Origin of the sequence: Rhodococcus sp. IEGM 1341 (genome assembly GCF_030056895.1) — a bacterium.
Classification (GTDB): domain Bacteria; phylum Actinomycetota; class Actinomycetes; order Mycobacteriales; family Mycobacteriaceae; genus Rhodococcoides.
Window position 1 is genome coordinate 1 of sequence record NZ_JASHKV010000007.1, and the last position, 113,639, is coordinate 113,639.

Consider the following 113,639-nt stretch of genomic DNA (forward strand, 5'->3'; position numbering starts at 1 on the left):
GTTCCTACGCGCACACCCAGCCCAACGACGGCCACCTCGAAATCGAAACAGCCCGAATCCCGCTCGCGAAGTCGAATAGTGGACGCTCAGCGCACCAGAGAAACCCGACTACCCGCGCAGACGAGCCGCCGCAGCCTCGATGCGTTCGTCCGTGGCGGTGAGTGCGATGCGCACGTGTTGTCCACCGTTCGGTCCGTAGAACTCTCCCGGGGCAGCGAGGATGCCGCGTTCGGCGAGCCAGTCGACGGTGTCGCGGCACGGTTCGCCTCGCGTCGCCCACAGGTACAGCCCGGCCTCGGAGTGGTCGACGGTGAATCCGGCTGCTTCGACGGCTTCCTTCAATACAGTCCTGCGTGATCGGTACCGCTCGCGCTGAATGCTCTCGTGCTCGTCGTCGGCGAGTGCGGCGGTCATGGCGGCCTGGATCGGCAGCGGCACCATCATGCCGGCGTGCTTGCGTACCTCGAGCAGCTCGGCAACCAGGGATGCGTCGCCGGTGACGAAGCCGGCGCGGTAGCTGGCCAGGTTCGAGGTCTTCGAAAGCGAGTGCACCGCAAGCAGATTGGCGTGATCGCCGTCGCACACGCGCGGATCCAGCACAGAGACCGCTTCGGCTTCCCAGGTCAGACCCAAGTAGCACTCGTCGGAGACGACGATGGCGTCACGCTCGCGGGCCCAGTCGACGACTTTGCGGAGATGCTCGACTCCGAGCACCTTGCCGGACGGGTTGGACGGTGAGTTGACGAAGATCAGCGACGCCCGCTCGGGGCCAAGACGCGACAACCCGTCGGCTCGCAGAATTCGCGCGCCCGCCAGCAGGGCCCCCACTTCGTAAGTGGGGTAGGCCAATTCGGGGATGACAACCAGGTCGTCGGCTCCCAGGCCGAGTAGCGTCGGCAGCCAGGCGATCATTTCCTTGGTGCCGATGGCCGGGAGCACCGCGTCGGGCGAAAGACCGGTGATCGAGTACCGACGCTCGAGCGCGGCCACCGCGGCCTCACGCAGCGCGACGGTCCCGACCGTGGTGGGGTAACCGGGCTCGCCCGCAACGGAATTCAAGGCCGTACGGATCACCTGCGCAACCGGATCCACCGGTGTCCCCACCGACAGGTTGACGATGCCGCCCGGGTGCGCCGACGCCTTGTCCTTGGCAGCGGTCAACGAGTCCCATGGAAAATCGGGCAGCGCCGCTGCCACCGCTCTGCGTGCCAAGGCGTCAGTTCTCGCCCATGGGAGGCAGAGCCTTGATGAACGGCGGGTCGTAGTCGGTCTTGCCGAGTTTCGCAGCGCCGCCCGGAGATCCCAGGTCGTCGAAGAAGTCGACGTTGGCACCGACGTATGCGCTCCACTGCTCGGGCACGTCGTCCTCGTAGAAAATGGCCTCGACGGGGCACACGGGCTCGCAGGCTCCGCAGTCGACGCATTCGTCGGGGTGGATGTACAGCATTCGGTTACCCTCGTAGATGCAATCCACCGGGCACTCTTCGATGCACGCTTTGTCCAGTACATCTACGCACGGTTCTGCAATCGAGTAGGTCACTGCTGCTCTCCCCTCCTGTATCGATCGTGGGCGCTCGCGCGCCCTGAGCATCCTAGTATCGCGGTCCGAACCTGGAGCAAACCGACCAGGGTGACCTCACCTGGCTCGATCGGCTATCGCCGTAGCTGCTTCGCGGGCGAGTCGGCCCCGAGGTTCGAGGCTTTCTTGTGGGCCGCAAGCCACTTGCGGCCCTGCTTGGCGGCACGAGAGAGCGCGCCGCGCTCGCCGAAGTATCCGGCGACGCCACCGACGACCGGGATGGCACCGAGCACGCGGTAGATGCCACGAGGATGCGGACGCTTCTCCAGCTCGCCTGCGACGTCGCGCAGCACGTTGGCGATCTGCCACATGCCGCGCAGCAGCGCGAACGGACCCGACTTGGGGGACTCTTCCTTCTTCGCCGGAGCACTGTCGGCCAGGGACGTCAGGTCGCGCTTGCACAGCACCGAACCGAGTAGCGCCACATGCGTCTCGCGGTCGGTCACCCCTGATTCGCGGGCCACGGCGACGAGCACCATCGCCTGGTTGGCGAACCCGAGCAGATCCTGGATCGGCAGGCGGTTGACCAGGATGCCGAACACACCGGGAAACGCGACGGCAACGGTGTTGAGAGCTCCGATGCGATTGACCCACCACTGCGACCGAGCGTCACTGCCGAGCTTCTCCCAGCCTGCGGTGCCCGGGAAGTCGGTGGTGTCGAAGGCCTTCGCCAGGAAATCGATGACGTTGTCGAGGGTCGAATCATCCGCGGAAGACTCGCGGAACGTCCTGCCCTTGAGCCCTATCGGGTCGCGAGTCGCGAGGATGTCGAGCACGGGATGGATGATGGCGACGGCACTGCTCAGCACCGCGGCGACGCGACGGTCGTCCATGTCAGACAAGCTCCATTTCGAGAGTGACCCCGAGGGTCAGATCAGGCCGGCAACGGACACCGCCGGAGCCGGGCCGTACGTGGTGGTGCGCTGACGAACCGGTCGTCCGATGCCGTCGGCGATCTCGTGCAGTTCCGCAACGGTCTTCTCCGAACCGTTCTGCGAACCCGCCATGCGTGAGATCGTCTCTTCCATCAGGGTCCCGCCCAGATCGTTCGCGCCCCCGTTCAGCATCGCCTGTGTACCCGTGATTCCCAATTTCACCCATGAGGTCTGAATATTGTCGATCCGGCCGTGCAGCATGATGCGGGCCAGAGCATGCACGGCGCGGTTGTCCCGGTTGGTCGGGCCGGGTCGCGAAGCCCCGGCCAGATACAGCGGCGAGGACTGGTGCACGAACGGCAGCGGCACGAACTCGGTGAACCCGCCGGTCTTGTCCTGGATCTTCTTGAGCACGTTCAGATGGCCGACCCAGTGCGACGGATTGTCGACGTGGCCGTACATCATCGTCGAGCTCGACCGCAGGCCCACCTCGTGCGCGGTGGTGATCACTTCGATCCACTCGGCCGCGGGCAGCTTGCCCTTGGTGAGTACCCAGCGGACCTCGTCGTCGAGAATCTCCGCGGCCGTTCCCGGGATCGAGTCCAGCCCGGCGGCCCGGAGCTCGGTCAGCCACTCACGGATCGACTGACCGCCCCGCGATGCCCCGTTGACGATCTCCATCGGAGAGAAGGCGTGCACGTGCATCGACGGCACCTTGGCCTTGACCGCCCGCACCAGGTCGGCGTACCCGGTCACGGGGAGTTCGGGGTCGATCCCGCCCTGCATGCACACCTCGGTGGCCCCGACGACGTGCGCTTCCCACGCCCGATCGGCGACCTCGGTGGTGGACAACGTGAATGCGTCGGCGTCGCCCTTGCGCTGAGCGAACGCGCAGAAGCGGCAGCCGGTGTAGCAGATGTTGGTGAAGTTGATGTTCCGGTTCACCACGTAGGTGACGGTGTCTCCGTTGACCTGCTTGCGCAGATCGTCGGCGAGGGCAGCGACGGCGTCCATGCCCGGGCCCTCGGCGGTCGCGAGCGCGAGGTACTGCTCGTCGGACAACCCGGCCGGGTCCTTCTCCGCAGCCGTCAACGCCGAGACCAGGTCCCGGTCCACCCGTTCGAGGCCGGCGAGATCACGCACCTGCTCGCGGATCGAATCCCAGTCACCGAACGCATTCGCCAGATCCGAACGCGTTTCGGTGTTACGCCCCTGGGTGTCGATCTCGGTGTTCAGGTCGACGCGGCCCGAGGACTCCCACTCCTCGTCCGGTTCCTGCCACGGCAGACCCGTCGGGTTCACGTTCTCGCGCGCCATGCCGGTCTCCGGATCGGCCAGCGCCCGCACGTGCGCCGAGATCCGCGGATCGATCCACGGAGCACCGGCGAGGACGTACTGCGGCTGCGCTGCAACACGTTCCACCAAGCGGTAGCCCGCCTTGTCGGACAGTTCCGCCAGGGTGTCGAGGTTCGGCCACGGGCGCTCGGGATTGACGTGATCGGGGGTCAGCGGCGAGACCCCGCCCCAATCGTCGACGCCTGCGCCCAGCAACGCTGCGGTCTCCTCCGCTGCCACCAGGTTCGGCGGAGCCTGGATTCGCATCGAAGGGCCGACCACCATGCGCGTCACCGCGATCGTCGCCAGGAATTCCTCGAGACCGGCGTCGGGAACCGACCGCATAGCGGTATCGGACTTGGCCAGGAAGTTCTGCACGATGATTTCCTGCACGTGCCCGAAAGACTTGTGCACCTTGCGAATTGCCATGATCGACTCGGCGCGATCACGGAGCGTCTCGCCGATACCGACGAGAATTCCCGTCGTGAACGGAATGTTGAGCCGTCCCGCGTCGGTCAGCGTGCGCAGGCGAACCTCGGGATCCTTGTCCGGACTGCCGTAGTGCGCCTGCCCCTTCTCCTCGAACAACCGACGCGAGGTGGTCTCGAGCATCATCCCCATCGACGGAGCGACCGGCTTGAGGCGCGACAGTTCCTGCCACGACATCACACCGGGATTGAGGTGCGGCAGCAAACCTGTCTCCTCGAGCACCCTGATCGACATGGCGCGCACGTAATCCAGCGTCGAATCGTAGCCGCGCGAGTCGAGCCACGCCTTGGCCTCCGGCCACCGCTCCTCCGGCCGGTCACCGAGAGTGAACAGCGCCTCCTTGCAGCCCAGCGCGGCACCCTTGCGGGCGACGTCGATGATCTCGTCGGGATCCATGAACATCCCGTGGCCGGAAGCATTGAGCTTGCCCGGGACCGTGACGAATGTGCAGTAGTGGCACTTGTCGCGGCACAACCGGGTGATGGGTACGAACACCTTTCGCGAATACGACACGGTCTTCGGACGCCCGGCCGACTCGAGCCCGGCGTCACGAACCCGCGCAGCCGACGCCATCAGATCCACCAGATCGTCCCCACGCGCATGCAGCAGAACCGTCGCCTCGTCGACGTTCAACGAGACTCCGTCCCGGGCACGACGCAGAACGCGGCGCATGGCAGAAGCAGCTGGAGCGGTGTCAGGCAACGAAGTCACCAGTCGATCATGCGCTTCCTGGTACGCACGTGCCACCCGCCCCTCCCCTACTCGGGTCATTCCGCAGACTCCACTCCCGCCTTGCTAGGTCATTCCGCAGGCTCCGGGGTGGTGGATACCAAACGACACCCATAGGTTTGTACCCGTGACAACGATGACCGATCCACAGTGGCAACCGTCTCCGCGCGCACGTCTGCTCTGGGCTCTGAGCGCCGGTCTGCTGTGGGCACCGATTTTCGTCGCCCAGATCGTATGGGCAATCGTCGACTCGAATTGGACGACCTGGCCGCATGTGGCCGTCCTCGTCGCCTCGGTGGTGCTCGCTGTGCTGCACATCGCGATCGTGCCCCAGTGGCGGTATCGCGTGCATCGCTGGGAGATCAGCGACACCGCGGTCTACACCCGCACCGGCTGGCTGAGCCAGGAGCGACGCATCGCACCGATCTCGCGGGTACAGACCGTCGACACCGAGCGCGGACCTCTCGATCGCCTGCTGGGGTTGGCCACGGTCACGGTCACGACGGCGTCCTCTGCCGGCGCGGTGAAGATCACGGCGCTCGACCAGGAAGTCGCGGACAAGACGGTCGCGCGACTCACCGACATCGCCGGCCGTACCGTCGGAGACGCAACGTGACCGTCGGTGACCCGCAGGATCAGGCAGAACTGCTGGCCGTCGAGGAGGAGCAACCGTGGCTGCGCCTGGACAAGCGAATGTTGTTGGTACATCCGGTGAACGAGGGCATCAAGCTCCTGCCCGTATTGCTGATCTCGTTCTTCGTCGGCAGCCAGAGCGGCAACCACTACTGGAGTCTCGGCATTCTCGTGGTCGTCGTGGTGTTCGCGATCCTGCGGTGGTTCACCACCAGTTACCGGATCGGTCCGGTGCACGTGCAGCTGCGCAGCGGGGTGCTGCAGAAGAAAGTTCTGTCCATTCCGCGCAACAGGATTCGGTCGGTCGACGTGGAGGCGAACGTTCTGCACCGGGTGCTCGGGCTGTCCATCCTGCGTATCGGCACCGGCCGACAAGCAGGCAACGGCGAGGCCTTCGAGCTCAACGCACTCGACACGTCACTGGTGCCTGCGCTTCGTGGGGATCTGCTGCAGCGGGTCTCGGGACAGATACCGACGTCCGACGGGATGCCAACGGCGGCATCGGAACTCGAAGTGGAGATCGCTCACTGGCAGTTCTCGTGGGTGCGGTTCGCACCGTTCTCCATCACCGGCATCGTCACCATCGCCGCGGCCGTCGGTGTGCTGTTCCAGTACGGACTCGGGCGAACATTGGCCGAGTCTTCGGTGGTCTCCAACAGCATCGATTCCGCAGAGCAACTGGGAATCGCGTTGTTCGTGGTCGTGGCTCTGATTGCGCTGCTGGTCGTGTCGAGCATCTTCGCGTGCGTTCGCTACCTGTTGACCTACGCCAATCTGACGGTCACCGATCAGGGGCGCACGCTGCACGTCAGTCATGGACTGCTGCGGACCCGCCAGTCGACACTCGATCGCAAGCGGCTGCGCGGCACGTCACTGTCCGAACCACTGCTGCTGCGCGCGGTGAAAGGCGCCAGGCTCGACGCCATCATGACCGGCGTCAGCGCCGAGAAGAAGGAATCGTCCCTGCTGCTCCCCCAGGCCCCGCGCGCCGAAGCACTCCGCATGATGACCACGGTCCTCGGCGACGCCGGTTTGCACGGCGGTGCCGACCGCCCCCTGCTGCAGCACGGACCCGCGGCGCGGCGTCGCCGCTACACCCGGGCGGTGCTGCCGGTGTTGGTCATCGCGGCCGGCCTGGGAATCGCGCAGTACTTCGGCGCGCCCATCCCGATACTCGCTTGGATCGCGCTCGGGGTATTGTTCGTCGCCGCCTTCGGGCTCGCGCACGATCGCTTCCGTGGCCTCGGCCACGCGGTACTGCCCGGTTGGCTCATCACCCGACACGGCTCGCTCGACAGGAGTCGGCACAGCCTCGAGGCCGCAGGCATCATCGGCTGGACGGTGCGGCAGACGTTCTTCCAGCGTCGCGCCGGGGTGGCCACCATCGTCGCCGCTACTCCGGCCGGCGTAGGTCACTACGAGGTGATCGACATCCCCATCGAGAACGCGTGGGCGATGATCGACGCCGTCACCCCTGGTGCCGGAGACATCTGGCTGCACCGAACCTGACATGACGCGGCCGCAGAGCATCGAGGAGCTCGACCTCGCAGTGTCGGAATGCCGCGCCTGCCCGCGTCTGGTGCAGTGGCGCGAGCAGGTCGCGCTCGAGAAGCGAGCCGCTTTTGCGAACGAAACATATTGGGGTAGAGCGGTTCCCAGTTTCGGACCCGCCGACGCGGCCATGCTGATCGTCGGGCTCGCCCCGGCAGCGCACGGTGGCAACCGCACCGGCCGGATGTTCACCGGAGACCGAAGCGGGGACGTTCTCTATCGCGCGATGCATGCGGTCGGTTTGGCCAACCAACCCACCGCGACGCATATCGGAGACGGGCTGGCGCTCAACGGAGTTCGCATTGCGGCACCGGTGCACTGCGCTCCGCCGCAGAACAAGCCGACTCCCGCCGAGCGAGACGCATGCAGGCCCTGGCTGGACGACGAATTGCGGTTGCTGCGCCCGACGCTACGGTCGGTGCTCGTTCTCGGCGCCTTCGGCTGGCAGTCCCTGTTGCCCATACTGGCGGCCAACGGATGGGAGATACCAAGGCCTGCACCGAAGTTCGGCCATGGAGCCAAGCTCGATCTGGGGTCGATCACCGTGTTCGCCAGCTATCACGTCAGCCAGCGAAACACCTTCACCGGATTGTTGACTCCGACGATGATCGAGGACGTACTGCGGGATGCGGGTCGGCATGCACGCTTGCTGTGATCGCCTTCATCCGGAACATGAACAGCAGCACTCCTGCGGGGCCCGCTCCGGCAACGATCAGCAGCATGGTGCGCCAATCGGCGAGCAGGAGAACGTCGCCGCCGGGCCCGCCGAACATGCACAGCAGAACCGCGGCGAACCATCCGATCAAGGGTGACGCCACCCAGAGCGGCCGCTCGGCGACCTTGCGCGCCGCCAGGATCAACGCGACGTTGGCAACTCCGCCGAGCAGTGCACTGACGGGGAACTGCACCGAACCGAGGTAGGTCGGGAGAAAGAAGACCGACAGAATTCCGGACAGAAAGCCGTCGAACACCAGCACTGCGACCGTCGCCCAGGACACCAGGGCGACAGTATTGGATGCAGCTTTCGAGATCATGCGCCCAATACTGCCTTGACCCTGGTTGTTTCAGTGCGCCGGCACTCAGGAAACCGGCGGGTACCCGAGCGAGGTGAGCAGATTGCTCGCGCCCATGGCGATCTGACCCAGAACGTACTGGTACAGATCTGCCTGTGCGCCGAACTGCGGCTTGAGAGAATCGACGAACGCGACGATGGCGTCCTGCACTACCCAGTTGTACATGTGTGTTCCGCCCCTGCTGTGGTGAGATCGACCCTGTGGTCATTCAGTGATGCGAAGCACAGCCTAGTACGCCTGCGAAAAGGTCCGTCTCCCTGCCCGTCGCATCGCCGCCGGGCTCGCCCCGCACGAGCACGTACTGCTCGTCGAGCAATATCGGCTGGGCGATGTCGTTGGACAGTGCGTACTCGTTGCCCGACGGCGCGACGGTCACCTGAGTCGCATGTGCGCGCAGTGCGTCCCGCTTGGCGTCGAGCACGCCCCGAATGTCGATGCTGGTGGTGATCATGCTTTCCGGGACGCTGGGCAGCTCACCGTCGACCGGCAGCCGCCATTCGGCCGGAAGCTCGTCGATCGCGGCGAGACCCGACTGCAGTTGATCGTGTCCGGTGACGGTCCAGTAGAACTTCGACACCTCCCACGGCGCTCCGGCATCGGGGTAGACCTCGGTTCCGCAGATCTCGACGGCCTCGGTCACCAGCGAGTGCACCTGCTGGTGATCGGGGTGGCCGTACCCGCCCTCGGGGTCGTATCCGACGACGACCTGCGGCCGGAGCTCACGCATGACCGACACGAGCGCTCCCAGGGCCTCGTCACGGTCCGCGTTGACGAACGCGCGCGGTTTGCGAGCCGCCGACGTCCCTGCCATCCCGGAATCCCGCCAGCGTCCGGCACCGCCGAGAAAGCGCGGCGGGTTGCAGCCCAGGGCAGCGAGCGCGCGGTGCAATTCCAGGATCCGGTAACCGCCGAGCTGATCAGCGCGATCGACCACCAGATCGGCCCACGTCTCACCGATCACTTCGCCCTCCTCGCCGAGCGAGCAGGTGAGCACCGTGACCTCTGCCCCGGCGCGGACGTAATGCGCGATGGTGCCGCCGGTGGTGATGGTTTCGTCGTCCGGATGCGCGTGCACCAGGAGCAACCGCTGTGGCTCCGTCATCGCCTGATCCGTCATTGCCTGCCCTGTCATCGCTGGTTACTCGCCGTTCGTTCTGTCGTCCGTATCACTGCCGGCATCGGCATCACTGCTGTCATCGGCCGAGCAGCTGCGCCAGATGCGGCAGCGATCGTGCCGTCACGTCGGGCGCAGCAAGGTAATCCGGGTACGGCCCGCCGTCGCGATGGATCCAGGCGGTCGCCAAGCCTGCACGGTGCGCGCCGTCGATGTCCCAGGGATGAACCGCGACGAGCATGGCGTCCTCCGGCTTCGCGCCGCACTGTTCGAGTGCGTAGCGGTAGGAGTCCGCGTGCGGCTTCCATCGACCGGCGGCCTCCACCGACAGCAACGACTCGAAATTCTCGCGCACTCCGGCCTTGTCCAGCAGGGTCTGTGCCACCTGGACCGAACCGTTGCTCAGAGTGATCAGCCGGATGCCGAGTGCTGCCAGAGCAGTCACTCCCTCGACGACATCGGAATGAACGTCGAGCACCGCGAAACCACCCATGATGTGGTCCACCGCGGCGTCCAGATCCGGGTTCGAGGCGGTGTCGAACAGCAGCGTACGAAGCGAACCGGAACCGATGACGGCGAAGGGCTGGGCAGCATCCGCTGCTGCCAACGCGAATCCGTCTCGGAGCAGTCCCGCGAACCACGTCGCGAACAAGTGCGGCGGAGCGCCCACGTCGGCGAACCGTGCCGGCATCGTGGACATGTCGGACAACGTCTCGTTCACGTCGAACACGATGACGGCGGGGCGATCGATGCGAGTCACCGGGGCGTCCGCATCCACTGCGGAGCGTCGGCGAAGATCCCGACCTCGACCGGGCCGGTCAGCGAGACGCCTGTGATGCCGGGTACGGCCGCCACCACGGATGCGTCCTGCATGATCGGCAGCGTCGACGCCAGCGACCACAGCCTCGGCTCGATGTCGTTTCTGGCCACGGAGGATTCGAGACCGCTCACCAGTGCCCTGTCGATCGTCGGTTGCAGTTCCGGAACACACAGACCGGACAGATTTCGCGGTATCTCGACGCCGTCGCCGCTGCTGTCGGCCGGCTCGTCGACGCAACCGAACCGGGAGGCGAGGGCCGTGGCGGGGTCGACTCCCGCGCTGGTCCATCCGACCACCGCGTCGACGGTTCCGTCTGTCAACGCCGTCGAGTACAGCTCGTCGGCGGCAAGTGGGGTCACGGTCGCATCGATGCCTGCGCCGACGAGTTCGTCTGCGGCCGTTCCGGCGACCGCGAGCGCGATGTCGTCGTTCTCGACGGCACCGATCACGAACCGCAACGCTGTGCCGGTCGGGTCCGCAAGCTTGGTGACACTCGGGCCCGGAGCGCTCGTGGAGGCCGGGTCGGGACTCGTCGTCGGAGCGGCGGTGGTCGGTGCGCTCGGGTTCGGGGTCGATGTGACCACGGCATCGGGTGTCGGTACGAACCCGGCCCGTTCGAGCAGTTGGAGAGCAGCTGTTCTGCCGATGGGGGCCGGCGCCGTCGCGGTGTATCCGGGGTCGGACGGCGAGGACAGCTGCGCTGCAGCCCGGCGATCCGTCGAGCCACCGCCGGCTCCGACCGTCGCGAGCAGATCGGGGTCGAGTAGACCCAGTATCCCCTGTCGCACAATCGAATTCGACATGTTCGGCGCTCGCCCGTTGACCGTCATCGACAGCACTCGGGATTGCCGGATGGTGTCGGTCCGCACGCCGGGAATCGCCGAGAGCTGAGCCCGCAGAGCCGATCCCCCACGAACCTGGGCGATCTGCGCGTCACTGGACCGCAGCGAATCGGCCAGCTGAGCGGAGGTGCCCCCGCGGCGGATGAGGATCTGATCCGGTGATGCGGGCTCGCCCCAGAATCGGTCGTTGCGTTCGAGCAGAATCTCGTCCCGACCCCGGTCGACGGTCTTGATGTTGAACCGCGAACCGGAGACCGGCACGTTGTCCGTCAGGCCTCCCTGGAAACCGCCGGGTGAGTCCTTGAGCAGGTGCGAGGGCACCAGATCGGCGAACAGTCGCTGCCAGGCCGGATACGGAGACGAGAGCGTCACGTCGACCGTCTTGCCACCGCCCGAGGACGCGACATCGCTGATGAGCCCGTACCCCGCCGGATCGACGACACCGGGCTGGGTGATCATCTGCTGCCACAGGTAGCGGAAGTCCTCGGCGGCGATCGGAGCGCTGTCGGACCACTGCGCCTCGTTGCGCAGCTGGTAGCGGATGGTGAGCGGCGATTGCGACGTCACCTCGGCCGAGAGCAGCAACGACAGGTCCGGCTCCCACGTGGTCACCCCGGTGTCGGGGTTCCGGACCGGGCGGAACGGGCTGGGCAGAACCAGTGAACTCACCGCGGCCGTCGCGGGCGACTGATCCGCCAGAAGATGTGGATTGAAGCCGATACCGACGTCGTCGATGGCGACGACGACCGGATCACCGGTCTCGGCCGGAACCATCGTCGTGCTGACCGGAGTCTCGACACTCTCGATCGGGGGCGGCGGATCCGCAGTGCACGCGGTGAGTACCAGAGCGATGGCAGAAACCAGAACCGTCGGCATCAGCACCTTGCGCAACGAGGATCTCCTTCGTAGTCGGCTACCTTCTGCGACAGAAGCGACGCGCCCCACGAGGGTGACACGTCGCTTCTGCCGCACGAAGTGAGTCTTACAGAGCAGCCTTGTCGCGAGTCTTGCTGCGCGAACGCTCGCGGGCGCGCTCGTTGGAATCGAGGTGCACCTTGCGGACGCGGACGACCTCGGGGGTCACCTCGACGCACTCGTCGCCTGCACAGAACTCCATGGCCATTTCCAGGTCGAGCTTCTTGGGCTTGGCCAGGGTCTCCATGACGTCTGCGGAGGACTGACGCATGTTGGTCAGCTTCTTCTCGCGGGTGACGTTGATGTCGAGGTCTTCCTGACGCGGGTTGATGCCCACGACCATGCCCTCGTAGGTGTCTGCGCCCGGCTCGACGAAGAACGTGCCGCGATCGGCCAGCTGGATCATCGCGAACGGGGTGACGGTGCCGTGACGGTCCGAGACGAGCGAACCGGTGTGGCGCGCGCGGATCTCACCGGCCCACGGTGCGTAACCGTGGAAGACGGCGTTGGCGATACCGGTGCCACGGGTGTCCGTGAGGAACTCGGTGCGGAAGCCGATCAGGCCGCGCGAAGGAACGATGAATTCCATGCGAACCCAGCCTGCGCCGTGGTTCGTCATCTGCACCATCTTGCCCTTGCGAGCTGCGAGCAGCTGAGTGACCGCACCGAGGTACTCCTCCGGTGTGTCGACCATGAGCTCTTCGAAGGGCTCGTGCAGCTTGCCGTCGACCTGCTGGGTGACCACCTGCGGCTTGCCGACGGTGAGCTCGAAGCCTTCGCGACGCATCTGCTCGACGAGGATGGCCAGCGCCAGCTCGCCACGACCCTGGACCTCCCAGGCATCGGGGCGACCGATGTCGAGGACCTTGAGCGAGACGTTACCGATGAGCTCCTGGTCCAGACGGCTCTTGACCATGCGCGAGGTGAGCTTGTGGCCGCTGACGCGTCCGACGAGCGGGCTCGTGTTGGTGCCGATGGTGACCGAGATGGCCGGCTGGTCGACCGTGATACGGGGCAGTGCGACCGGGTTCTCCAGATCGGCGAGGGTGTCACCGATCATGATGTCGGGGAAGCCCGCGACGGCGACGATGTCGCCTGCGACGCCGCGCTCACCGGGGACGCGCTCGACGCCGATGGTGTTGAGCAGCTCGGTGATCTTGGCCTTCTGGACGACGGGCTCGCCGTCGACCTCGCGCATCCAGCTCACGGTCTGGCCCTTGGAGAGCTGGCCGTTGTGGATACGCACCAGGGCGAGGCGGCCGAGGAAGGCCGACGCGTCGAGGTTGGTGACGTGCGCCTGCAGCGGTGCGTCGACGTTGCCCTTGGGCGCGGGGACGTAGTTGAGCAGCACCTCGAACAGCTCGTCGAGGTTCTCGGCGTCGGGCGCGTTGCCGTTCTCGGGCTGAACACGCGACGCCTTGCCCTCACGGCCGGAGGCGTAGAGAACAGGAAGGTCGAGGGCGAGCTCGGCTGCCTCGGACGCTTCGTCGTCGAGGTCGGACGCGAGGTCGAGGAGCAGATCGTGGCTCTCCGAGACGACCTCTTCGATACGCGCGTCGGGACGGTCGGTCTTGTTCACGACCAGGATCACCGGCAGGGAGGCAGCGAGCGCCTTGCGCAGCACGAAGCGGGTCTGCGGAAGCGGGCCCTCGGAAGCGTCGACGAGAAGGACGACGCCGTCGACCATGGACAGGCCGCGCTCGACCTCTCCGCCGAAGTCGGCGTGGCCGGGGGTGTCGATCACGTTGATGACGGTGATGGTGCCGTCGGCATTGCGCTTGTGAACGGCCGTGTTCTTGGCCAGGATCGTGATGCCTTTTTCTTTTTCGAGGTCACCCGAGTCCATGACGCGGTCGATCGCTTCGGCACGTTCCTCGAACGCGCCTGACTGCCGGAGCATGGCGTCGACCAGGGTGGTCTTGCCATGGTCGACGTGTGCAACGATGGCTACGTTGCGAAAAGTGGTGGTGCTGTCGATGTTGTCTGCACTGCTTGGGGCGCTCACGCGAAAAATTCTCCTGGAGTCGAATGCGGGCTCTTGTTCGCTAGCGGGCTTATGTCGCTAGAGAAGCGCGCTGCACCGCGAGGTTCTCGCGACTGATCGAGTTTACCCGTAGTCCGGCAGTGCCCCGCGCCACCCTCAGGTCTGTGACCTGCGCCACCCATTAGTCTTGGTGCTCATGGGCAAGATAAAGGCCGTAGATGTCTCGGGGATGAAGCCCAAGAAAAAATGCTGTCGCAAGAAGGTTCGGTGCATCAAATGCCCCGTGGTCATCATGCGAATGAAGAAACTCGAATCGGCAGGCGCAACCAAGAAGGACCTGAAGAAGGGCCTCAAGACCGCCCGGGCGAAGTGAGCAGAATCTGCTGGAGTTCGGGCAACCAGAGCCGATCCGCGTCGACCAGATCCATCGTCGGCAGCGTCGCGACGTCCACCCACCGCAGGGCCGAATGTTCCAGGGCTGCAGGCATTCCCGAGATCAGCGCGGCTCGGTAAGCGCGCAGCACCAGGCCGCCCGCAAGATCGACGTCTCCGGTCAGCGCCGCTCCGATCGAGCACTCGACTCCCAATTCCTCGCGCAGCTCGCGAGCCAGCGCGGCGTCCTCGGACTCCCCCGGCTCGACCTTGCCGCCGGGCAGTTCCCAGAGACCCGCCAGCTCGGGCGGACGGGTTCGTTGCGCGAGCAGCAGCCTGCCGTCGTGCGTCAACGCGGCTGCGACAACCACAGCGGTGGGGGTACCGGACATGCCACCATCTTTCTATGACCGAACTGCTGACCGACCGCGACATCGAGGACGCCCGGCTCACCGAATGGACCGTGGTCGGCAAATCCCTGACTCGTACCGTCGAACTGGCGTCGTTTCCCGCAGCGATCGAGGCGGTGAACCGGGTGGCCGACGCCGCGGAAGAGGCGGACCATCACCCCGACATCGACATCAGATGGCGGACGTTGACGTTCGCCCTCTCGACCCACAGTGCCGGCGGACTCACGCAGAAGGATGTGGATCTGGCGCGTCGGATCGATCAACTGATCGAGCTTTCATGACTCGTCCCGCATACACGACCCAGCCCAGGAGCAAGGCCGAGCCGATCACGTCGACCGCACCGGCCCACGCCTCGAGTCCGGGACGGGGGATGGTCCAGATCGATTCCTGGAAGAAACTGAGCAGCCACGGCACCCCCACGGTCACCGTCACCAACCAGTAGCCCGCGACGATCTTCGACCCGGCGACGTCGCGCAGCGGCCCGTGCACCAGCCAGATCACCATCGGGATCACCCAGATCCAGTGGTGCGACCAGGAGATCGGCGAGATCAGCAGGCCGAGAAGTTGCACGATCACCAGCGTGCCCAGATGATCCTCGCGTCCGATCGCACGCCATGCCGCGAGCGCAAGCCCTGTCGCGACGACGGCGGCGACGATCCACACCGGGCCCTGCCCGACGTCCTCCCCCGCGATCCGGCTGAGCGCTCCTCGCAGAGACTGGTTCCAGACCGAGCCGACGGGGCCGATGCGGTCGGCATCGCCGAGCAGTGTGGTGAAGTACGTGGCCGCCTGATGTCCGAGCGCCGCGTAGCTGACCGCGACGGTGAGGGCGAAGGCCACTGCCGAGAACGCCGCGGCCTTCCATCGCCGAGTCGCCAGGAAGTAGAGACCGGTGATGGCCGGGGTCAGCTTGATTCCGGCAGCGAAGCCGACCAGCCCTCCAGCCACCCACCACCTGCTGCTGCGTACCGCGAGAATCGCCACCAGCACCAGGAACACGTTGACCTGGCCATAGTCAAGCGTCGTCCGCACGGGTTCGGACCACAGCCCCAGCGCGGTCCACAGCATTGCGATGCGCACCCAGCGCGGCTCCGCGGCGCGCTCGTCGCCGAGCACCATCGACAGCGTCAGCCTCACCACGGCGAACAGCGCGAGCATGGTCGCGGCCTGCCACAGGACGCCGACCAAGGTGAACGGCAGATAGTGCAGCGGGAAGAACACGAGCGCGGCGAACGGCGGGTACGTGAACGGGAGTGGGAAGTCCGGGGTCTGTACCGAATACGTGTAGTCGTACAGATTGCCGCCGAGCAGTGCCGCGGAGCCGTCGACGTAGACGTGTAGGTCCACGAGGTTCATTCCGTTGGGCGTCGCGAAGGCCCAGACGAATCGGCTGATCACCGAGACCGCGAGCAGAACGGGGGCCAGCCGAACAAGTCGGTTCACTGTGCGTGCGGTTCCGTTCGGTATCGATGCGGTGTATCGGTCGTCGAGCTTATAGGGCTCGGTTCACGCGCCCCAACCGCGCATGCACCCGAGTAACATTTGCATCACCTTTCACACTGACAACTTCAGTAACAGGTTATCGTGAGCCTCTGCGGAGAATTCGCAGCGTGTGACCAATAGACTGCCCTGGCATAGATGCGACGGGGGAGGGCTCGTTCGACAACAGCTGTACATCGGGGATTGCGCTACATAGAGTGACCCCTCGAGCACCGGCTGTCGCCGTGGGCCCGCGTCATGATCAGAATGGGGAATATCACCGTGCTTCGTACCCGCGGAACGCGTCGCGTAGTTACAGCCTTTGCCGTAGCCGCAGCCGCCGCACTAGTCGTGCCGACCAGCGCATCCGCACAGCCATTGGTGCCGATGGCACCGGCAGATCTGCCCGCAGCGCCGGCCGATCCCGCTGCTCTGATCGCTCAGTTCCTTCCCGCCCCCGGTGAGCCCATGCCCAACCTGGCCGAAGTGGAAGCACTCGCCTCGTTCGCACCGGCCATTCTCGGTGCCGCAGCCGGACCTGCCGACGTGGGAGCCGCTCCGGCGGCCGACCTGCTCGGTCAGGCCCGCGCATTGCTCGAGACGGCGCAGCTGCCGGACCAGGTCAAGGCCCTGCTCGAAAGGGTCATCACCTTCCTGGACGGCTCCGGCGGCGGCGGACCGGAACTGCCGTCCGACGGACCCGTCATCGCCCAGTTCCTGTACCCGACGCTCGGCATGGGGTGCATCTCCGACACCGCCGATTCCGTCGGAACCGCCCTGGCCGTACCCGGCCCCGCCACCCTGCCGCCTCCCGGACCGGGCGCAGGCCAGGCCGGCTTCGTCTTCACCGCCCTCGGCACCGCACCGATTGCCGCGGAGCAGGCAGCTCCCCTGACGGTGACCTGGCTCAACGTCGACAACCGTCGCTCGGGTACACAGGATCTGACCGGCGCGGCCATGATCAACACCGACGGTCCGGCGACTCTGTCCGCGATCGCCGACACCGGCCCCGGACGCGTCCTGTCGGTCGTCTCCGGTTCCATCACCACGCAGTCGAAGGAAGATCCGGCGGCGGCTCCGCGCAGCTGCACCTTCTTGCCCACCATCGGTACGGTCTACGTTCCGTAGCTCGTATCTGCACTACCGAACCAGTTCGCCCCCGGCTTCATCGGAAGCCGGGGGCGAACTGTTCGTTCAGGCGAATTCGGGAAGAATGTGCACGAGCGGCTCGGATCGATTGTCGCAATACATTCGGGAATGCCGAAATGAATTACATCGATGGTATTTCAGAGAATGTCCGCGGCAGATTTCGACCACTGCCCGTAATCGGCTTTCAGAATATTGTTGATGTCGACTTTGACTCCACCCACGAAATCCTTGTCGATTCGGATCTGATGAATGTGCGCGTCGGGGTGAACGAAGCCCTTGGGTGTTCCCCAATTGTGCTGCCAATACCATTGGCCGAGTCCGGCAACCGAGGCCAATTCGATGGTCGGTGAATTGGCGTAGATCCCCGTGTTCTCGGCTCCGATCACCGACTGCCAGCCCAGGATGTACGGCGCGATCAGGGTTGCGAACTCCACGGCGGTGGGGTTGTCGTCGATCGACGCGTAGATCGGGCGGTCTGCCGGACCACCGGCGGCGAGGTGGAGCTCGAGGCCTCGCTCTGCGTGCTTCACGCCCGCTGCGTAACCGCCACGCCAGTCGGACGTGGCCCCCTTGCCGAATTGATAGTTCGAGACCACTTCCAGGCCTGCAGATGTCAAGGCATCGGCCTCGGACTTGCGCATCGGCTTCCCGATCATCCAGTTCGCATCCGGTCGCCGATCGGAAACGTAGCGGACAGCTCCGAGGTGACCGGCATTCTTGATGGCGGATGCCGATGGCACCCCACCCGAGTAGTCGACGAGCGTGCCGAGCCCGGCGTCGGCGTGCGCGGTCGCAGAGCCCAACGCAACCAATCCGACGGCGGCCGCGGACCCCGCGGCGGCGTACTTGAACAGTTCACGTCGCGAAACCTGCACAAAAATCTCCATCGTCGTTCGATCGCGGCGGCGCGCCTACCCCAGAAATCGCACAACCACTGCTATCTTCCATCGTTTGTCGTATCCCATCACAATCCCATCGGTACCGCCAGCCCCACTGCTCACACCCACCCCGTTCCCCTCCAGCTTCACACGAGCACCTCGCGCACCTACGTCACGAACATGAATATGGTGGAGAGGACGACGCACGGACGAACGCGCTGAGGAGTGGATGGACATGGGCGTAACGCTTGCCAAGGGTGGAAATGTCTCGCTGACCAAAGAAGCACCGAATCTGACGGCGGTGAGCGTGGGACTCGGCTGGGATGTCCGCGCCACCACCGGCGGAGACTTCGATCTCGACGCCAGCGCCATCGGACTTCGCACCACGAAGAAGGCACTGAGCGACAGCTACTTCGTCTTCTACAACAACCTGCGCTCCCCCGACGGTGCCATCGAGCACACCGGCGACAACCGGACCGGCGAGGGCGAAGGTGACGACGAGAGCATCGATGTCGACCTGGCTGCCCTGACCCCGGAAGTGGACTCCATCGTCTTCCCGGTGTCCATTCACAACGCCGACGCCCTGGGCCAGAACTTCGGTCAGGTCGTCAACGCCTTCATTCGCGTGGTCGACAAGTCCGATGGGCGCGAACTCGCCCGTTTCGACCTCAGCGAAGACGCCTCCACCGAAACCGCGATGGTGTTCGGCGAGCTGTACCGACGCGGGGCCGAATGGAAGTTCCGCGCCATCGGCCAGGGCTATGCGTCGGGGCTGGAGGGAATCGTGCGCGACTTCGGCATCGACGTGGGGTGACGGCAGTCACAGCCCGGCTCGTTGGGACCGTCTCGATTGAACAACGGAATCTTTCTGAGCTTGTGACGTCGAGATGATGTGTGGTGATATCAGCGCAACCGCAACATAAGCCACATCAGTCACAGGAGTCACACATGTCTCGTCGCCTCAGCCGTCTGGCGGGCGCGCTCGCGCTCTCCTGCGCAGCATTGCTCGCTGTTCCCGCCACTGCCGCAGCGGATCCGGCACCGGCCGATCCGCTGGCGCAGGCGATCGCCGCACTGCAGGGACAGGGTGGTGCCTCGCTCGACGCCGCGACCGCGATCGCCGACTCACGCACCCCGGTCGCCGAGGATGCGAACGTCGATCCGTTCGCCGCACTGAACGCAGCCAACAAAGCCCTCACCGACTTCGGCATCACGCCGTTCTTCTACCCCACCGCAGCCATCAACTGCTCCGCAACGGCGAGCTCGCCCCTCGGCATCGTTCCCGGTGTCGCAGGCGGAGCGGCAGGACCGTGGCCGCAGCTGACCGCGCCCGCCATCCCCACGTTGCCGTTCCTGCCGTCCATCCAGATTCCCGAGCTCAATGCAGTCGACAAGGGCGAGACGATGTTCGCGTTCGTCCCGGCCGGAATCGTGAACGATTCCGAGAACAAGACCGGGATGCAGGTCGCCTGGTTCAACGTCAACACCCTGCAGGGCGGATTCGCCGACTTCGGCGGCCTGGCAACCACTCTCGCCGATTCGATCCTCACCAATTCCGGTGTGCCCGACGCCGCGAAGGACATCGTTCGGCCGTTCGTCATCGGAGCGATCGACTCGCTGCCTGCCGCCGGTGCCCGCGCCGTACCCGTCGAAACCGGATCGGGAACCGTTCTGGCCGCGGTGTTCGGCACGGTGAACCACAAGGCCCTCGACGGTTCGGACAAGAGCTGCTTCTTCTTCCCCACAGTCGGCATGATCAACGTCGCCTAGTAGGTAAGCAAGACCACGAAGGGCCCTGCAGCGCTCTGCTGCAGGGCCTTTCGTCTATGCCCTGACGATTCGACCCAGCCGTCCCAGGACCGCCTGCATCTCGGTGTGTTGCGAGCGCGCCGCCCAGGGGCGTTGCCTGTTTCGTCCCCGCATCTGCATCGCGGCCCCGGTCACGAGGTCACCGTTGGGGGCGAAATGCACGCGGACTATCTCGTTGAGTGAACGGCCCAAACCGAAACTCGCAACGCCACTGCAGAATCCGTAGGGAAACAGCGGTGCATCGGGTTCGTTGTACTTACCGCCGACGAACACCGGGCTGCCGGTACGGAAGTCGCGGCACTGCGCGATGAAGCCGTGGAAGGCACGCCCCTTCTCGCGTCCGTAGTATGCGATGCCCACCCGCCCGGACCCGGTGGCGGTGATTGCGCCGAAGCGGGCGTCGCGCACTCCCGGTGCCGACACCACCACCGGCCTCGACCAATTCACCGCGCCGTCCGAGGACCAGGCAGCATGCAGCAATCCGTCGCGGTCCGGCCACACCGCGTACACGTTTCCGTCATCATCGACGGCCATCGACTCCGGCAGCAGATAGCGCGAACCGAGCAGCAGAAAATGCACTGCGTTGTGGTACTTCGCCAGCGCCGATCCCGGAACCATCCGAACGTCCCACGTCAGGCCCTCGTCGCGACTGACCGCCACAGCGAACCGTCGACCGTAGCGGCCACCGATGTAGACGGTGCCGTCCGGACCGACGACACCCTTACCGAACGAGACGTACTCCCGACTCGGCAATCCGGGGATGTTCTTCGAATCGATGTCGAAACCACCGGCTACCTCCCACTTCACCCCGCCGTCGAAGGACCGCCAGATGACCTGACGGGTGACGTTGATCAGTGGCCTCACACGTACTGCGAACGGCGTGGGCGCGGACAGGTACGTAACCCTTCCGGTCCGTGAATTGCTCGGACCGGCAAACACTTTGGCATCCATCCTGGCTTTCGATGCCACTGTGCGCGTGCGCCAGGTTTCGCCCCGATCGTCACTGACTCCCAGGGTGAAGCCCGTTCGCAACTGATGGGGCGGCACCGCGTCGAATCGTCCGGCGTGCAGGAACAGACGCTCGTCGACGTCGTCGAAATACAGATACGGCCGATTCCGACTCCGTTGCACGCCCTCGGGAACCGATGCACGCCATGACTTTCCGAAATCGGACGAGCGCAGTACCCCGATGCCGTCCACGGTGAACGCGGGCGCGACGAACACGGTGTTGTCCGCCGCGACCCCGAGGGTGCAGGCGGCGGAGCCGTACTCGGTGTAGGAGATGTCGGTGACGAAGTCGGCCGATGCGGCGGCATTGGTCGAGGAACGCAGTCCAGCCCGATAACCCGAGGCAACTCTGGGCGTCACGACACCCGCCGTTGGGTGCCGCCGCGGCGTCGCGGCCACAGTGCTGGTCGATGCATTGGATCAGGCTAGCGCCCATGATGCCGGTAGACCTCCAGGCAATCGAAGAAGTCCTCGGCCCATCCTGGTGACAGTTCACAGAATGGGACCGGCCAGTCTGTGGATTTCCGGTTCACGCAGGGACGCATAGGCTCGACGAGTGCCCCGCGTTCGAGCCGCCCACAGCCGCCCCGGATCGACCCGCCTGCATCCGACCGACGCGCGTGCGTACTGGATGGCGTCGAAGATTCCGAGTGACCAGTTTCTGCTGTACTGCTTCGCCAGCGAATCGGGAGACCTCGATTCCGAGGTGGCCCGATTGCACGAGCGCAGCAGCCGCGTCGAGGTCCTGAGTCGACGCATCAGCGACGTCGCGTGCGGCCTCGACTATCCCCGTTGGACCGAGGCGAGCCCGCGCTCCGACGCGATCTCCGTGCACCGAAAAACGAGCACGTGGTCGGAGTGCCTCGATGCGATCGCCGCATCGTTCGCACGTCAGGTCGACCCCCGAGTGTCCGTGTGGCACCTGCACCTGTATCCGAACATCGTCGATGCTCCCGGCGGCACGGCCCTCGTTGCCGTGCTGCAGCTTTCGCACGCGGCGGCCGACGGAACACTGGCCGCTCGCGCTGCTCGCGAGCTGTTCGGCACGCATCCACTCCCACCGGCGTGCGTCCAAGTAAAGCCTCGTGCGGCGTTCGAGTCGGCATCCACAATCGTTGCCGCCGCAACTCTTCCGCTTCGGCTGGCGCAGATGGTTCGCGGCGGTGTCCGCGCCCGACGCGACGCGCTGAGCCTCGGGCGAGGTACCGATTCGGGCGACATTCCCCCGCCCGCACATTCGCGCGCTCCGACCGACCTCGACGTGCCGCCCACCGGCCGGACGTCGGTGCGGACCATCGTGCTTCCGAAAACCGAGCTGCAGTCCGGCGGGACCACCGTCACCACGTTCGGGCTGACTGCAGTATCCGTTGCACTGCAACGGCTTCTCGGCGACGGTCCGGATCTGGCCGCCGAGGTCACCGTCGCCAGGGATGAGCGAGCCGACGCGCGAAACAATTTCGGCAACGTCGGCGTCGGACTGTTTCCCGCCGAACCGGACATTCGTACTCGCAGTCAGCTCGTCGCCGCCGATCTGGCTGCGCGCCGAGCTCGCGCGAATCATCCGCTGTCGCGGGCAGCCCGCGCCTCACAGGACGACGTCGAAGCACACGTGCCGGCGTTTCTGGCCGAATGGGGCGTCGCGCAGTTCGATCCGACCGCAGCCCCTCCGATGGTCACCGGGAACACCGTCGTGTCCAGTGTTTCGCGCGGTGCTGCAGACCTGACGCTCGGCGGCGGCCGCGTCCGATTCACCGCAGGTTTTCCGGCCCTGTCCCCCGCCATGAGCCTGACCCACGGAGTCCACGGCATCGGCGATACCGTCACCATCGGAATCACGTCGAACAGCGCAGCCGTACCCGACCCGGATCTGTACGAGGCTCTCCTTCGCGACGCCCTCGACAAGGTCCGCACTGCTCTGACCTGACCGGGACCGAACTGCCAGACAGTTCTCAGCATTTGTCGGGCGTCGGGCTCAGGTTCCCCGACCAGACTGACAGCCATGAGCCACGAAACGGTCACCGTACTCGCCGTCGGAGGTACCGGTGAATCACATCCGTCCGACCACCGGACGCGAGTGACGGGCCTGCTGGCCTGCGTCACCCGCGAGCTCGACGACCGCTTCGTCGACCGCTGGGTCGGCTATCCGGCGTCGTACGGTCCGGTCGCGCTCGGTGGACTCTGCTTTCGGCACAGCGCAGACATCGGTGTCCGGCGTCTACGCCGCACACTCGAGAGCACTGCCGGGCCGATTGCGCTGATCGGATACTCCCAGGGAGCGACGGTGGTGCGCGAGGTCCTCGGTCTCGTCCACGACGGGACGATCGACGGCAGCCGCATCGTTGCCGCTGGTCTGGTGTCGGATCCTCAGCAGCCGGTGGGTGCCGTCGACGGCTGCACCGGACGCGGCGTCGCCGGCGCGGGTCCGGCTCTGCCCGAGTCGATTCCGGTTCAGTGGATCGGTCTGAAGTCCGACATGATCTGCAACGCAAGCGACGACAGTCTCATTCGCGACGTTGCCGACCTGACCCGATGGATGTCGTTTCGCACCCCGAAAATCTGGCTGCGTGAACTACTGAAACTACTGCGCAGCAACAGCTTCCAAAACGCGACCCGGACGCGCCTTCGACCCTCGCAGTGGGCTAAGGATGTTCGACGCCTCCGCACGGCGGCCGCAGAATTGGGCGGGTATCTGCCGCAGTCGATGCGCTGGCGTCGATTCGAGTGGTCGAACCCCGGCGGTGGCCGACACATCGCGTATGCGCGCGAGGATTATGCAGACGGCCTCACCGGCTGCCAGGTTCTCGCCCGCTGGCTCGGCGAGCAGGCGGATCTACGGGAGAACCGACTCAGCCCTTCTCGGCCACAACGGCGAGCTGCCTGAGCCCCTTCTCGAAATCCGGTCCGACGAGCTTGTCCATCGAGAACACTTTTCCGATCAGAGCGAAGAGCTTGTTCTGCTTTCCCGACATACGCCAGGTCACTCGGGTTCCATCGGCGACGGGCTCGAGCAGGAACGCCGTGACGTTCCGATTCTTGAACGGCTTGGTGAACGCGAGGTCGAGCACGATCAGTTCTTCGGGAATCGACTCGGTGATGGTCATCGTCCCCGCGCCGGCCTTGCGGTTACCCGACCACGAGTACGACGCCCCCACTCCGGCGTCGGGACCGGTGTAGGTGCGCTGCAAACCAGGGTCGAGTCCCTCGTAGGGCGACCATTGCTTCCAATGGTGAAAGTTGTCGATCAGAGCGTGCACGGTGGCGGCGTCCGCCCGGACGAGGGCCGATCGCTCGACGAGTACCGGGTGGGTTTCGCTGACCATGACAGTTCCTTCATTTTCTTTTGCACAGGCAGAAGATGTGCCCCGCGGGATCGCGGTACACCCAGAACGAGGGCTGCGCGTGGTCGATGAGTTCGGCCCCGGCGTCGACGACGAAGTCCCTGGCCTGTTCCATGTCGTCGACCACGAGGTCCAGGTGGATTTTGATCCCGTCGTTCGGCCAGTCGATCGGAGTGAACTCCGGCGCACGCTGGAACGCCAACCGCAGCTCGCCCGGGCCGTGAATCACCACCCAGTCACCGTCGTCGCCGGCATGCTCCCAGCCGAGAATTGTGCTGTAGAAGCGGGCAAGCGCTGCTGGATCCGGGCAATCGAGCACCGTGTAGTCGACGGTGATCCGCGGTGGCGTCATGGCGGAAAGAGTAGCTGTCAGCCTCCGACGGCAGGGGCGATTGTCTCGAACCATGCGTCGTGCAGGTGCTGCTCCCAGTGGTTCCACCAGTGCACACCGGTACCGGTGATCTTGACGTTGGGTCGACCACCGACAGCCTGCAGCAGCGGAACGAATGCCCGGCTGCTCATGCCTGCGGCTGTTTCGAGCGGCACCATCTGCGCGAACCTGACCGGGTCGAAGCTGCTGCTGGCCGGGTTGAACACAGGGTCCGTGGCCGGTGAGCCACTTCCCGAGGAGACGAAGACTGCCGTGTTGCGCAGCGCACCGACGTTGAGGGACGGATCGTTGCGGATCCAGTCCGCAGACGGCCAGGTACCCCACATGTTGCGAGCGTTGCCGCCCATCTCGCCGACGGCGACGGCAATGCCCTGCGCGAATCCGGGGCTGCTGGCGGTCGGGTAGCCGCTGAACGAGGCGACCGCCTTGTAGAAGTCGGGGTGGTGGGCGGCCAGGTTGAGCGCCGAGGTTCCGCTCATCGACAGTCCGGCCACCGCGTTGTTGACGTTGTCGCTGCCGAAGCGATCGGCCATGAACGGAGGCAGCTCCTGGGTGAGGAAGGTTTCCCACTTCACGCGTCCGAGCTTGGGGTCGTCCCGCTGCCAGTCGGAGTAGAAGGTGCCGCCGCCGCCGAACGGGATGGCCACGTTGACGTGCTTGTCGGCGAAGAAGCTCTCGACGTCGGTCTCGATGAGCCAGCCGTTGTCGTTCTCGGGCGCGCGCAGGCCGTCGAGCAGATACAGGGTGGGTGCGGGGCCGCCGCCGGCAGCCTTGAGCACCTTGACCGGAATGTTCTTGTCCATCGACGGCGAGTAGACGTAGACGAGCTCGGAGTCGGCCTTCGCCACACCGGTCCCCATCAGCACCGTTGCCATCGTGGCGACCAATACCGCCACTACAGCGAGCACCAGACTTCGTATCCGACCATGCAGCATGAAGATTGTCCCCTTGTTCGTATCCAGCCGACCGTCTCGGGGAGGGTAACAGCCCGGTCACGGCAGCGCCTCTTCTAGCGCAGCGGGTTGTCGACGATCCACCACGCCGCATACGGCGGCAACCACACCGAACCGGTGTCGTCGACCTGCAGATCGTGCTGCGAGAGAACCTCGACCGGGGCCGGAATTCCGAGTTCGATCAGCTGCGCGTGCGGGAACGACCGATGTTCGGCGGTGACGTTGTAGAGGGCGATCAGAGTGCCGCTCGGATGCCGCCTGCGCACCACGAGCAGACCGTCGTCCGACTCGCTCTGCACGTCCACCGGTGCCTCGGCGTGCAACATCGGAAGTCCGGCGCGCACCTTCGCGATCCGAGCGATACCGTCGAACACCCGCTGCGCGTCGCTCCCCTGCCGGAATCGGCCGGCGCGATCGGCGTCGGTCACACGCGGCCGATGCACCCACCGGTTGTCCTCGGCATGAGCTGGTTCGTCGGCCCAGTTCGGATCTCCCGGGGAGCCGAGCTCGTCGCCGCTCCACACGACCGGAATTCCGCCCCAGCCGGCAATGATCGCGTGCGCCAAAAAGATTCGCCCGAACGCGCCGTCGGGATCCAGGCGGGATGTGCCCAGACCGGTCAGCGCGGCTGCGGTACCGCTGATCCGACGATCGCCGGTGTCCGGGTTGAACTGGAACACCAGGCCTTCGGCCCAGGAGCCGTCGAATTCGCCCGAGTACCAGTCGGCCAGAAAATGGCGATGCCCTGCGCCCGAGAGTCCGAGGGACGACGCGTCGCCGTCGTCGATGGCCCAGCCGATGTCGTCGTGGCAACGAACGTAGGTCACCCAGGTGCCACTCGGCGGCGTCGGGGGCAACGACGCCAGTGCATGCCGCGCCAAAGCCGTACTGCCCGTTGCCAACATCGACCACACCTGCACCATCAGCGAGTTGTGGTACGCAATGTCCGAGACCCGTCCGGTGTGCCGCCCCTGACCCAGGTACGGCAGCAGATCGCGGGGCCCGACGATCGCCTCGGCCTTGAACAGCGTGGCCGGAGCAGCGAGTCGCGCGGTGGCGCGCAGGGCCTGGGTGACCGCATGCACCTCGGGTTGATTCTGGCAGTTGGTTCCCAGCCGCTTCCACAGAAACGCGATCGCATCGAGGCGCAACACTTCGACCCCGAGGTTGGCCAGGTGCAGCACGATGCTCGCGAACTCCTGCAGCACAGCAGGATTGGCCCAGTTCAGATCCCACTGCCATTCGTTGAACGTCGTCCACACCCACTCGCCGAGGGTGTCGTCGAAGGTGAAGCTGCCGGGCGCGAAGTCGGGAAACACCTCGGGGAGAGTGCGCTCGTACGAGTCCGGGGTGGTGCGATCGGGATAGATCAGGAAGTAGTCTCGATACGTCGGATCACCTGCACGTGCCTTCTCGGCCCATTCATGCTCGCGCGCAACGTGATTGAGTACCAGATCGACCACGAGACTGATGCCGCGTCCACGCAGCGTCTCCGCGAGCGCCCGCAGGTCCTCGTTGGTGCCGAGGTCTTCTCGAACCGCGCGGTAATCCATCACCGCGTATCCGCCGTCGTTGTCGCCGGGCCGCGGTTGCAGCAGCGGCATCAGGTGCAGGTAGGTGACACCCAGATCGGTCAGATGGTCGAGCCGCTCGCCTACCCCACGCAGCGTCCGTCCGTACCGATCGACGTAACAGGCATAGCCGAACATGTCCGGCTGCTGAAACCAGTCCGGTTCGAGCAGACGACGCTGATCGAGCCGGTGCAGATCCTCGGGGCGGGCGGCGTAGGCGCGCGCGGCGATCTCCACCAGGGTGGCCGCCACGGCGTCGGGATCGGGGTAGACGGCCGTGACCGCGTCGTGCAGATCGGGAAACCACTGCTCGAGACGTAACTCGAACGTCTCGCATCGGTGGGCGGGAAGCTCGGCGAGGATCTCGCGGGTGACGTCGGAGACGGCGGGGTGAACCATGGACTCATTCTGGCATCGACCCCTGCGTACGGGCGCGCATACATCCGGTTACCGCGGGGTATGAGAGCGGCATGTCATTGCTGACCCGCACACTGGACACGATCCTCGACAGAGCAGTCGTTCCCGGATACTCCCGCATCGGTGCCACGGTTCGTCGGCGATTCTGGGCCGCGGATCCGACACCGTTCCCTTCCCCCATCGACATGGTGGTGACCGGCGCGTCGTCCGGGTTGGGCGCAGCCACCGCGAAGGAACTCGCCAGGTTGGGGGCACGGGTGCACCTGGTCGGCAGGTCGGCCGATCGGCTGGAGTCAGCGGCCGCCGCCATCCGAGCCGAGGTGCCCGACGCCTCCCTCGTGGTGCGCGAGTGCGATATCAGCAATCTCGACTCCGTGGCCGAATTGATCGCGGCTCTGGCGTCCGAGCTCACCGCGGTGCACGCTCTCGTGCACTGCGCCGGGGTCATGCCGGACGGACGGCAGCTGTCCGCGCAGGGGCACGAATCCGCTTTCGCAACCCACGTTCTCGGGCCGGTCGCGTTGACGGTCGGTCTGCGGGAGCTGTTCGACGCCGGATCGCGGGTCGTGTTCGTCTCGAGCGGCGGCATGTATGCGGTGCCGCTGCAGACGTCCGACTTCGAGTACGAGAACGGCAAGTACTCCGGTATGACGGCCTACGCCCGCACCAAGCGCATGCAGGTGGTGCTGGCCGAGCAACTGGCCGAACGCTTTTCGCTCGAAGACGATCCGGTCGTCCACAGCATGCACCCCGGTTGGGCGGCGACGCCCGGAGTCACCGGCTCGATGCCCCTGTTCGGTTCGGTGATGAAGCCGATTCTGCGCAACGCACACGACGGGGCCGACACCATCGTCTGGCTCGTCGCATCCGACCAGGCATTGACCAGTACCGGCACGTTCTGGCACGACAGGGCTCCGCGTCCGACCCACTACCCGTCGTGGCGGGGCGATTCACCACGCGTGCGAGATGCATTGTGGGCCAGCGTGGTCGAGGCGACGGGGATCGAGATCTGACGGCGTCACTTCTCCCGTGCGGGCCGTTTCAGCCCACCGACCGAATTCCGCACGAGCATCAGCAGGGTCAAACCGGTGCCGAAGCCCATCATGCACAGAATGACACCGACACCCGACTGCCCGGTGATATCGGTACTCGCTTCTACGCAGAACGCCGTCGAGAACCCTGCCGTCGTGCCCAACGCAGCGACGTGTCCCCCGGTCTTCGCCCATCGCGACAGGTGCGCGGCCAGCAGGCACAGCAACACGACCGTCGCGCCGCACGCGGCCACTTGCCAGGACGGGAACTCGGTCGGTGCCGGGAGCCCGGGTCCGCGGAACTCGCCCCGGTAGTCGGCAGACCAGCTGAGCCACCCTGCACACGCGACGAAACCCGAAGCGACCGCTAAAGATCCGGTGGCCCACAAGCCGAGCGGGCCGGTGCCCGTTCTTTCCCGACGCTTCGAGAACACAGCCCAGAGAACAAGGGCCCAGAACGTCGACGGCACGCCTACGAAAACGAAGACTATCCAGAGGAACTGAGACCACGAAAAGTCGACTGCCATCTCTCGACGCTATAGGACAAGAAGCATGTGGCCGAGATGCTTTCGCGTATCGAGCACATCGGCCCTCGATACGGGACGACGATCGCAGATGCACACGTCGGAACCGTCCTGGTCCTACGGTTGTGTTCGCAGACTGCCGTTGTGCAGCACGGTCACCAGCAGACTCGGAAGGCCGTTGACCGACAAGAGAACCGCCACCACGATCCCCATGGCCAGCCACGGCTCGGTCAGCCAGAAATAGTTGCCGAGCTGTAGCGCACCGAAAATACTCAGTAACCATCCCGCGGTCTGGGCACGTCGGGCGCGTCGGGCAGGTCTGACCGGATACGAACCGTTCACAGTGGGCAACGTACGGCCGAAGTTCTCACGAGCTGCAATTCGAGCGGCCACGATGTGGAACAGAACAGCGAACGTGAGGGCACATACTGCAAGCGACATGTGTCCGTCTCCCTTCCGATTCCCGTCAGCGCAGTCTCGCAGGCCGAGCAGCAGTACGCCAGGGGACAGGTGCAGACTTCGGTCGTCATGCCGAGGGCCTCGTCGGAGGCCTGCAGAGCCGAAGCGTAGAAGAGTGCAGGCTTCTCCAGAGCTGCTCGAATTCGATGTTGCGGTGCAGTGCCGACGCTGCCACGCTGTCGATGTGCGGATCGCTCTCATCGCCGATATTCACGGCAACATTGCGGCGCTCGACGCCGTCCTCGACGACCTCGAACGCCATCGCGTCGACTCTGTGGTCAATCTCGGCGATCTGTTGTCCGGCGGCCTGCATCCGCGGCGAACTGCGGATCGACTGATGGCGTTGGACTTCCCCACTATCGCCGGAAATCACGATCGCTATCTGCTCGAGCAACATCCCGATTCCATGGGTAGTTGGGATCGGCATGCCCATGATCGACTCGACGACAGGCATCGACGGTGGCTGGGCACGCTGCCGTTCTCACTCGAGCTGGATGGCGGAATCCTCGCAGTGCACGGAACACCCACCGATGATCAGCAGTACTTCCTGCATTCGGTGGACGCCAACGGCTCTCGCGAGGCAACCGATGCCGAAATTCTCCACCGGGCAGCAGATTTCACCGACAGAGCTGTCATCGCCTGCGGGCACACCCACTTGCAGCGACAGTGGACTCTCCCCAGCGGCACACTCGTGGTCAATCCGGGGAGCGTCGGCGCGCCCGCGTACGACGACGATCAGCCATACCCGCACGTCATGGAATCCGGGTCTCCGCATGCGCGGTACGCGGTACTCGACGACCACGATCGAGACAGCTGGACGGTCTCGTTCGAGCTGGTCGAGTACGACCACGTGGGTGCGGCAGAAGATGCCCGCGCGCACGGGATGAAGGACATCGCCGACGCCCTTCTCACCGGTTATGTCGGCCCTGGGCCGCACTTCCCGTCAGACTGATCGCGTGAAGATCACCGATGCCCAGCGCCGACACCGGCTCGTCGCGCAGCACTTCGCCCGCGCGTCGACCACCGAAGCTGTGGTGTCGTCACTGCTCGCATTGCATGCCACCGACCCGGCGACGGTGTACCTCTCGGTGTTGGCACGTGCTCGATCGCTGGGACTGTCCGATATTCGTGATGCGATGTACGAACACAGGAGCCTGGTCCGTCTGATGGCGATGCGGCGCACCATGTTCGTCGTAGCACACGGCGACGTCCCGATGATTCATGCTGCCGCGAGTCTCGGGGTTGCGCGCGCTATGCGAGCGCGGTTGGTCAAACAAGTCTCGACGCTGCCCACCGAACCGGTGATCGCCGACGTCGAATCCTGGCTCGCTGCAACCGAAGCCGAAACAGAATCGGCGTTGCGATCGATGGGGACCGCGACCGGAGCCGAGCTCTCCGCCGCCGTGCCCGGCCTCAAGACTGCGCTGCTGCCGACTACCGACAAGGTGTACGACGTCAAGCGGTACGTCACCTCGGAGGTACTGGTGATGATGGCCGCCGAGGGCAGATTGGTGCGCGTCGAACCGCGGGGCTCGTGGACATCGCGACGGCACGCATGGGCACCGATCGATCACTGGTGGCCGGACGGGATTGCCGTCTTGGACGAGACCGAGGCCAGGGCGGACTTGGCTCGACGCTGGCTCGAGGTGTTTGGACCTGCGACCCTCGACGACCTGCAGTGGTGGACGGGCTGGAACAAGACGCAGACTCGCGGAGCAGTCTCGGGCCTGGACACAGTAGCGGTCGAACTGGCCGAGGGCGATGGAATCATGTTGTCCGGCACTACCTTCGACAAACCTGCCGGCACGAGCATTATGCTGCTGCCAGCACTCGATCCCACGCCGATGGGATGGAAACACCGCGCCTGGTACCTGGGTGAGCACAAGGCTCCGCTGTTCGACACCTTCGGCAACATCGGCCCAACCATCTGGTCCGGAGGCCGCATCGTCGGCGGTTGGGCGGTGACCGGGTCCGGAGAAGTGGTGACCGAATTCCTGGAGGACGTCGGATCGACGGTGTCGAAAACAGTTGCAGCCGAGGCCGAACGGCTCACCACCCTTCTCGACGGCACCCCAGTGGTCCCGTCCTTCCCGACGCCGATGGAGAAGAAGCTGCGGGGAAAGAAGTAGCCGACACTTGCCTACGAATTATTCATCTGCCCACCGTCACAGTTGGACAGATGAACAATCTGTGGGCAAACGGTGGCGTCAGAACCGGTAGCGACCCTCGGCCCAGGCTCGTTCGGCCGGAGGTGTCACCTCATCGACAGGTTCACCGTCACGAAAGTACTGCGTGTGCAGGATCCGGCCTGCGTCGACGGCTTCCTGCCAGGCCTGAGTCGGGCCTTCACCGAACCAGAGCCACGGGGTGATGTCGTCCATGATCACGATCGATTCTGCGGTAGCGAGCGTGCGCAGATCGTCGAGGTCTGCGCGCGCACCCTCCGCCGAGTGGTCCCCGTCGATGAAAATGACGTCGAACCGCATGTCCGGATGGCCCTTCGCATAGGCCGCGATGGTGGTGTGCGAATCACCCTGGATCAGGGTGTGGCGGCCCGGAAAGTGTTCGTCGATATGGGCTTTCGCGGCGTCGCTGTAGGCGTAGGCGGCAAGGTCGAAGGACACGACGGTCAAGTCAGGCGAGGCGTCGAGGAACGCCCAGCTCGAGAAGCCGGCATTGAAGCCGACCTCACAGATCAGCTTCGTACTCGGCCGTGCCGCGAGCGAGGACAAATATGCTTGCTCTGCCTCATCGGCTCCACGCTCGAAAGGTTCTCCAGCAGTGGCTGTCTGGTTTACCAACGCTTCGAGTTCCTGCAGACCCATCTACGTTCTCCTATCGTCTGATTCGGAGCGTAGCCAACTTCGATTGCCCGGGCTGACAACGGCCCGGGCGGTGGCGTCAGCCAGGCGCATCGACGGTCAAGCCGTGCGCCTCTGCGGCCGCCGCCAGCCTGAGGTCATAGGCGACGAACGCCGTGAGATCGTCTCGAACCGACAGTGCGCTGGCCAGATGGATCGCATCGAGGGTGCGCAGCATCGGGTCACCGACATCGGCGGCCAGGTCGGTTGCACTCGAATCGATGGAGACCAGATTCATCTGCGCTACAACTGCCCGAGCAGTGGGCACAGAGCCCGGTGCGTATCGACGCGTTGCGCGCACGACTTCGATTTTGGCCAGTTCGCTACTGACCCAGGGCACTCCCGCTCGCTCTGTCAGCCAGGTCTCTAGGACGTCACTTTCGGCCTCGTCGAAGATGAGCTTGAGCACAGCCGACGAATCGAGGTAGATCACCGATCGTCACGGATCTCGTCGAGCATCGATTCTGTGGATACTTCTGCGCGCACTCGTTCGGGAAACCGAACCGGAAGAGTTGCGGCCGTCAATCGCCCTTCGGCAACGAGGCGATCGACAGCGGTGCGACCAGGGTCGGGTGGCACGAGCAGCGCCACGAGCTTGCCACGATCGGTGACCTCGACGGTTTCGCCGGCCTTCACCCGCGCCAGGTAGCGGCTGGCGTGTTGCCGTAACTCCCTGATGCCGATTCGCTCCATCGCACCAAAGTAGCACTTCATGTGCTACTGCGCGCGAGGATTCGCGTTCCGCCAATTGCAGGTGAGGTTTCTGCAGCAAGCCGTCTGACGGCTGCCTGTCCGGTCTTCCGGACTCCAGCTCTCCCATCGCGATTCGACGTTCGGAAACTGTCCTCGACCGACAAACGAGGGTTGCACGTGATCAGCGATGTGCTTTACTGACCGCGTGATGACCCGTGCGCAGTTCTGGTGGCCGCTCTAACAGCGGCTTGCAAAATTGTGCATTCGGCCGCCTGTCGTGCGGCCTGACAACTCCCTTCGCGGAATCTCACACGGGTTTCACGTTCAGGCGGCTGCCTACCGAGGAGGCCGACCACCTTGTACGACGAAAACGAGCTCAACCGACCCGCTCCGAGACTGGGCGAGATACTCGTGAGCTCTCGATCGCTCGCGGAGTATCGAGCAATGTTCTCACTCACCGAGGATGACCTGAACAGTCGAATCCTCGATTGCCCGAGCGGTGCAGCATCTTTCACCGGTGAAGTGAACGGACTCGGCGGCAAAGCCACAGCGTGCGACAGCGCCTATTTCGATGCCACCCCTGCCGACCTCGCCGCTATCGCGATCAACGAGGCGGGGCGAGGCAACGCCTTCGTCCACACCCACCGTCACGATTACACATGGACATACTTCGCCGACCCGGATCACCACGAACGGATCCGAGAAGATGCGGCAGGCCGGTTCGCAACGGATATCAACGATCATCCAGAGCAGTACGTTCCGGGCAGGCTCCCTTCACTGCCGTTCGGCGATGACAGCTTCGACCTCGTGCTCAGTTCCCATCTGTTGTTCAGCTACTCCGATGTTTTCGATCACCAGTTCCACATCGACTCCATCACCGAACTGGCCCGCGTCAGCCGCAGTGAGGTGCGTATCTTCCCTCTGGTCGCCGTCGGCGAGTCAACACCGTATCCACATCTCGGCGAACTACTCGAGAATCTCGCAGATTGCGGGATCGACTGCCGGATCGTGAAGGTGGACTACGAGTTTCAGCGGGGTGCAGATGAGATGCTGGTCTGCAGTCGGGGGCCGACCCAGTCAGTCGATCGAAGTGAGAACCACCCAGAGGAATGGATCCATCGGTGAGCGCATCTTTCGACTACCGGGTCAATTTTTCCGTCGACGACGCAGAGTTGTCGTCACTCCATCACAGGGCGTTCGGCGGGGAGTACGAACCCACTCCGTGGCGGGCCCGATTGGACACGCACAGTAAATCGTGGGTGGGCGCGGCATCGGAACGACCCTCGTAGCACGCATCGTCGCGGATCTGCGAGGGTCAGGGATCGAATGGGTACACGTGGACTACGAACCGCACCTGCGCGAGTTCTACTCTGCCGGATGTGGATTCAGAGAGACCACCGCGGGGCTGCTCCGGCTCGAATGAGGTGGTCCCGAGGTCGGAGGTCTTCGCACTCCGCAGCTGCAATCCGAGGTTCTTGCCTACGAATTATTCATCTGCCCACCACCACAGGTGGACATCTGAACAATCCGTGGGCAAACGGTGGCGTCAGAAGGCCTAGCGGCCCGCGGCCCACGCGCGGGCAGCCGGAGATGTCACCTCGTCGACAGGTTCACCGTCGTGGAAGTACTGCGTGTGCAGAATCCGGCCTGCGTCGACGGCTTCCTGCCATGCCTTGGTGGGGCCTTCACCGAACCAGAGCCACGGGGTGTTGTCGTCCATGATCACTGGGGAAGCTACCGATAGACGTCCCGACGATGAGCAATTGCGATCACTCGCACGACAATTCGATCTTCATAGATTTGGTAGACGACACGGAACTCACCGCGCCGAGCCGAAAACTTACCTTCCAGTCGATCTCGAAGCGGCTTCCCGACTCGGTACGGATTCTCCGCCAGCGGACCACGAATGAATTCCCAGCAGGCGACGGCGATTGATTCGGGTAACTGGTCGGTGAGCGCCTTGCGAGCCGCGGCGGTCAGTTCGATCGCATAGCTCACTTCGGAAGCCGACCACGCTCACGCATCTCGGCAGTGACGTCGTCGAGGGAGTAGACCTCGCCTCGATCCTCCGCCGCCTCGGCGTCCCTGATTTCTGCCATCAACGACTGATCACCGAGGATTTCGAGCGTCTCCATGATCGAGTCGTAGTCGTCCGCGCTGAGCATGACCACCGCACGACGACCCTGCCGGGTGACTTCGATCCGCTGATGAGTACGGACAGTCTCGTCGACGAGTTTCGACAAGTTTGCTCGAACTTCGGCAAGCGGCAGGGTCGTCATGTACAGAATTCTAGCGCGAAGAACCGTGGACACCCCGGTCCTGCTGGGGCTTCCGTCATGGCGAGCCTCGTTGTCCCGCCGGGGCCCGCGGTCGACCGAACGCGCTCAGTCGACCACCGAACGGACGATCTCGGCGATTCGATGCGCCGTTTCCTCGTCCACGGTCTCGAAAAACCACGCCGCCGGCATCAACTCCCCGTCCGTGCCACCGGCAGCGCGGAAGGCCACCTTCTCGGTGATCGCCAGATTCAATCGATCGTCGTTGCGCAGTGTCACAAGCGCCGGCGTACTCGCCGACTTCGCATAGGCGGGCATTCCGTACCAGATCCGCGGCTTCAATGTGGGGGCCGCGGACACGATGATGTCGTGTACACGCTGCATGACCGAACGCCGCGGTTCGTCCATCTTCGAGATCTTCTCGATCACCTGAGTCAGGTTCTTTTCGTCCTTCGACGACATGTCATGTCCTTTCGTCAACCGATGTCGGGCATCGGCGGAATGAAGATGGCGCATTCCTGCGCCGCACCCCATCCGGACATGTCCTGAGCTGGTCAGGCCTCTCCTCGATGATTCACGTGGTTGCCACGTGGAAGCGCAGTCGGTGGCGCTTACCACCGCGGTAAGAATATCCGACACTCGGTGGTACTGCGCCACCGATTCTGCGGATTCGTCGACTAGACGTTGAAGCGGAACTCCACCACATCGCCGTCGGACATGATGTAGTCCTTGCCCTCGATGCGTACCTTGCCTGCGGCCTTGGCCGAGGCCATCGAACCTGCCGCAACCAGGTCGTCGAAGGACACGATTTCGGCCTTGATGAAACCGCGCTCGAAGTCGGTGTGAATGACACCCGCTGCCTGGGGTGCGGTGTCACCTCGATGAATTGTCCACGCGCGGGCCTCTTTCGGGCCAGCGGTGAGGTAGGTCTGCAGGCCGAGAGTGTGGAAGCCGGCGCGGGCGAGAGCGTCGAGGCCGGGCTCGGTCTGTCCGACCGATTCGAGCAGTTCCGCTGCCGACTCCTTGTCGAGTTCGAGCAGTTCCGACTCGATCTTCGCGTCGAGGAACACGGCATCGGCGGGCGCGACGAGGCGCGCGAGTTCACCGATCTTCGCGTCGTCGGTGAGCACCGACTCGTCGGCATTGAACACGTAGAGGAACGGCTTGGTGGTGAGCAGCTGGAATTCACCGAGCAGCTCGAAGTCCAGCTTCGCCTTGGCCGAGAACAGCGTCTTGCCGTCGTTCAGCACGGCCTGCGCGGCCAGCGCTGCGTCGAGTGCAGGCTTGCGATCCTTCTTGATCCGCACCTCTTTCTCGAGGCGCGGGATGGCCTTCTCGAGGGTCTGCAGATCGGCGATCGCGAGTTCGGTTTCGATGACCTCGATGTCTGCGGTCGGGTCGACGCGACCGTCGACGTGCACCACGTCGTCGTCGGCGAAGACACGAACGACCTGGCAAATGGCATCGGCCTCACGAATGTTGGCGAGGAACTTGTTGCCCAGGCCTGCGCCCTCGGACGCGCCCTTGACGATGCCGGCGATGTCGACGAACGACACCAGCGCGGGCACGAGCTTCTCAGAACCGAACACCTCGGCCAGCTTCTCGAGCCGGGGATCCGGCAGCGCGACCACACCGACGTTGGGCTCGATGGTGGCGAACGGATAGTTCGCGGCCAGCACATCGTTGTTGGTCAGTGCATTGAAGAGGGTGGACTTGCCGACGTTGGGCAGTCCGACGATTCCGAGGGTGAGGCTCACGGTCTATGGAGTCTACTTTGACGACACCACCAGCTCGGACAGTGCCCGGCCAGCGTCGATACTCGAAGCGCCGAGGGGTGCAAGAACGACGTGATCCGCTCCCGCCTCGTGGTGCTCCGCCACCCGCGAAGCGATCTTCTCGACGCTCCCCCACGCGACCAGGGCGTCGACCAATCGGTCGCTGAGCTGGTCGACGTCGGCATCGGTGAATCCCATGCGCAGAAAGTTCTGCCGATAGCCGGGAACCGTGGCGAGAAAGCTCAGCGGCTCACGGGCGGCTGCACGGGCACGATCCGGATCGGACTCCACGACGACGAACTGATCGACGACCAGCTCGGCCGTCCCCAGGCAGTGCCTCGCCTGCGCCGTCCACTCAGGCGTCACGAGTAGCCCGATCGCGCCGGCAGCGCGGTCCCGGGCCATCTCCAACTTCTTGGGTCCGAGCGCCGCGAGCAGAATCCGATCCGACGGCACAGCCAACTCGTCGAGGTAGCGGTGCAGCCCCGCCAATGGCCGCGCGGTTTGCGGCCCACCGAGCCCGAGGACGAATCGACCCGACTCTGCGAGTTCCTCGAACAGCTTTCCTGTCTGCTCGGGTGAGAACACGTCGACAGGCACGATCCCGGGGACGATGGTGGCGGTCTCCGTGGCACGGACCAGATCGACCAACCTGCCGAGTCGATCGATCTGCCCGCCCGAGGGCCACAGCGCTGTGAAGCCGTACGACTCCAGCGTGCGTGCGTCGTCGAGATCCGACGGTGAGAGGCCGATGGAAATGCCGATTCGGCCGAGGTTCAGTGTGTCCATGCCCCCGACGCTAAAACCTCGAGTTATGTCGAGGTCAAGTGTTGGGACCTAGTACGAGTTCGCGACGACCAGAGCAATGAAGGCGAAGTACAGAACTATGAGGACGACGAATATTCCCAGCGACAGTTTCCCGAAGAACCCGGCACGATTCGACGAATAGAACGCGCCCTGAGCGTCTCCCATCATCCACAGCGGGTGCACCTTCAGTGCGTGATTGAACGCGGGGATGGCCAACGGCCAGAAGAAAATGATGGCAACGACGGCCCACCCCGCATTGGACGACGGCAGAGTCGACGCCTGCGCATAGGGCTGCGCTGCCGGATAGGGCTGCTGGATCTGCTGGAACTCCGACTGCTGGTACGGATTCGACATGATCATTTCCCCCGATTGTTCGATGACGGACAGCTAGTAGGACGCCGCACCGACCCGTTGGGTTCCATCGAATTGAATCCGGGCGATCTCGAGTTCAGGTGGTGATCGCCGAATTCGGATCCCAACTCGCCAAGATCGGCAGAATCTCGGCAGTACTCGATCCTTCCTCGACCGTATAGACGACGAGACTCTGATCGGGCTCGCTGGGCGAGGTCAACAGCTCGATTCTGAACTGCAGGGTGCCTGCTGCCGGGTGCTGAATGATCTTGGTTGCGCCCGCGAATTCGGCGACCTCATGATCGCTCCACCATCGCTCGAAGCAAGACTCGCTGGAACGCAATTCGTCGATCAAGGAAATGAGCGCGCGGTCCCAGGGTCGACGAGCGAGGTCGCGGCGCAGACCGGCGACCGAGGCGGCCGCGAACTGCGACCAGTTGACGATTCGCTCACGGGCGATGGGATTGCGGAACAGATAGTGGAAGAGCGAGTCTCCGGCCGACGACGGCAGACTCAGCACCGATCGAACCAGCGCATTGCTGGCCAGGATGGCGCCGCTGCGACCGAGCAGAAGCACCGGAACGTGATCGAGCGCCTTCATCACCTGGAGCAACCCTGCGTCCGGCTGCTGCACAGCGTTGTCCATCGACGCGGCAGGGGACGCGAGATCGAACAGATGAGCCGACTCCACCTCGTCCAACCTCAACGCCCTGGCAATAGCTCGCAGCACCTCGATCGAGACGTTTGCCTGCCGACCCTGCTCGAGTTTGCTGTAGTAGTCCGGGCTCACCCCGGCCAGCGCAGCAAGTTCTTCCCGCCGCAGTCCGGGCACTCGTCGGGCACCGGGATACGTGTGCAGTCCGGCCTCGATCGGGGTGATGCGGTCGCGCCGATCACGCAGAAACGCGCTGAGGGCGGACCTGTCTTTGTTCACGAATTCCACAGTAGCGACCTGGGCGATCACCAACCTGGTCATGACAGACCTAGGCAGAGTGACGCCTGGTTGTCCGTGTGCACCGTCCGTAGACATGACCTCATGACTTCTTCTGCACCACAAAGACTTATCGGACGCACCGCCGTCATCACCGGATCCACCAGCGGAATCGGTGCCGCGATCGCCTCGACTCTCGCCGCGCACGGAGTGTCTGTCGTCGTCAGCGGCCGCGACTCCGCGAAGGGTTCGGCGGTGGTGGATCGAATTTCCGCGGCCGGCGGCACCGCGAGCTTCGTGCCGGTGGACCTCTCCGGCAGCTACCAGAACATCCGCGACTTCGCCGGGGCCGCCACCGATGCGCTGGGAGGTCGCGTGGACATTCTCGTCAACAACGCCGGCATCTATCCCGCCACCGCAACCGCAGATCTCGCCGACGAGCAACTCGACGCCATGCTTGCCGTCAACGTCCGAGCTCCGCACGTGCTCGTCGGTGAACTGGCACCGGCCATGGCCGAGCGCGGCAGTGGCGTCATCGTGAACATCGGCTCGTGGATGGCCACGATGGGGAGCCCGTTCGCCGCGATGTACTCCGCAACCAAGGCCGCCGACGAACAACTCACTCGCAGTTGGGCCGCCGAGTTCGGTCCGCGCGGTGTGCGGGTCAACGCCCTCGCACCCGGTGCGACGTTGACCCCGGGCAACGAGGATGCGCGAGAGGTGTTGGATGCCATGACCGCAGGAACGCCCGCGGGCACAGTGCTCTCGCCGCAGGACATCGCGAACGGTGTGCTGTTCCTGGTCTCCGACGACGCCGCGATGGTGCACGGCACGACGCTCTACGTCGACGGCGGTATGACGGTCACCCGCGGATGAGCAGCGCCTACACCGCGCTTCAATTGTTTGGGTTGACAAGAACTGCGAAGGAGACCAGGAAGTTCTTCCGATCACAAGGGATCGTAGCGAGAAGGGGCAGCAGCTCCCGCGCTGCGGCGCGGGCAAGATCCGGATTGGACTCGACCACCACGCCCTTATCGATGACGAGCTCGGCCGCCCCCACAGGTACCCGCGCCTCAGCCGTGTACTCAGTCTGCACGAGCAACCCGATTGCGCCGGCACACAGTCTCGGGCCATCTCCAAATTTCTTCGGGCCGAGCGCCGTAAGGGATCCGATCGTCGGGCACGGCAATGTCGTCCAGAATGACATGCAGTGCGGCTAGCAGTAGGGCACACCCAGGCCAAGGCCGAACCGACCCGACTCTGCGACTTCCTCCAACAACTCCCGGTCTGCTCGGGCTGCAAGACATCGACCTCACGATGCCACGAACGATGGTCGCCGTCTCGGTGGGACGGACCAATTCCACCAGACTGCCGAAGCGATCGATATGCCCCGCGGGCCACAGAGCTGTGGAGCCACTCAACACGCGCATCGTCGAGATACGTCGACAGGTCAATTGAGATGCCGATTGTGCCAAGATCGAATGTATCGATGACTACGACCCAAAACCTCGAGCAATGCCGAGGCCAGGGGGAAAAGACCCGCCGAATTGCCGGCGAATGTAACGTCTCATTCCCGCCGGATCCGATTGAGTTGAACTGACAAGCTGGGATTTCGACGTCGTCCGACGTCGGAATCTGCTAGTTCAATCAGGAGTAGAAGTCGTGCTGAAAATTGCTGTCGTTACGGGAAGTACGCGCGGCATCGGCGCTGCCAGCGCCGCCGCTCTGGGTCGTGCAGGGTTCACCGTCGTCGTCACCGGACGTTCTCGAACGGACGTCGACACATCGGTTGAACAATTGAAAGGCAGTGGAATCGACGCGTCGGGAGTAGTCCTCGACGTCACGTCACCGCAGAGCGTTGCAGCGGCGGCTATCGAGCTCGCCGCACAATTTGGACACATCGACGTCCTTGTCAACAACGCTGGCGTTCTCCCGGAGGCCACGTCTCAGGGAGCGTCAATCGTCGATCCGACCGTTGCAGCAGGCACGTTCGCGACCAACGTCATCGGACCGCTGAATGTGATCGAGGAATTTTTGCCGCTGATCCGCAAAAGCACAGCAGGCCGAATCGTCAATGTCACGACCAGGATGGGTTCACTCGCCGAACAAGCTGACCCGACTTCGCCATACTACTCGATGGTTGTGCCGGCATATCAGGCGTCGAAAGCAGCACTGAACAGTGTCACCATCAGCCTGTCGAAGTCGTTGGCCGACAATGGGATCGTGGTCACCTCGGTATGTCCAGGGTTCGTGCAAACCGATCTGACACCGGTCAACCGCGATCAGGCTACGACCACACCGGAGGAAGCCGCGCGCGTGATCGTGGCTGCGGCGACGCTCCCCAGCCCATCGGAATCCGGGACGTTCATCGACGCAGACGGGCCCATCCGCTGGTGATTAGCAAAAGCAGCGCTCAGACCGCGCTCCAACTGCTCGAGTTGATCAGAATCGCGAAGAAGACGACGTAGAAGGCGATGAACACGACGAAGAAGACCACCCAAATCCACAGAGCGATCTGCCCAAGCTTCTTTGCCCTTTCCGACGCGTACTGCGCTCCTTGGAAATCTCCTACCGCCCAACGTGGGTAGACATTCGAGGAGTGGGTGAAGGCCGAGAACGCGAGGGGCCAGAAAAATAGTAGTGCCGCCACCGCCCAACCGACGTTGGACCGCGGCGGCGGGGGTGGTGGTGGTGCGTACTGTGGGTAGGGCTGATTCGGGTCCGTCATGGACGGCACTGTAATACTTAGCTATCCGATTGTCTTCAGCGTCGAGGTCGCCTCGGCCAACCGAGTGACTGCGTCCCAATCCTCTTGTGCGACGGCCGAAGCCGGAGTGAGCCACGATCCCCCGACGCATCCGACGTTGGGAAGCGCCAGGTAGCTCGATGCATTGGCGGTGGAGATTCCACCCGTTGGGCAGAAGCGTGCGGCCGGGATCGGCGAGTGGATCGACTTCAAGAAGTTCGCACCGCCGGATGCCTCGGCCGGGAAGAACTTGAGCTCGGTATAGCCGGCCTCGAGGAGGGTGAGCACCTCGGACACCGTTGCGGCACCGGGCAAGTGAGGCAGCCCGGTGTCGCGCATCGCCTTGGTCAGCGACGGCGTGCAGCCGGGCGAGACCAGGAACTGTGCGCCCGCGTCGGCGGCCTGCTTGGCCTGGCCGGGAGTGATGATCGTGCCTGCACCGATGAGAATGTCGGGAACCTCGGCGGCGATGCGCTCGATGGCGTCGAGCGCCACCGGAGTCCGCAGGGTCAACTCGATGACGGGAACTCCGCCCGCCACCAGGGCGCGGGCGATCGGAACGGCGTGTTCGAGATCGTCGATGACGACGACGGGAATGACGGGTACGCGGTCGAGCAGGGATGCAGTCACGGTTTTACTTTCTCTCGAATCGGGTTCTCGGGTCAACGCATCACGAACATCGCGCCCTCGTCGGCCGGACCGACGAGCGCACGCATTCCTGAGAACAGATCACGACCGGTACTCGACCACTCGTCGGCGTCCAACACGCGACCGGTGACCGGCCGTGCCTCGAACTCGGCGAGCGGAACGTCGATCGACAATGTGCCACCGAGTGAATCCACAGTGATCACGTCACCGTCCAGAATTTTCGCAATCGGTCCACCGCTCGCGGCCTCGGGCGTGAGATGAATTGCCGCAGGCACCTTTCCGGAGGCTCCGGACATGCGGCCGTCGGTGATCAGCGCGACGGACCGGCCGCGGTCCTGCAGGATGCCCAGCGCGGGGGTGAGCTTGTGCAGTTCGGGCATGCCGTTGGCCTGCGGTCCCTGGTACCGCAACACCGCGACGAAATCGGTGTCGAGCAGGCCGGCATCGAATGCTGCGAGGAAGTCCGCTTGATCGTCGAACACCCGCGCCGGACCGCTGACCACCCGATGCTCCGGCGCCACCGCAGAGGTCTTGATGACACACTTGCCGATCGGGCCGGTCAACATCTTCAGCCCGCCGTCGGCACTGAACGGCTCGGTTGCGCCGCGTAACACGCTGACATCGTGACTGATTCGAGTTCCGTCCTGCCACATCACGCCGTCGCCGTCGAGCTTCGGCTCCTGGGTGTAGCGCGAAAGCCCCTTGCCCGCAACGGTCGTGACGTCCTCGTGCATCAGTCCGGCGTCGAGCAGCGATCCGATGACGAACCCGAGACCGCCTGCTGCATGGAAGTGATTGACGTCAGCCTGGCCGTTCGGGTAGATCCTGGCCATCAGCGGCACCACGGCCGATAGATCGGACAGGTCCTGCCAGGTCAACGTGATTCCGGCGGCCTTCGCGATGGCGACGAGGTGCATCGTGTGATTGGTCGAGCCGCCGGTGGCGAGCAGTGCTACGCAGCCGTTGACGATCGACTTGACGTCGACGACCTCCCCCACCGGCGTGTAATCGTCACCGAGCGACGTCAGACCGGTGACGACGTGGGCGGCCTCGCGCGTCAACGCGTCGCGCATCGCGGTTCCGGGGTTGACGAACGACGACCCCGGCAGGTGCAGACCCATGACCTCCATCAGCAGCTGATTGGAATTGGCCGTTCCGAAGAACGTGCAGGTCCCACTGCCGTGATACGACGCGGCCTCGGCGTCGAGCAGAGCCTCGCGGCCCACCTTGCCCTCGGCGTAGAGCTGGCGCGCTTTTGCCTTCTCGCCGTTGGGGAGTCCGGACGTCATCGGACCGGCGGGCACGAACACCGCGGGAAGATGGCCGAAACTCAGTGCGCCGATGAGCATTCCGGGGACGATCTTGTCGCACACCCCGAGCATGAGGGTGGCGTCGAACATGTCGTGGGACAGGGCGATTGCGGTCGACATCGCGATGATGTCCCGACTGAAGAGCGAGAGCTGCATGCCGTCGCGGCCCTGGGTGATGCCGTCGCACATGGCGGGGACTCCCCCGGCGAACTGCGCGATGCCACCGGCATCGATGACGGACTTCTTCAGCACGGCGGGGTAGTTCTCGAACGGCTTGTGCGCCGAGAGCATGTCGTTGTACGCCGAGACGATGGCAATGTTGGGCTTGACCATGCCGCGGAGCGCTTGCTTGTCGGCCTTGCCGGAGGCAGCGAAGCCGTGGGCGATGTTGGCGCAGGCGAGGCGACCGCGGGCCGGGCCTCGATCCCCTGCGGCGGCGATTCGAGCGAGGTAGGCGGCGCGAGCGGACTGGCTACGGTCTGCGATGCGGTCGGTGACCTGCCGCAGGACCGGGTGAAGTGTGTCCATGAGTATCTCCGATGTTCGGTCTCTCATCACTCACCTTAAGGCCGCTTAGGTCGATCGACAACCCAACTTATGTTTTTCAAAGTTATAAGTGGGACTTCTTAGGCTGTTGCCGTAAAAGTTGCCAGTTGGTTGAATGGCGTCTATGTCGATGCCGCGCCTGAGCGCTCCACCTGCGACGGCAGGTGAGGTTTTCGCTCTGGTTCGCGACGGAGAAGCAGACACCCGTGCCGAGTTGGGCCGGATCACCGGACTGTCGCGGTCGGCCGTCGCCTCCCGCGTCGCCGCACTCACCGGCCTCGGCTTGGTCATCGAAACCGAGGACACGCACTCGACCGGCGGCAGGCCCCCGGCGAGACTGTCCTTCGACATCGACGCCGGTGTCGTGCTCGCCGCCGCGATCGGACGCAGCCGCTCCCAACTGGGCGTCTTCACCCTCGGCGGCGAATTGCTCGCGAGCGACACCGTCGACCAGGAGATCGGCGTCGGTCCGGACGAACTGATGCCGCAGATCACCAAACGACTGCAGGCACTTCTCGACGAGTCGCACCGAACCGGACACCGCATCCTCGGGGTCGGGCTGTCCATCCCCGGCACCGCCGACACCGACCGAGGGTGCAGCCTCGACTCGCCGATCATGCACGGCTGGGACGGGGTGCCGCTGGCACCGTTCTTCGCCGACACCACGTCGGCTCCGGTGTTTCTCGACAACGACGCCAACGCGATGGTCCTCGCCGAACGTCGGGACAACAGAGATCGCTTCCAGAACGCCCTGTTGGTCAAGGCCTCGACGGGTCTCGGTGCCGGGATCGTGGCAGGCGGTGCGCTGCAACGTGGATCACTGGGAGCCGCAGGAGAATTCGGCCACACCAAGACCGTAGCCGCCGCAGGGGTCGCCTGCCGATGCGGCGACAGCGGCTGCCTCGAAGCCATCGCAGGCGGCTGGGCACTGGTGCGCGCACTCAACGAGCAGGGCCGCGAAGTCGGCCACGTGCGTGGCGTCGTCGACCTCGCGGTGAGCGGCGACCCCGAAGCACGCAGGCTCATCCGCGACAGCGGTCGCCACATCGGCGAAACCCTGGCCGGGGCCGTGAACCTGCTCAACCCCGAGGTACTCATCATCGGCGGCGACATGGCGAACGCCTACGACATCTTCGTCGCCGGGCTGCGTGAAACCGTCTACGGAAACGCCACCGCCCTGGCCACCAAGGCCCTCACCATCCAGGCCACCACCCACGGAGACCTCTCCGGGGTCATCGGCAGCGCCGCGCTGGTACTGGATCAGGTGCTCAGCGCCCGCGCCGTCGACGACGCCCTGGGTAGCTGACCGGCGGGCTTTCATCGGCACTATTTGCCGCTCGTCGCACTCCAGCGACCGCCGGGCGCACCACGGAGCATCGATTCGAGGACGCGCACCTGCGCCGACCATAAGGTGATCGCAGTCACACCTGCGAGCATGGAGACCCCACACATGTCACTGAAATCGGCCGACGAACCACACGTCGAATTGCTGAAGACAGATCCTGATCTACCGCCCGTCGGTGTCGTCGAGTCACATCCGATAACCCCGATCAAGCGCCTGATGCTCGTCGCCATCGGCCTACTCGGCGGTGTTGCGTGGACGATCATCGCGATCGTCCGCGGCGAGAATCCCAACGCCGTCTGGTTCGTCATCGCCGCGGTGTGTACGTACATCTTCGCTTTCCGCTTCTACGCCAGGCTGATCGAACGCAAGATCGTCTTCCCACGCGACGACCGCGCCACTCCTGCCGAGATTCTGGAAAACGGCAAGGACTACATGCCGACGGACCGTCGGGTGCTGTTCGGCCACCACTTCGCCGCGATCGCCGGAGCAGGCCCGCTCGTCGGACCCGTCCTCGCCGCTCAGATGGGCTACCTCCCGGGCACCATGTGGATCATCATCGGCGTCGTATTCGCCGGTGCCGTACAGGATTTCCTGGTGCTGTGGATCTCGACGCGTCGCCACGGCCGCAGCCTCGGCCAGATGGCCCGCGATGAACTCGGAGTCGTCGGCGGCACCGCCGCTCTGGTCGCGGTGTTCGTCATCATGATCATCCTCATCGCGGTGCTCGCACTCGTCGTCGTCAACGCACTCGCCGAGAGCCCATGGGGCGTCTTCTCCATCGCGCTGACCATCCCGATCGCCCTGTTCATGGGCGTCTACCTGCGCTTCCTGCGACCGGGCAACGTCACCGAGGTCTCGCTCATCGGCGTCGTCCTGCTGCTGCTCGCCATCGTCGCCGGCGGCTGGGTTGCCGAAACCGACTGGGGCACCGACTGGTTCACCCTCTCCAAGGTGACCGTTGCCTGGCTGCTGATCGGCTACGGCCTGCTCGCCTGCATCCTGCCGGTGTGGCTGCTGCTCGCCCCGCGCGACTACCTGTCGACGTTCATGAAGGTCGGCACCATCGCCCTGCTGGCCGTCGGCATCCTCATCGCGCGTCCCGAGATCCAGATGCCTGCCATGACCAGCTTCGCCACCGAGGGCAACGGCCCGGCATTCGCAGGGTCCCTGTTCCCGTTCCTGTTCATCACCATCGCCTGCGGTGCGCTGTCGGGCTTCCACGCTCTGATCTCCTCCGGCACCACGCCGAAGTTGCTGGAGAAGGAAAAGCAGATGCGGATGATCGGTTACGGGGGCATGCTCACCGAGTCCTTCGTGGCCATCATGGCACTGATCACCGCGTGCATTCTCGATCAGCACATCTACTTCGCACTGAACGCACCGACAGCGCTCACCGGCGGGACTCCGGAGACCGCGGCGGAGTACGTCAACGGACAGGGACTGAGCGGCGGCGACATCACCCCGGCCGAATTGAGCCAGGCCGCAGCCGATGTCGGCGAGGAATCGATCATCTCGCGCACCGGCGGCGCACCGACACTCGCATTCGGCATGTCCGAGGTACTGCACCAGGTGTTCGGCGGGCCGGGACTCAAGTCGTTCTGGTACCACTTCGCGATCATGTTCGAGGCACTGTTCATCCTCACCACGGTCGATGCAGGCACCCGCGTCGCGCGCTTCATGCTCTCCGACAGCATCGGCAACCTGCCCGGCGCATCGGCCAAGAAGTTCAAGGATCCGTCGTGGCGTCCCGGTGCCTGGATCTGCTCGCTGATCGTCGTCGCAGCCTGGGGCGCAATCCTTCTCATGGGCGTCACCGATCCACTGGGCGGCATCAACACCCTGTTCCCACTGTTCGGTATCGCCAACCAGCTGCTGGCCGCGATCGCACTGACGGTGGTACTCGTCATCGTCGTCAAACGAGGCCTCTACAAGTGGGCGTGGATCCCCGGAGTTCCACTCGCCTGGGACCTCATCGTGACGATGACGGCGTCGTACCAGAAGATCTTCTCCTCGGTCCCGGCCATCGGCTACTGGACGCAGCACTCGCAGTTCCGCGATGCCAAGGCGCAGGGGCTCACCGAGTTCGGCACCGCCAGAACACCCGAGGCCATCGACGCCGTCATCCGCAACACCTTCATCCAGGGCACGCTGTCGATCATCTTCGCGGTACTCGTCCTGGTCGTCGTGTTCGCCGGAGTGTGGGTGTGCATCAAGGCCGTGCGGGGAGACAACCTGCCCGACAACGAGGAGCCCGAGGTGCCGTCGAAGATCTTCGGCCCCAGCGGCTTCGTTCCGAGCCCCGCGGAGAAGAAGATCCAGGCCGAATGGGACGAGCTGATCGAGGCGGGCACCGTCCGACGCCCCGGATCGGCGCACTAGATGCGCGGGCTGTGGTGGTGGATCACCTCGGTGATGGGCGACCACGATTACGACCGTTACGTCGCCCATCTGGCCCGCCACCACCCGGGTCAGCAGCCACCGACCGTGCGGCAGTACTGGAAGGACCGACACGCGGAGGCGGACCGAAACCCGGGGGCTCGATGCTGCTGACACGGTGATGTCCGATTTCCGCTAGCACCGACGCGCCCGCGCTGACACAGTAGGTGCATGAGCAGCGAACGGCAGGTGCAAGAACTGGACTTCGATCGGTGTTATCGCGCGGTCTCCTCGCGTGACGCACGGTTCGACGGCCAGTTCTTCACCGCCGTCTCCACCACCGGCATCTACTGCCGACCCTCCTGCCCGGCCCGCACACCCAAGCCGGGCAACGTCTCGTTTCTGGCCACTGCAGCGGCGGCGCAACAATCCGGCTACCGAGCCTGCCGCCGCTGCCAGCCCGACGCCACCCCCGGGTCACCCCGCTGGAACATCCACTCGGACCTCAGTTCTCGCGCCATGCGACTGATCTCCGACGGAGCCGTCGAACGCGGTGGCGTCGACGGCCTCGCCAGCACCCTCGGCTACTCGACCCGCCAGCTGACGCGCGTGCTGACGGCCGAAGTCGGTGCAGGACCGCTCGCGCTGGCCCGCGCGCACCGCGCCCACACCGCCCGCACCCTTATTCAGACCACCGACATGTCGATGGCCGACGTCACCTTCGCAGCCGGCTTCTCCAGCGTCCGGCAATTCAACGACACCATCAAGGAAGTCTTCGCCGTCGACCCGTCGACATTGCGCCGAGAAGCGCACCGCACGGCCGTACCGACCGCGGGTGGAACGGTCACCCTGCGATTGCCGTACCGCCCACCGCTCGACCGTGGCTGGATCGAGTGGTTCCTGCGAGGCCACGTGGTCGAGGGCATCGAATCCTTCTCCGAGGACGGCGAATACGTGCGATCCCTGCGCCTGCCGCACGCAGCCGGCCTCGTGGCGTTGCGGGTGATGGACGGATTCGTCAGCGCCGCAGTGACATTGCAGGACATGCGCGATCTGGCCCCCGCCGTCGCGCGGATCAGACACCTGCTCGATCTCGACGCCGACCCACTCGCTGTCGACGACGCCCTGCACACGGATCCGCAGCTCGCACCGAGCGTCGACGCGCACCCGGGCATCCGCGCCCTCGGAGTGGTCGACGGCGCAGAGATGTTGCTGCGCACCGTGATCGGTCAGCAGATCTCGCTGAAGGCTGCTGCCACCCACACCGCCCGGCTCGTCGATGCTCTCGGTTCACCACTCGACCTCGGCAACGACGCCGTCACCAGGCTGTTTCCCGAACCAGCCGTCATTGCCGAACGGGGCCACGAGGTACTCACCGGACCCGCCGCCCGGGTACAGACCGTCATCCGCGTCGCCGACGCCATCGCGTCGGGAACCGTCGTGCTGCATCCCGCGCGAGAAGGGCCGGAACTGGAGCGAGAACTGCTCTCGCTCAAAGGAATCGGACCTTGGACCGCCCGGTACGTCGTGATGCGACTACTCGGCGATCCCGATGTTCTGCTCGACACCGATCTCGTAGTCCGCCAAGGCGCGCAGGCGCTCGGCATCTCGTTGAACAATTCTGCCCGCTGGGCTCCGTGGCGTTCGTACGTCTCGATGCACCTGTGGATCACCGCACTGGAAAGAAGAGAAGCATGACTGCCACCGCCGCCACCCAGGACACCCCGATCGGGCCGTTCAGCACCATCGTCGACGCCGATCAGCGCGTCCTCGCATCCGGGTGGACCGCCGATGTCGAGGAACTCCGCGTCCTGATCCACCCGACGATGCGACCCGACAGCGTCCGCACTGCGGCCGATCTCGGCGATGTGACGCGCGCCGTCGAGAACTATCACCGCGGTGAGCTGACCGTCATCGACTCCGTTGCCGTCGCGCAACGATCCGGCGAATTTCTCATGCATGCCTGGGGAGTACTCCGCACCGTCGAACCCGGTGCGCCGGTGACCTACTCCGAGTTCGCCGAACTGTCCGGCAGACCGACAGCCATCCGCGGTGCTGCGTCGGCGTGCGCTCGCAATGCCGCCGCCTTGTTCGTGCCGTGCCACCGGGTGGTGCGCATCGGCGGGGCGCTCGGCGGTTTCCGTTGGGGGCTGCCGGTGAAAGAGTGGTTGTTGGCGCACGAGGCTGCCTGATCACACCCCCCGTCGACGAGTCGTCGGATGGCGGTGACATACCGGCTGGGCACGCCGGGACGTTATGGTTCTTCACGAACCGCCACCCGCCGAATGTGAGGACCCCACAGTGACCGAATCGGCAGTTCCCGGTAAGACGTCGAAGTCCGAGACGCCCGGCAATGATCGCGGTGACCTCATCGGGGTCGGCGGTCTGTGGCTGGCCAAGTGGTCGCTGATCCTCATCTCGATCGCTGCCGGAGCATGGGTACTGGGCTGGCTGATCGGGCACCTCTGGGTCATCCTGCTGCCGGTCCTGCTCGCCGTGATCGTCGCGACGGTGCTGTGGCCGCCGGCGAAGCTGATGATGCGTCTCGGATTTCCTCCGGCACTGGCCGCGTCGGTTTCGCTCGTGGTGTTCTTCGTCGTCATCGGCGGCATCATCACACTGATCGTCCCGTCGGTCGCCGAGCAGGCACCGGAGTTGGTCGACCAGGCGTCGGGCGGTATTGCGCAGGTTCAGGACTGGTTGAAGGGTCCGCCGCTGAACATCGGCGACGACCAGATCGACTCGGCCGTGTCGGCCATCGTTGCGCGGCTGCAGGACAGCGGCGAGGTCATCGCCACCGGCGTGTTCACCGGTGTATCCGCTGCAGGCTCGTTGCTGATCACCCTGGCGCTGGTGTTGGTGCTGACGTTCTTCTTCGTCAAGGACGGACCGAAGTTCCTGCCGTGGTTGCACGGATTCTCCGGTGGCCGCGCCGGACGCCATCTGGGCGAGGTGCTCTCACGGATGTGGGCGACGCTGGGCGGGTTCATCCGAACTCAGGCCATCGTCAGTTTCATCGATGCCTTCTTCATCGGTCTCGGACTGGTCATTCTCGGCGTTCCGCTGGCGCTGGTGCTGGCGACCCTGACGTTCATCGGTGGCTTCATCCCGATCGTCGGTGCGTTCGTGGCGGGCGCTCTCGCTGTGCTGGTGGCCCTGGTGGCGAACGGGCTGACCACTGCGCTGATCGTGCTCGCCATCATCGTCGCGGTGCAGCAGTTGGAAGGCAATGTGCTGCAGCCGATCCTGCAGAGCCGCAGCATGAATCTGCATCCGGCGATCGTGCTGCTGGCCGTTGCGGGCGGCAGCTCACTGTTCGGCATCATCGGCGCGTTCCTCGCCGTCCCGGCGGCGGCGGTTGCTGCCGTGCTGATCAGGTACCTGTCCGAGCAGATCGACGAGCGCTCGAACGAACCGGATCAGGACGACCTGGAGGATCAGGCTCCGCTGCCCGACGGGTTGACCGAGGAGCAAGCCGGTCTCGACGAAAAGAAGGACGCCGAGTCGGACAAGCCGGCCTCGGGTCAGGACGCGACGACCTGAAGAGTGGAGCCGGTGCGCTCCCGCTTGACGTAGAGGCGGCTGGGAATGCGCTGCCGCATCTCGTCGACATGGCTGACCACGCCGACGACGCGTCCGCCTGCACGTAGTTCGTCGAGAACCGCCATCACCGATTCGAGGGTGTCGGCGTCGAGCGTGCCGAATCCTTCGTCGATGAACATGGTGTCGAGGACGACCCCGCCGGATTCGGCGGCCACGACATCGGCGAGGCCCAACGCGAGCGAGAGCGACGCGAGGAACGCCTCACCGCCCGACAGTGTCTTGGCCGAGCGCACGACGCCGGTGTAGTCGTCCCTGATGTCCAGTCCGAGACCGCCCCGTTTGCCGCGGACGCCGGCCTCGTCGGAGTGCACGAATTCGTAGCGGCCCGAGGACATTCGCCGCAGCCGCGCAGAGGCGGACTCGGCGACGTCCTCGAGTCGGGACGCGAGGACGTACGAGCGCAACGACATCTTGCGTGCATTCTGCCCCCGGCCCGCCACCACGTCCGCCAGGTTGGCGAGCTCGTCGAATTCGGCACGTTGTGGCGCGATGGCCTGGGCGGCAGTGAACAGTTCGGCGATCAGCCGTTCCAGATCGTCTGCGCGCCTTCGACATTCCGCCACCGCCGCGGCGGCGGCCCTGACCTGGTCGTCGAGCTCGGCGCACGCCTGCTCGAGCGGGCCCAGATCCACCGGCGGCCGGCCGGCCACGTCCACGATGGCGGGCTCGCGCAGCACGTGCTCGGCATGCGCACGCGCCTCCTCGGCGGTGCGCAACTCGGCCTCGATCTGCTCGACGCGGTCGGCGGCCAGCACTGCCCCGGCCGCCGCGTCGACGGACTCGAAGTTCGACGCCTTCACCCGTCGGTCCAGTTCGGCTGCCAGCTCATCGGCGCGAGCAGTGGCGTCGAGCCAGGCGATACGCGCGTCCTGGATTCGCCGGGCACCGTCGATCAAGGCTTCCCGCTCCGCGATTCGGTCTGTCAGCGACGCGCCCTCGTCCACCTCCTCGGCGATCGACGCACGCATCTGCGCCAGCGATTCCTCGGTAGCCGAGATACGTTCGTCCACGGCACTACGCGAGGCCACGAGGTCGTGGAGTGTGACCGTCAGCGCGTCGGACTCGCTCCGCAGGCGATTCAGTTCTGCGGTTGCGGGTTCCACATCGGCGGCACGCGTGCGGGCGTCCTGCACTGCGGTGGTTGCGGCATCGAGAATTCGGGTCAAGTCCGCAGCGGAGGCCCCGCCGGTGCGGTCGTGCAGCAGGTCCACGCCGCGTTGCGCTTCTGCGACAACCGCGACCGCCTGGTCGAGCGCAGCAGCAGCCTTACGTTCTGCGGCGGCGGCCTTGTCTTCCTGTGCCTTGGTCACCGTCGATGTGGACGCTGCAGCGGGATGGGGGTGCACCTCCGATCCGCACACGACGCACGGCTCCCCCGCCTCCAGACGGGCCGCCAGCTCGGCTGCCATCCCGTCGATGCGTCGCTCACGGAGATCGAGCAGGTGCTCCCAGGCCGTGTTGTGCGCCGCTCCGGCGGTGTCGCGGGCACGTTCGGCCGCGGCCAGAGTCGCGCGTTTGCGCACCAATTCGAGTGCGGACTCGGCTGCCGTGCGAGCCCGACCGCAGCGCTCCTCGAGGCCCGGCAGCTCTGCCGCAGCCGAGGACGCCCGTGCCACCCGTGATTCGACTGCTGAGATCTGCTCGGGCATCGAGGCCTGCGAGTGCACGGTGCGTTCGATCGACGCTGCGGTAGTACGTTGCTGCGCACGATATTCGGCGAGGGTGCCGTCGAGTCGATCGGCTTCGCGGGCGAGCCCGAGCAGCGACTGGAGCCGCGCGACATCGGTGGTCCAGTCGCGCACGAACTGTGCAACGACCGTGCGCTCGGCCGACGGATCCGCCGGCGCGGGTGGCCAGTGCAGCGCGGCATGAAAGCGTCGCCCCTCCGCGGTTGTCGGAAGGGCACGCTCCGCCGCCGTGAGTGCGGACGTTGCGGCGTCGGTGGCCAGTCGTGCGAGACGGAGGTCTGCGGCAGTGTCCGCGATCGGTCCGGCGGCCGCGGAATCGGCGAGCTCGGTTCTGCGCGCTGCTCGCGCCGTCTCGCCCTCCCGATATTGTGCGAGTTGCCCCTCGGCGAGAGCTCGTCGCCGCTGCAGATCGACAACGATGGTGGCCTTCGTCAGAGCTGCCGACGCACGCCGAGCTGCCGCGTCGATCAGCACCGCCCGACCTTGCGCGAGGGTCCGATTCTGCCGGGCATCGTCGAGGACATCGGCCGCCCATTCGAGGGGGTCCGGCTGTTCGCCGTCCTCGCCCGCGGGCTCGGGCACTCCCGATGCCTGCGACACCCGGCCGAGCATGATGTCGATGGCGTGGTGAGCGTCGGAGAGCTCGGCAGCGAGCTCCCGGCGACGCTGCGCGAACCACTCTTCGACGTCGCCGAATCTGCCTGTGTCGAAAAGTCTTTCGAGCAGATTTCCGCGTTCGTCGCTGTCGGCTCGGAGGAAGCGCGCGAACTCACCCTGCGGCAGCAGCACCACCTGAAAGAACTGGTCGGCACTCATCCCGAGCAGCGCGTTGACGGCGTCACCGATCTCATTGAGCCGGGTGAGGTTCTGCCCGCGGCCGTCGAGCCAGGTGAGACTGGCCTTGGCGTGTTGCTTGGTGGTGCCCGTGCTTCGGAGCTTGGGCCGCAGGAACTCCGGACTGCGCACAATTCTGATGCGCCGCCCACCGAGTGTCGCTTCCAACGTCACCTGTGGCACCGCACCCTTGGCCGCGTGATCGGACAGCAGCCGCTTGCCCTCGCGACGAGCTCCGGGCACTGTTCCGTACAGCGCGAACGCCACGGCGTCGAGCACCGTCGTCTTGCCGGCTCCGGTGTGACCGTGCAACAGGAAGAGCCCGTCGGCTCCCAGCGCATCGAAGTCCACCGTCTCGGTGCCCGCGAAGGGACCGAAGGCGCTGATCTCGAGCGAATGCAGTCTCATGCAGCACCGCGGTCGGCTGTGGTGGCCGTCCCGCGGAGGGCCTCGGCCTCGCGTTGCACGGAGGCCAGAGCACGAGCCAGGAGCGCGGACTCCGCTGCCGTCGGCACGCTGCGCATGTCCGTCACGAACGAGGTGGCGATGTCGAGATCGCTGCGGCCGCGCACACGGTCGCGGTAGCGTAGCTCTCCGGATCCCTCCGGGCGACGCCATTCCAGGTGGATAGCGTGCGGAAAACGCTGCTGCAGCAGGCGCATTGCGTCGACCGGACGTACCTCGTCGGTGAGCACGGCGGAGACGTAATGGTCCTCGAACTCGCAATATGCTGTGTCCGTTGTCAATTCCTCGACCGTGCCTTCGATGCGGGCGAGCCCGCGCACCACCGGCAGGTCCACTCGCTCGACGCTGCCCAGCCCGTTCGCGTCGAGTTCGAGAATCCACACCGCCTTGTGGTGCGACCGCTCGCCGAACGAATAGGGCAGGGGCGAACCGGAGTACCGCACCCGATCGGTGAGGGTCTGGGGCGAATGCAGATGTCCGAGCGCCACGTAGTCGACCCCGTCGAACGCCGACGCAGGCGCAGTTTCGATACCGCCGGAGGAGATCGACCTCTCCGACCCGGTCGCCTCACCGCCGACGATGAAAGCGTGGGCGAGCACGACGGAGCGAACGCGTTGCCCTGCCTCGCTTCTCGTCGCGAGGTCGCCGCGCACCCGATCCATCGCGGCACCGAGCACGTCGGCATGGGTACGCGCAGTGGGAACGTCGAGTTCGAGGCGAGTGGTTTCGGGCTCGAGATACGGAATGCCGTAGAACGCAACGCGGCCGTGCTCGTCGTCGATGACGACCGGGGTGGCGACGTCGCCCACCCGCGTCATCAGATGCAGCCCTCCTGCCGACGCGAACGCGGCGCCCGCGCCCAGTCGCGCGGGTGAATCGTGGTTTCCCGACGTTGCGACGATCACGGCACCGGCCGCTCGAATGGCCTCCAGTCCGCGGTTGCAGACCAGGACGGCATCGGCACTGGGCACAGCGCGGTCGTAGATGTCGCCCGGCACCACCACCACGTCGATCGATTGTGCCGCAACCAGTTCCGCAATTGACCCCAGCACAGCGCCCTGATCGGCCAACAGGTCGACACCATGAAAGGTGCGACCGATGTGCCAGTCCGAGGTGTGCAGGATTCTCATACGGACGACGCTATCGGGAACCACCGACAAACTCCTCGAGGTGCCTCGGCCTGTCGGACGTGAGCTGCGGTGCACGCCGTCGCGAACCGAAGTTGTCGGTACCGTCCTGCATCATCTGCCCCATGAACATTCTCACCGCGTTCGGACTGCTCGTGGCGCTCGGTATCGGCGCGGTCGTCGGCTGGTTGCTGCACGCATCACGGATGGGCGATCGTGCCGTTCGAGCCGAAGCTCAACTGGCCGCGCTGCGCGAGCACGAGGGCATGCTTCGGCAGTCGCTGAGTGCGGTCAACGAGGATTCGGCGCGTCGCAATTCGACCGTGATCGGCCAGCAGGTCTCGCACCTGGTCGAGCCGTTGCACGACGCCGTCGATGCGCTCTCCGAGCACGTGCGGCAGGTCGAGCACAATCGCATCCGGGCGTACGCGGGACTGTCGGAGCAGGTCACCGGTATGCATCGTGCGTCGATGCATCTGTCTACCCAAACCGGTCAGCTGGTCACGGCGCTGCGCGCACCGCAGATCCGGGGCCGGTGGGGCGAGATCCAACTCGAGCGCGTCGTCGAGCTCGCGGGCATGCTCAAGCACTGCGATTTCGACACGCAGGTCAGCAAGGACGGCATCCGACCCGACATGATCGTCCGTCTCGCCGGCGGTCGACAGATCGTCGTCGACGCCAAGGTGCCGTTCGCGGCGTACCTCGACGCCGCCCAGGACGAGGATCCCGACGCGCGGGAGAAGAATCTGCGACGCCACGCCAAACAACTACGGACCCACATCGACCAGTTGGCCGACAAGGCGTACTGGCAGGCGTTCGAGCCGACGCCGGAATTCGTCGTGCTGTTCGTTCCCGGCGACCCGTTTCTCGACGCGGCCCTGACATCGGACACCGGTCTGCTCGAGTACGCCTTCGGCCGGAACGTGATTCTGGCCACCCCCACCACCCTGGTCGCGCTACTGAGGACCGTCGCGTACACGTGGAAGCAGGAGTCACTGGCCGAGGATGCTGCACGCATCCAGCAACTGGGACGCGAGCTGTACACGCGGATCGGTGTGGTCTCGACCCACCTGGACAAGCTCGGCGCCCACCTCGGCAAGGCCGTGGAGTCCTTCAATTCCACCGTCGGGTCCGTCGATACCCGGGTGAGCGTGACGGCGAGAAAGCTGCACGAGCTCGAGCTGTTCGACGCCGAGCCGGTGGACATCGCCCGAGTGGACGAGCGGCCCAAACTGTCCGATTCGTCCCGCTACCGGCACGACTTCGGTCATGTCAGCGATGCAGTCGGCTGAACAACGGCTAACCTCGGGGGGTGTCTACCTCCCAACGTGCCCGCTCCGGGGTACCGCTGGATCACCGATCCATCCTCGCGACCCTGCCCGGCGTTCCCGCATGGGGTGCCGTCGCGATCGCCGCGGGACTGACTTTTCTCGGATTTCTGATCGATGCCGCACGCGGTACCGAGCTGACCGGTGCGTTCGCGTTCATGTACGTCCTGGGCTGCATCGCCGGCGTTCTGCTCGTCCGCTTCCGCGGACTGTTCACCGCGATGGTGCAAGCCCCACTAATCCTGTTCGTCGCCGTGCCGCTGTCGTATCAGTACTTCACCGAGAACGCAGGAACCAGCCTCAAGGACATCCTCCTCAACGTTGCCATTCCGCTGGTCAACCGGTTTCCGCTGATGTTGCTCGGCACCGTGGTCGCCGTCGGACTCGGAGTTCTACGCATCGTGCTCAAACGGCAGAACACGCATGCCCCCACCCTTCGACGCAGCCCGAAGCCCAGCGACGACAAGCCCACCAGAGCCCAGCGCCGGGCACAGGAAGAGCGCCCCGAACGGTCGCGCAGGCGAGCAGCCGCAGCCGATCGCAGCACCGACTCCGCGGCCGAGGCCACCGACATCGTGCCCGGGCCGTACGTCGGTCGCCGAAGCACCGATTCTCGTCCGCGTCCCGACACCGAACCTCGCTCCAGTGCGACCCCTCGCCCCGGCTCCCGCTCTGCGGCAGATCCCACCGCAAGCCCCCGGCGATCGGCTGCAGCACCGCAGACTCGATACGCCGCCACCGACTCCACTCGGCAGAACTACAAGCCCGAATACCAGCGAACGCAGTATCCGCAGGCACAGTCACGTGAACCACAGCCACGCGAGACACAGTCACGCGAGGCACAGCGACCACAACCGTCCGAGTCGCGCTACTCGGCAGAGCCCCGGTATTCGACCGAACCCCGTCGCGAGCGATCGGCCCGGATTCAGGCTCCTCGCGAGGTTGCCGATCCGTACAGCACCGGAGCCCGGCCCGTCGTGACTCCTCGGACGGGCGCATCCACTGCACACAATTCGTCCGCAGGTGACGGCCAGGGAGATCACGTTCTGCCCACCTCGCACCGGGACGACATTCCCCCGCATCCGGTGCCGCGGGTTCGCTATCGCGACCGCCACAGCGACTAGCGCGAACATCGAAAAACGCCTCGTATCGGTTTGTCTGCTCCTGGGCAGGGGTTCCGATACGAGGCGTTGACTCTTCGTGGGCCGTGCTCCTAGCGAGCTGGGCGCAGCTCGCGGGGCAGGGAGAACACCAGCGTCTCGTTCGCGGTGGTGACCGGCTGTACGTCTGCGTAGCCGTGCTCGGCGAACAGTTCGATGACGCCCTGCACCAGGATCTCCGGTACGGACGCGCCCGAGGTGATGCCGATCGTCTCGACCCCGTCGAGCCAGGCCAGGTCGATTTCCTTGGCGTAGTCGACGAGGTAGCTCGCTCGCGCACCCGCGCCCAGTGCAACCTCGACCAACCGCACCGAGTTCGAGGAGTTCTTGGAGCCGACGACGATCACCAGATCGCATTCCGGTGCCATCGCCTTCACCGCGACCTGACGGTTCTGCGTGGCGTAGCAGATGTCGTCGCTGGGCGGATCCTGGAGCGTCGGGAAGCGCTCACGTAGTTTCGCGACCGTCATCATCGTCTCGTCGACGCTCAACGTGGTCTGGGACAGCCAGATGACCTTGTTCTCGTCTCGAACGGTGACGTTGGCGACCGACTCGGGGCCGTCCACCAGCTGAATGTGCTCGGGAGCTTCGCCTGCGGTGCCCTCGACCTCCTCGTGGCCCTCGTGGCCGATGAGGAGGATGTCGAAGTCGTCCCTGGCGAAGCGCTTCGCTTCCTGGTGCACCTTGGTCACCAACGGGCAGGTGGCGTCGATGGTGCGCAGGCTTCGCTCGGCCGCGGAGGTGTGTACGGCAGGTGAGACACCGTGCGCGGAGAACACCAGCAGCGATCCCTCGGGAACCTCGTCGGTCTCCTCCACGAACACCGCGCCGCGATCGGACAGCGTCTCGACCACGTGCCGGTTGTGCACGATCTCCTTGCGCACGTACACCGGCGCACCGTGCTGCTCCAGCGCCTTCTCGACGGTTTCGACCGCACGATCGACTCCCGCGCAGTAGCCCCGCGGCTCCGCGAGCAGCACTCGCTTACCCCCGGCGTACGAGGACTTACCCGTACCGGCGGACTGTGCAATACCAAGATTCAGAGGAACAGCCGAAGACATACCTCCCAGGATACGTGCACCGAGCTCGCCTGCCTCGTTTCCACGTCCCTCGACCCCGGCCGCGAAGGGTCGTACAGCCTGTCGGCTACCCAAAGTTCACCGTTTCGGGCAGTCTGGTGCACATGACTCGAGTCCCCTTTGCAGCGCGTGTGGCTGCAGGCGTCGCCGTGACCGTCGTGGAAGAGGCTCGCAAGCTTCCTGGTTCCGCCCTGATGCTGCCGATGACGGTCGTCAGCGAGGCACTGGCGCGCAGTATGCGATTCCAGCAGCAGGTGACGGCGTTGGCCATCAAGGGCGATCTGGTCATCGCGAACTTGCCGGTCATCGGGACCCCGAGCGAGGAGCAGCCCGCCTGGGCCAGCTTCGACGAGGACGGGGACGAGACCTTCGACACCGAGTCGAGATTCGACGCCGCCGTCATCACCGACGACGTCGATGTGCCCGACGCCCCCGCGGCCGAGCCGGTCGCGGCGAACGGCCGCTTCGCTCTGTACTCGACGCCTCCGCTGGACGAGCCGGTCCAGGACACCTCGGCCAAGCGCGCTCCCTCCGCCGACAAGCCCGAGATCGTCGAGATGATCGACTTCGACACCCTCGCCCTGGCACAGCTGCGCGCCCGCCTGCGCACGCTCTCGATCGAGGACCTCGAAACCCTGCTCGACTACGAGAACGACACGCTCTCCCGCGCGCCCTTCCAGACGATGCTCGCCAACCGCATCACCACCGCCAAGGCCAAGTGAGCACTCCCCCAACCCAGTCCGGTCCCACCCAGCCAGGCGCGAGCACCGCCGAAGAGCCGTGGCCGGTGCGTACCGTCGCCATGAAAGTTGCCGGCTGGATCGACAAGCTCGGCTCCATCTGGGTGGAGGGGCAGCTCACCCAGATCAACGCTCGTCCCGGCACCAGGACGGCCTTTCTGACGTTGCGTGATCCGTCGGCCGACATGTCGCTGTCGGTGACGTGTTCGCCGCAGTTGCTCGATCGTTCACCCGTTCCACTGACCGAGGGTGCGCGCGTCATCCTCTACGGCAAGTTGTCGTTCTTCACCGGTAGGGGAACGATCTCGCTGCGCGCCACGGACATTCGTGCGGTGGGGGTCGGCGAGCTGCTGGCTCGCATCGAACGTCTCAGGGCTCTGCTCGCCGCGGAGGGGTTGTTCGACCCACGCCTCAAACGTCCGCTGCCGTTCCTGCCGGGCACCATCGGATTGATCACCGCGCGCGCCAGCGCAGCCGAGAAGGACGTGCTGACCGTCGCGCAGAGGCGTTGGCCCGCGGTCCGATTCGAGGTCCGCAACACACCGGTCCAGGGCCCACAAGCTGTTCCGGCGATTCTGGACGCGCTGAAGGAGCTGAACGACGACCCCGCCGTCGACGTCATCATCCTCGCCCGCGGCGGCGGTAGCGTCGAGGATCTGCTGCCGTTCTCGGACGAGGCTCTGTGCCGCGCCATCTCCCGCGCCACCACACCCATCGTCAGTGCCATCGGCCACGAGCCCGACAGCCCCCTGAGCGACCACGTCGCGGATCTGCGGGCTGCAACCCCTACCGATGCCGCCAAACTCGTGGTGCCCGACGCCGTCGCCGAACAAGCCCTGGTCTCGGAACTGAAGTCGAGAAGTGCTGCAGCGCTGCGCAATTGGGTCGAGCGCGAGGCACGCGGACTGGACATGCTGCGACACCGTCCGGTACTGGCGGACCCACTGGCCTCGCTCGAGCAACGTCGCGAGGAGGTTCGACGGCTGCTCGACGCTGCCCGACGCGACGTGCAACGCGAACTCACCACACAGGACACACTCGTCGAACATCTGCGGGCCAGGCTGTCGACGCTGGGTCCTGCTGCCACACTTGCTCGGGGCTATGCCGTCGTACAGCGGGTGGTCGCGGGTTCGGATCCCGAGGTTCTGCGTTCGGTCGAGGACGCACCACCGGGTACACAGATCAGAGTGCGCGTGGCCGACGGTGCCGTCACCGCCGCAGTCATGGGGCGAGTCAAATGACAGAAGGAGTACGCATGAGCGAGAACGACAAGCCGGTATCGGAACTGGGCTACGAAGAGGCCCGCGACGAGCTGGTGGGCGTGGTGAAGATCCTCGAGCAGGGCGGGCTCGATCTCGACGCCTCCCTGGCTCTGTGGGAGCGGGGAGAGCAGCTGGCCACTCGTTGCGAGGAGCAGCTCGCCGGTGCCCGCAAGCGGATCGAGACCGCGCTCGCGAGCACCGAGAAGGACAGCTAGGGCGCGAGCGGTTCGGTGACCTCGAGGGCCTGGGCGAGCGTGGTGAAGTCCACATCGTTCGCGGTACCGCCCAGCAGTATTCGCACGTCGCCGAAGTCCGAGACCCAATACTTCCGCGAGCCTTCCTCGCCGTAGACGACCCAGTCTCGACCCGAGACGTTCTGCGCGCCCGACGCGTACACCGTTTCCTCGCCTGCCACGAAAGGAACCAACACTTCCTCGACGGCACTGGTCTGGGTCAGCTGCAGATACGCACCCGATCCGGTGATGTATCCGACAGTCGACACCGGTCCGCCGTTGTCGCCGGAGATCGTGGGACGACTGCCCGAGTTGGGCGTCCAATCCTCGGGAACAACCGGATTACGCACCGGAAAACCGATCTCGGACGCGTCGTACTGCAGCGCGGTGTCGATGTCGAAGTTGGGAATGGGCCCCTGCCTGGGCCCGCCGGGGCTCAACGAGCATTGACTGGCGATCCCCGCAATCAACAAACACGCGATGACCAGCGGAATGAGCGACCACACCATGTCGCGGCTGTTGTTGAGAATCCGGGGTTTGCTGTTCGCCACATCTCCAGTATCCCCTCTGCGCAGCAGTGCTCGGTCGGCGCGTGCCTCACAGACGACCCGACCCCACCGCGGGCATCACAGAAGTGAGATAATCGCGCCTGGGTAACACCCCACCAACCAGGAGGCTACAAACCGATGACGGCCAGCACCGAGTCCACTCGCGCCATGGCGCCAGATCGCAACCTCGCACTCGAACTCGTCCGCGTCACCGAGGCCGGTGCGCTCGCCTCGGGTCGCTGGGTCGGTCGCGGCGACAAGGAAGGTGGCGACGGAGCAGCAGTCGATGCCATGCGGCAGTTGGTCAGCTCGGTCTCGATGCGCGGCGTCGTCGTCATCGGCGAAGGCGAGAAGGACGAAGCGCCGATGCTCTACAACGGCGAGCAGGTCGGCAACGGCAACGGCCCCGAGGTCGACTTCGCCGTCGATCCCGTCGACGGCACCACGTTGATGGCCAAGGGCATGCCCAACGCCATCTCGGTTCTCGCGGTCGCCGAGCGCGGCGCGATGTTCGATCCGTCCGCCGTCTTCTACATGAAGAAGATCGCCGTCGGACCCGACTTCGCCGACGTCATCGACATCACCGCACCGGTCGCGGAGAACATCGCCCGCGTCGCCAAGATCAAGAAGGGATCCACCTCCGACGTCACGGTGTGCATCCTCGACCGACCCCGGCACGCCGAGCTGATCCAGCAGGTGCGCGACACCGGCGCCCGCATCCGACTGATCTCCGACGGCGACGTCGCCGGTGCCATCGCCGCCGCACGCCCCACCTCTCCCATCGACATCCTGATGGGCACCGGCGGAACCCCCGAGGGCATCATCGCCGCGGCCGCCATGCGCTGCATGGGTGGTGCGCACCAGGGCATGCTGGCTCCGACCGACGACGACGAGCGCCAGAAGGCGATCGACGCCGGACACGATCTCGATCGCGTCCTGTCCACCGAGGACCTGGTCTCGGGCGAGAACGTCTTCTTCACCGCGACCGGCGTCACCGACGGCGACCTGCTCCAGGGCGTCCGATACTCGGGCGGCGGTGCGCACACACAGTCCATCGTGATGCGCTCGAAGTCCGGCACCGTCCGCATGATCGACGCGTACCACCAGCTCAACAAGCTCAAGGAGTACTCGAACATCGACTTCGACGGCGACACCTCCGGCGCCATCCCGTCCTTCTGACCGTCCGCTCGACGAAGTTTCCGCTCCCCTACCGAGGCAAGAGGTCAATGACAGAGAACGAACAGCAGTTCCGGATCGAGCACGACACCATGGGAGAGGTTCGCGTTCCCATCGATGCGCTCTGGCGTGCCCAGACGCAGCGTGCCGTGGAGAACTTCCCCATCTCGGGCCGTCCGCTCGAGCGCACTCAGATTCGCGCGATGGGCCTGCTCAAGGCAGCCTGCGCGCAGGTCAACAAGGACCTCGGTCTGCTCGACGGCACCCTGGCCGACGCGATCATCGCCGCCGCCACCGAGATCGCCGACGGCAAGCACGACGATCAGTTCCCGATCGACGTCTTCCAGACCGGCTCGGGCACCAGCTCGAACATGAACGCCAACGAGGTCATCGCGTCGATCGCGAAGGCGGCAGGCGTCGAGGTGCACCCCAACGATCACGTGAACATGTCGCAGTCCTCCAACGACACGTTCCCGACGGCCACTCACGTCGCCGCCACCGAGGCAGCTGTCACCTCGCTCGTGCCCGCACTGCGCCACCTCCACGAGGCTCTCGTGGTCAAGGCAACGGAGTGGAAGCACGTTGTGAAGTCCGGCCGCACCCACCTCATGGATGCCGTTCCGGTCACCCTCGGACAGGAATTCGGCGGCTACGCCCGTCAGATCGAAGCCGGCATCGAACGCGTCGAGGCCACCCTGCCGCGGCTCGGTGAACTGCCCATCGGCGGCACCGCCGTCGGCACCGGACTCAACGCACCCGACGGCTTCGGACCGAAAGTCGTTGCCGCACTGGTCGCGTCGACCGGTATCGATGCACTCACCGCCGCCAAGGATTCGTTCGAGGCGCAAGCCGCACGCGACGGTCTCGTCGAGGCCTCGGGCGCACTGCGCACCATCGCGGTCTCACTGACCAAGATTGCCAACGACATTCGCTGGATGGGATCGGGACCGCTCACCGGACTCGGCGAGATCACCCTCCCCGACCTGCAGCCCGGTAGCTCCATCATGCCCGGTAAGGTCAATCCCGTTCTGCCCGAGGCTGTTACGCAGGTCGCGGCTCAGGTCATCGGCAACGACGCCGCGGTCGCATTCGGCGGCGCGTCGGGCGCATTCGAGCTCAACGTGTACATCCCGATGATGGCGCGCAACGTACTCGAGTCGTTCAAGCTGCTCGCCAACGTCTCGGTGCTGTTCGCCGACAAGTGTGTCGTCGGCCTCGAAGCCAACGTCGAGCACCTCAAGACCCTCGCCGAGTCCTCGCCGTCCATCGTGACGCCGCTGAACTCCGCGATCGGCTACGAGGAAGCCGCCGCCGTCGCCAAGCAGGCACTCAAGGAGAAGAAGACGATCCGTCAGACGGTCATCGACCGCGGACTGATCGGCGACAAGCTCAGCGAAGCCGAACTGGACAAGCGCCTCGACGTCCTCGCCATGGCGAAGGTCAAGGACTAGCTTCCCCGTTCGCCCCGTCGAACCCCTGAAAGCGTGAATGGTCCATTGCACCGCCGAGACGTGTGCAATGGACCATTCACGCTTTCGAAAGGGGCCGAACCTCAGGCGAGGTGTGCGAGTTCCTCGCGTGCCTTCAGGCCGTCCTCGCCCAGATCCGTGCGGTCGAAGATCTTCCAGCCTGCGAGCAGCGGCTTGAACACCTTGTCGCGTTCCTGATCGGCGTCGTAGATTCCGGCTTCGGCGAGGGCGGCGGAACTGCTGCCGCGGTCCGGGAGATCGACCTCGGGAATCTTGAATCCGTTGATCCGGTCTGCGATGGCGCGGGCGGCCTGGTCGGGCACCACGGCGAATGCCTCGTCGATGATGTTGGCGTAGAACGTCGACTGCAGCGCGTCGTCGTCGGCGATGCGGCCGAGGATGGTGGCCAGCACCGGGTCCTTGCCGAGGGCGATGGTGTTGCGGTTGCGCAGCGAGGCTGCGGCTTCCTCGATGGCGAAGCGCGCGAGGATGTCGAGCAGACCCTGGCTGGGAGCGTCGAATCCGAGTGTCATGTGCTCCATCCGAACCCGCTCGAGGGCGACCGGATCGACTGCGCGGGTGAGCACCAGGAAGTTGCGCAGCACGATGGACTGTCGGTTCTCCTCCGACGTCCATCGGCCGGTCCACTTCCACCAGGCCCCGAGGCCGGTGAGCGCGTGGGCCAGTTCGCGGTGGTACGCGGGCAGGTTGTCGGCCACCAGCACGCCGACCGTGGCGGACAGGATTTCGACATCACTGAGGTGCGACTGCTCCGGCGTCCAGTCCTCGCCGCCGAGGAACGCGAAGTTCTTGCCCTCGTCGAACGGCGCGAGATCGTGGGGATGCCAGTCGTTGGCAGCCTCGATGTGGCGTCGTAGATTCTCTTCGACCGCGGGCTCCAAACGGACCAGCAGATCACCGTCGGACAGGTTCGTAGACATGCGGTAACCGTAGCGCCTACGCCCGAGCGCCCGACGTCGTGCCCCTGACCATTGTGAATTCTCCTAACGCCAGGTCGTTGCGGGTCTATTCTCAGGTGCATCCAGTCATCGAAGTGAGGACTCCTCATGATGCGGTCGGGTCGAAATTTTCTGTGTCTTGCTGTTGTGTGCTCGATGGTGGTGCTGGTCGGGTGCTCCGAGGACGCACCCACTGCCGAGAGTCCTCCGACCTCCGAGCCCGCACCGACCGGAGACCTCTCCCCCGGTCAGGTCGCAGGAGTCGATGTTCCCGACGGCCGCGTCGACGAAGCGGTCGGCAAGCTCGACGGCATCGCCGAGGAGCTGATGGCGGCGTCGAACATTCCCGGTATGGCCATTGCCGTCGTGCACGGCTCGGACGTCGTCTACTCGAAGGGCTTCGGCGTTCGCGAAGTGGGCACGGACGAACCCGTCGACGGTGACTCGGTGTTCCAGTTGGCGTCCCTGTCCAAATCGGTCGGTGCGACGGTCATCGCGTCACAGGTGGGAGCGGGCGTGGTCGACTGGTCGACGCCGGTGGTCTCGCAGCTGCCGTGGTTCGCACTCGACGATCCGTGGGTGACCGAGAACATCACGGTCGGCGACTTCTACGCCCACCGAAGCGGACTGCCCGAGCATGCCGGGGATCTGCTCGAGGACCTCGGCTACGACCGGCGCCAGGTTCTCGAACGCCTTCGGGAGGTGCCCCTCGACCCGTTCCGCTCCACGTACCACTACACCAACTTCGGGATCACGGCCGCGGCCGAGGCCGTCGCTGCGGCGTCGGGCAAGGACTGGGACACCCTCAGCCAGGACACGATCTACGGCCCGCTGGGTATGACCTCGACCAGCTCGTCGTTCGCGGACTACATCGCGCGCGCCGATCGGGCCGTACCCCACGTACTCGTCGACGGCGAGTATCAGGCGAAGTATCAGCGGGAACCCGATCCACAGACCCCCGCCGGTGGCGTCAGCTCCTCGGTGAACGACCTCGCGAAGTGGCTGACAATGCTGATCGCCGACGGAGACCACGACGGACGAGAGCTCGTGGATCCCGACGCCCTCCTGCCCGCGGTCAGCGCGCAGATCGTCTCGAGCCCGTCGGCGACACCGGACTCACGCGCCGGCTACTACGGCTTCGGGTTCAACGTCTCCACCAGTGCGGCCGGCCGCGCAACGGTGAGCCATTCGGGAGCGTTCGCACTCGGAGCCGGCACCAACTTCGTCTGGATTCCTTCACTCGACGTCGCCATCGTCGCACTGACCAATGCCGCGCCCCTCGGCATCGCCGAAACTGTGACCGCCGAGTTCGCAGACCTCGTTCAGTTCGGTGAGGTGCGGGAGGACTGGCGAACGCTGTACAAGAATGCGTTCGCCGGGATGAGCGAACCGGAGGGCGATCTCGCAGGCAAAACCGCCCCCACCAATCCCACTGCGCCACAACCTCTCGCGTCGTATGTGGGGGTGTACCAGAACAGCTACTGGGGGCCGGCGACGGTAGCGGAGATCAACGGGGAACTGACGTTGGCTCTCGGACCGAACGGAACCTCCTACGAGTTGACGCCGTGGGACGGTGACACGTTCACGTTCGAGCCGAGCGGTGAGAACGCGCCCGACGGGTCCATCTCCCAGGCGACGTTCAACGCGAATACGCTGACACTCGAGTTCTTCGACGGCGATGGATTGGGGCGATTCACGAAATGACCGAGACACAGCAGGCAACCGAGACCGTAGTGAATCTGTTCGACGCGTTGAGAAGTCGAGACACCGAGCGCGCGATGTCGCTCCTCGACGACGACATCGTCTGGCACAACGTCGGACTACCGAAGGTGCGCGGCCGCTCGAACGTGGGCAGGTTCATGGCCACGCTTGCCGAGCCTGCGTTCGGCTTCGACGTGATAGTGCACAACATCGCCGCCGACGGAGATGTCGTGCTCACCGAACGCACGGATGTGCTGATCTGGCGGCGGCTCCGAATCGAATTCTGGGTGTGCGGAACCTTCGAGCTGCGCGACGGCAAAGTGGCCGTGTGGCGGGACTACTTCGACAACGTCGACTTCCTGAAAGGTCTTGTGCGGGGAGCATTCCGGGCCGTAGTGGGCCGGTGACCCATGTGAGCGGAACCTCGTAGTGGGCTACGAAGTTCCGCTCACAATGGGGGTCAGGCTCCCGACGGCCCGAACTCTTCGAGCATTTCTGTCACCAGTGCCGCGATCGGTGAACGCTCGCTGCGGGTGAGGGTGATGTGCGCGAAAAGTGGGTGCCCCTTGAGCTTTTCGATCACTGCAGCGACGCCGTCGTGTCGTCCGACGCGCAGGTTGTCGCGCTGAGCGACGTCGTGGGTGAGTACGACGCGTGAGCCCGAACCCAGCCGGGACAGAACCGTCAGCAGCACGTTGCGCTCGAGTGACTGTGCCTCGTCGACGATCACGAAGGAGTCGTGCAGCGATCGACCGCGAATGTGCGTCAGCGGCAACACTTCCAGCATTCCGCGGGCGATGACCTCCTCCATCACCTCCGGGCTTGCGAGCCCTTCGAGGGTGTCGAAGACCGCCTGTCCCCAGGGGCCCATCTTCTCGCTCTCGCTACCGGGGAGGTAGCCGAGCTCCTGGCCGCCGACGGCGTAGAGGGGCCGGAAGACAACGACTTTCCGATGCGAGCGACGTTCGAGGACGGCCTCGAGTCCGGCAGTCAGCGCCAGAGCGGACTTACCGGTGCCTGCCTTTCCACCGAGTGAGACGATGCCGATGCTCTCGTCGAGCAGAAGATCGAGCGCCACTCGCTGTTCTGCCGAACGGCCGTGCAGGCCGAACGCCTCACGCTCACCGCGCACGAGTTGGATCTGCTTGTCGGGCGTGACGCGCCCCAGCGCACTCTGCCGTCCGGCAAGCAGTCGAACTCCGGTGTGACACGGCAGGTCTCGCGCCTCGGCGAGGTCGATGACGCCGTCGTTGAACAGCGTGTCGACTGCGTCGGGCTGCACGTCGAGCTCGGTCATGCCGGTCCACCCGGACGGCACCACGTCGTGTGCGTGGTACTCGTCGGCGGGAAGCCCGACAGCACCGGCCTTGACGCGCAGCGGAATGTCTTTGCTGACCAACACCACATCTTTGCCCTCGGCCGCCAGATTCAGGGCGCACGCGAGGATTCTGGAGTCGTTGGAGTCGGTACGGAATCCGACGGGAAGAACCGTGGGATCGGTGTGGTTGAGCTCGACTTGCAGTGTGCCACCGGAGGTTCCGATGGGAACCGGCTGGTCGAGTCGGCCGAACTCGACGCGAAGGTCGTCGAGCATGCGCAAGGATTCCCGCGCGAACCATCCCAATTCGTGATGGTGGCGTTTGCCCTCCAACTCGCTGATCACGATCAACGGAAGTACCACATTGTGCTCGGCGAACCGGATGACTGCCCAGGGATCCGAGAGCAGGACCGAGGTATCGAGCACGAATGTCCGAAGAGGGGCGGAAACGGAGCGTGAAGTGGTCACGTGGGGCTCCTACGTCTGCGCGGTACCGCGCAAACTCTGTCGCTCGGCCGGTCGGGTCCGATGTGTCAGGTGACACGAGGACCGGGTACCGGCCCTCTCGCGCTCACTAGCTCAGTCACGTATCAGAACCTCCCGCACAGGTAGCTTCCCCGCTGCCTGTTACTGCCGACGGTACCGCCGAAATCGAGGTTCGGCTCGCTGGAAGTCTGGCGTGTCGGTGAACAACGCGTTACGGCCGAATCGCCCCAGGTCGGCAATCGAGCGGTGCCGAGAGTGCCCTCCCCCGACGCGTCAATGGACCACTGCATACGTCTGAGCGATGCAACGGTCCATCGACGCAGACCAGCGTGCTGCGTCGATGGACCACTACACACGTCCGAGCGCTGCAATGGTCCATTGACGCGGACCGGGGTGGGCGCGAGAGCAGGATCAGCCGAGCAATCCCCAGTCTTCGAGGCCATCGTACAGTGGCTTGCTCTGTGCCAACTTCACGACACGTTCCTTCAGAGCGTCGCTGGCCTCGCCGGTGGCCAGGGCGGTGCCGATGATGTCGGCGACCTCGGTGAACTCGGCTTCGCCGAATCCACGGGTTGCCAGTGCGCCGGTGCCGATGCGCAGGCCCGAGGTGACCATCGGCGGGCGCGGGTCGAAGGGCACTGCATTGCGGTTGACGGTGATGCCGACCTCGTGCAGGAGGTCCTCGGCCTGTTGGCCGTCGAGCTCGGAGTTGCGCAGGTCGACGAGCGCGAGGTGTACGTCGGTGCCGCCGGTGAGGACGGAGATGCCCTTGTCTGCGACGTCGGCACCGGTCAGGCGATCGGCGAGTAGTGATGCACCGAGGAGGGTGCGTTCCTGGCGTTCCTTGAACTCGGGCGTCGCAGCGATCTTGAAGGCGACGGCCTTGGCGGCGATGGCGTGCATCAGCGGCCCGCCCTGCTGGCCCGGGAACACTGCGGAGTTGAGCTTCTTGGCCCATTCCTTCTTGGCCAGGATGATGCCGGAGCGCGGTCCACCGAGGGTCTTGTGCACGGTGGAGGAGACGACGTCTGCGTACGGCACGGGTGAGGGGTGCACGCCTGCGGCGACGAGTCCGGCGAAGTGCGCCATGTCGACCCAGAGCAGTGCGCCCACTTCGTCGGCGATGGAGCGGAACGCAGCGAAGTCCTGGTGGCGCGGGTACGCCGACCAGCCGGCGATGAGCACCTGCGGCTTGGCGGCGATGGCCTGCTTGCGCACCTCGTCCATGTCGATGCGGTGGTCTTCCTTGGACACCCCGTAGGACTCGACCTCGTAGAGCTTGCCCGAGAAGTTGAGCTTCATGCCGTGGGTGAGGTGGCCGCCGTGCGCCAGGTCGAGGCCCATGATCTTGTCGCCCGGGTTGATCAGTGCCATCAGCACGGCGGCGTTGGCCTGCGCACCTGCGTGCGGCTGCACGTTGGCGAACTCGGCACCGAAGAGTTCCTTGGCGCGGTTGCGCGCGAGATCCTCGACGATGTCGACGTGCTCGCAGCCGCCGTAGTAGCGGCGACCGGGGTAGCCCTCGGCGTACTTGTTGGTCAGGACGCTGCCCTGGGCCTGCAGCACCGCGCGGGGGACGAAGTTCTCCGAGGCGATCATCTCGAGAGTGTCGCGCTGACGCCCCAGCTCACCGGCCATCGCCTCGGCGACCTCGGGATCGAGTTCGGCCAGTGACAGGTTGTTGACGTCAGTCATAACAGGAGTCTCCAAGGGACAGCAGAGTAAAGGGGGCTCGGCCAGTTTACGAGACGCGCAATGCACCGGGTGTCAGTGGCTCGTCGAGCAGCCTGCCGAACAGTTGCGCGCGCTCACTCGCCGTCTCACCACGGTCGAGCCAGCCGGCGAGCAGCTTGTAGCCCTCGACGTAGGTGCTGATGTACGCGCGCCACAGCGGGGAGGACAGAAACCGCAGGCTGTGCCGGGCGCGCTGCGGCGATGCCAGCGACCATCGCTCCAGGTAGGCAGCCACGTCGTCCTCGCTCTTGTGCTGATCGTGCAGTAGCAGCGCGGCGTCCTGCCGGACCCCCAACAGCTGGCTCGACGCGGCCGCGAGACGCTCGGCCTTCTCGCCGTCGAATCGCAGTCCCAGATCGGCGTAGATCTCCTGCGCCCACAGGCCCCAGCCTTCGCCGACGACGGCCCCGAGCGCGTGATCGGCCAAGCCCTCGGCCATCAGGCACTGCGGGGTGTTGACCAGGAACAGCGTCTGCTCGAGCTGACCTGCACCGACCAGTCCGGTCTCCTTGCGGCAGTGTTCGGTGTGGTGCCCCGGGTAGGACTCGTGCGCGATCAGGTGCGGCAGATTGGCCATCTGCTGCTCGATGTCGGAATTGATCGCGACGGTCGAGCGATAGTCACCGAGGTAGTAGTTGAACCCGGACCACGGCTTGTCGCCGACGACCTCGTAGGTCACCTGCTCGGTGTCGGGCAGGGTGTATTCGGCTCGGACGCGGTCGCGCAACGCGGAGGAGAACGCCTCGACGCAGTCCTGCAGTCGGTCGGTCGGAATCACGTCCGCACGGCGATGCGCGATCAACCGTTCGCCGAGCGACCCGGGACCGGCGAGAACTTCGTCCATCTTGCGGTGTGCCTGCAGGTACTGGTCCTGATCGCCCGCGGAGATTCGGACGTCGAAGTAGGCATACACCTCGTCGACGAAGCCGATGTCCTCGCCTGCGAACTTGCGCGCCGAACATTCCAGTGCGCGCAGGTGAACGTCGAGGAACGTCGCGCGCTCGGGTGTCAGATCGACGTTGCCGAGCTCGGCGCGCAGTGTCTGTGCTCGACGGATCAGCTCGCGCGGCTCGGGCGCGGGGGCGTTCTCGGTGATACGACGCAACTCGGGATCGCCGGTGTACGCGTCGACGAATCCGTCTTCGAGCCGGTCGAAACTCAGGCCCAGCAGCAGGTATTCACGAACGAGGGAAGCAGCATCCATATCCGAACCCTAGTACGGCGAACGACCCCGCCCGTGCGCGATCGACCGGCACCGAGCACAATCTGGAACCATGCGACTCGCGCTCGACAGGAGCTCAGCCGAACCCTCCGCAGCTCCGACCTGTTGGAGTCGTGCGTGAGCGAGTCCAGTCCATACGTCGAGTTCGACCGTGTTCAGTGGCGCACGCTGCGCCAATCCACACCGTTGGTGCTGACCGAGGAAGAACTCGTCGGTCTGCGTGGTCTGGGTGAACAGATCGATCTCGACGAGGTGGCGGAGGTCTATCTGCCGCTGGCACGACTGATCCACCTTCAGGTCGCGGCTCGGCAACGGCTGTTCGCCGCGACCGCGACGTTCCTCGGCGAGAAGCACCCCGACCGTCAGGTCCCGTTCGTCATCGGTGTCGCAGGGAGTGTCGCCGTCGGAAAGTCGACGACGGCCCGTGTGCTGCAGGCACTCCTGGCCCGATGGGACCATCATCCGCGGGTCGATCTGGTCACCACCGACGGATTCCTGTACCCGACGGCCGAGCTCATGCGTCGAGGCATACTGCACCGCAAAGGATTTCCCGAGAGTTACGACAGGCGCAAGCTGCTCAGATTCGTCACCGAGGTCAAGTCCGGGACCGAAGAGGTGGGCGCGCCGGTCTATTCGCACGTCTCGTACGACATCGTCAAGGGCCAGTACCACATGGTCCGGCAGCCCGACATCCTGATCGTGGAGGGGCTCAACGTATTACAGACCGGACCGCGGTTGATGGTCTCGGATCTGTTCGACTTCTCGATCTACGTCGACGCGCGGATCGAGGACATCGAGAGTTGGTACGTCAAACGCTTTCTCGCATTGCGCAAGACGTCCTTCACCGATCCGTCCTCGCACTTCCACCACTACGCAGGCCTGTCCGACGACCACGCGCAGATCGCGGCCGAGGATCTGTGGCATTCGATCAACCTGCCGAATCTGGTGGAGAACATCCTGCCGACGCGACCGCGAGCGACGATGGTGTTACGCAAGGACAACGACCACGCGATCAACCGGCTGCGGCTTCGTAAGTTGTAGACCATAATCCACCAATGGCGGTGGAAAAGCGGTCGATCGGCGAGGTGCCGCTGATCGGTCGAGACGGCGAGCTGCAGCGAATTCTGCATGCCGCCGGCAGGTACGGCGGGATGGCCGTCAAGGCCGCGCCCGGTGTCGGCCGAACCCGCCTGTTGACCGAGGCGGTGCGGTCGCTGGTGTGCCTCGGGTGGCATCCCCACCGAGTGGTGACGGTGATGCCGACAGGTACCGGATTCGTCCCCGTCGAATCGGACCGAGCTCTGGCCGCCACGCTGGCCGACGCGCACGGCGGTCGACGCACCGTCGTGGTCATCGACGACGCCCAATGGCTGGCCGATTCGACCATCGAGCTCCTCGCGCGTCGCGTCGGATCGAAGGATCTGTTCGTGCTGGCCAGCGTCAGCGCGGGTCGACGCCGCACCCCCGTGCTCGACGCCCTGTGGAAGGACGGCGTGATCGACCGCATCGATCTCGAGCCGCTCACTCCCGAGCAGTGCCGGTCGCTGATCGAGTCGATGCTCGGTCGCAGCGGCGAAATAGTCGACAGTGCAGCAGTTTTCGCAGTCACCGCATTGTCCTCCGGCAACCTCGTGGTGCTCCGAGATCTGGTGGCGACGGCGGTCGAGCGCCGGGCGTTGACGGTGTCGTCGCACGTGTGGCACCTGTCCGCTCCCCTACCCGTGTCGGCCGGTCTGGCCGATGTGGTGCGCGATCATCTGGCTGAGGTGATCGCGCTCGCCGATTAGGCCGGCGCGGCCGAGGTCGACGACGCACTGGACATGGTCGCTCTCGCCGGTTCGCTGGAGTTCGGAGCCGCAGCCGCGGTGATGGATCCACGTCTGATCGAGGAACTCGAATCGGCCGGTGTGCTGACGATCCGCACCGAACAGAACATCGACCGGGTGACGTTCTCGACGCCCATCACCGCCCAGGTGCGCAGCGAGGACATGGCCACACTGCGCAGGCGTCGCCTGAGCCTGACGGTCGCCGACGCTCTCAACGCCTCGAGCGACGGGCTCGGCCCCCGCGAACGCGTCACCGCTGCACTGCTTCGTATCGACGCGGGCGTCTCGCTCGACGCCCCGGCGGCGGTGGAGGCGGCTCGGTTGTCGTGGCGCTTCGTACCCCCGGAGACGACGCGCAAGCTGGCCTCGGCCGCCGCGGCGGCAGGCGGCGGGTTCGATGCCCAGCTCATCCTCGCGTCCGCGGAGAGCCAGCTCGGCATGACCGAGTCCGCGCAGCAGCGGCTCGACGAGCTTCTTCGCGGGGCGGACAACGACATTCGGCGCGCGACGGCCGTGCGCGCGTGTACCGACAACATGGTGCTGCGGCTGGCGGATCCGACGCGGGCGCTGGCGCTGAACTCCAGCACCGAGCATGCCGTCGTCGATCCCGCCGTCCGCACGCAGCTGCGAGCCCAGCGCGGTCTGATGATGCATGCGATAGGCGATACGGCGGGTTCGCTTGCCTTGCTCGAACCACTGATGGACGACCTCGTCGGCGCGACGCTGATCTCGGCCAGCTTCGCCGTCGCCGCCGGGGCTACCGTCGCAGGCCGATTGTCGACCGCGTTCTCTGCGCTCGCCCGGGTGCAGCCCGAGCCCGACAATCCGGCGGCGACGGTGCTGGATCTGACGCGGTGCTTCACGATTGCCTGCGCCGGCAACTTCGAGGAGGCCACTGCACTCGCTCGCTATCGATACGACGAAGCGGTGGAACAGTTCTCACCGCTGCAGCAGGCGTGGTTCGGGTGGGCCCGCGGAGGTCTACTGCTCTCGCAGGGCCACGCGGCCGAGGCGATCCGCTGGTGCTCGGAGGCCTACACGCTCGCGGGCACACTCGGCCAGCGGTCCATGGAACCGATGGTGGCGTGTGATCTGGTCCGCGCCCTCGCGCTCGACGGGCGCACGGAGGAGGCGTCGGACCTCATCGAGGCCGCGGACCTCGACAACCCGGCCTCGCCGGCGTTGTTCGGAGCTCGCGGCACGCGTCTGGCGGCGCTGGGCTGGGCCGCGGCTGCTCGCGGAGACGTCGACGAGGCCTGCGAGCTGCTGATCGCCTCCGCCGAGGCCCATGCCGCTATCGACCACCATCTGCCTGCGCTGTTCTCCTACGTCGATGCCGCTCGGTGCGGAGCGGCAACTGCCGCACTGGCTCCCGTCCACCAGCTGGCAGGTCTGATCGAAGGGGACTTGGCCCGCACCGAAATACGCATGGTCGAGGTGCTCGCAGCACCGTCCGGGCCGGACAGCGCGGTCACCGAGCAGGTGGTGGCCGTGGCCGCGAGCGCCGAAAAACACGGCCTGGACCTGCACGCGGCCGAGATGTACTTCTATGCGCGAAACCTGTTGTTGCGCAGTAGCCCTCGCGCCGCGGCGACAGCGGGAAGGCAGGGTCACGTACTGGCCGCGCGCTGTGGACATCCCAGCACGCCGCTGCTGCACGGAACACGAGATCCGGCCCTGACGGCACGCGAACGGCAGATCGCGTCCCTCGCCGCATCAGGCCTGTCCAACCGCGACATCGCCGACGCCGTCGTGCTGTCGATCCGCACCGTCGAGACGCACCTCAACCGCATCTTCGGGAAGTTGGGGATCAGCACCCGCGCCGAGCTCACATCGCTACGAGGCTCACTGCTCGATTGACCGAACCGTTGCCGTACAGGGAGGCCTCGATGTCGAGCAGGTACGGCGACGGAGCAACCCCGAGTTCGCTGTGCAGAACCGCCTCTGCTCGCCGAAAGGCAACCACCGCCTCGGCTGTGCGATGCGACCGGTCGAGGGCGATCATCAGCTGACCCCACAGGTGTTCGCGCAACGGGGCGGCCCGCAATGCGCGCTCGATCTCGGCGATCACCGTCTCGTGTCGACCGAGCTGCAGACGGGCCTCGAAGGCCGATTCCAGCACCACGGCGTGCACCTCGTCGAGATGGTCTCGCTCGTCGACGGCGAAGCCCAGATCACCGAACTCGACGAGCGCCGGGCCCCGCCACAGCGCAAGGGCGCGGCCGAACTGGCCGTCGGCCTCGGCGAATCGGCTGCGGCCGAGTGCCTCCCGCCCACGCGTGGCCAGCATCTCGAACTCGCGCAGATCCAGTCGGTCACTGCCCAGATCCAACCGATAACCCCAGGACGTCGTCACGAGCCGAGCGCCGTTCTCCGCACCGAGGACCCGACGCAGATTCGCCATGTACGCACGCAGTGACGTCAACGCCTTGGCCGGCGGACGGCAGTTCCAGACGAGATCGATCAATCGGTCGAACTCGACGACGTTTCCCGCTTCCACGAGCAGCACCGCCAACACGGTCCGCTGTTTGAGCCCACCGACTGCTTTCACCCCGGTCGCGTCGCGCACCACCATGGGTCCGAGCACGTTGTAGTCCACGATCGGAAATTCTCCGAGCCTCGAGACGACCGCGCCATCGTTTACGTAGCGATACAACCACAAGTACGTAGTGCTCTCGGGTCGTGCACAGAAGCTCGTAGCAGGCTACGAACTACAGTGCACGTCAGATACCGAACCGGCGGTGTCTGGCCGCGAAGTCGCGCAGCGCGCGCAGGAAGTCGACGCGACGGAATTCGGGCCAGTAGGCCTCGGTGAACCAGATTTCCGAGTACGCGCTCTGCCACAGCAGAAAGCCGGAGAGTCGCTGTTCGCCCGAGGTGCGGATCACGAGATCCGGATCGGGTTGGCCGGAGGTGTAGAGGTGACTACCGATCTCGTCGACGTTGATCGATGCCACCAGCTCGTCGCCGCTGACACCCTCGGCGATCTTCTCGCTCACCAGGGATTGGACGGCGTCGGCGATTTCCTGCCGCCCGCCGTATCCGACGGCGACATTGACGTGCGTTCCCGACCTTCCCTCGGTCAGCGCAGCCGCCTCTTTGAGCCGACGCGAGGTCGATGCGGGCAGCAGATCGAGGGTGCCGACGAGTTTGACGCCCCAGTTCATCTCGGGTCCGCAGATTTCCTCGACGACGTCGGTGATGATGTCGAGCAACGAATCCAATTCGTCCGCATCTCGGCGAAGGTTCTCGGTGGAGAGCAGGTAGATGGTGGCCATCTCGATTCCGGCGGCGTCGCACCAGCCGAGCATCTCGGCGATCTTCAGCGCGCCCATGCGGTGCCCGTGCGCGACGTCGGTGAACCCGTTCTCGCGCGCCCAGCGGCGATTGCCGTCGCACATCACTGCCACGTGCCGCGGGTGCTGAACCCCTTCGAGCTGGCTCAGCAGACGCCGCTCGTACACGTTGTAGAGAACGCCGCGGACCTTCTGCGGAATGATCACCACTGCTTTGTCACCGCTGCTCTCATCACCACGAAGGATCACCTTACGCCGACGTCTGCGAGCCGGTCGCCGGTACAGTAGCGTCAGAACCTACGGTGGCGTAGGTTTCGCCGGCGGTACGGAGAGGTCATTTTTCATGACGATGTTCGGACTCGACGAGATACCCGTCAAACCACGCATGCGCGGCTGGATTCACCTGTACGCGTTCGGCGTGGCAGTGGTATGCGCGATCACTCTCGTCACGCTCGCGTTCAGCATGGTCTCGGTCAGTGCAGGTGTCGCCGTGAGCGTGTATTCCATCACCGTCTGCGGCGTGTTCGGGGTCAGTGCCACCTACCATCGCGTGCACTGGAAGACCACGGCGTCGCAGATCTGGATGAAGCGCGCCGATCATTCGATGATCTTCCTGTTCATCGCAGGTAGCTACACCCCGTTCGCGGTGCTGGGGCTACCCGCCTCGACCGGGCGCATGTTGCTGATCGTCGTCTGGGTCGGGGCCCTCGCCGGGGTGGCCCTGAAGATGTTGTGGCCCACCGCTCCCCGATGGGTCGGGGTACCGCTGTACCTGCTCCTCGGCTGGGCGATCGTCCCGGTCGCACCCGCGCTGATCGACCACGTCGGCTATGCACCGTTCGTGTTGCTGCTCGTGGGCGGAGTCTTCTACAGCATCGGAGCCGTGCTGTATGCCACCAAGTGGCCGAATCCATGGCCGACGACCTTCGGCCATCACGAGTTCTTCCACGCAGCAACGGTATTGGCGGCAACCTGCCACCTGGTTGCCGTGTGGCTCGTACTGTTCTGATCGCCCTCAGGTGGTTCGGGATGCCTTGTCTCGATACATCAGTGCGTCGGCGCGCTGAATCAGCGCTTCTCTCGACTCCCCCGGCTCACGCACCGCAACGCCCACACTCACCGACACCCCGAGCAGACTCGATCCGAACGGCACCGGCTCGCCGCAGATCGCCGACCGCACCGATTCGGTGACTTCGGCGCTGTCGAGCCCCTTCGGCCCGTCGAACGTGACAGCGAACACGAACTCGTCTCCTGCGTATCGGCCGACGACGCTCCCGCGCGGCGACCACTGGTGCAGTCGACGTCCCGCTGCCTCCAGCAGGGCGTCACCTGCCGGGTGGCCGTGCGCGTCGTTGATCGATTTCAACCGATCGACGTCGACGAAGGCCAGGGCAACCGGCAGATCCTCGACGATCCATTCGTCGACGTGGGCGAGCAGGGGACCTCGTCGCAGCAATCCGGTCAGTTCGTCGCGCTCGGCGCGATCGCGCCAACGAACGGTGTCGTCCACGACGGGATTGACCAGGTCCAGCAGTGCGACGATGAACCGTCGCCCCGCGATCATCGAGATTCCGACGTGCATCCAGCAGGAGACGACCTCTCCGTCGCCGCGCCGCACTCGACGTAGAGCGCCGACCGGTCGACCGTGTTCGGTGGAGCCTGCGTCGGGGTAGCGATGCTCGAGCTGGACCGCGATGCGCGTGGCGGACGCGCGATCCCCGAGCGGCACGAAATCTGCCACGGGTCGACCCACCATGTCGTCCACCGCGCACCCGAGCACGCCCTCGCACAGGATGTTGGCACCGACCACCTCGTACTGCATCGAATGCACCATGGCCGCCATCGGAACCGCGGCCACGAACTCGGCGACGGCAGCGCGCTGTTCGTCGGTCACCGCCTCGTGCGCGGTGTCCGCACGCATCACACCCTCATTCATGACACCTTCACTCATGACACCGTCGATCCATTGGTAGACGTTCGACCGCCCCAGGCCGAGGAAACTTCGGGCAACAGTACTGTTCCTCCGTCGAAGCATCGACGAGCGTCGTCACCTCTGCAGTGCGAACGACAAATCTTCGGCAGAGGTCACAGGACGGTCGCACACGAAGCCACGACACACGTATGCCGTTTCGAGGCCGTCGACGGGTGGACGGTCGGTCAGCAGTACCGACGAATCCGTCACGCCTGCCACCACCACGGAACCTCCCGGAGCGAGAGCCCGCGCAGCCGAGAGCAGCTCACCGCCGGGTGCCGTCGACACCGCGATCTGAATCGGGCCACGAACGGACGCTTCGGCGACGGCCAGCCAGTGCCCACCGGACCTGGGCGCTCGTTCGAGAATCGACGCCGATCGCGCCAACGACGCAGCCGCCAGTTCGCCGTAGCGCGCCGAGGAGTTGTGATCGACCAACGCAGCTGCGGTGAGCAGTGCCTCGGTCATCGTGGATGCGCCCGACGGGGTGGCCCCGTCGATCGGGTCACGGGGCCGGGTCACGAGAGCCTCGGCATCGTCGGCGGTGTCGAACCACCCGCCGACGTCGTCGGGGTCGGCGAAGTGGTCGATCGCAGCATCGATGATCGACGTCATTCGCTCGGTCCAGACTGTGTCTCCGGTGGCCTGGAACAGCGCTGCGGCGGCGACCGCGAGACACGCGTAATCCTCGAGCACGCCGGTGGCCTCGCCGACTCCGCTGCCGAGTGAGGCGCGGCGGATCCGGCCGGACTCGACGTGTCCGGCGAACAGTTGCTCGCCGCACTCGACTGCCGCGTCGACCCAGCGCGGCTGCCCCAGCCCGGTACCGGCCTCGACCAGTGCGGTGATCGCCAACCCGTTCCAGGCGGTGACGACCTTGTCGTCGCGGCCGGGTTGCGGCCGAGTCGCGCGAGCGGCCGACAACGCGGCGCGCACCCGGGCGAACCGGTCGTAATCCTCCGGTTCGGCGGGCAGCTGCAGTACCGACATGCCGGCCTCGAACGTGCCTGCCGAGTTCACCGCGAACAACCCGGCTGCCCAGACACCGTCCTCGAAACCGAGTGTCTCGGTCAGTTGTTCCGGAGTCCACGCGTAGGTCAGACCCTCGATGCCTTCGGTGTCGGCATCGAGTGCCGACGCGAAACAGCCGTTCTCCGTGCGTAATTCACGGAGCATGAACTCCGCAGTGTCCGACGCCACCCGCCGGGCGAGCGCATCGTCGTCGACCCGGGCTGCGTGCGCGTAGAACCGCAACAGCAGCGCGTTGTCGTAGAGCATCTTCTCGAAGTGCGGGACGACCCACTCGGCATCGACGGAGTAGCGCGCGAATCCACCGCCCAGCTGGTCGTAGATTCCACCACGCGCCATCGCCGACGCGGTACGGCGAACGACGCCGAGGACCTCGGAATCGCCGGTGCGCTCGTAGTGCCGAAGCAGACCTTCGAGCAGCGCGCCGGGTGGGAACTTCGGTGCCCGGCCGAAGCCGCCGTAGGTGGTGTCCTCGTCGGCGCAGATCGCCGAGACCGAGGCCGCCAGCGCGTCGGCGTCGATCGGGCGACCGCCTGCGGGCACGCCTGCACTGTGCTTGCGCAGTTCGGTGACGATGTCGGCGGAGGCGTCGAACACCTCCTGTCGCCGCGTCGACCAGGTGTCGGCGATCGCGGTGAGCAACTGCTGGAACGACGGCATTCCCTGACGCGGGGCAGGCGGGTAGTACGTACCGCAGTAGAACGGTTCGGTGTCGGGGGTGAGGAAACACGTCATCGGCCACCCACCTTGGCCGGTCATTGCGACGGTGGCGTTCATGTACACCGAGTCGAGGTCGGGTCGTTCTTCGCGATCGACCTTGATGCACACGAAATGCTCGTTCATCAGTGCCGCGGTCGCCTCGTCCTCGAACGACTCGTGGGCCATGACGTGGCACCAATGGCACGCCGAGTATCCGATCGACAGCAGGATCGGAACATCGCGATCGCGGGCCGACTGCAGAGCCTGCGGTCCCCACTGCTGCCAGTGCACCGGGTTGTCCGCGTGCTGCCTCAGATACGGGCTGGTGGACTCACCCAGGGCATTGGCGTCGAGCATCAGGGCTCGTCGGAGACGGCGGGTTTGGGTCGAGACTTTTCCGGTGGAAACGGATCTGCTATCCCGCCGCGGTCGGTGCCCTCGTCGAGGGCCTGATCCAACGTCGGATCCTCCTTCTCGAACGTGGCGGGCAGACGCTTGATCTTCTTGTTCATCGACCAGATCAGCAGTGCCGTTCCGACCAACAGCGCGACCAGGATCACCAGTCCGATCGGCGAGGACTTGCCGAATTCGGGACCGGTGGGCTGCTGGGCGAGGATCGAAACGATCATTTCTCGGTCTCTTCTATTCCGGCGAACAGGTCCGTCTCGGGCAGCGACGTCGTGACCCGAGTGCGGGCCAGCTCGAACTCCTCGGTGGGCCACAGCTTGCGTTGTACGTCCAGCGGCACGGCGAAGAACGACCCGTTGGGATCGATCTGCGTCGCGTGTGCGCGTAGTGCGTCGTCGCGATGATCGAAGTAGTCGCCGACGGTGACCTGCGTGGTGATACGACCCATGATCTCGTCGCGCTGGCCGTCCCACCGCTTGAGCCAGTCGACGAACGGGCTCTCCTCACCGCGGTCGATGAACCAGTCGTGGAAGAGCTGCATGCGCTTACGAATGAACCCGTGCGAGTAGTACAGCTTCAGCGGAGTCCAGGGCTCACCCGCGTCGGGGAACCGTTCGGGATCCCCCGCTGCCTCCCACGCCGCCATCGAGACCTCGTGGCAACGAATGTGGTCCGGGTGTGGGTAGCCGCCGCGCTCGTCGTAGGTGGTGATGACGTGCGGCTTGAACTCGCGCACCACTTTCACCAGCGCCTCGGTCGAGACCTCCAACGGGACCAACGCGAAACAGCCGTCGGGAAGCGGCGGGAGCGGATCGCCCTCGGGCAACCCGGAGTCCTCGAACCCGAGCCACGTCTGCTGCACGCCCAGCACTCGGGCGGCCTCGGCCATCTCCTCACGCCGAACCTCGTGGATGCGCTCGTGCACGCCCGGAATGTCCATCGCCGGATTGAGGATGTCTCCCCGCTCGCCACCGGTCAGGGTGACGACCAGAACATCGTGTCCTTCGGCCGCGTAGCGAGCCGTTGTCGCAGCGCCTTTGCTGGATTCGTCGTCGGGATGGGCATGCACTGCCATGAGCCGCAGTCCGGACACGTTCTTCCTCACCTCGGATTCGCCTGATTCTTGCCTGCCCCTATAGTTCCATCTGACGCCGACAGGCCCCCAGCGGCACCCCCGAATCGATCCCGAGAGCGGCCATGACCAACGCACTTCCCGCAGGTAGATACCCGTCGGGTTCAGGCCCGAGCGGTATTCGACAGGCCCCCAAACGTGCGACGAAGATCGCACTGGTGGCACTGGTCCTGCTGGTCGGACTGGGCGTGGCCTACTACGCGTACAGCAAGTTCTCGGTCAAACCGATCGAGGGCAGTCAGCTCTCGTTCGACATCGTCGACGAGGACACGATGTCGATCAGGTTCAGCGTCACCCGGCAGGATCCCGAGCAGCCCGCTGTCTGCATCGTCCGCGCTCGCTCGCGCGACGGCTCCGAAACCGGCAGGCGCGAGGTGTACATCCCACCGGAGTCGGCGTCCACCACCGTGGAGATGACTACCGAGGTGACGACGTCGGCCGCCCCTGCCGTCGGCGACGTCTACGGCTGCACCCTCGATGTTCCCGAATATTTACGAGCCCGATAGGCGAACTGCCTGTTCGTGGTAAGGTCGGGTCATACACGGCCACCGCAGAAGGTGCCGTGTATTGCTGCATTGCGGGCAGGGTTCACCTGCGAACGATGACGACGGCTCCAGGATGTGGGCCGGCCAAGGGGATCCAACCATTGGAGTCCCCTGTTCGTTGCGTGCCCTACCTGCTCAGAAACCGGAATCCGAGCTCGAGATTCCGACTACGAGGGAGTGATCGAGATGACCGAGACCCAGGTGACCTGGCTTACCCAGGAATCACACGACAGGCTCAAGAGCGAACTCGACCAGCTCATTTCCAATCGCCCCGTCATCGCCGCCGAGATCAACGAGCGTCGCGAAGAGGGCGATCTGAAGGAGAACGGCGGCTACCACGCTGCGCGCGAGGAGCAGGGCCAGCAGGAAGCACGTATCCGCCAGCTGCAGGAGCTGCTCAACAACGCGAAGGTCGGCGAGGCACCCACGCAGTCCGGTGTCGCTCTGCCCGGCTCGGTCGTCAAGGTCTACTACGACGGCGACGAGTCCGATACCGAGACGTTCCTGATCGCCACCCGCGAAGAGGGTGCCCGCGACAACAAGCTCGAGGTGTACTCCCCCGCGTCACCGCTGGGCGGATCGCTCATCGACGCCAAGGTCGGCGACACCCGCGAGTACACGTTGCCCAACGGCAAGACCATGAAGGTCACCCTCGTCAGCGCGGAGCCGTACCACACCTAGGCCTGCTCACGAGAAGACATGAAAGCACCCCCGGTCGCCGAGCGACCGGGGGTGCTTCTCTGTGTGGATGTCAGGCGGTCATCGTCTTCTGGTACTTGCGCACCGACAGCGGCACGAACACCACGAGCATCAACACGACCCAGATCAGGGTGTAGAGAACGGGGTTCTGCAGTGGCCACACCTCCGGCGGCGGTGCCATCGGGTTGGTGTTGCCGAACTGCTCTCGCACCGCCAACGTCACCGACGAGATGGGATTCCATTCCGCGATCGTCTTGAGCACGGTGGGGAAGTTGTCGATCGGGACGAAGGTGTTGGCGATGAACGTCAACGGGAAGATCACGATGAACGACGCGTTGTTGAAGATCTCGGGCGACCGCACGATCAGACCAACCAGGGCCATCACCCACGAGATCGAGTACGCGAACAACAGCAGCAGCACGTACCCCAGCAGGGCGTCGAAGAACGAGGACGTGATGCGCCACCCCACGAGGAGTCCGGTGAGCGACATGATCGTGATGGTGACGAGGTTGTTGCCGACATCCGCTGCGGTCCGCCCGATCACCACAGCCGAGCGTGCCATCGGCAACGACCGGAACCGATCCATCACGCCCTTCTGCAGATCCTCGGCCAGCGACGACCCGGTGAGGGAGGCACCGAAGATCATCGTCTGTACGAAGATGCCGCCCATCAGGAAGCTCTTGTAGTCGATTCCGGGGACATCGATCGCACTGCCGAAGACGTACGCGAACAGCAGGACGAACATGATCGGCGAGAGCGTCGCGAAGAACAGTAGGTCGGGAACTCGCTTGAGCTTGATCAGATTTCGCTTGGTGATGATCGCGGAATCCAGAAGAACGTTGCTCATTTCTCTTCCTCCGCCGTCTCGGGTTCGCCGGTGGTCTGACCGGTCAGACTCAGGAACACATCGTCGAGGTTCGGCCGCCGAAGACCGACGTCGACCACTCCGATTCCGTTGTCCTCCAGCTGGGCCAGCGCCGTGGACAGATCCTTCGATCCCCCGTTGACGGGCATGACGATCCGGCCCACCTGATCGTCGAGGGTGGGTGGCTCGACGCCGATCGGAGCGAGGATCTGCATCGCTCGCTCGGCCTGGGACCGATCGGTCAACACGAATTCGACTCGCTCGCCGCCGGTTTGGGCCTTGAGCTCGTCGGCCGTGCCACGCGCGATGATCTTGCCCTTGTTCAGCACGATGATCGAATCGGCCAACCGGTCGGCCTCCTCGAGGTACTGAGTGGTCAACAGAATGGTCGTGCCGTCGCGAACGAGATCTGCGATGAACTCCCACATGGTGATTCGACTACGTGGATCGAGTCCGGTGGTCGGCTCGTCGAGGAACACCACCCGTGGTCGACCGATCAGGCTGGCCGCGATGTCGAGTCGCCGACGCATACCTCCCGAGTACTGCTTGGCCGTCCGGTCGCGTGCGTATTCCAGGTCGAATCGTGCGAGCAGTTCGTCGGCCCGCTTCTTGGCCTCGGCCTTGCGTAGGCCGAACAGTCGGCCGACCATCTCGAGATTCTCGTACCCGGTCAGGTACTCGTCCACGGCCGCGAACTGACCGGTCAGCCCGATCGTGCTGCGCACCTCGTTGGCCTGCGTCGCCACGTCGAGCCCGAAGATCCGGGCCGAGCCGGATGTCGCTTGCAGCAAGGTGGCGAGAATACGGACCGCCGTGGTCTTTCCCGCACCGTTGGGGCCGAGCACACCCAGCACCGTGCCCTCGGGAACGGTGAAATCGATCCCGTCGAGCGCGACGTTCTTGCCGTACCGAAGTACGAGGTCCTCTACTTCTATAGCGTTCGCCATGGCCCTCTCCCCGTTTCTCTACTGGTCGGTGTAAGGACTTCCGAACGCGTAGAGATTAACCGGTCTTGATCGGACCGGGCGTCCACAGACCCGAACGCTGGACCTCTTCTGCTGTGATCTGCGCCGCCTGCGCCGTTTCGTCGTACGGGATGTACTGCTCGATCGATCCCCAGTCGCGGTCCCAGTCGCCGGCCATATACGACGGGATGGTGCGGGCGGAGGCGACGATGTCGATCCACCCGAGCGGCCCACCGCCGAAGTGGTCCTGCCACGCGTTGGTGATGACGGCACCGCTGCGGTCCGGCAGCACCCGGTACTGCGGAACTTCGGCGACCCCGAGGCGGTGATCGAACGGATGCTGGCAGGGGAAGTTGAAGCCGACCTCCCAGTCCAGCATCACCGGAGCGTCACGGCCGACGACCTCGTTCAACGTCTGGGTACGCGGAACCCGCGGCGGGGTGATCGCCAACCACTGGTCGGAATCTCGATCGTTGTCGGCCAGCACGAGCCGAATCGTGTTGGCACCGTTCGGAATCTGATCCATCGGCACACGCAGGTTGCGCCACGACGGCGTCGGGCCGATGTCGATGGGGGTCACCCGACCCTGCGCCTGCCCGTCGACTCCGTACTCGAGTTCGAGGCTCTGCCCGTACGTGACGATGCCGTCGGAGTCCACCGAGCGGATGCGTCCGGCAGCGGCGATCGAGATCAGGTCGCCGGGATCGGCAGGCAGTACGTACCACCCGGTCGTCAGCGTGGCGGGGGCGTCGGATCCGAACGAACCGAGCACCGGCACAGTGGCCGGATCCAATCCGAACGGCAATGCGCTACCGCCGGTTCCGGCCCCGGTGGTCGACGTCGGCTGCTGCTGCTCGTCGGTGTCGACGGTGTTCGAGGTGCCCGACGCCGAGGACTCCTTGTCTGCGGTGAGGTCGCCCGCCACACCGTCGGGGGTGAACCCGTCGTTCTCTTCGCCCAGCGCGGCGAAGGCATCCCCGGTGACCGGTTGCAGCACATCGGCATTGGGGTTCGTCTCGAGCAACACGTCGTTGGCAAGGCCGCACGTGTCGCCGGCAAGCGCCGAGAGATTCGATTTCGCGACCGAGTACGACGGCCACTGCGCCACGGCACCCTTGGCCATCGACGCGACGGCCACCAGCACTATCAGTGCTGCCCCGACAGCGATCGGCGGCACCGACCACCATCGCGCCATCGGTTTGTCGGTGCGCACGTACGGCGCGCGGAGATGGAACCAGACGGCTGCGAGCAACAGCAGCAGGGTCAGGCCGAGGAACATGGTCGAGATGCCGAGACCGGCAACGAGGATCGGCTTGTCCCAGAACGGAACTCCCCAGGCCGAGACGTACCAGTACCCGTTGGTTCCGGTGAACGCGACGGCCATCACGAACGAGACCGACGCGGCGAACAGCAGTCGGTTGCGCCGCGATCGCAGTACCGCCGCTCCGGTCGCCACGGCTGCGAGCACCGCAACCGATGCGGCGAGTCCGGCGAAGACCCCGAAGTGGTGGGTCCACTTGGTGGGGGTGATCATCATCAAGGCCATAGCCCCGACGGTGATGCCGACGATCCGCCGCGCCGGTCCTGTTGCGGTACCGGGGATCTTGCCGCCCTTGCGCAGCATGGCGACGACGACCGCGATAAGCGAGACGATCATCACGAACACTCCGAAGCGGCGCGCGAGCGAGCCGTCGATGTCCATGTTCATCAGCCACTGGTAGCGCAGGTACTCGTCGAACCAGGCCTGGCTCGGCCCGGCCGCGTTGTGCACTCGCTGCATCTCGAGCATGCCGGCCACGGTCTGGTTGCCGAATGCGAACACCAGAACCACCGTGCCCGACGCGATCAGCGGGGCCAGCAACGTCGCCGCGCCCAAGGCCGTGCTACCGAACTGCCGGGCCCGAGCGACGACGATCTGCAGCACCGGCCTGGCTCCGGCGATCAGCGGTGCGAAGCAGATGAAACCGGAGGGGCCGCACGTGACCGTCAACGCCGCGATGAGTATCGCCGCGGCCGCGGGCAGCAACCTGCGGGTCGCGATCGAGCGCTCCACCGAACACCACGTCAGCAGTACTCCGAGCGCCACGAACGGCTCCGGACGCAGGCCGTTGTTGTACGGCAGCCAGAACGCGAGCAGCACCAGCCCGCCCGTCCACAGGGCAGTCTTCGAGGCGCGAGCAGCAGCACCGAACCGCGGAATCACCTCGCGACTGATGACGAGCCACGCCACGACCGCGCAGATCAGCGTCGGCAGGCGCATCCAGACACTGGCCGTCGAGACGTGCGACATGATTCCGAACATGTCGTACAGCGGCGTACCGAACGGTGTCTCGGGCACACCGAAGTAGCGGAAGTAGTTGGCCATGTACCCGGCGTGATCGGCCGTACGCGCCATGCCCAGCTGGTAACCGTCATCGGAGGTGTTCGCGCCGATCAGATGCCACACCAGCAACGTCCCGATCACCACCGCATCGGCAGCACCGAACGTCCACCAGCGACGCGGCAGGAACCGTCGGGCACGTCGGCCGTCGGACAGGTCGAGGCGGTGCAGCGCCACCAGCGAGATGCCCGTGGCGAGGACCCCGACGATCATCGCGAACCACTTCAGCGCACTGGGTGTGGACGAGAATCGACTGTCGAGCTGCGCTGTCAGCGTCAGACCGTCGACGGTGCCGCGAAGATCGCTGAACACTCCGACCAGCTGCGGCCGAACATCGCCCTCGCGCGTCACGGTGTCGGCACCGGTCAGCCCGACGGTGGTCGCCGTGCCGTTCGAGGTGATCGTCAACGCGCAGTCGTCCGCAGTCGAAGGGCTCAGCTCCGAGACCGGCTTCTCGAGGAGGACGGAATCACGCAACGTCACCTTCAGTTGCGATGCCTCACCACCCGTGACCTCGGCGACGAGACCGTAGCGATAGGCGTCGGGCGATCCCTCGGGCGAGGTGGACAGCAACAGCCCGCCGTCGGGCAACAGATTCGCGGCAGCACACGGGACCGTCGCGTCGACGCTGATCGGGGTGTATCCGACGAGTGGAGCCTCGACACTGGCGATCGTGTCCGACTGCGGCCACGTCAGGGAGGACTGTTGCTGCTCGATCGGCAACAGCGGTATCGCGATCGTCAGCAGGATTCCCAGGACTGCGGAGACGATCGCGACGAGCCGAGCCATGCAAATATCTCCCACCGATGTCCTGGTCCAAGTCGCTGATCAAGGTACCAGCCGGGGTCGAGCGGACCCGGCACGCTGATCGTGCCGAAATGTGCTCGACGTAGAACAGTTTCCTTCCGACCGATACACCGATTCGGACAACCTTCGCTGTGGCACACTCAGCCCGATGATCAGCCCGATGACGGTGCATGTCGACGACACCGGTGCTGATTCCATCGCCGTCCGAATAACGACCCCATCGGGTGTCGAAGTGCGTGTGAGAACCGAGTCGAATTACTCGCTGGACCATTCCTCCACCCCCTGGCTTCCGCCACTCCTGACAGCCGGGATGCGCAAAGGGTGGGATATCGCTTTCGACGGCCCCGTGGATTCGACCGCACTTCGAGGTGCATCCGAGGCTCAGAAGATCTTCCAGGACTGGTATCCCAAGCGTTTTCGAGAGGTATCGATGTCGGCGGAACCCGGCCGCGTCGCCACCGGCGCGACGGGAGTGGGTTGTTTCTTCAGCGGTGGCGTCGACAGCTTCTACTCGGCAATCATGGAATCCGACCGCATCACCCACCTGGTCTTCGTGCATGGTTTCGATATCGGTATCGACGACGAGAGTTTGGCGGCCAGAGCCTTGGCCGGAGCCCGAGAGTCGGCGGCGGAATTGGGAAAGCCGTTGATCGAGGTGAAGACCACGATCAGGTCGGCCTTCGCCGACCGACTGCCTCTCGATTGGGGATACGACTTCCACGGTGCCGCGTTGGCGCACGTCGGTCTGGCGTTGTCGCAGCACCTGAGCACCGTCATCATCCCGTCCTCGAACTGCCGCGAGGAACTCGCACCGTGGGGCTCTCATCCCGACCTCGACCCGTTGTGGTCGAGTAGCTCGGTCGCCTTCGAGCATCACGAACTCGATCTGCACCGTTTGGGCAAAATTCGTCGAATCGGCGAGAACCGGACCGCGATGAACCATTTGCGGGTCTGCTGGGAGAACCTCGACGGGGAATTCAATTGCGGCCGATGTGCCAAATGCGTTCGCACCCAGATCGGGCTGGCGGCCGCGGGTGCGCGGTGCACGACTTTCCCCGAAACCATGGATGTGCGCGCTGTGGCTCGAATGCACATGAGAAGCCGCGATCGCGGCTACCTGAGAACCTCACTCGCGGCGATGCACGATGCCGGTGTCACCGACACAGAACTGCAGCGGGCCGTGAACACAGCAATACGCCGAAGCCATTGGACCCCGGCGCTTCTCTACGTGCGTAGTGCAGGTTCGTATATCGGCCAGGTGATCCGTCGAAGTCTGCGGCGTTGAATCGGTTGTGTCGACCAGCAGGTCAGTTCTCCACGTGCACTGCGTATCCGGCCGCACCGAGAGCATCGAGCACCGAGCCGCGGTGGTCCGGTCCGCGGGTCTCGACGGTCAACATCACGTCGACCTCCTCGAGCCCCAGGCGTCCGCCCGTACGGGAGTGGACGACGTCGACAACGCTGGCACCGGCGTCGCGCACCACGCCGAGCACCCCGGTGAGTCCGCCCGGCTTGTCCGAAATCGTCACGCGCACAGCGAGATAGCGTCCACCCGCCCGGAGACCATGAGTGATGACGTGGGTGAGCAGCAGCGGGTCGATGTTTCCGCCGGAGAGGACGGCGCACACCGAACCGGTCAATCCGAGCTCGTCCGCGGAATGCGTCATCAGCGCTGCCACCGCTGCCGCCCCGGCCGGTTCCACGATCAGTTTCGCGCGTTCGATGCACAGCACCAACGCCCGCGACAGCGCATCCTCGCTGACGGTCACCACGTCGTCGACCCATCCCTGCACGTGATCGAAGGGCACCGATCCGGGCAGGCCGATCGCGATGCCGTCGGCCATCGTCGACATCGATGTCAACGCGATCGGATGACCCGCCTTCAGCGATGCAGGCCACGCGGCAGCACCCTCGGCCTGCACGCCGACGATCCTGATACCGGGCTTGGTCAGCTTCACCGCCGCGGCGACACCGGCCAACAGTCCACCGCCGCCGGTGGGGATCACGATGGTGCCGACGTCCGGCATCTGCTGCAGCAGTTCGGTACCCAACGTCGCCTGCCCCGCGACGATGTCGAGGTGGTCGAACGGATGAATGAGAGTGGCACCGGTGCGTTCGGCGAATTCCCTCGCCGACTTCAGCGCCTCGTCCACCGTGTTGCCCACCAGATGAACAGTCGCGCCGTAGGCCTTGGTGGCGACGAGCTTCGGTAGCGACACGCCTACCGGCATGAACACCGTCGAGTCGATCCCCACCTGCGAGGCGGCCCACGCCACACCCTGAGCGTGATTGCCCGCGCTGGCCGCGACGACACCGCGGGCGCGCTGCTCGGCGTCGAGCCGGGCAATGCGGTTGTACGCCCCGCGCGGCTTGAACGATCCGGTGCGCTGCAGGTTCTCGCACTTGAGCCGCACCTCGTGGCCGGTCAGGTCCGACAGAATTCGCGAGGCCACCACAGGGGTCCGGCGCATGACCGGCTCCAAAAGCTCCTCGGCCGACGCGATATCCGACGCGGTCACCCGCACAATTTCCGACACGGTCGCAGTATGCCAGGAACAATTACTCTCGTGACGTCATCCGCCACCGGTCGTCACTACAGTTGTGGAGCGCGTGCCGCACCACGGCGAGCCGCGACGGGCGCAAAGGATTCTCTGAAAATGACGCAGGCTGGATCCGACGAGGTCGACGACGGCCGCGAGATGCGTGGCAGCGTCGAGATCAAGGATCGGGCCATGTCGCGGACTGCCATCGCGGCGGCATCGAAGGATCCTCGGGTCACGCGCACCACCGGCGGCTTGTCGCGACTGACCGGGCGAGAACTCCCCCGCGCCGACGTCACCCTCGGCGAGGACACGATTGCCGTCAACCTCTACATCGGGGTGACCTGGCCGTCGCAGATCACCGAGGTGACCGAATCCGTGCACGCCACCGTCGAGGCCGCGTTGGCGACGATGACGGGCCTGCACGTGCATCGAGTGAACGTCCTGGTATCGGACACCACACTGGACACCGGCCCCTCGCCCACCTCGAATACCGAAGCATCGCAGCCCATCTCACCTCGACCACCCACTGCTGGCCCGGCCGCGATGCCGTTGGCACTGTTGTTCGGGTTCGCCCTCCTCGGTGTGGCCTTTGTCGCCGGCCGGGAATTCCTGATCGCACACGGCAACCTCGGTGGTAGCCCGTGGATCGCCGACGCGGTGTCCTGGATCTCCCGATTGCACTGGCAGAGTTGGATGATCGCCGCCGCGACCGGAGCCGCCGTCGTCGGGTTGTTCGTCGTGTTCATCGGGGTCAAGCCCCGAACGAAGACGCATTCCGGCCTGGGCGAGTCGGCGTCGACCGTGTGGGCCACGCCGACCGACATCGCTCGATTGTGCAGTGCTGCAGCACAGTCGACCCGCGGAGTCGTCGACGCGCACACCGTCGTCACCCGGAAGAAGATCGAAGTTCGGGTAGAGCGTGACGCTGCGTACGATGCCGACCGTATCGACGTCGGCGTGCGCGAGGCACTCGCTCCTGTGCTGTCCGTTGCTGCGGGCGAGCGCCGGCTGACGGTGAAGCAGTCGGTGGCAGCACCGACGAGGGTCTCGTGATGAAGACCTTCGTTGCCGGTGTCGACCGACTCCTCGCCATCGCGGCCGGGGCCGGGTTGATCGCGGGAGGTAGCTTCGCGCTGGCCTGGCATTACGACGTCCCCTGGGCACGAGAGATGCTCTCTCGCTTCGATCGTGCGCGAATCGCCGCCCTACCGGAACAGGGCTGGTGGGTGCCGACCCTGGCCGTGGTCGGCTGCATCTCCGTTGTCCTGGCACTGCTTCTGTTGGTCGGCAACTTCTCTCCGCGCACGACCGGAACGGCAAGCGTCATCGAGAAGCCCCACTTCTCGGCGCACGTGGACCTGAGCGCCATCGCGTCGGGCGTCGCCGCGGAGCTGGCCGAGTTCCCCGGTGTCCGACGCGCCCGCGGTACGGCGATCGACGATCGGGGAATGCCCACCATCACCGTATCGGTCCATGCTGCAGCCGATTTCGATGTCGTGGCCTTCACCGCCCGAGCCGAAGCCCGTGCCGCCTTCGTGGCCGAATCACTCGCCGGTGCACACGTCGCCACTCGCATTCAACTGCACGTCGACAAGCGGCGGTAGCGCGGCCGCGCAGCGTTGCGACAGGCCTGGCCACCTGTCCCTTCTGTCGGATTCACCGGTACGGTGTCGATACACGGCCCGAAGCAGGGAAGATCCGCGGAGCTCGACTCGAGTGGAAGGGAGTCCGCCTCGATGGGGCGTAGGAACGGCGACTGGCTGTTGATTCTTCTCGAACCGGATTCGGTGGCGTGCGTGGTGGCGGTAGGGACGACGCAGAAGAGCAAGGTTCCCATGGCGGTGTTCCTGAGGAGGTCGTCCGACTCGATCCACGCACGCGATGCGGTTGCTCGGTGCGCAGAATCGGGCAGGGATGTGGACACCGAATGCGGGCCGGGCAGGTACGTGTCGGCTCGTCCGATTCTCGGTGACGACGGTACGGTCCAGGCGGTGTGGGCCAGACTGCATCCGGGCACGTGCGACTCTCCGCCGTCGAATGCTTGGGCCTTTCGCTGGAATCTGACTCGCGGCACTGCCCACTCCAAGGACTCCCCGGCGCTGAATGCCGATGTGGCGCACTTGTCGGTAGCAGAAGCGATGGCAACGTTGGATTTCGGATTGCGAGCCACCGACGTCCTCGCGATGCTGGTATCCAGCACAGTCGGCGACACAGTGGATCTCGACGCCACTCAGCGTTGGACCACGGACGAGCTACATCGAATTCGCGTGCTGGCGCACACCACCGTCGAAGGGGAAGCTCGTCACCTGCGCGGCATCGCAATCGACCGCGGTCCGTTCGTCATGAACCATCCATCCCCTACCGGAGTCCAGGAGACGATGAGCGGGCTCGTAGCGGGTGCCTCGGTCATCGCACGACGCCACACCGCAATAGTCGATCTGTCCACCCTGGAGACCTTGTACTGGCACGGCCCGCCGCCACCGTCCATCGCCTGGAATCTCGACCCGACCGACCCGCGACCGCGAGTGCACCCGGACGACGACGGAGCAGTCGACGCACTCGCGAAATCAGTGTCCCGGGCCGACGGCGCAGGAGACGAACCGAGCATCACCGTCCGGTTCAGAGACCGAAACGGTGGCTACACCACCCACTCGGTGACCGCGTGCGCTCTGCCGATTCTCCCTGACGACGAAGAACCTCGGCTCGCGCTGGTGACGGTGACCGAGGCCTGTATCTGATCGCGCGCAGCGCTGGCGCTTCGGCACCGACGGGTTTAAAGTTCGGTGTGTTACGCAAAGACTCGGTCAACGAGGCGTAACCCGCGACCTACCTTGTGTCTCTCGGGATGGTCCGCACAACTACAGATCGCCGGACGAGCGTGCGCTCTCGTTCCAGGCCGATCCCATCGAGTACGCAACCGGCCCATATCCGTTGTGGCCCCATATTCGTTGTGGCACTGCACCCGGCTCGGTCCGAACGACAGCCACCATCACGTCGCCGAATCGCCCCCCTACTCACGAACGGGAGACATCATGAACCGCATTTCTGCTCGGACTCGCACCGCATCCATCGCCCTGATCGCCGGCTCGATGATCGCCGTGACGTCGATGAGCGGAGCCGCTGTTGCTCTTGCTCAACCCGCGCCACCCGCGGTGTCCGCCACCGTCGAGGAATTCGTCCCCGTGAGCGCAGAAGAAGTTGCCTCGCTCAATGCTTCGCTGGCAGAACAGGGCCGCAATCCACTCCCCGCCGGCACAGCCGGCTTTCAGATCAGCGATGATGCGACTGTGACGATCGTCGACGAGACCGGCAAGGTCCTCGACCGGCAGCCGACTCCCACGGGACCTCAGGCCCGTGGAGTCACCGATGAAATCAAGCGAGTAGTCGGTGCCTGCCTCGGAATCGACTTCTTCGGCGCAGTCGGTGCTTGGGAGGCGATCGAAAGCCAGGTGAACTCGTGGGACAAGGCTGCCAAGTTCGTCCTGAGGCGAGTCGGCCTGATCGCGGCATTGTCCTGCGGCGGCGGAATATTCGCGGAGTACCTACTCTGACACGCCCTTCTCCCCAGGAAAGGAACGATTGCCATGACAGCTCCCACCCGAAACAAGTTCGAGCGATGGTCCGGCGGGATGCCCCTCGCCGCCCCGGTGGCATTCGGGGCAGTGCTGTTGATCGCCAGTGTCTCGTCGAAGCTCGGTGGCAGCTCCCTCTTCTTCTTCGCCCCTCTGGCCCTCGTCACCTCGGGAACGATGGTCTGGCTCGGAGCCCGACGTGATCCGACGCGAGACCACCTCGCTCACGTCACCGTCGGGTCGGGACTGCTGGTGGGATGCGGCGTCGTCGTCGCCGTGTGTGGTCTCGCAGGCGGACTGATGCTGGACTCACCGACGTTCTGGGCGTCCATAGCCGTCGTTGCAGCAATTGCGGCACCGATCAGCGCAGGCATCAGTCCATTCTCGTCGCCGAGGGGCTAGTGCCTGCGGCAGTGGTTCGGTTATGTGCCGGCTGGGGCACATAACCGCACCACTGCCCACGGCACCTACAACCGCGGGTCGACCGGCTCGGATTCCAGTGCCAAGACGGCGAACACAGCCTGGTGGATGGCATAGAGCGGGTCACCGCGCACCGAGCGATCCAGCGCTTCCATTCCCAGTGCGTATTCGCGTAGGGCCATCGACTGCTTGTGTCCCACGTTTCGGTTGCGCAGTGCGGTCAGTCGATCCGGGTCGGTGTAGTCGGCACCGTAGATCAGCCGCAGATACTCTCGGCCACGAACCTTCATGCCGGGCTGCATCTTTCCGCGGGGAGCGTTCGCCGCAGGTTTGACGACCATGCCCTCGCCGCCCTGCGCCGTCAACTCCTCCCACCACTTCTCGCCTGCCGCAACCGAATCCGGAGTCGACAAATCGACCTCGATTCGACGGGTGGTGGCGAACACCTCGGGAGCTGCGGCCACCAGTCGGTCCGCAACCTCGAGGTGCCACGTGTGCGGACGATCCGCATACGTCTCGACGTTCGACGCCAGCACCTGGAACGGCGCGATCCGAACCCCGTCGAGTCCGTCCGTCGGCCAGATGTACCGCCGATACGCATCGGTGAACTCGCCCAGGTTGACCTGCCGAGCGGTGTTCCGTTCCAGCAACTCCTGCACATCCAGACCACGCGAACCGGCCGATGCCAGCACCGCCGCCTCGGCCTCCAGATTCGCCCGAGACACCGCAGCGACAGCGGCGTACTCGGTTTTGATCAGGCCCTCCGCTTTGGCGGACCACGGCATCAGTTCGCAGTCGAGAATCAGCCAGCTCGAGGCCAATTCGTCCCACACACCGGCCTTCTCGATCGCGTCGGACACCCCGGAGATGAGCTCGCCGGTCAGTGACTCGTCGAACACCGGACGACCCGTCCGCGTGTACGCGGTGCCGAGCGATCCCTCCGGCGCATCGAACTTCTCCCGAGCGGTATCTGCATCTCGACACACCACCACGACCACCCGCGAGCCCATGTGCTTCTCCTCGCAGATCACCGTCGATGCACCGAGCGCGCGATACGCGTCGAATGCCTGCGTCGGATACTCCAGATAGCCCTCGCGCTCGGATGTTCCACTCGGAGCCATCGTCGGCGGCAGATAGTGCAGCCACTGCGGAGCGAGGGCGAACCGACTCATCACTTCCAGTGCGCCCGCGGCATTCTCCGGCCGAACCGACACCCGCCCACGCAGCGACGTCTCGACGCCCGTCGGGCCGATCACGTCGGACAGATCGAGCGATGCTGCATCCCGCGTGAACGCGCCCATCGGGCGGGCAGGCTCGTACCAGACCTTCTCGGCCGGAACCGACACCACCTCGCGCTCCGGGTAACGCAGCGCCGTGAGCTTCCCGCCGAAGACGCATCCCGTATCGAGACACGCAGTGTTGTTCTCCCACTCCACTTCCGGAACCGGGGTGTGCCCGTAGAGCACCGTCGCCGAGCCCCGATAGTCCTGCGCCCACGGGTACCGCACCGGAAGGCCGAACTCGTCGGTCTCGCCGGTGGTGTCGCCGTACAGGGCAAAACTCCGAACCCTGCCCGACGCCCGGTTGTGGTACTTCTCGATCAACCCGGCGTGTACGACGACGAGCTTGCCGCCGTCGAGCACGAGGTGCGCGACGAGGCCGTCGCAGAACTCGAGCACCTGCCGGCGAAACTCTGCCGACTCGGCGTCGAGCTGTTCGAGGGTCTCGGCGAGACCGTGCGACGTGGTCACCTTCCGGCCGCGGAGTGCCTTGACGAGCTTGTTCTCGTGGTTGCCCGGAACCGCCAATGCTGCTCCGGTACCGACCATTCCCATCACCAGTCGCAGGACTCCCACCGAGTCCGGTCCGCGATCGACGTAATCGCCGACGAACATGGCAGTCCGACCAGGCGGTGGCGTCGCGCCGACCGCGCGACCGGCGTCGTCTCGCTCGATCGTGTAACCCAGCACGCCGAGCAGGCTTTCGAGTTCGGCGAGGCAACCGTGGATGTCGCCGATGACATCGAACGGTCCGGTCAGCTCACGTCGATCGCTGCGTAGCGGGGTGCGAACGAACGTCGCCGACGCCACCGCTTCGACACCGTCGAGTACGTGGACCGAACGAAAGCCTTCCTTGGACAGGCCCCGAAGCGAGCGTTGCAACTGGGACTGCTGGCGGCGCAGCACGTCTCGGCCGAACGTCCTGTCGGTGCGCTCGGCGTTGCGCTGTGCACACACCGACTCGGGCACATCGAGTACGACGGCAACCGGCAGTACATCGTGTTCGCGAGCCAGTGATATCAGTGCCTTGCGCGCGGCCGCTTGGACGTTCGTCGCGTCGACGACGGTGAGCAGACCGGCCCGGAGCCTCATTGCCACGAGGAATTCCAGCAGCGCGAATGCGTCCTTGGTTGCGCTCTGCAGATTGGGGTCGTTGCTCACCATGCCCCGGCAGGCATCACTGGACACCGTCTCGTACGGACCGAAGTGCTGCGCGGCGAAGGACGACTTGCCGGACCCGCTGATGCCGACGAGTACGACGAGGGATCGATCCGGAATGTCGAAGGTACTCATCGGGTCTGCTCCTCTCGGGTGAAGACGGCCATCTGTGTCGGGGTGCCGTACATGTCGTCGACGGGGCCGATTCCCTCGATGCGTACGTCGTAGGCGTGTTCACAGGCCACCGATGAACCCCAGTGCTCGAACTGCGTTCGGGTGAACTCGAATCGGTGATCGACGTGCCGGAAGGTTCCCGGTTCGAGGCCGGGGTACAGCGCGTTGTACTCGGAGTTGGGTGTGGTGACGAGAACCGTTCGTGGACGCGCCTGTAGAAACACCGAACGCACCAACGCCGGCAGCCGATCGAGATCGACGTGTTCGATGACCTCCATGAGCACCATCGCGTCGAATCCGTGCAGCCGAACGTCGCGGTACGTGGCCGACGATTGCACCAGTTCGATCCGGGCGCGCTGCCGGTCGGACATGTCGTCCAGACGCAGCCTGCGCTGCGCCTTGGCGAGTGCACGATCACTCACATCGGCACCGAGAATGCGATCGAAACCGTTGTCCGCGAGCAGCTCTCGCAGTAATCGACCCTCACCGCAACCGAGGTCGATCACCGACTTCGCGCCTGCACCCGTCAGTGCCGCCAACACTGCACGCACCCGCTGCTCGGCGAGCGTCGGATCGCGCGGTACTGCGTCGTCCTGCGGCGCGTCGGGTACGAGTCGGTCGAGCGCCGAGGCCACCAGTTCGCGACGGTGCGCCAGGTAGCGGGAGGCGATGAGCGACGACTCCGGGTGATCCCCCAGCCAATCCCCTGCTGCTCGAACGAGCTTGTCGGCCTCGTCCTCGCCCACCCAGTAGTGCTTCCCGTCGTCGAGGACCGGAAGAAGGACGTACAGGTGCCGCAGTGCAGCCGACAGCGTGAATGTTCCGGTCAAGACCAGATCGACGTACTCGGAGTTACCCCAGTGCGGCTGAGTCGGATCGAGCGGGATGGGCGTCGCGTCCACTTTCCAACCGAGGGGACCGAACATCCGTGACGCCAGGTCGGTCGCACCACGAGACGGCGCGGCAGGCATCGAGATCATCAGATCGATTGCAGCAGAAACCAATTCAGGCCTTCCGGTACACACGCCGGCCAGCGTCTGCTTGAACAGTCGCGACAGTGCCACCGCGAGCCCGGACGCTGCGCCATCGTTCAACAGGACTGCAACGGTGGTGCGCTCGGCCGAGACTTCCGGATACAGCACGGTGGTGGCACCCATGGGCAGATTCCAGCTCTGCACGCGATCGGGGTGCTTGTGCAACAAATACCCGATGTCGGAGGAGTCCGGGAAATCGGTTGTGGCATTTGCAGTCACGGTCAGTAGCACCGCAGCGACGTTACGGCACAGCCGCGTCCGATGCGTCCCATTTTTCGGGTGCCCGTCGGGCTGCGTCAATGGACCACTGCACACGTCTGACCGCGGCAACGGTCCATTCACTCACTGCGGGTGAACACTTCGGCCCGCGTGAATGGACCGTTGCATACGTCTGAGCGGTGCAAGGGTCCATTGACGCGGGCGGCGGAGCCGCACGCACGCAAAAGCGGCACCCACCCTTTCGGGTGAGTGCCGCTTCGGTACAGCTGGTGAAACTAGATCACTTGACGATCTTCGTGACGCGACCGGCTCCGACGGTACGACCGCCCTCACGGATTGCGAAACGGAGGCCGACATCCATGGCGACCGGCTGGATCAGCGTGACGGACATCTCGGTGTTGTCACCGGGCATGACCATCTCGGTGCCCTCGGGAAGGGTCACGACGCCCGTAACGTCCGTGGTACGGAAGTAGAACTGCGGGCGGTAGTTGTTGAAGAACGGCGTGTGGCGGCCGCCCTCGTCCTTCGAGAGGATGTAGGCGTTGCCCTCGAACTCCGTGTGGGGAGTCGTGGTGCCGGGCTTGATGATGACCTGTCCACGCTCGACGTCTTCGCGCTTGATGCCACGAACGAGGAGGCCGACGTTGTCGCCTGCCTGACCCGAGTCGAGCAGCTTGCGGAACATTTCGATTCCGGTGACGGTGGTCTTGGTCGAGCCGGGGCGGATGCCGACGATCTCGACCTCTTCGTTGACGTTGACCGAGCCGCGCTCGATACGTCCGGTGACCACGGTGCCACGACCGGTGATGGTGAAGACGTCCTCGACGGGCATGAGGAACGGCTTGTCGGTCTCACGGACGGGGTCCGGAACCGAATCGTCGACGGCCTGCATGAGCTCCAGAACCGACTCGCCCCACTTCTCGTCCCCCTCGAGTGCCTTGAGTGCGGAGACCTTGATGACCGGTGCGTCCTCGTCGAACTCCTGCGAAGCGAGGAGCTCGCGAACCTCCATCTCGACGAGCTCGATGATCTCGTCGTCGTCGACCATGTCGGCCTTGTTCAGTGCGACCAGGATGTACGGAACACCGACCTGGCGGGCGAGCAGCACGTGCTCGCGGGTCTGCGGCATCGGGCCGTCGGTTGCTGCAACGACCAGGATTGCGCCGTCCATCTGTGCCGCGCCGGTGATCATGTTCTTGATGTAGTCGGCGTGACCCGGTGCATCGACGTGCGCGTAGTGGCGCTTCTCGGTCTGGTACTCGACGTGGGAGATGTTGATCGTGATACCACGAGCCTTCTCCTCCGGAGCCTTGTCGATCTGATCGAAAGCCGAGGCCTCGTTCAGGTCCGGGAACTTGTCGTGCAGAACCTTGGTGATTGCAGCCGTCAGCGTCGTCTTACCGTGGTCAACGTGACCGATGGTGCCGATGTTGACGTGCGGCTTCGTCCGATCGAACTTCGCCTTCGCCACTGTGTGTCCTCCTGGACTGATCTGTGCGGGCCCCGACGGGGCCGGCACGCGTATGTGTTCTTACTTATTACAGGTCGAGCGTGGTCCAGCAAACGAAGAGAATTACTCTCCGTTGACCTTCGCGATGATTTCCTTCGCTACGTTCGCGGGAACTTCTGCGTACGAATCGAAGACCATGGAGTAGTTAGCGCGGCCCTGTGTCTTCGACCGAAGGTCTCCGATGTAGCCGAACATCTCCGACAGCGGAACCAGTGCCTTGACGATACGGGCACCGCTGCGCTCCTCCATGGCCTGAATCTGACCACGGCGGGAGTTCAGGTCGCCGATGACCTCACCCATGTAATCCTCGGGCGTGATGACCTCGACGGCCATGACGGGTTCGAGAATGACGGGGCTGGCCTTGCGGGCGGCTTCCTTGAACGCTTGTGAGCCGGCGACCTTGAAGGCCATTTCCGACGAGTCGACGTCGTGGTACGCACCGTCGAGCAGTGTGACCTTGACGTTGACCAGGGGGTATCCGGCGAGGACACCGTACTGCATGGCGTCCTGCGCACCGGCGTCGACCGAGGGGATGTACTCCCTGGGCACACGACCACCGGAGACCTTGTTCTCGAATTCGTAGGTCGCACCGTCTTCGCCCTCGAAAGGCTCGAGCTTGATGATGACCTTCGCGAACTGGCCGGAGCCACCGGTCTGCTTCTTGTGGGTGTAGTCGTGCTTCTCGACCGTCTTGCGGATGGTCTCGCGGTACGCGACCTGCGGCTTGCCGACGTTGGCCTCGACCTTGAACTCGCGACGCATACGGTCGACGAGGATGTCGAGGTGCAGCTCGCCCATGCCGCCGATGACGGTCTGGCCGGTGTCCTCGTCCAGCTTCACCGAGAAGGTGGGATCCTCTTCGGCGAGCTTCTGGATTGCTGTTCCCAGCTTCTCCTGGTCGGACTTGGTCTTCGGCTCGATCGAGACCTGGATGACCGGGTCCGGGAAGCTCATGGACTCGAGGATGATCTGGTTCTGCGGATCGCAGAGCGTGTCACCCGTCGTGGTGTCCTTGAGGCCGATGACCGCGTAGATGTGACCGGCAGATGCGGTCGCGATCGCGTTCTCCTTGTTGGAGTGCATCTGGAACAGCTTGCCCAGACGCTCCTTCTTGCCCTTGGTCGAGTTGATGACCTGAGCGCCGGAGTCGACCTTGCCCGAGTACACCCGGACGTAGGTCAGCTTGCCGAAGAAGGGGTGAGTCGCGATCTTGAACGCGAGAGCCGCGAACGGCTCGTCTGCGGACGGCTTGCGAGTGATCTCCTTCTCCTCGTCGCCGACGGCGTGTCCGATGGTCTCGGCAACGTCGAGGGGAGACGGGAGGTAGTCGATGACCGCGTCGAGCATGGGCTGGACGCCCTTGTTCTTGAACGCGGATCCACACAGGATCGGGTACAGCTCGCTGTTGACCGTCATCTTGCGGATGGCGCCCTTGATCTCGTCGATCGTGAGCTCTTCGCCGCCGAAGTGCTTCTCCAGAAGCGCTTCGTCGGACTCGGCCACGGTCTCGAGCAGCATGGTGCGGTACTCGTCCGCGCGCTCCTTGAGGTTTTCCGGGATCTCCTGGATCTCGTACTTCTCGCCGAGCTTGGTCTCGCCACTCCACACGAGAGCCTTCATCTGAACGAGGTCGATGACGCCCTCGAAATCGTTCTCTGCGCCGATGGGCAGCTGGATGACCAGCGGCTTGGCACCGAGACGATCGATGATGGTCTGCACGGTGTAGTAGAAGTCCGCGCCGAGCTTGTCCATCTTGTTGACGAAGCAGATGCGCGGCACGTCGTACTTGTCGGCCTGACGCCAGACCTGCTCGGACTGCGGCTCGACACCTTCTTTGCCGTCGAACACTGCGACAGCGCCGTCGAGGACGCGGAGCGAGCGCTCCACCTCGACGGTGAAGTCGACGTGACCGGGGGTGTCGATGATGTTGATCTGGTTGTCGTTCCAGAAGCACGTCGTGGCAGCAGAGGTGATCGTGATGCCACGCTCCTGCTCCTGCTCCATCCAGTCCATGGTGGCTGCGCCATCGTGAACTTCACCGATCTTGTAGGAGATACCGGTGTAGAAGAGGATGCGTTCGGTAGTGGTGGTCTTGCCGGCATCGATGTGGGCCATGATGCCGATGTTGCGGACCTTGAGTAGGTCGGTCAGCACGTCCTGTGCCACGAGTTAACCCGCCTTGGTGTTGGAAGAGGTATTGCCTGAGCTGATCAACGCTCCGGCGGTATCGGATAGTTCCGAATACCGCCCGAGCGAGGAGATCACCAGCGGTAGTGAGCGAACGCCTTGTTGGCTTCGGCCATCTTGTGAGTGTCCTCGCGACGCTTCACAGCGGCACCGAGGCCGTTGCTGGCGTCGAGCAACTCGTTCGCCAGACGCTCGACCATGGTCTTCTCACGACGAGCGCGCGAGAACGTGACCAGCCAGCGCAGTGCCAGCGTGGTGGAGCGGCCGGGACGAACCTCGACGGGCACCTGGTAGGTGGCACCACCGACGCGACGGCTGCGAACCTCGAGGGCCGGCTTGACGTTGTCGAGTGCACGCTTGAGCGTGACGACGGGGTCGGTGCCGGTCTTCTCGCGAGCCTGCTCGAGCGCCTGGTAGACGATGCGCTCTGCGGTCGACTTCTTGCCGTCGAGGAGAATCTTGTTGACGAGCTGCGTGACCAACGGCGATCCGTAGACCGGGTCGTTGATCAGCGGCCGCTTGGGTGCTGGGCCCTTGCGTGGCATATCAGCTCTTCTCCTTCTTGGCTCCGTAGCGGCTACGAGCCTGCTTGCGGTTCTTGACACCCTGGGTGTCGAGCGAGCCGCGGATGATCTTGTAACGCACACCCGGGAGGTCCTTCACACGACCACCGCGAACGAGCACCATCGAGTGCTCCTGCAGGTTGTGACCCTCACCGGGGATGTATGCGGTGACCTCGACCGAGGAGGTCAGGCGAACACGCGCGACCTTACGGAGCGCGGAGTTCGGCTTCTTGGGGGTGGTGGTGTACACGCGAGTGCACACGCCACGGCGCTGTGGACTGCCCTTGAGGGCAGCGGTCTTCAGTTTCGCGACCTTGTCGGTGCGTCCCTTACGGACCAGCTGGTTGATCGTTGGCATGAACCGGCTTTCTTCGTGTCGATAAACAGGGATCTAGCAGTTGGAGCAAGAGAACACTGCTCCTCACCCGGTACTGCTGCTGCTCCAGTACTGCTACCGCGGGTCTCTTGCACCCCGCGGTCGGGTGTGTCGCATACCCCCACACGTCCAGCCGGTTGCGCGCTCTCAGAGCGAACGTGCGCACGGCTGTACCTCGCATAGGCACACAAACGGTCCGGCCGGGCCGGACACGACCCATAACGATACCCGGCGGCGCGGCCTCGGGTCAAAACACCCTTCGCCCTGATACGCAACCTATCTGCTCAGGTTGAGTGTGAGGTCGGCCAGCTTCGCCGCGGCCTGGCACGGATCGGGGTGGGCGGCACCGGGCTGGTATTGCACCCACCACCCGAAGATGCCGTCCCGATCCGCCCCGGCCGAGACTCCGCACGAATCGGGATCGTTCGGACGCTGAGCCTGGATTGCCTTGCGGCCCTGCACCGTTGTGTCGGTGACGGTGTACATCATCTTTTCCTCGGCGGCCCGCTCGGCGGCCAGAGTGCCGGATTCGAACCAGTTGAACGTCACCTTCACCGTGCCCGCGGAGCCGACGAGATCCCACCGACAGATGGCCCCGAAGAAGCCGCGTTCGATGGCGTCGGCTCCGGTGGTCTCGGCGATCTGGTCGTCGGAGACGGCATCGCACTCGGTCAACAATTCGGTGAATTCTTGGCCACCGGAGCCTGCGAAGCTCGCCGGTCTCGCAGTTCCCTCGACGGTCTGGGCGCACCCGGCGACGAGTAACAGGGTCGACGCCGCCGCGACCACTCGTCTGCGCGTCATTGCTTGCGCTCCACGGTCAGAGTCGCGAGTTCGTTTCCGACGTCGCACGGCGGGCGCGCGGCCGGTCCGAGGGAGTACGTGATCGACCAGTGGAAGAAGTCGTCGCCGAACTGCACGCCTATTTCGCACAGAGTGTCCTGCTCGGCCTCGAACCCCGGGTTGCCGTCGATCTCGATGTCTTTCGCCGGACGGCCGATCAGCTCGGAACCGGCGCGCTCGCGTCCGATAGGGCTGCCGCGGTACCAGGAGAAGCTGACGCCCGGTCCGCCGAACCCTGTGGTCTCCCACTGGCACCCGACGGAATTACGGGTGATCTGCGCGAACGGGCCCGCTCCGAACGCGGACTGCACCTCGGCGTCGGTGATCGATCCGCATTCACCGAAGAAGGGACCCGGCTCGTACACCGTGGTCGTCGGAGCAGTCTCTTGCGTCGATGCAGCGTCGTCCTCCGCACCGCCGCACCCGGCGATCAGCACGGCTGTTGCCGTCACGACCATCGCGAACCGTCTCGTCATCTGCTACGGAGCCGAGAATCCGCCGACGCCGGGAATGTCGAACACGATTCCGGAGGCAAGAACGTGCGCGGTGAACAGGACCGGCCCGCTGCCGGTATCGGCGACGACCGGCCCCGCGGGCTCGAACACGCCGTTTCCCTGCCGGCAGATCGGTGCGTTGACCGACCCCGTGCGTCCGTTGGCGATGTTGACGAAGTCGACCTGCAGGCTGGCGAAGTTCTGGTACGACGTGCAGATCCGCGGATCGGCGGCACGGCCCCAGATGTGGGTCAATCCCGGCGTCTCGGTACCGGCGGCCTCGATCGTGCCGATCCACTGATCCGGAACGATGAGTCCGCCGACGGTGACTCCGAGATTGGGAATCTGCAGAACGGGGACGGGAACCGGTCCGGGCGGGGGTGCAGGCGCGTTCTCGGCGGGTGCAGGCGGCGCATCGGCAGGCGGTTGCGCCTGTGCGACCGGCGCGAGGGCCATGGTGCCCACAGCCGCGAATGCGGCTGCGAGGAGACCGAATCGAGTCCGACGAGCCATACCTGTGTGTCTCCTGATCCTTTGGAAGCGAGTCGCCATACGTTACCGCGAAGCGGCGAGCTTCCGGCCCTGGACGTGGACGCCGACGATCGCGGGCTCGCGCATCGACATCAGCAGCGCGAACAGGGTCTGGTCTCGGGCGAGCTCGGCATCGTCGGCGCGGACGCCGTGGTCGATCGCCGCCGCGAGCTGCGGCCATGCGGACGGATCGACCACTACGAAGTCGGCTTCCTTGCCCGCGTCGAAGTTGCCGATTCGGCTCTCCATGTCCAGCGCTCGTGCCCCGGCGAGGGTTCCGGTGAACAGCAGCTCGGCGGGATGCAGGGACAGTCCGGCGTCACCGGCCTCGGAGATGTGCACCTTGAACGCGTCGGCGAGGACCTGCGGCAACAGCCACTCGTCACCGCCGCCGAAGTCCGATCCGATGGCGATGTTCACCCCCGCGGCGACGGTTCGCTTCCACGGCATCGTGCCCGAGCCCAGGAACTGCTGCGAGGTGGGACAGTGCGCGATGGACGTGCCGGTCTCTGCCATTCGCGCGAGTTCGACGTCCTGACAGTGCACCGCGTGGGCCAGGACGGTGCGCGGGCCCAGAAAGCTCTTCCCACCGACCTGCGAGCCCGGCAGAAACTTGCCGTCGTAGGTGTCGAGGTACGTCTCCACCCCGTAGGCGTTCTTGGTGGCGTCGATCTCGCCGGTCCCCGGCCGGTTGTTCTCGTTCAGGTGTGTGTGGAAGTAGACGCCTCGGGCGCGCACGGAATCGTAGAGCTCGCCGAGGTTCTTCAGCGTCTGCGTCGTCACCGAGAGCGAGAACCGCGGTACGACGGCCACGTGCAGCATCGCCGTGTCGACATCGCCGGTGTCGGCGGCGTGCCACTTCTCGATCTCCTCGGACACCAGTCGGATGGCCTCGTCCTCACCGGTGATCAATGCCTGCGCCGACGCCGGGCCGGTGGTCTGGACCCCTCGGCCGCTGACGATGCGTAGCCCGTGCTCGAGTGTTTCGGCGAACAGCGAATCCTGCGCATGCGGGAACGCCGATCCGAACACCATTGCCTGCGTGGTTCCGGCCCGGATCCGCGCGGCGCAGAAGTCTCTGGCCGCAGCGGCAGCGAACTCGGGATCGGCGAAGCGGGACTCGGACGGGAAGATGCACGTGTTCAGCCACTCGAGCAGTTGCCCGCCGCCGTAGGAATCTCCGGCGTAGGTCTGCGGGAAGTGAATGTGGGTGTCGACGAATCCCGGCAGCAGGAATGCGGGCCGATGGTCGGCAACCGTATGCTGCGCGAATTCGGTTGGCAGCGAATCGAACTCACCACAGAACTCGATCTTGCCGTCGTCGCCGACCACGAGGGCACCGTCGGGAATCGACACCAGCGCGGCGGCGGCGTCGAGCACCGTGGGCGAGCCGGCGACGTGAAAGATATGGCCGCGGTGCACGCGTGCGATTTCGGAAGTCACCCGCCAGACTCAAGCACACGTCGATCGGAACTGCAGATCGTGCGGCTCTCTACTGCGCTACCGCTCCCGCGGCGGACAGCCGCGCGTTCAACGACGCATCCAACACCTCTGCCCACGAGCGCACGACCTCGGCACGTCGTCGTGCGTCGTCGGTCAGAACATCGGCCAGACCCAGACCGCGGGCGAGGTCGAGGGTTGCCTGAACGAGACGGTGGGTGACGGGATCGTTGTCGTCGACCCCGAGGTTCTCGACGGCCATCTTGTGGGCCCGACGACCGAACCGTTCTTCGAGAGGAACGATCCGATCGCGCAACTCGGGGTCGGCCGAGGCCGCGGTCCAGACCTGCAGTGCCGCTTTGAACATCGGCCCGGTGTAGTACTCGACGAGCCGCTCCACCACCAGTGTCGTCCGGCCGGGGCCCGCCGGAATCTCCTGGGCCTCGCGGCGAGCGCTGTCCATCCGGGTGTCGAACATGTACTCGAGCGCTCCGGTGATCAGGTCCTCACGCGTCGGGAAATGATGCTGGGTCGCGCCGCGGGAGACGCCTGCACGTTCGGCGACCACCCCGACCGTCGTTGCCACCCAGCCCTGCTCGGCGAGTGAATCGATCGTCGCCTCGAGCAGTCGCTGACGCGTCACCCGGCTGCGGTCCTGCTTGGGTTCGCGCGCCATCACCATCGCCATACTCCCGACCCGACTTCTCGGCCGCTCTACTTCTCGGCCGCCCAGGACGGGGGCCTCTTCTCCAGAAAGGACATCATCCCCTCTCGGGCCTCGTCGGATGCAAACAACCTGGCCGATTGCTCGGCGACGGCCGTCCCACGCTCGTCCATCTCGCGCCTGATCGCGGCCGTGGTGAGGCGCTTCGACTCGGCCAGGCCCTGCGGCGAACACTTCCTGAACACGATCATGTAGTCGGCCACCACGGCTGCGGGGATGGCGTCGGCCACGGTGACCAGACCGATCGCCTCGGCCGTCGCCCCGTCGAACGTCTCCCCGGTGAGGAAATAGCGACTCGCCGCGCGAGACGTCAGCCGCGGCAACACGGCCACCGAGATGACCGACGCGGCCAGGCCCAGCCGAACCTCCGTCAACGCGAACGAGCTCTCGGGTCCGGCGACCGCGACGTCGCAGGCCGCGACGAGCCCCATCCCGCCTGCCCGCACATGTCCGTCGATCTTCACGACGACGGGTTTCGGGGTGTCGATGATCAGCCGCATCAGATCCAGCATCTGCCGGGTGCGAAGTTCCGGTGATGCCCCGGCTTCGCGGAGGTCTGCTCCGGCACAGAACGTGGTGCCGGTGTGACCGAGCACGATCGTTCTGACATCGTCGTCGAGCGCCGCAGCGGTGAGTCCCGCTGTCAGCTCCTCGACCATCACCGAGGACAGCGCATTCCGGTTCTCCGGCGAATCCAACGTCAAATACGCTGTGTCCTTGCCCGACTCGACGAGAACGGCCATCAGTAGCTTCTCGGCAGTCCGAGCGAGTGCTGGCTCACGAAGTTCAGGATCATCTCCCGACTCACCGGTGCGACGCGGGCGATGCGAGCCGCCCCGAGCATCGCAGCCAGGCCGTACTCGCTGCTCAAGCCGGCACCACCGTGAGTCTGGATCGCCTGATCGAGCGCCTTGATACTGGCCTCGGCGGCAGCGTACTTGGCCATGTTCGCCGCCTCGGCCGCACCGAAGTCGTCGCCGGAGTCGTAGAGCACCGCTGCCTTCTGCATCATCAGCTTCGCGAGCTCGAGCTCGATCTTGCACTGCGCCAACGGGTGCGCGAGACCCTGATGCGCTCCGATCGGTGCCTTCCAGACCGTTCGCTCGTTGGCGTACTTCACGGCGGCGTCGATGGCGTAGCGACCCATCCCGACGGCCATCGCGGCACCGAGAATGCGCTCGGGGTTCAGGCCGGCGAACAGCTGCATCAGGGCGGCGTCGGCCTCTCCGACGAGCGCTTCGGCGGGGAGCCTGACGTCGTCGAGGAACAGCACGAACTGATGATCGGGCTCGACGATGTCCATCTCCATCTGCGTCTTCTGCAGACCCGGAGCGTCCGTGGGCACGATGAACAGCGCCGGCTTGAGCTTGCCGGTCTTCGAATCCTCGGTGCGTGCGACGATCAAAACCGCATCGGCCTGATCGACACCGGAGATGTAGATCTTGTTGCCCTTGAGAATCCACTCGTCACCGTCGCGACGCGCCGTGGTGGTGATCTGGTGCGAATTGGAGCCGGCGTCGGGTTCGGTGATGCCGAAGACCATGATCTTGGACCCGTCGGCGAGGGCGGTGAGCCACTCCTGCTTCTGATCGGCCGTGCCGTACTTGCCGATGATGGTGCCGCAGATGGCCGGGCTGACGACGACCAAGAGCAGACCGGCACCGTGCGCGGCCAACTCCTCCTGCACGAGCGCGAGTTCGTAGATGCCCGCGCCACCGCCGCCGTACTCCTCGGGCAGGTTGACGCCGAGGAAGCCGAGCTTGCCCGCCTCGTTCCACAGTTCGGTCAGCGGCTCACCCTTGCGCGCCTTCGGCAGGACGTAGTCGATGTAGTTGTAGCGCTTGCCGAGTGACGAGACTGCGTTGCGCAGGCCCTTCTGCTCTTCGGTTTCGATGAAACTCATGATTGCTCCACTCCCTCTTCGGTGACGGCTTCTTCGGTGACAACGGCGAGAACTGCGCCGACTTCGACTTGCTGGCCTTCCACTACGTTCAATTCGGTGAGCACACCGTCCGCAGGCGCGGTGACCGTGTGTTCCATCTTCATCGCCTCCAGCCACAGGATCGGCTGACCGGCGGTGACGGTATCGCCCTGCGCTGCAGCGATTCTGATGACACTGCCGGGCATCGGGGCGAGCAGCGAACCGGCCGCGACCTCGTCGGTGGGGTCGGTGAACCGCGGGGCCTTGATCAACCTGACCGGACCGAGCGCGGAATCGACGAAGACGTCCGAACCGTAGCTGCTCACCTGGAAGATACGACGAATTCCATTGTCGTCGAGCGTCACCCGCGTCGGTGTGTGCTCAATCAGTTCGACGCCCTCCACCGAGGAGGTGAGTCCGCTGCGTCCGATCGAGTATTCGACGGTGATGTCGTTGTACGTCTTGCGCTGCGGTTGGGACCGGAGATTGCGCCAGCCGCCGGGCAGCCCCCGGTTCACTCGCGCCTGCGCGGTGTTGTTCGCTGCGTCGGCCAAGGCAGCCGCGAGAGCCGAGAGTTCCTCGGCGCGGCCGTGTGCGATCGGCTGAGCCAGTACCTCTAGCCCGTGCGTGTCGAAGAAAGCCGTGTCGGTATCCCCGGCCCGGAACGCCGGATGCCGCAGGATGTTGACCAGTAGATCGCGGTTGGTCTTCAGGCCGTGAACGGTGGCCTTGTGCAACGCTTTCGCCAGTAGATTCGCAGCCTGATCCCGCGTCGGCGCGAACGAGATGACCTTCGCGAGCATCGGGTCGTAATGAGTTCCCACCACACTGCCGGTCTCGACGCCGGAATCGACCCTGATGTATCCCCGGGTCGTTCCGCGGGCTCCACTCCTGCTCGCCTTCTCCAGCACCTCGAACTGCGCACCGGGAATCTCGAACCGATGCACGGCACCGCTCTGCGGCTGCCAGTCCTGGGCCGGATCCTCCGCGTAGAGACGAACTTCGATGGAGTGTCCACGTGTCTCGGGCTGCTCGGCGGGCAACCGCTCCCCCGCGGCGACCCTGATCTGCAGCGCCACCAGGTCGAGTCCCGTCGTGCATTCGGTGACCGGGTGCTCGACCTGCAGACGGGTGTTCATCTCGAGGAAGAAGAAGTTGCCCTTCTCGTCGGCGAGGAATTCGACGGTGCCCGCACCCTCGTAGCCGATGGCCTCGGTGGCCAGCGTCGCCGCATGGAAGAGCTTCTCGCGCATGCCGTCGATGCGTTCGACGAGCGGCGACGGTGCCTCCTCGACGACCTTCTGATGTCTGCGTTGGATCGAGCACTCGCGCTCGCCCACCGTCCACACCGTGCCGAATCTGTCGGCCATGACCTGCACTTCGATGTGCCGACCGGTTTCGATGTACCGCTCGACGAACACCGTTCCGTCACCGAACGCCGAGAGTGCCTCGCGTCCAGCGGCTTCGAGCTCGGAATCCAGGTTCTCGAGGTTGCGAACGATGCGCATGCCGCGCCCACCGCCACCTGCGGACGCCTTGATCAGTACCGGAAGCTCGTTCTCGGTGACCGACTCGGGATCGAGCTGGGTCAGCACCGGCACGCCGGCGTCGGCCATCATCTTCTTGGACTCGACCTTCGAGCCCATCAATTCGATGGCCTTGACGGGCGGCCCGATCCACGTCAGGCCGGCGTTCTGCACCTGTTGTGCGAAATCTGCGTTCTCGGAGAGGAATCCGTATCCCGGATGCACGGCGTCGGCTCCGGCGGCCGCCGCTGCGGCGATGACGAGCTCGCCGCGCAGGTACGTCTCGGCCGAACTGTTTCCGGGTAGCCGCACTGCCGAATCGGCCTCGCGCACGTGCGGGGAGTTCGCGTCGGCGTCGGAGAACACCGCGACAGTGTCGATGCCTTCGGCGCGACAGGTGGTGAAGACGCGTCGGGCGATTTCGCCGCGGTTGGCTACGAGGACGGAGGCTACAGTCATGGCGTCACATCCGGAAGACACCGAAGTTGGCGGTGCCTTCGATCGGGGCGGTGGCGATGGCCGACAGGCACATTCCCACCACCGTGCGGGTATCACGGGGGTCGATGACGCCGTCGTCGTAGAGGCGTCCGGAGAGGAACATCGGCATCGACTCGGCCTCGATCTGGCCTTCGATCATCGCGCGCATTCCGGCATCTGCTTCGGCATCGAAGGCTTGTCCGCGAGCTTCGGCGGCGGCGCGTCCGACGATGGAGATGACACCGGCGAGCTGCGCGCCGCCCATGACAGCGGATTTGCTGGACGGCCAGGCGAAGAGGAATCGCGGATCGAAGGCGCGTCCGCACATGCCGTAGTGGCCGGCACCGTAGGAGGCACCGAGCAGGATCGAGATGTGCGGCACTTTCGAGTTGGACACGGCGTTGATCATCATCGAACCGTGTTTGATCATGCCGCCCTCCTCGTATTCCTTGCCGACCATGTAGCCGGTGGTGTTGTGCAGGAACAGAAGTGGGGTGTTGGACCGATTGGCGAGCTGAATGAACTGCGTCGCCTTCTGCGATTCCTCGCTGAACAGCACACCGCGGGCATTGGCGAGAATGCCGATCGGATATCCGTGCAGCTCGGCCCAGCCGGTGACGAGCGAACCGCCGTACATGGGCTTGAACTCGTCGAAATCGGAACCGTCGACGATGCGGGCGATGACCTCGCGTGGGTCGAACGGGATCTTCAGATCCGTGGGGACGATGCCGAGCAGGTCCTCGGGGTCGGCCAACGGCTCGATGACCTCGGCGCGCGGCTCGGGGCCCTTCTTCTTCCAGTTCAAACGGGAAACGATGCTGCGCCCGATGCGGATGGCGTCCTGCTCGTCGACGGCGAAGTAGTCTGCGAGTCCGGACTTTCGGGCGTGCATCTCGGCACCGCCGAGCGACTCGTCGTCCGAGTCCTCGCCGGTCGCCATCTTGACCAACGGTGGTCCGGCGAGGAAGACCTTGGAGCGTTCCTTGACCATGACGACGTGATCGGACATGCCGGGGATGTAGGCGCCGCCCGCGGTGGAATTACCGAACACCAGGGCGATCGTGGGGATGCCCGCCGCGGAGAGCTGTGTCAGATCACGGAACATGCGACCGCCGGGGATGAACACCTCCTTCTGCGTCGGTAGATCGGCTCCACCGGACTCGACCAAGGAGATGACCGGAAGCCGGTTCTGCGTGGCGATGTCGTTGCCGCGGAACCCCTTCTTCAGCGTCCACGGGTTGCTCGCCCCGCCGCGGACCGTCGGATCGTTGGCGACGATGAGGCATTCGACGCCGCACACCACGCCGATACCCATGACGGTGCTGGCTCCGACGGGAAAGTCGCTGCCCCAGGCCGCGAGTGGGCACAGTTCGAGGAAGGCCGAGTCCTCGTCGATCAGCAGTTCGATGCGTTCGCGGGCAAGAAGCTTGCCACGCTTCTTGTGTCGCTCGACGTACTTCTGACCGCCGCCGAGCAGAGCCTTCGAGTGCTCGGCCTCG

General features: G+C 65.2%; 111 protein-coding genes (1 of these 111 running past the window's edge). 43 read left to right on the forward strand and 68 right to left on the reverse strand.

The window, feature by feature from the left end; all coding sequences use genetic code 11:
* Positions 1–108: 108 nt before the first annotated feature.
* The 4 genes from dapC to QM615_RS15950 form a co-directional block, all read right to left on the reverse strand.
* A complete protein-coding gene (gene dapC, locus QM615_RS15935) occupies positions 109–1,212 on the reverse strand; it encodes a succinyldiaminopimelate transaminase (RefSeq protein WP_149407589.1) in 1,104 nt (367 codons plus the stop codon).
* A gap of 4 nt (positions 1,213–1,216) precedes the next feature.
* A complete protein-coding gene (fdxA, locus tag QM615_RS15940) occupies positions 1,217–1,540 on the reverse strand; it encodes a ferredoxin (RefSeq protein WP_008714223.1) in 324 nt (107 codons plus the stop codon).
* A gap of 113 nt (positions 1,541–1,653) precedes the next feature.
* The gene (locus tag QM615_RS15945; protein ID WP_068053012.1) at positions 1,654–2,412 is read right to left on the reverse strand and encodes a hypothetical protein; all 759 of its coding nucleotides are present in this window, start codon (positions 2,410–2,412) and stop codon (positions 1,654–1,656) included.
* Between the two features lie 36 nt (positions 2,413–2,448).
* A complete protein-coding gene (locus QM615_RS15950; protein WP_149407588.1) occupies positions 2,449–5,049 on the reverse strand; it encodes a bifunctional FO biosynthesis protein CofGH in 2,601 nt (866 codons plus the stop codon).
* A gap of 94 nt (positions 5,050–5,143) precedes the next feature.
* On the opposite strand from QM615_RS15950, the gene QM615_RS15955 reads away from it, so the two are divergent.
* From QM615_RS15955 to QM615_RS15965, 3 genes are all read left to right on the forward strand, one after another.
* The gene (locus QM615_RS15955) at positions 5,144–5,623 is read left to right on the forward strand and encodes a PH domain-containing protein (RefSeq protein WP_149407587.1); all 480 of its coding nucleotides are present in this window, start codon (positions 5,144–5,146) and stop codon (positions 5,621–5,623) included.
* A 77-nt stretch (positions 5,624–5,700) separates the two neighbouring features.
* On the forward strand, positions 5,701–7,149 hold the full coding sequence (locus QM615_RS15960) for a PH domain-containing protein (RefSeq protein WP_262498572.1): 1,449 nt from the start codon (positions 5,701–5,703) through the stop codon (positions 7,147–7,149).
* Position 7,150: 1 nt separating this feature from the next.
* Positions 7,151–7,846 carry a uracil-DNA glycosylase gene (locus tag QM615_RS15965; protein WP_068052983.1) on the forward strand — a complete coding sequence of 232 codons (696 nt, stop codon included), beginning with the start codon at positions 7,151–7,153 and terminating at the stop codon, positions 7,844–7,846.
* Here the strand turns inward: QM615_RS15965 and QM615_RS15970 are convergent.
* The 6 genes from QM615_RS15970 to typA form a co-directional block, all read right to left on the reverse strand.
* Complete coding sequence (locus tag QM615_RS15970) at positions 7,773–8,225, reverse strand: hypothetical protein (RefSeq protein WP_149407585.1); 453 nt, start codon at positions 8,223–8,225, stop codon at positions 7,773–7,775. The two genes, QM615_RS15965 and QM615_RS15970, sit on opposite strands and share 74 nt — an antisense overlap.
* Positions 8,226–8,270: 45 nt before the next feature.
* Positions 8,271–8,429, reverse strand: coding sequence for a hypothetical protein (locus tag QM615_RS15975; protein ID WP_008714214.1), 159 nt, complete (start codon positions 8,427–8,429; stop codon positions 8,271–8,273).
* A 43-nt stretch (positions 8,430–8,472) separates the two neighbouring features.
* Entirely contained in the window at positions 8,473–9,366 is an 894-nt protein-coding gene (gene mshB / locus QM615_RS15980) for an N-acetyl-1-D-myo-inositol-2-amino-2-deoxy-alpha-D-glucopyranoside deacetylase (RefSeq protein ID WP_149407584.1), read from the reverse strand.
* Between the two features lie 91 nt (positions 9,367–9,457).
* Positions 9,458–10,138, reverse strand: coding sequence for a haloacid dehalogenase type II (locus tag QM615_RS15985; protein WP_262498571.1), 681 nt, complete (start codon positions 10,136–10,138; stop codon positions 9,458–9,460).
* Positions 10,135–11,916, reverse strand: coding sequence for an ABC transporter family substrate-binding protein (locus QM615_RS15990; protein ID WP_149407603.1), 1,782 nt, complete (start codon positions 11,914–11,916; stop codon positions 10,135–10,137). Before QM615_RS15990 ends, QM615_RS15985 begins: the two co-directional genes overlap by 4 nt.
* 106 nt (positions 11,917–12,022) lie before the next feature.
* The gene (gene typA / locus QM615_RS15995; protein WP_121873294.1) at positions 12,023–13,960 is read right to left on the reverse strand and encodes a translational GTPase TypA; all 1,938 of its coding nucleotides are present in this window, start codon (positions 13,958–13,960) and stop codon (positions 12,023–12,025) included.
* A 175-nt stretch (positions 13,961–14,135) separates the two neighbouring features.
* Between typA and QM615_RS16000 the strand changes: the two genes are divergently transcribed.
* Positions 14,136–14,312: a hypothetical protein gene (locus tag QM615_RS16000; protein WP_094612381.1), complete on the forward strand. Its 177-nt coding sequence runs from the start codon at positions 14,136–14,138 to the stop codon at positions 14,310–14,312.
* On the opposite strand, the gene QM615_RS16005 is transcribed toward QM615_RS16000, so the two are convergent.
* Positions 14,290–14,703: a (deoxy)nucleoside triphosphate pyrophosphohydrolase gene (locus QM615_RS16005; RefSeq protein ID WP_149407583.1), complete on the reverse strand. Its 414-nt coding sequence runs from the start codon at positions 14,701–14,703 to the stop codon at positions 14,290–14,292. The genes QM615_RS16000 and QM615_RS16005 overlap by 23 nt on opposite strands.
* Before the next feature lie 14 nt (positions 14,704–14,717).
* On the opposite strand from QM615_RS16005, the gene QM615_RS16010 reads away from it, so the two are divergent.
* Positions 14,718–15,002, forward strand: coding sequence for a 4a-hydroxytetrahydrobiopterin dehydratase (locus QM615_RS16010; protein ID WP_149407582.1), 285 nt, complete (start codon positions 14,718–14,720; stop codon positions 15,000–15,002).
* On the opposite strand, the gene QM615_RS16015 is transcribed toward QM615_RS16010, so the two are convergent.
* Positions 14,944–16,164 (reverse strand): mannosyltransferase, encoded by a 1,221-nt coding sequence (locus tag QM615_RS16015; protein ID WP_149407581.1) that lies wholly within the window; start codon positions 16,162–16,164, stop codon positions 14,944–14,946. The two genes, QM615_RS16010 and QM615_RS16015, sit on opposite strands and share 59 nt — an antisense overlap.
* A 303-nt stretch (positions 16,165–16,467) precedes the next feature.
* Between QM615_RS16015 and QM615_RS16020 the strand changes: the two genes are divergently transcribed.
* Positions 16,468–17,328, forward strand: a complete 861-nt coding sequence (locus QM615_RS16020; RefSeq protein WP_149407580.1) for an Rv1157c family protein — start codon at positions 16,468–16,470, stop codon at positions 17,326–17,328.
* Positions 17,329–17,486: 158 nt separating this feature from the next.
* On the opposite strand, the gene QM615_RS16025 is transcribed toward QM615_RS16020, so the two are convergent.
* The gene (locus QM615_RS16025) at positions 17,487–18,236 is read right to left on the reverse strand and encodes a DUF1906 domain-containing protein (protein ID WP_149407579.1); all 750 of its coding nucleotides are present in this window, start codon (positions 18,234–18,236) and stop codon (positions 17,487–17,489) included.
* A 226-nt stretch (positions 18,237–18,462) separates the two neighbouring features.
* Here QM615_RS16025 and QM615_RS16030 point away from each other — a divergent pair, with 226 nt between their 5' ends.
* Both QM615_RS16030 and QM615_RS16035 read left to right on the forward strand, forming a co-directional pair.
* Positions 18,463–19,041: a TerD family protein gene (locus QM615_RS16030; RefSeq protein ID WP_068052993.1), complete on the forward strand. Its 579-nt coding sequence runs from the start codon at positions 18,463–18,465 to the stop codon at positions 19,039–19,041.
* Positions 19,042–19,175: 134 nt separating this feature from the next.
* Positions 19,176–19,997 (forward strand): hypothetical protein, encoded by an 822-nt coding sequence (locus tag QM615_RS16035; RefSeq protein ID WP_149407578.1) that lies wholly within the window; start codon positions 19,176–19,178, stop codon positions 19,995–19,997.
* Between the two features lie 54 nt (positions 19,998–20,051).
* On the opposite strand, the gene QM615_RS16040 is transcribed toward QM615_RS16035, so the two are convergent.
* Positions 20,052–21,404: a sialidase family protein gene (locus tag QM615_RS16040; RefSeq protein ID WP_149407577.1), complete on the reverse strand. Its 1,353-nt coding sequence runs from the start codon at positions 21,402–21,404 to the stop codon at positions 20,052–20,054.
* A gap of 196 nt (positions 21,405–21,600) precedes the next feature.
* On the opposite strand from QM615_RS16040, the gene QM615_RS16045 reads away from it, so the two are divergent.
* Positions 21,601–22,968 carry a WS/DGAT domain-containing protein gene (locus QM615_RS16045; RefSeq protein WP_149407576.1) on the forward strand — a complete coding sequence of 456 codons (1,368 nt, stop codon included), beginning with the start codon at positions 21,601–21,603 and terminating at the stop codon, positions 22,966–22,968.
* 75 nt (positions 22,969–23,043) lie between these two features.
* A complete protein-coding gene (locus tag QM615_RS16050) occupies positions 23,044–23,925 on the forward strand; it encodes an alpha/beta hydrolase family protein (RefSeq protein WP_149407575.1) in 882 nt (293 codons plus the stop codon).
* Here the strand turns inward: QM615_RS16050 and QM615_RS16055 are convergent.
* The 4 genes from QM615_RS16055 to QM615_RS16070 form a co-directional block, all read right to left on the reverse strand.
* Positions 23,891–24,364 carry an SRPBCC family protein gene (locus QM615_RS16055; protein WP_149407574.1) on the reverse strand — a complete coding sequence of 158 codons (474 nt, stop codon included), beginning with the start codon at positions 24,362–24,364 and terminating at the stop codon, positions 23,891–23,893. The genes QM615_RS16050 and QM615_RS16055 overlap by 35 nt on opposite strands.
* Positions 24,365–24,374: 10 nt before the next feature.
* Positions 24,375–24,734: a VOC family protein gene (locus QM615_RS16060; protein ID WP_149407573.1), complete on the reverse strand. Its 360-nt coding sequence runs from the start codon at positions 24,732–24,734 to the stop codon at positions 24,375–24,377.
* A 17-nt stretch (positions 24,735–24,751) separates the two neighbouring features.
* Positions 24,752–25,708: an alpha/beta hydrolase gene (locus QM615_RS16065; RefSeq protein ID WP_094641227.1), complete on the reverse strand. Its 957-nt coding sequence runs from the start codon at positions 25,706–25,708 to the stop codon at positions 24,752–24,754.
* A gap of 74 nt (positions 25,709–25,782) precedes the next feature.
* On the reverse strand, positions 25,783–27,696 hold the full coding sequence (locus QM615_RS16070) for an alpha-amylase family protein (RefSeq protein ID WP_149407572.1): 1,914 nt from the start codon (positions 27,694–27,696) through the stop codon (positions 25,783–25,785).
* Positions 27,697–27,767: 71 nt separating this feature from the next.
* On the opposite strand from QM615_RS16070, the gene QM615_RS16075 reads away from it, so the two are divergent.
* A complete protein-coding gene (locus QM615_RS16075; RefSeq protein WP_128645365.1) occupies positions 27,768–28,727 on the forward strand; it encodes an SDR family NAD(P)-dependent oxidoreductase in 960 nt (319 codons plus the stop codon).
* A gap of 5 nt (positions 28,728–28,732) precedes the next feature.
* Here QM615_RS16075 and QM615_RS16080 read toward each other — a convergent pair whose 3' ends face one another.
* Both QM615_RS16080 and QM615_RS16085 read right to left on the reverse strand, forming a co-directional pair.
* Positions 28,733–29,272, reverse strand: coding sequence for a hypothetical protein (locus QM615_RS16080; protein ID WP_149407571.1), 540 nt, complete (start codon positions 29,270–29,272; stop codon positions 28,733–28,735).
* A gap of 114 nt (positions 29,273–29,386) precedes the next feature.
* Entirely contained in the window at positions 29,387–29,710 is a 324-nt protein-coding gene (locus QM615_RS16085; RefSeq protein ID WP_128645364.1) for a hypothetical protein, read from the reverse strand.
* Positions 29,711–29,843: 133 nt separating this feature from the next.
* On the opposite strand from QM615_RS16085, the gene QM615_RS16090 reads away from it, so the two are divergent.
* Both QM615_RS16090 and QM615_RS16095 read left to right on the forward strand, forming a co-directional pair.
* A complete protein-coding gene (locus QM615_RS16090) occupies positions 29,844–30,680 on the forward strand; it encodes a metallophosphoesterase family protein (protein WP_237669107.1) in 837 nt (278 codons plus the stop codon).
* Between the two features lie 4 nt (positions 30,681–30,684).
* On the forward strand, positions 30,685–31,857 hold the full coding sequence (locus QM615_RS16095; RefSeq protein ID WP_128645363.1) for a winged helix DNA-binding domain-containing protein: 1,173 nt from the start codon (positions 30,685–30,687) through the stop codon (positions 31,855–31,857).
* A 78-nt stretch (positions 31,858–31,935) separates the two neighbouring features.
* Here QM615_RS16095 and QM615_RS16100 read toward each other — a convergent pair whose 3' ends face one another.
* From QM615_RS16100 to QM615_RS16110, 3 genes are all read right to left on the reverse strand, one after another.
* Positions 31,936–32,553: a class I SAM-dependent methyltransferase gene (locus QM615_RS16100; protein ID WP_128645362.1), complete on the reverse strand. Its 618-nt coding sequence runs from the start codon at positions 32,551–32,553 to the stop codon at positions 31,936–31,938.
* A gap of 76 nt (positions 32,554–32,629) precedes the next feature.
* Positions 32,630–33,022, reverse strand: coding sequence for a type II toxin-antitoxin system VapC family toxin (locus QM615_RS16105; RefSeq protein ID WP_128645361.1), 393 nt, complete (start codon positions 33,020–33,022; stop codon positions 32,630–32,632).
* Complete coding sequence (locus tag QM615_RS16110) at positions 33,019–33,282, reverse strand: type II toxin-antitoxin system Phd/YefM family antitoxin (protein ID WP_128645360.1); 264 nt, start codon at positions 33,280–33,282, stop codon at positions 33,019–33,021. The genes QM615_RS16105 and QM615_RS16110 overlap by 4 nt, the downstream gene beginning before the upstream one ends.
* A gap of 444 nt (positions 33,283–33,726) precedes the next feature.
* Here QM615_RS16110 and QM615_RS16115 point away from each other — a divergent pair, with 444 nt between their 5' ends.
* Positions 33,727–34,407 carry a class I SAM-dependent methyltransferase gene (locus QM615_RS16115; RefSeq protein ID WP_128645359.1) on the forward strand — a complete coding sequence of 227 codons (681 nt, stop codon included), beginning with the start codon at positions 33,727–33,729 and terminating at the stop codon, positions 34,405–34,407.
* A gap of 430 nt (positions 34,408–34,837) precedes the next feature.
* On the opposite strand, the gene QM615_RS16120 is transcribed toward QM615_RS16115, so the two are convergent.
* The 8 genes from QM615_RS16120 to QM615_RS16155 all read right to left on the reverse strand — a co-directional run bounded on the left by QM615_RS16120 (position 34,838) and on the right by QM615_RS16155 (position 39,425).
* Positions 34,838–35,002, reverse strand: coding sequence for a hypothetical protein (locus QM615_RS16120; protein ID WP_187298424.1), 165 nt, complete (start codon positions 35,000–35,002; stop codon positions 34,838–34,840).
* Between the two features lie 14 nt (positions 35,003–35,016).
* Positions 35,017–35,280: a type II toxin-antitoxin system RelE family toxin gene (locus tag QM615_RS16125; RefSeq protein ID WP_121873313.1), complete on the reverse strand. Its 264-nt coding sequence runs from the start codon at positions 35,278–35,280 to the stop codon at positions 35,017–35,019.
* Entirely contained in the window at positions 35,277–35,561 is a 285-nt protein-coding gene (locus QM615_RS16130) for a type II toxin-antitoxin system Phd/YefM family antitoxin (RefSeq protein WP_128645358.1), read from the reverse strand. Before QM615_RS16130 ends, QM615_RS16125 begins: the two co-directional genes overlap by 4 nt.
* Positions 35,562–35,666: 105 nt before the next feature.
* Positions 35,667–36,020, reverse strand: a complete 354-nt coding sequence (locus QM615_RS16135) for a DUF1801 domain-containing protein (RefSeq protein WP_128645357.1) — start codon at positions 36,018–36,020, stop codon at positions 35,667–35,669.
* 215 nt (positions 36,021–36,235) lie between these two features.
* Entirely contained in the window at positions 36,236–37,315 is a 1,080-nt protein-coding gene (gene ychF, locus QM615_RS16140) for a redox-regulated ATPase YchF (RefSeq protein WP_032380545.1), read from the reverse strand.
* A gap of 12 nt (positions 37,316–37,327) precedes the next feature.
* Positions 37,328–38,122 carry a TIGR03620 family F420-dependent LLM class oxidoreductase gene (locus tag QM615_RS16145; RefSeq protein WP_149407570.1) on the reverse strand — a complete coding sequence of 265 codons (795 nt, stop codon included), beginning with the start codon at positions 38,120–38,122 and terminating at the stop codon, positions 37,328–37,330.
* A 48-nt stretch (positions 38,123–38,170) separates the two neighbouring features.
* Positions 38,171–38,500 (reverse strand): CD225/dispanin family protein, encoded by a 330-nt coding sequence (locus tag QM615_RS16150; protein ID WP_149407569.1) that lies wholly within the window; start codon positions 38,498–38,500, stop codon positions 38,171–38,173.
* Between the two features lie 88 nt (positions 38,501–38,588).
* Positions 38,589–39,425 (reverse strand): helix-turn-helix transcriptional regulator, encoded by an 837-nt coding sequence (locus tag QM615_RS16155; RefSeq protein WP_149407568.1) that lies wholly within the window; start codon positions 39,423–39,425, stop codon positions 38,589–38,591.
* A gap of 102 nt (positions 39,426–39,527) precedes the next feature.
* On the opposite strand from QM615_RS16155, the gene QM615_RS16160 reads away from it, so the two are divergent.
* Positions 39,528–40,298 carry an SDR family NAD(P)-dependent oxidoreductase gene (locus tag QM615_RS16160; RefSeq protein ID WP_149407567.1) on the forward strand — a complete coding sequence of 257 codons (771 nt, stop codon included), beginning with the start codon at positions 39,528–39,530 and terminating at the stop codon, positions 40,296–40,298.
* A gap of 19 nt (positions 40,299–40,317) precedes the next feature.
* Here QM615_RS16160 and QM615_RS16165 read toward each other — a convergent pair whose 3' ends face one another.
* Positions 40,318–40,629 carry a hypothetical protein gene (locus QM615_RS16165; protein ID WP_149407566.1) on the reverse strand — a complete coding sequence of 104 codons (312 nt, stop codon included), beginning with the start codon at positions 40,627–40,629 and terminating at the stop codon, positions 40,318–40,320.
* 455 nt (positions 40,630–41,084) lie between these two features.
* Here QM615_RS16165 and QM615_RS16170 point away from each other — a divergent pair, with 455 nt between their 5' ends.
* The gene (locus QM615_RS16170; protein WP_223145660.1) at positions 41,085–41,819 is read left to right on the forward strand and encodes an SDR family NAD(P)-dependent oxidoreductase; all 735 of its coding nucleotides are present in this window, start codon (positions 41,085–41,087) and stop codon (positions 41,817–41,819) included.
* 16 nt (positions 41,820–41,835) lie between these two features.
* Here the strand turns inward: QM615_RS16170 and QM615_RS16175 are convergent, their stop codons facing one another.
* Genes QM615_RS16175 through edd form a run of 3 tightly spaced genes read right to left on the reverse strand, consistent with a single transcriptional unit; the run spans position 41,836 to position 44,654 of the window.
* Positions 41,836–42,150, reverse strand: coding sequence for a CD225/dispanin family protein (locus QM615_RS16175; RefSeq protein WP_149407565.1), 315 nt, complete (start codon positions 42,148–42,150; stop codon positions 41,836–41,838).
* Between the two features lie 21 nt (positions 42,151–42,171).
* The gene (gene eda / locus QM615_RS16180; RefSeq protein ID WP_149407564.1) at positions 42,172–42,798 is read right to left on the reverse strand and encodes a bifunctional 4-hydroxy-2-oxoglutarate aldolase/2-dehydro-3-deoxy-phosphogluconate aldolase; all 627 of its coding nucleotides are present in this window, start codon (positions 42,796–42,798) and stop codon (positions 42,172–42,174) included.
* Positions 42,799–42,830: 32 nt separating this feature from the next.
* Complete coding sequence (edd, locus tag QM615_RS16185) at positions 42,831–44,654, reverse strand: phosphogluconate dehydratase (protein WP_149407563.1); 1,824 nt, start codon at positions 44,652–44,654, stop codon at positions 42,831–42,833.
* 142 nt (positions 44,655–44,796) lie between these two features.
* Here edd and QM615_RS16190 point away from each other — a divergent pair, with 142 nt between their 5' ends.
* From QM615_RS16190 to QM615_RS16215, 6 genes are all read left to right on the forward strand, one after another.
* Positions 44,797–45,978 (forward strand): ROK family transcriptional regulator, encoded by a 1,182-nt coding sequence (locus QM615_RS16190; protein WP_121873320.1) that lies wholly within the window; start codon positions 44,797–44,799, stop codon positions 45,976–45,978.
* A 144-nt stretch (positions 45,979–46,122) separates the two neighbouring features.
* On the forward strand, positions 46,123–48,396 hold the full coding sequence (locus QM615_RS16195) for a carbon starvation CstA family protein (protein WP_121873587.1): 2,274 nt from the start codon (positions 46,123–46,125) through the stop codon (positions 48,394–48,396).
* Positions 48,397–48,567 (forward strand): YbdD/YjiX family protein, encoded by a 171-nt coding sequence (locus tag QM615_RS16200; RefSeq protein ID WP_121873321.1) that lies wholly within the window; start codon positions 48,397–48,399, stop codon positions 48,565–48,567.
* 57 nt (positions 48,568–48,624) lie between these two features.
* Positions 48,625–50,091, forward strand: coding sequence for a DNA-3-methyladenine glycosylase 2 family protein (locus QM615_RS16205; protein WP_121873322.1), 1,467 nt, complete (start codon positions 48,625–48,627; stop codon positions 50,089–50,091).
* Entirely contained in the window at positions 50,088–50,585 is a 498-nt protein-coding gene (locus tag QM615_RS16210; protein WP_121873323.1) for a methylated-DNA--[protein]-cysteine S-methyltransferase, read from the forward strand. Before QM615_RS16205 ends, QM615_RS16210 begins: the two co-directional genes overlap by 4 nt.
* 109 nt (positions 50,586–50,694) lie before the next feature.
* Positions 50,695–51,936 (forward strand): AI-2E family transporter, encoded by a 1,242-nt coding sequence (locus QM615_RS16215; protein WP_374700621.1) that lies wholly within the window; start codon positions 50,695–50,697, stop codon positions 51,934–51,936.
* Here QM615_RS16215 and QM615_RS16220 read toward each other — a convergent pair.
* On the reverse strand, positions 51,918–54,926 hold the full coding sequence (locus QM615_RS16220; protein WP_149407562.1) for an AAA family ATPase: 3,009 nt from the start codon (positions 54,924–54,926) through the stop codon (positions 51,918–51,920). The genes QM615_RS16215 and QM615_RS16220 overlap by 19 nt on opposite strands.
* The gene (locus tag QM615_RS16225; RefSeq protein WP_149407561.1) at positions 54,923–56,113 is read right to left on the reverse strand and encodes an exonuclease SbcCD subunit D; all 1,191 of its coding nucleotides are present in this window, start codon (positions 56,111–56,113) and stop codon (positions 54,923–54,925) included. Before QM615_RS16225 ends, QM615_RS16220 begins: the two co-directional genes overlap by 4 nt.
* Before the next feature lie 122 nt (positions 56,114–56,235).
* Here QM615_RS16225 and QM615_RS16230 point away from each other — a divergent pair, with 122 nt between their 5' ends.
* Positions 56,236–57,402, forward strand: coding sequence for a DNA recombination protein RmuC (locus tag QM615_RS16230; RefSeq protein ID WP_094612409.1), 1,167 nt, complete (start codon positions 56,236–56,238; stop codon positions 57,400–57,402).
* Positions 57,403–57,422: 20 nt separating this feature from the next.
* The gene (locus QM615_RS16235; RefSeq protein WP_188078814.1) at positions 57,423–58,562 is read left to right on the forward strand and encodes a DUF6542 domain-containing protein; all 1,140 of its coding nucleotides are present in this window, start codon (positions 57,423–57,425) and stop codon (positions 58,560–58,562) included.
* 89 nt (positions 58,563–58,651) lie between these two features.
* On the opposite strand, the gene QM615_RS16240 is transcribed toward QM615_RS16235, so the two are convergent.
* Entirely contained in the window at positions 58,652–59,659 is a 1,008-nt protein-coding gene (locus tag QM615_RS16240) for a 4-hydroxy-3-methylbut-2-enyl diphosphate reductase (protein ID WP_149407560.1), read from the reverse strand.
* Between the two features lie 122 nt (positions 59,660–59,781).
* On the opposite strand from QM615_RS16240, the gene QM615_RS16245 reads away from it, so the two are divergent.
* From QM615_RS16245 to QM615_RS16255, 3 genes are all read left to right on the forward strand, one after another.
* Entirely contained in the window at positions 59,782–60,399 is a 618-nt protein-coding gene (locus tag QM615_RS16245; RefSeq protein WP_283347670.1) for a lipid droplet-associated protein, read from the forward strand.
* 80 nt (positions 60,400–60,479) lie between these two features.
* Positions 60,480–61,658: an exodeoxyribonuclease VII large subunit gene (gene xseA / locus QM615_RS16250; protein WP_223145662.1), complete on the forward strand. Its 1,179-nt coding sequence runs from the start codon at positions 60,480–60,482 to the stop codon at positions 61,656–61,658.
* 14 nt (positions 61,659–61,672) lie between these two features.
* Complete coding sequence (locus tag QM615_RS16255; protein ID WP_037191413.1) at positions 61,673–61,894, forward strand: exodeoxyribonuclease VII small subunit; 222 nt, start codon at positions 61,673–61,675, stop codon at positions 61,892–61,894.
* On the opposite strand, the gene QM615_RS16260 is transcribed toward QM615_RS16255, so the two are convergent.
* Positions 61,891–62,463, reverse strand: coding sequence for a DUF4245 domain-containing protein (locus QM615_RS16260; protein ID WP_128645577.1), 573 nt, complete (start codon positions 62,461–62,463; stop codon positions 61,891–61,893). The two genes, QM615_RS16255 and QM615_RS16260, sit on opposite strands and share 4 nt — an antisense overlap.
* 135 nt (positions 62,464–62,598) lie before the next feature.
* Between QM615_RS16260 and glpX the strand changes: the two genes are divergently transcribed.
* Together glpX and QM615_RS16270 are read left to right on the forward strand one after the other, a co-directional pair.
* Positions 62,599–63,639 (forward strand): class II fructose-bisphosphatase, encoded by a 1,041-nt coding sequence (gene glpX / locus QM615_RS16265; protein WP_121873331.1) that lies wholly within the window; start codon positions 62,599–62,601, stop codon positions 63,637–63,639.
* Between the two features lie 47 nt (positions 63,640–63,686).
* On the forward strand, positions 63,687–65,087 hold the full coding sequence (locus tag QM615_RS16270; RefSeq protein ID WP_121873332.1) for a class II fumarate hydratase: 1,401 nt from the start codon (positions 63,687–63,689) through the stop codon (positions 65,085–65,087).
* Between the two features lie 101 nt (positions 65,088–65,188).
* Here the strand turns inward: QM615_RS16270 and QM615_RS16275 are convergent, their stop codons facing one another.
* The gene (locus QM615_RS16275; protein ID WP_149407557.1) at positions 65,189–66,046 is read right to left on the reverse strand and encodes an acyl-ACP desaturase; all 858 of its coding nucleotides are present in this window, start codon (positions 66,044–66,046) and stop codon (positions 65,189–65,191) included.
* Between the two features lie 129 nt (positions 66,047–66,175).
* Between QM615_RS16275 and QM615_RS16280 the strand changes: the two genes are divergently transcribed.
* Both QM615_RS16280 and QM615_RS16285 read left to right on the forward strand, forming a co-directional pair.
* On the forward strand, positions 66,176–67,768 hold the full coding sequence (locus QM615_RS16280; protein ID WP_410482260.1) for a serine hydrolase: 1,593 nt from the start codon (positions 66,176–66,178) through the stop codon (positions 67,766–67,768).
* Entirely contained in the window at positions 67,765–68,172 is a 408-nt protein-coding gene (locus QM615_RS16285; protein WP_149407555.1) for a limonene-1,2-epoxide hydrolase family protein, read from the forward strand. The genes QM615_RS16280 and QM615_RS16285 overlap by 4 nt, the downstream gene beginning before the upstream one ends.
* 53 nt (positions 68,173–68,225) lie before the next feature.
* Here QM615_RS16285 and phoH2 read toward each other — a convergent pair whose 3' ends face one another.
* From phoH2 to QM615_RS16300, 3 genes are all read right to left on the reverse strand, one after another.
* Positions 68,226–69,551: an RNA 5'-3' helicase PhoH2 gene (gene phoH2 / locus QM615_RS16290; RefSeq protein ID WP_188078813.1), complete on the reverse strand. Its 1,326-nt coding sequence runs from the start codon at positions 69,549–69,551 to the stop codon at positions 68,226–68,228.
* A gap of 429 nt (positions 69,552–69,980) precedes the next feature.
* Positions 69,981–71,264 carry a serine hydroxymethyltransferase gene (glyA, locus tag QM615_RS16295; RefSeq protein WP_149407554.1) on the reverse strand — a complete coding sequence of 428 codons (1,284 nt, stop codon included), beginning with the start codon at positions 71,262–71,264 and terminating at the stop codon, positions 69,981–69,983.
* A gap of 46 nt (positions 71,265–71,310) precedes the next feature.
* The gene (locus QM615_RS16300) at positions 71,311–72,507 is read right to left on the reverse strand and encodes a DUF885 domain-containing protein (RefSeq protein WP_149407553.1); all 1,197 of its coding nucleotides are present in this window, start codon (positions 72,505–72,507) and stop codon (positions 71,311–71,313) included.
* 123 nt (positions 72,508–72,630) lie between these two features.
* Between QM615_RS16300 and coaA the strand changes: the two genes are divergently transcribed.
* From coaA to QM615_RS16315, 3 genes are read left to right on the forward strand one after another with little or no spacing between them, the layout of a single operon-like run.
* Complete coding sequence (gene coaA, locus QM615_RS16305; RefSeq protein ID WP_179273561.1) at positions 72,631–73,566, forward strand: type I pantothenate kinase; 936 nt, start codon at positions 72,631–72,633, stop codon at positions 73,564–73,566.
* A 14-nt stretch (positions 73,567–73,580) separates the two neighbouring features.
* Complete coding sequence (locus QM615_RS16310) at positions 73,581–74,312, forward strand: ATP-binding protein (RefSeq protein ID WP_149407552.1); 732 nt, start codon at positions 73,581–73,583, stop codon at positions 74,310–74,312.
* A 33-nt stretch (positions 74,313–74,345) separates the two neighbouring features.
* The gene (locus QM615_RS16315) at positions 74,346–76,211 is read left to right on the forward strand and encodes a helix-turn-helix transcriptional regulator (RefSeq protein WP_149407551.1); all 1,866 of its coding nucleotides are present in this window, start codon (positions 74,346–74,348) and stop codon (positions 76,209–76,211) included.
* Here QM615_RS16315 and QM615_RS16320 read toward each other — a convergent pair.
* Both QM615_RS16320 and QM615_RS16325 read right to left on the reverse strand, forming a co-directional pair.
* A complete protein-coding gene (locus QM615_RS16320; protein ID WP_149407550.1) occupies positions 76,180–76,950 on the reverse strand; it encodes an AfsR/SARP family transcriptional regulator in 771 nt (256 codons plus the stop codon). The genes QM615_RS16315 and QM615_RS16320 overlap by 32 nt on opposite strands.
* A 124-nt stretch (positions 76,951–77,074) precedes the next feature.
* The gene (locus QM615_RS16325; RefSeq protein ID WP_121873590.1) at positions 77,075–77,857 is read right to left on the reverse strand and encodes an isoprenyl transferase; all 783 of its coding nucleotides are present in this window, start codon (positions 77,855–77,857) and stop codon (positions 77,075–77,077) included.
* A 133-nt stretch (positions 77,858–77,990) separates the two neighbouring features.
* On the opposite strand from QM615_RS16325, the gene trhA reads away from it, so the two are divergent.
* Positions 77,991–78,656 carry a PAQR family membrane homeostasis protein TrhA gene (trhA, locus tag QM615_RS16330; protein WP_149407549.1) on the forward strand — a complete coding sequence of 222 codons (666 nt, stop codon included), beginning with the start codon at positions 77,991–77,993 and terminating at the stop codon, positions 78,654–78,656.
* Between the two features lie 6 nt (positions 78,657–78,662).
* On the opposite strand, the gene QM615_RS16335 is transcribed toward trhA, so the two are convergent.
* From QM615_RS16335 to mca, 4 genes are all read right to left on the reverse strand, one after another.
* Entirely contained in the window at positions 78,663–79,583 is a 921-nt protein-coding gene (locus tag QM615_RS16335) for a sensor domain-containing diguanylate cyclase (RefSeq protein ID WP_188078812.1), read from the reverse strand.
* Between the two features lie 111 nt (positions 79,584–79,694).
* On the reverse strand, positions 79,695–81,704 hold the full coding sequence (locus QM615_RS16340) for a thioredoxin domain-containing protein (protein ID WP_149407547.1): 2,010 nt from the start codon (positions 81,702–81,704) through the stop codon (positions 79,695–79,697).
* A complete protein-coding gene (locus QM615_RS16345) occupies positions 81,704–81,976 on the reverse strand; it encodes a hypothetical protein (RefSeq protein WP_149407546.1) in 273 nt (90 codons plus the stop codon). The genes QM615_RS16340 and QM615_RS16345 overlap by 1 nt, the downstream gene beginning before the upstream one ends.
* Positions 81,973–82,848, reverse strand: coding sequence for a mycothiol conjugate amidase Mca (gene mca / locus QM615_RS16350; RefSeq protein WP_188078811.1), 876 nt, complete (start codon positions 82,846–82,848; stop codon positions 81,973–81,975). The genes QM615_RS16345 and mca overlap by 4 nt, the downstream gene beginning before the upstream one ends.
* Before the next feature lie 104 nt (positions 82,849–82,952).
* Between mca and QM615_RS16355 the strand changes: the two genes are divergently transcribed.
* Positions 82,953–83,393 carry a DUF4307 domain-containing protein gene (locus QM615_RS16355; RefSeq protein WP_068052817.1) on the forward strand — a complete coding sequence of 147 codons (441 nt, stop codon included), beginning with the start codon at positions 82,953–82,955 and terminating at the stop codon, positions 83,391–83,393.
* Between the two features lie 225 nt (positions 83,394–83,618).
* The gene (gene greA, locus QM615_RS16360) at positions 83,619–84,113 is read left to right on the forward strand and encodes a transcription elongation factor GreA (RefSeq protein ID WP_032394210.1); all 495 of its coding nucleotides are present in this window, start codon (positions 83,619–83,621) and stop codon (positions 84,111–84,113) included.
* 70 nt (positions 84,114–84,183) lie between these two features.
* Here greA and QM615_RS16365 read toward each other — a convergent pair whose 3' ends face one another.
* From QM615_RS16365 to QM615_RS16375, 3 genes are read right to left on the reverse strand one after another with little or no spacing between them, the layout of a single operon-like run.
* Positions 84,184–84,978, reverse strand: coding sequence for an ABC transporter permease (locus tag QM615_RS16365; protein WP_094669390.1), 795 nt, complete (start codon positions 84,976–84,978; stop codon positions 84,184–84,186).
* Positions 84,975–85,943, reverse strand: a complete 969-nt coding sequence (locus tag QM615_RS16370; protein ID WP_068052812.1) for an ATP-binding cassette domain-containing protein — start codon at positions 85,941–85,943, stop codon at positions 84,975–84,977. Before QM615_RS16370 ends, QM615_RS16365 begins: the two co-directional genes overlap by 4 nt.
* A 55-nt stretch (positions 85,944–85,998) precedes the next feature.
* Complete coding sequence (locus QM615_RS16375; RefSeq protein ID WP_149407544.1) at positions 85,999–89,130, reverse strand: arabinosyltransferase domain-containing protein; 3,132 nt, start codon at positions 89,128–89,130, stop codon at positions 85,999–86,001.
* A 166-nt stretch (positions 89,131–89,296) separates the two neighbouring features.
* On the opposite strand from QM615_RS16375, the gene QM615_RS16380 reads away from it, so the two are divergent.
* Positions 89,297–90,433: an adenine nucleotide alpha hydrolase family protein gene (locus QM615_RS16380; RefSeq protein ID WP_188078810.1), complete on the forward strand. Its 1,137-nt coding sequence runs from the start codon at positions 89,297–89,299 to the stop codon at positions 90,431–90,433.
* Positions 90,434–90,455: 22 nt separating this feature from the next.
* Here the strand turns inward: QM615_RS16380 and ilvA are convergent, their stop codons facing one another.
* Positions 90,456–91,619, reverse strand: coding sequence for a threonine ammonia-lyase (gene ilvA, locus QM615_RS16385; protein ID WP_218829037.1), 1,164 nt, complete (start codon positions 91,617–91,619; stop codon positions 90,456–90,458).
* 186 nt (positions 91,620–91,805) lie between these two features.
* On the opposite strand from ilvA, the gene QM615_RS16390 reads away from it, so the two are divergent.
* From QM615_RS16390 to QM615_RS16410, 5 genes are all read left to right on the forward strand, one after another.
* On the forward strand, positions 91,806–92,744 hold the full coding sequence (locus QM615_RS16390) for a DUF6286 domain-containing Asp23/Gls24 family envelope stress response protein (protein WP_188078809.1): 939 nt from the start codon (positions 91,806–91,808) through the stop codon (positions 92,742–92,744).
* On the forward strand, positions 92,744–93,295 hold the full coding sequence (locus QM615_RS16395; protein WP_149407542.1) for a hypothetical protein: 552 nt from the start codon (positions 92,744–92,746) through the stop codon (positions 93,293–93,295). The genes QM615_RS16390 and QM615_RS16395 overlap by 1 nt, the downstream gene beginning before the upstream one ends.
* 132 nt (positions 93,296–93,427) lie before the next feature.
* On the forward strand, positions 93,428–94,429 hold the full coding sequence (locus QM615_RS16400) for a GAF domain-containing protein (RefSeq protein WP_149407541.1): 1,002 nt from the start codon (positions 93,428–93,430) through the stop codon (positions 94,427–94,429).
* A gap of 294 nt (positions 94,430–94,723) precedes the next feature.
* Positions 94,724–95,242, forward strand: a complete 519-nt coding sequence (locus QM615_RS16405) for a hypothetical protein (RefSeq protein WP_149407540.1) — start codon at positions 94,724–94,726, stop codon at positions 95,240–95,242.
* Positions 95,243–95,275: 33 nt separating this feature from the next.
* The gene (locus QM615_RS16410; protein ID WP_149407539.1) at positions 95,276–95,665 is read left to right on the forward strand and encodes a hypothetical protein; all 390 of its coding nucleotides are present in this window, start codon (positions 95,276–95,278) and stop codon (positions 95,663–95,665) included.
* A 65-nt stretch (positions 95,666–95,730) separates the two neighbouring features.
* On the opposite strand, the gene QM615_RS16415 is transcribed toward QM615_RS16410, so the two are convergent.
* From QM615_RS16415 to QM615_RS16485, 15 genes are all read right to left on the reverse strand, one after another.
* Positions 95,731–98,256, reverse strand: a complete 2,526-nt coding sequence (locus QM615_RS16415; protein ID WP_149407538.1) for a polynucleotide kinase-phosphatase — start codon at positions 98,254–98,256, stop codon at positions 95,731–95,733.
* Entirely contained in the window at positions 98,253–99,548 is a 1,296-nt protein-coding gene (locus tag QM615_RS16420) for a 3' terminal RNA ribose 2'-O-methyltransferase Hen1 (RefSeq protein WP_262498568.1), read from the reverse strand. Before QM615_RS16420 ends, QM615_RS16415 begins: the two co-directional genes overlap by 4 nt.
* A 280-nt stretch (positions 99,549–99,828) precedes the next feature.
* Positions 99,829–101,019 (reverse strand): elongation factor Tu, encoded by a 1,191-nt coding sequence (gene tuf / locus QM615_RS16425; protein ID WP_032380840.1) that lies wholly within the window; start codon positions 101,017–101,019, stop codon positions 99,829–99,831.
* A 102-nt stretch (positions 101,020–101,121) separates the two neighbouring features.
* Positions 101,122–103,224, reverse strand: coding sequence for an elongation factor G (gene fusA, locus QM615_RS16430; RefSeq protein ID WP_037191357.1), 2,103 nt, complete (start codon positions 103,222–103,224; stop codon positions 101,122–101,124).
* Positions 103,225–103,319: 95 nt separating this feature from the next.
* A complete protein-coding gene (rpsG, locus tag QM615_RS16435; protein ID WP_003941856.1) occupies positions 103,320–103,790 on the reverse strand; it encodes a 30S ribosomal protein S7 in 471 nt (156 codons plus the stop codon).
* A 1-nt stretch (position 103,791) separates the two neighbouring features.
* Positions 103,792–104,166 (reverse strand): 30S ribosomal protein S12, encoded by a 375-nt coding sequence (rpsL, locus tag QM615_RS16440; protein WP_008714048.1) that lies wholly within the window; start codon positions 104,164–104,166, stop codon positions 103,792–103,794.
* Between the two features lie 294 nt (positions 104,167–104,460).
* A complete protein-coding gene (locus QM615_RS16445; protein ID WP_149407536.1) occupies positions 104,461–104,988 on the reverse strand; it encodes a DUF3558 domain-containing protein in 528 nt (175 codons plus the stop codon).
* Positions 104,985–105,485, reverse strand: coding sequence for a DUF3558 domain-containing protein (locus QM615_RS16450; RefSeq protein ID WP_373454795.1), 501 nt, complete (start codon positions 105,483–105,485; stop codon positions 104,985–104,987). Before QM615_RS16450 ends, QM615_RS16445 begins: the two co-directional genes overlap by 4 nt.
* 21 nt (positions 105,486–105,506) lie before the next feature.
* Positions 105,507–106,034, reverse strand: coding sequence for a hypothetical protein (locus QM615_RS16455; protein WP_149407535.1), 528 nt, complete (start codon positions 106,032–106,034; stop codon positions 105,507–105,509).
* A 42-nt stretch (positions 106,035–106,076) separates the two neighbouring features.
* Positions 106,077–107,483, reverse strand: coding sequence for a guanine deaminase (locus tag QM615_RS16460; protein ID WP_283347685.1), 1,407 nt, complete (start codon positions 107,481–107,483; stop codon positions 106,077–106,079).
* 61 nt (positions 107,484–107,544) lie between these two features.
* Positions 107,545–108,168, reverse strand: a complete 624-nt coding sequence (locus tag QM615_RS16465; protein ID WP_094641518.1) for a TetR/AcrR family transcriptional regulator — start codon at positions 108,166–108,168, stop codon at positions 107,545–107,547.
* A 38-nt stretch (positions 108,169–108,206) separates the two neighbouring features.
* Positions 108,207–108,959: an enoyl-CoA hydratase family protein gene (locus QM615_RS16470; RefSeq protein WP_283347671.1), complete on the reverse strand. Its 753-nt coding sequence runs from the start codon at positions 108,957–108,959 to the stop codon at positions 108,207–108,209.
* The gene (locus QM615_RS16475) at positions 108,959–110,119 is read right to left on the reverse strand and encodes an acyl-CoA dehydrogenase family protein (RefSeq protein ID WP_283347672.1); all 1,161 of its coding nucleotides are present in this window, start codon (positions 110,117–110,119) and stop codon (positions 108,959–108,961) included. Before QM615_RS16475 ends, QM615_RS16470 begins: the two co-directional genes overlap by 1 nt.
* The gene (locus QM615_RS16480; RefSeq protein ID WP_283347673.1) at positions 110,116–112,122 is read right to left on the reverse strand and encodes an acetyl/propionyl/methylcrotonyl-CoA carboxylase subunit alpha; all 2,007 of its coding nucleotides are present in this window, start codon (positions 112,120–112,122) and stop codon (positions 110,116–110,118) included. Before QM615_RS16480 ends, QM615_RS16475 begins: the two co-directional genes overlap by 4 nt.
* 4 nt (positions 112,123–112,126) lie before the next feature.
* Positions 112,127–113,639, reverse strand: partial view of an acyl-CoA carboxylase subunit beta gene (locus QM615_RS16485; RefSeq protein ID WP_094670945.1) — the 3' portion only. Its footprint extends 86 nt past the window's final position; the window shows 1,513 of its 1,599 coding nt (coding positions 87–1,599); the start codon falls outside the window, past its right edge; it ends in the stop codon at positions 112,127–112,129.

What these genes read in the sequence shown, in the direction of transcription:
- QM615_RS16240 (WP_149407560.1), bottom strand. Translation starts at nt 59,659, where the DNA reads ATGTCTTCGGCTGTTCCTCTGAATCTTGGTATTGCACAGTCCGCCGGT.
- QM615_RS16285 (WP_149407555.1), top strand. Translation starts at nt 67,765, where the DNA reads ATGACCGAGACACAGCAGGCAACCGAGACCGTAGTGAATCTGTTCGAC.
- QM615_RS16055 (WP_149407574.1), bottom strand. Translation starts at nt 24,364, where the DNA reads ATGGTCAGCGAAACCCACCCGGTACTCGTCGAGCGATCGGCCCTCGTC.
- QM615_RS15945 (WP_068053012.1), bottom strand. Translation starts at nt 2,412, where the DNA reads ATGGACGACCGTCGCGTCGCCGCGGTGCTGAGCAGTGCCGTCGCCATC.
- QM615_RS16100 (WP_128645362.1), bottom strand. Translation starts at nt 32,553, where the DNA reads ATGGGTCTGCAGGAACTCGAAGCGTTGGTAAACCAGACAGCCACTGCT.
- QM615_RS16025 (WP_149407579.1), bottom strand. Translation starts at nt 18,236, where the DNA reads ATGGAGATTTTTGTGCAGGTTTCGCGACGTGAACTGTTCAAGTACGCC.
- QM615_RS15975 (WP_008714214.1), bottom strand. Translation starts at nt 8,429, where the DNA reads ATGTACAACTGGGTAGTGCAGGACGCCATCGTCGCGTTCGTCGATTCT.
- QM615_RS16110 (WP_128645360.1), bottom strand. Translation starts at nt 33,282, where the DNA reads ATGGAGCGAATCGGCATCAGGGAGTTACGGCAACACGCCAGCCGCTAC.
- QM615_RS16380 (WP_188078810.1), top strand. Translation starts at nt 89,297, where the DNA reads ATGATCAGCCCGATGACGGTGCATGTCGACGACACCGGTGCTGATTCC.
- QM615_RS16145 (WP_149407570.1), bottom strand. Translation starts at nt 38,122, where the DNA reads ATGGACACACTGAACCTCGGCCGAATCGGCATTTCCATCGGCCTCTCA.
- QM615_RS16315 (WP_149407551.1), top strand. Translation starts at nt 74,346, where the DNA reads ATGGTCGCTCTCGCCGGTTCGCTGGAGTTCGGAGCCGCAGCCGCGGTG.
- QM615_RS16000 (WP_094612381.1), top strand. Translation starts at nt 14,136, where the DNA reads ATGGGCAAGATAAAGGCCGTAGATGTCTCGGGGATGAAGCCCAAGAAA.
- QM615_RS16300 (WP_149407553.1), bottom strand. Translation starts at nt 72,507, where the DNA reads ATGGATGCTGCTTCCCTCGTTCGTGAATACCTGCTGCTGGGCCTGAGT.
- QM615_RS16190 (WP_121873320.1), top strand. Translation starts at nt 44,797, where the DNA reads ATGTCGATGCCGCGCCTGAGCGCTCCACCTGCGACGGCAGGTGAGGTT.
- xseA (WP_223145662.1), top strand. Translation starts at nt 60,480, where the DNA reads ATGAAAGTTGCCGGCTGGATCGACAAGCTCGGCTCCATCTGGGTGGAG.
- QM615_RS16480 (WP_283347673.1), bottom strand. Translation starts at nt 112,122, where the DNA reads ATGACTGTAGCCTCCGTCCTCGTAGCCAACCGCGGCGAAATCGCCCGA.
- QM615_RS16415 (WP_149407538.1), bottom strand. Translation starts at nt 98,256, where the DNA reads ATGAGTACCTTCGACATTCCGGATCGATCCCTCGTCGTACTCGTCGGC.
- QM615_RS16395 (WP_149407542.1), top strand. Translation starts at nt 92,744, where the DNA reads ATGAAGACCTTCGTTGCCGGTGTCGACCGACTCCTCGCCATCGCGGCC.
- QM615_RS16080 (WP_149407571.1), bottom strand. Translation starts at nt 29,272, where the DNA reads ATGGCAGTCGACTTTTCGTGGTCTCAGTTCCTCTGGATAGTCTTCGTT.
- QM615_RS16065 (WP_094641227.1), bottom strand. Translation starts at nt 25,708, where the DNA reads ATGCTGCATGGTCGGATACGAAGTCTGGTGCTCGCTGTAGTGGCGGTA.
- QM615_RS16150 (WP_149407569.1), bottom strand. Translation starts at nt 38,500, where the DNA reads ATGATCATGTCGAATCCGTACCAGCAGTCGGAGTTCCAGCAGATCCAG.
- QM615_RS16175 (WP_149407565.1), bottom strand. Translation starts at nt 42,150, where the DNA reads ATGACGGACCCGAATCAGCCCTACCCACAGTACGCACCACCACCACCC.
- QM615_RS16085 (WP_128645364.1), bottom strand. Translation starts at nt 29,710, where the DNA reads ATGTCGCTTGCAGTATGTGCCCTCACGTTCGCTGTTCTGTTCCACATC.
- QM615_RS16280 (WP_410482260.1), top strand. Translation starts at nt 66,176, where the DNA reads ATGCGGTCGGGTCGAAATTTTCTGTGTCTTGCTGTTGTGTGCTCGATG.
- QM615_RS16020 (WP_149407580.1), top strand. Translation starts at nt 16,468, where the DNA reads ATGGGGAATATCACCGTGCTTCGTACCCGCGGAACGCGTCGCGTAGTT.
- QM615_RS16220 (WP_149407562.1), bottom strand. Translation starts at nt 54,926, where the DNA reads ATGAGACTGCATTCGCTCGAGATCAGCGCCTTCGGTCCCTTCGCGGGC.
- rpsG (WP_003941856.1), bottom strand. Translation starts at nt 103,790, where the DNA reads ATGCCACGCAAGGGCCCAGCACCCAAGCGGCCGCTGATCAACGACCCG.
- QM615_RS16130 (WP_128645358.1), bottom strand. Translation starts at nt 35,561, where the DNA reads ATGACGACCCTGCCGCTTGCCGAAGTTCGAGCAAACTTGTCGAAACTC.
- QM615_RS15955 (WP_149407587.1), top strand. Translation starts at nt 5,144, where the DNA reads ATGACCGATCCACAGTGGCAACCGTCTCCGCGCGCACGTCTGCTCTGG.
- QM615_RS16410 (WP_149407539.1), top strand. Translation starts at nt 95,276, where the DNA reads ATGACAGCTCCCACCCGAAACAAGTTCGAGCGATGGTCCGGCGGGATG.
- QM615_RS16450 (WP_373454795.1), bottom strand. Translation starts at nt 105,485, where the DNA reads ATGGTCGTGACGGCAACAGCCGTGCTGATCGCCGGGTGCGGCGGTGCG.
- QM615_RS16445 (WP_149407536.1), bottom strand. Translation starts at nt 104,988, where the DNA reads ATGACGCGCAGACGAGTGGTCGCGGCGGCGTCGACCCTGTTACTCGTC.
- QM615_RS16115 (WP_128645359.1), top strand. Translation starts at nt 33,727, where the DNA reads ATGTTCTCACTCACCGAGGATGACCTGAACAGTCGAATCCTCGATTGC.
- QM615_RS16455 (WP_149407535.1), bottom strand. Translation starts at nt 106,034, where the DNA reads ATGGCTCGTCGGACTCGATTCGGTCTCCTCGCAGCCGCATTCGCGGCT.
- QM615_RS16365 (WP_094669390.1), bottom strand. Translation starts at nt 84,978, where the DNA reads ATGAGCAACGTTCTTCTGGATTCCGCGATCATCACCAAGCGAAATCTG.
- QM615_RS15970 (WP_149407585.1), bottom strand. Translation starts at nt 8,225, where the DNA reads ATGATCTCGAAAGCTGCATCCAATACTGTCGCCCTGGTGTCCTGGGCG.
- QM615_RS16310 (WP_149407552.1), top strand. Translation starts at nt 73,581, where the DNA reads ATGGCGGTGGAAAAGCGGTCGATCGGCGAGGTGCCGCTGATCGGTCGA.
- QM615_RS16165 (WP_149407566.1), bottom strand. Translation starts at nt 40,629, where the DNA reads ATGTCATTCTGGACGACATTGCCGTGCCCGACGATCGGATCCCTTACG.
- rpsL (WP_008714048.1), bottom strand. Translation starts at nt 104,166, where the DNA reads ATGCCAACGATCAACCAGCTGGTCCGTAAGGGACGCACCGACAAGGTC.
- QM615_RS16005 (WP_149407583.1), bottom strand. Translation starts at nt 14,703, where the DNA reads ATGTCCGGTACCCCCACCGCTGTGGTTGTCGCAGCCGCGTTGACGCAC.
- QM615_RS16270 (WP_121873332.1), top strand. Translation starts at nt 63,687, where the DNA reads ATGACAGAGAACGAACAGCAGTTCCGGATCGAGCACGACACCATGGGA.
- QM615_RS16030 (WP_068052993.1), top strand. Translation starts at nt 18,463, where the DNA reads ATGGGCGTAACGCTTGCCAAGGGTGGAAATGTCTCGCTGACCAAAGAA.
- QM615_RS15990 (WP_149407603.1), bottom strand. Translation starts at nt 11,916, where the DNA reads ATGCCGACGGTTCTGGTTTCTGCCATCGCTCTGGTACTCACCGCGTGC.
- QM615_RS16135 (WP_128645357.1), bottom strand. Translation starts at nt 36,020, where the DNA reads ATGTCGTCGAAGGACGAAAAGAACCTGACTCAGGTGATCGAGAAGATC.
- QM615_RS16465 (WP_094641518.1), bottom strand. Translation starts at nt 108,168, where the DNA reads ATGGCGCGCGAACCCAAGCAGGACCGCAGCCGGGTGACGCGTCAGCGA.
- trhA (WP_149407549.1), top strand. Translation starts at nt 77,991, where the DNA reads ATGACGATGTTCGGACTCGACGAGATACCCGTCAAACCACGCATGCGC.
- mshB (WP_149407584.1), bottom strand. Translation starts at nt 9,366, where the DNA reads ATGACGGAGCCACAGCGGTTGCTCCTGGTGCACGCGCATCCGGACGAC.
- QM615_RS16010 (WP_149407582.1), top strand. Translation starts at nt 14,718, where the DNA reads ATGACCGAACTGCTGACCGACCGCGACATCGAGGACGCCCGGCTCACC.
- QM615_RS16470 (WP_283347671.1), bottom strand. Translation starts at nt 108,959, where the DNA reads ATGGCCGTTCTCGTCGAGTCGGGCAAGGACACAGCGTATTTGACGTTG.
- QM615_RS15965 (WP_068052983.1), top strand. Translation starts at nt 7,151, where the DNA reads ATGACGCGGCCGCAGAGCATCGAGGAGCTCGACCTCGCAGTGTCGGAA.
- QM615_RS16200 (WP_121873321.1), top strand. Translation starts at nt 48,397, where the DNA reads ATGCGCGGGCTGTGGTGGTGGATCACCTCGGTGATGGGCGACCACGAT.
- QM615_RS16475 (WP_283347672.1), bottom strand. Translation starts at nt 110,119, where the DNA reads ATGAGTTTCATCGAAACCGAAGAGCAGAAGGGCCTGCGCAACGCAGTC.
- QM615_RS16120 (WP_187298424.1), bottom strand. Translation starts at nt 35,002, where the DNA reads ATGGACGACAACACCCCGTGGCTCTGGTTCGGTGAAGGCCCCACCAAG.
- QM615_RS16225 (WP_149407561.1), bottom strand. Translation starts at nt 56,113, where the DNA reads ATGAGAATCCTGCACACCTCGGACTGGCACATCGGTCGCACCTTTCAT.
- QM615_RS16075 (WP_128645365.1), top strand. Translation starts at nt 27,768, where the DNA reads ATGTCATTGCTGACCCGCACACTGGACACGATCCTCGACAGAGCAGTC.
- QM615_RS16400 (WP_149407541.1), top strand. Translation starts at nt 93,428, where the DNA reads ATGGGGCGTAGGAACGGCGACTGGCTGTTGATTCTTCTCGAACCGGAT.
- greA (WP_032394210.1), top strand. Translation starts at nt 83,619, where the DNA reads ATGACCGAGACCCAGGTGACCTGGCTTACCCAGGAATCACACGACAGG.
- QM615_RS16375 (WP_149407544.1), bottom strand. Translation starts at nt 89,130, where the DNA reads ATGGCTCGGCTCGTCGCGATCGTCTCCGCAGTCCTGGGAATCCTGCTG.
- QM615_RS16390 (WP_188078809.1), top strand. Translation starts at nt 91,806, where the DNA reads ATGACGCAGGCTGGATCCGACGAGGTCGACGACGGCCGCGAGATGCGT.
- QM615_RS16195 (WP_121873587.1), top strand. Translation starts at nt 46,123, where the DNA reads ATGTCACTGAAATCGGCCGACGAACCACACGTCGAATTGCTGAAGACA.
- QM615_RS16245 (WP_283347670.1), top strand. Translation starts at nt 59,782, where the DNA reads ATGACTCGAGTCCCCTTTGCAGCGCGTGTGGCTGCAGGCGTCGCCGTG.
- QM615_RS16345 (WP_149407546.1), bottom strand. Translation starts at nt 81,976, where the DNA reads ATGATCGTTTCGATCCTCGCCCAGCAGCCCACCGGTCCCGAATTCGGC.
- QM615_RS16160 (WP_149407567.1), top strand. Translation starts at nt 39,528, where the DNA reads ATGACTTCTTCTGCACCACAAAGACTTATCGGACGCACCGCCGTCATC.
- QM615_RS16255 (WP_037191413.1), top strand. Translation starts at nt 61,673, where the DNA reads ATGAGCGAGAACGACAAGCCGGTATCGGAACTGGGCTACGAAGAGGCC.
- QM615_RS16060 (WP_149407573.1), bottom strand. Translation starts at nt 24,734, where the DNA reads ATGACGCCACCGCGGATCACCGTCGACTACACGGTGCTCGATTGCCCG.
- QM615_RS16340 (WP_149407547.1), bottom strand. Translation starts at nt 81,704, where the DNA reads ATGCTCGACGCCAATGCCCTGGGTGAGTCCACCAGCCCGTATCTGAGG.
- QM615_RS16050 (WP_149407575.1), top strand. Translation starts at nt 23,044, where the DNA reads ATGAGCCACGAAACGGTCACCGTACTCGCCGTCGGAGGTACCGGTGAA.
- QM615_RS15960 (WP_262498572.1), top strand. Translation starts at nt 5,701, where the DNA reads ATGTTGTTGGTACATCCGGTGAACGAGGGCATCAAGCTCCTGCCCGTA.
- QM615_RS16230 (WP_094612409.1), top strand. Translation starts at nt 56,236, where the DNA reads ATGAACATTCTCACCGCGTTCGGACTGCTCGTGGCGCTCGGTATCGGC.
- QM615_RS16035 (WP_149407578.1), top strand. Translation starts at nt 19,176, where the DNA reads ATGTCTCGTCGCCTCAGCCGTCTGGCGGGCGCGCTCGCGCTCTCCTGC.
- QM615_RS16070 (WP_149407572.1), bottom strand. Translation starts at nt 27,696, where the DNA reads ATGGTTCACCCCGCCGTCTCCGACGTCACCCGCGAGATCCTCGCCGAG.
- QM615_RS16335 (WP_188078812.1), bottom strand. Translation starts at nt 79,583, where the DNA reads ATGAATGAGGGTGTGATGCGTGCGGACACCGCGCACGAGGCGGTGACC.
- QM615_RS15950 (WP_149407588.1), bottom strand. Translation starts at nt 5,049, where the DNA reads ATGACCCGAGTAGGGGAGGGGCGGGTGGCACGTGCGTACCAGGAAGCG.
- QM615_RS16370 (WP_068052812.1), bottom strand. Translation starts at nt 85,943, where the DNA reads ATGGCGAACGCTATAGAAGTAGAGGACCTCGTACTTCGGTACGGCAAG.
- QM615_RS16355 (WP_068052817.1), top strand. Translation starts at nt 82,953, where the DNA reads ATGACCAACGCACTTCCCGCAGGTAGATACCCGTCGGGTTCAGGCCCG.
- ilvA (WP_218829037.1), bottom strand. Translation starts at nt 91,619, where the DNA reads ATGCGCCGGACCCCTGTGGTGGCCTCGCGAATTCTGTCGGACCTGACC.
- QM615_RS16205 (WP_121873322.1), top strand. Translation starts at nt 48,625, where the DNA reads ATGAGCAGCGAACGGCAGGTGCAAGAACTGGACTTCGATCGGTGTTAT.
- glyA (WP_149407554.1), bottom strand. Translation starts at nt 71,264, where the DNA reads ATGACTGACGTCAACAACCTGTCACTGGCCGAACTCGATCCCGAGGTC.
- QM615_RS16210 (WP_121873323.1), top strand. Translation starts at nt 50,088, where the DNA reads ATGACTGCCACCGCCGCCACCCAGGACACCCCGATCGGGCCGTTCAGC.
- edd (WP_149407563.1), bottom strand. Translation starts at nt 44,654, where the DNA reads ATGGACACACTTCACCCGGTCCTGCGGCAGGTCACCGACCGCATCGCA.
- glpX (WP_121873331.1), top strand. Translation starts at nt 62,599, where the DNA reads ATGACGGCCAGCACCGAGTCCACTCGCGCCATGGCGCCAGATCGCAAC.
- QM615_RS16405 (WP_149407540.1), top strand. Translation starts at nt 94,724, where the DNA reads ATGAACCGCATTTCTGCTCGGACTCGCACCGCATCCATCGCCCTGATC.
- QM615_RS16275 (WP_149407557.1), bottom strand. Translation starts at nt 66,046, where the DNA reads ATGTCTACGAACCTGTCCGACGGTGATCTGCTGGTCCGTTTGGAGCCC.